Raw genomic sequence first — 112,103 nt, 5'->3', positions numbered from 1 at the left:
GTCGCGCAGCAGATCGCGGTCGTGGTGCAGGAGTCCGATGCCGACACGATGCTGACGGTGCGCGAGATGGTGACCCTGGGCCGGCTGCCGCGCCTGGGCACCTTCCAGCGCACCGGTCCCGCCGACCGGCACGCGGTCGATGCCGCGCTGGCCCGGGTCGGGGCCACCCACCTGGCCGCCCGGGCCTACGCGGAGCTGTCCGGCGGTGAGCGGCAGCGCGTCCTCGTCGCCCGGGCGCTGGCCCAGGAGGCGGACTTCCTGCTCCTCGACGAGCCGACCAACCACCTCGACATCCGCTACCAGCACGAGGTGCTCGGCCTGGTCCGTGACGTCGCGACCAGCGCGGTCGTCGTGCTTCACGACCTCAACCTCGCGGCGCGCTACTGCGACGACCTGGTGCTGCTGGATCGCGGCCGGGTCGCGGCCGCGGGACCGCCGGGCCTCGTCCTCGACCCGGACCTGCTCGAGCGCGTCTACGGCATCGGCGTCACCCGCACCGAGGCGGCGGGTCACCCGCAGCTGCTCTTCCACCCGCTCGCCGCCAACCCCGAGAGGATCTCCGCATGACCACCCGCCCCCAGCCGCAGGACGGCATCAACGCCTACTGGACCGGCCGCGCACCGGAGTACGACGACTACCAGCAGCGCCCCGAGCGGGTCGAGCACGACCGGGCGGCGTGGGCGGAGGTCTTCGGTGCGGTGCTGCCTCCGGCGCCCGCCGCCGTCCTCGACCTCGGCACCGGCAGCGGGTACGTCGCGCTGCTCCTCGCCGGGCTGGGCCACGACGTCACCGCCACCGACCTGTCCGAGGGGATGCTGGCGCGGGCGCGGGCGCACGCCGCCCGGGCCGAGCGCGCCCCCCGGTTCCTGCAGGGCGATGCCGTCGCGCCGGACTTCCCCGACGGGTCGTTCGACGCGATCACGAACCGCTACCTGATGTGGACGCTGCGCGAGCCGGAGCAGGCGCTCGCGAACTGGCGCCGCCTGCTGCGCCCCGGTGGCGTGCTGGCTCTCGTCGACTCGACGTGGTTCCCCACCGGGCTGGACCGCGACACCGCCACGGACTTCGTCGAGCTCTACGACGACGGCGTCCGGGCGCTGCTGCCCCTCGCCGCCACGACGTCGATCGACGCCACCCGCGACGTCGTCGCCGCCGCGGGCTTCGAGGACGTCTCGGTCACCCCGCTGCGGAGCATCCTCGAGCTGGACCGCCGGTTCGGGGTGGCTCCGGACCACGAGGTGCAGCTGCAGTTCCTGATCACCGCGCTCGCTCCTGCGGGCTGACCGGGGGCCGCGGTTGCGGGCATGGGCCTGGCTTCTCGGGCACAGGACGAGCCCGACGCGGTCCCGGTCCGGTACGGCGGCCCTCGACTCGTCTCCCTCGCCGGGGACGGGACTCCACAGGTCGCGGACCTCGCGCTGGTCGAGATGGCGATCGCCCGTCACGAGGGCGTCATGGCGACCCGCAACACCCTGGCCGACGCCCTCGACCTGCGCCACCGCCTCCCGTCGGTGTGGACGGGGGTTCGCGAAGGCCGGTGTGAGGTGTGGGTGGTGCGCCGAGTCGCCCGGATGTCCCGCAGGCTCGACCGCGACCAGGTGAGGATCGTCGACGACGCGGTCGCCGCCGCGCTGGACGAGGCACCGTCACGGATCCTCGCCATCGCCGAGGCCAAGGTCATCGAGGCCGACCCCGCCACTCATGCCGAGCGGATCAAGGCGAACCGGGGCAAGTTGGGCGTCTGGTACTCCCAGCCCCGCCCCGGTGATCAGGTCGAGGACCCCGACAACACCGCTGGTGTCGCGTCGATCTTCGCCCGCGTCGAGCGGCTGGGCCCGCGACTGCTCGACCAGGTCCGGGACCTTCTCGCCCACCACGCCCACGTGAGCATCGCCCCCGTCGTCGATCTCCACACCGGCAGGTCGGTCAACGGCTACGAACACCCCACCGACGTCAAACACCGCACTCAACTCAGGACCGTGGGCGACGTGTTTCCCCACGCCACCGGTCTGTTCGCCAAGCACGGCCGGCCACCCGACCACGACCACACGAGGCCCTACGACACCCACGGGCCACCCGGCCAGACCGGCGACCACAACGACACCCCGTTGACCCGACACCACCACCGAGCCAAGACCCACCTCGAATACCGCGTGCTCGAACACCAAGCCCTCGTCCTCGCCGACGACTTCGCCGCCTGAGCCGGGCTGAGAGGTGCTCAGCCGGGGTCGACGACCTCGAGGGTGCCGTCGTCGCGCTGCCACAGGCTGGCGATGTGCAGTTGCCGGGTCCGGCCGACCTGGTCCCACGCGTGGTAGATCAGCCGCAGTGAACTGTGGTCGATGAACGCCGAGGCGCCACCCGGCCCGAGGCGTCCGGTCGAGCCGGTGGAGAGCAGCGGCTCCCCGCCGTTCTGGCGCACGCACGGGCCCTCCGGGCCGGCGCAGATGGCGTAGCCGGTCGCGTAGTCGGCGCGCTCCCAGGAGTTGCCGGAGTAGAAGAGGTAGGTGACGCCGCGGAACTGCACCATGCTCGGGTTCTCGATGGTGTCGCCCTCCCACGCCCGGTCGAGGGTGAGCAGCTCGCGGGTCCGGGAGCCGTCGGCGAAGCCGGTCCCGTCCGCGTTGAGCCGACGGATGAACAGCCCGGCCGGGCGACGGTTCACGACACCGGAGAACTTCCACAGCAGCCACGGGACCCCCTGCTCGTCGACGAACACGTCGGGGTCGATGACGCCGAGCTGCGCCTCGCCGTAGCAGATCGGCTCGCCCACCGGCCGGAACGGACCGGCGGGCGAGGGCCCACGGGTCAGGCCGATGCAGTTGTGCCGCTGCCCGCCCTGGGTGCCCGCCGGAGCGGCGTACGCCGCCGTCCAGCCGTCGCCGACCTTGTCGACGCCGGGGGCCCACAGGTCGCGCCCGCCGTCGCCGCTGCGCACCCAGCCGGCGGTCTCGATCGGGTCGACCCGCCCGCCTCCGCGGGTGGCCAGCGGGGTCCAGGTGACCAGGTCGCGTGAGGTGAGCGTCGGCAGCCGCAGGTGGGAGGTGTTGGTCGCGTAGGCGTACCAGCGGCCCTGGTGCCGGACGATGTCCGGGTCCGCGAAGACCCCGCGGTACGCCGCCCCCGGCTGCCACCGGGAGCTGCTGCCGGCGATCCGCACCGGCTCCGGCCGGCGCTGGGCGGGCAGCTGCTGGGCGAGCCGCTCGGCGAGCTTCGCGAGGTCCTGCATCTCGCCGGCCAGCACGTCGGCGGGCAGCGTCGTGGGCAGGTCGCTCGGCTCCGGGATCAGCGGCTCCTCGGCGGAGGCGCCGGCGGACGTGCCGGCGGCGTCCGGCGGCGCGGCCGCACCGGAGCCGCAGGCGGCCGCGGCCAGCGCGACGACGACCAGCACGGCCGTGACCGCGACGCTCCTGCTGCGCATCCCGCCTCCTCCCGGGCCGCCACGATAGAGGCCCGCCACGATAGAGGACGGGGGAGCGGCGGTCTCAGGGTCGGCCGAAGCGGATCGTCCGGGTCTGCGGCAGATGGCCGGGCGCGGACACGGTCACCCGCACCGCTACCACCGAGCCACGGAAGGTCTTGCGCACCTTCAGCGCGCGACCGGTGGCGCCGCGCACGACCCGCTTGCCGGCGTACCACTGGTAGTCGACGCGGACGCCGAGCGCGGCGGCGTCCGGGGACAGCGCCGGTCGCGAGACCCGGACCCGCGTCGCCACCTCGGCCTTCCGTCTCGGCGGCTTCCGGGCCGGCCACGCCCGCACGGTGCCGGGCGGCAGCGCGGCGGGTGTCACGGCGTCCGTCGCCGCGGAGCGGGCCGTGCCCGGGCCGGTGAACCACGGATTGCTCGCCCCGGCGTCGGCGGGACGGCTCGCGGTGACCTCGACCGCGAACCGGCGGCCGACGTCGCCCGCCCCGAGCGGGTAGGTGGCCGCGGTCGCGCCCGGGATGGGCGCCCCGTCGCGCAGCCACTGGTAGCCGTAGGAGTACGTCGCCACGGTCGGTCGCCACAGCCCCGGCGAGGCCGTCAGCGCCCGGCCCACTGACGGTGTCCCCGTCACGACCGGCGCGACCGCGCCGAACGGCGTGGTGTTGACGACGACCACCGGTGCCGACTCGACCGGAGCGCCCGTCCAGGCGTGGAAGCCGTCGGGCACCGCGCGCACCGACAGCTCCACCTCCCAGCCGTCGTCGAGACCGTCCAGGACCAGCTCGGGCCCGGTCAGGCCGTCGATCACCACGCCGTTGCGCAACCACTGGAGGACCGTTCCGACCCCGGCGTCGCCCCACACGACGTCGGAGTGTGCGCTCAGGGTCCGGCCCCACTCGGGGGCGCCGGTGATCGTGACGCCGCCGCTGACATGGGTGGTCGCGGTCTTGAGGGTGCGGGTCCCCAGATCGGTGTCGGCGTTGGCCGCCAGCGGGAGCACGGTGAGACCGACCGCCCCGGAGCCGAAGGGCACGCCGCCCGCGCCCGTCGTCGCGCCGGTGAGCCCGGAGTCGGCGAAGGAGAAGACGTAGTCACTGCCGCCCGGCGCGACGAACCGCAGCGCGAGCCGGAGACCGTTGGGCAGCGTCGGGAGGTCGAAGCCGAAGGAGCCGCTGGTGGTCAGCGTCCGGGTGGGGACGCTGTCGAGGCGGTACCAGTCGCCCGGGATGTTCCACGCGCCGTCGCTGGCTCCCCACAGCTCGACCTGGACGCCCGCCACGCTGCGCCCCGGAGCCGCGACCGCCCGACCGCTGTAGTGGTGGGCCGGGAACTCGGTCAGCAGGGGCGTGGTCCCCAGCGCGGTGGCGACGCCGTCGGTGATCGTGACCGTCCCCGCCCCGCTGAGCGTGCCGGCGTTGCACGTGCCGGTGGCGACGCCGGGGGAGGTCCACCACCGGTCCCGGCCGTAGCTGCACGGGTTCATGTCCGACCAGTAGGTGCCGAAGGCGAGGTGGTAGGTGCCCGCGGCCAGCCCGGTGATCTCGAACGTGCCGTCCGGCTGGACCCAGGTCCCGTTCCCCGGTGAGATGCCGGTCGGGGCGGCCGTCGTGGTCGCGAACACCTGCACGGCCCGCACGTCGTACCCGGCGGGCACGGTCACCGCACCGGTGATGGTCCCCGCCACGACCGCCCGGGCCGGGACGGCCATGGGGACGGACAGCGCCGGCACGGCCACGGCGGTCAGCAGCAGGGCAAGCAGGCTCAGCAGTACTCGTCGCACCGGGTCATCGTCGGGCTCCCGGTCGCGCGCCCGCGTCAGGGTGCGACCCTGACATTCTCGCCCTCGGCCCCTGCGCCCCTAGACTCGGCTGCGCCATGAACCAGCCTGTAGCGCGCCCAGCCGAGACCTTCGCCGAGGCCGAGGACGCCCTCCTGTCCCGGTGGCCCGAGACCCGGCTGGAGCCCTCGCTCGATCGGATCCGCGCCTTCGTCGAGCTGCTCGGCGACCCCCAGCGCGCCTACCGCTCGATACACCTCACCGGCACCAACGGCAAGACGTCGACCTCGCGGATGATCGACGCGCTGCTGCGTGGCCTCGACCTGCGCACGGGGCGGTTCACCAGCCCGCACGTCGAGAGGATGAGCGAGCGGATCAGCGTCGACGGGGAGCCGCTGGACGACGAGGCGTTCGTCCGGGCGTTCAACGACGTGGCGCCGTACATGCACCTGGTCGACGCCGCCGAGGCCCACCCGCTGAGCTTCTTCGAGGCCGTGGTCGCGATGGCGTACGCCGCGTTCGCCGACGCCCCGGTCGACGTGGCGGTCGTCGAGGTCGGGATGGGCGGGTCCTGGGACGCCACCAACGTCATCGACGCCGATGTCGCCGTCGTGACCCCGATCGCCGTCGACCACACCCAGTACCTCGGCGGCACCGCCGTCGAGATCGCCCGCGAGAAGGCCGGGATCATCAAGCCCGGCTCGGTCGCCGTGCTCGCCCAGCAGAGCGCCGACGTCGCCACCGTCCTCCTCGAGCGGATCGCCGAGGTCGGCGCCACGGCCGCCCGCGAGGGCCTCGAGTTCGGCGTCGTCGCGCGGGCCCCCGCCGTCGGCGGCCAGGTCGTGACGCTCCAGGGCCTCCGCGGCCGGTACGACGACCTCTTCCTGCCGCTCTACGGCGCCCACCAGGCGCAGAACGCCGCGACCGCCCTCGCCGCCGTCGAGGCGTTCATCGGGGGGGAGGAGCCGCTCGGCGACGACATCGTCCGCGGCGCCTTCGCCGAGATCACCTCACCGGGTCGGCTGGAGGTCGTCCGGCGCAGCCCCACGATCGTGCTCGACGCGGCCCACAACCCGCACGGCGCGGAGGCGACCGCGGCCGCGCTGGAGGACTCCTTCCAGTTCGACCCGCTGATCGGCGTGATCGGCTTGATGGGCGACAAGGACGCCGAGGGCCTGCTCGCCGCCTTCGAACCACTGCTGGCGCACGTCGTGATCACGCAGAACTCCGCCGAGCGCGCGATGCGGGCCGAGCGGCTCGCCGTCGTGGCCCGCGAGGTGTTCGGCGAGGACCGGGTCACGGTGGTGCCCCTGCTCGGCGACGCCATCGACGCCGCGGCCGCGATCGCCGAGGCCGAGGGCAGCGACGCGCTCAGCTCCGGCGCCGTGCTGGTCACGGGCTCGGTCGTCACCGTCGGCGAGGCTCGCACGCTGCTGGGAGGCCGCAAGTGAGCGACGAGTCCCGGAGCCCGGACGCACCGGTCGACCCGGAGCGGGAGAAGTCGCCGCGCCGGGGGATGTGCGCCGCGGTGCTCACCCTCGAGGCGATCGCGGTCGGCCTGTCCACCCCGGTGATGATCGGCATCTCCGACATCCGGCCGGCCGTCGCGCTGCCGCTCGGCCTGGGGCTGGCCGTGCTGTGCGTGCTGGTCGCGGGGATGCTGCGCCGCGAGTCGGCGTACGTCCTCGGCCACGTGCTGCAGGTCGGCGCCGTGGCCCTCGGGTTCCTCGCCCCGCTCATGTTCGTGGTCGGTGGCGTCTTCGCCCTGCTGTGGGGCACCGCCTACGGCCTCGGGCGCAAGATCGAGAACGAGCGGGCGGCCGCCTTCGCCACCTACGACCAGCACCAGGGATCCGAAGGTTCGTGACCGCCTCGGGGCACTGGGTAGAGTGACCGCGTGCCAGTGATCATCGACAAGCTCCTCCGCATCGGAGAGGGCAAGATCCTCCGCCAGCTCGAGGGCATCGCGAAGGCCGTCAACGCCATCGAAGACGACTTCAAGGCGATGTCCGACGACGAGTTGCGGGGCATGACGGACGAGTTCCGCAAGCGCCTCTCGGACGGTGAGGATCTCGACGACCTCATGCCCGAGGCGTTCGCGACGGTCCGGGAGGCCGCGCGCCGGGTGATCGGGCAGCGCCACTTCGACGTCCAGGTCATGGGCGGCGCCGCGCTGCACATGGGCAACATCGCCGAGATGAAGACCGGTGAGGGCAAGACCCTCGTCTCGACGCTGCCGGCGTACCTCAACGCGCTCGAAGGCAAGGGCGTCCACGTCGTCACGGTCAACGACTACCTGGCCAAGTTCCAGTCCGAGATGATGGGCCGGATCCACCACTTCCTGGGCCTCTCGGTCGGCGTCATCCTGCCGAGCATGCGCCCCGACGAGCGGCGCAAGGCCTACGCCTGCGACATCACCTACGGCACCAACAACGAGCTCGGCTTCGACTACCTGCGCGACAACATGGCCTCCTCGCTCGAGGAGTGCGTCCAGCGCAGCCACCACTTCGCCATCGTCGACGAGGTCGACTCGATCCTCATCGACGAGGCACGGACCCCGCTGATCATCAGCGGTCCGACCCAGGACGAGGTCAAGTGGTACGGCGAGTTCGCCAAGATCGCGCAGAAGCTCACCAAGGACGTCGACTACGAGGTCGACGAGAAGAAGCGCACCATCTCCGTCCTCGAGGACGGCATCACCCGGGTCGAGGACCACCTCGGCATCGAGAACCTCTACGAGTCGGCCAACACCCCGCTCATCTCCTTCCTGCACAACTCCATCAAGGCCAAGGAGCTGTTCCGCAACGACAAGGAGTACGTCGTCATGGAGGGCGAGGTGCTCATCGTCGACGAGCACACCGGCCGCATGCTGGCGGGGCGCCGCTACAACGACGGCCTGCACCAGGCCATCGAGGCCAAGGAGGGCGTGAAGGTCCGCGAGGAGTACCAGACCCTCGCCACCGTCACCCTGCAGAACTACTTCCGTCTCTACGAGAAGCTCTCCGGCATGACGGGTACGGCCCTCACCGAGGCCTCCGAGTTCGACAAGATCTACAAGCTCGGCGTGGTCCCGATCCCGACCAACAAGCCGATGCTGCGCAAGGACCAGCCGGACCTCGTCTACCGCACCGAGGAGGCGAAGTACGACGCCGTGGTCGACGACATCGTCGAGCGCCACGAGAAGGGCCAGCCGGTCCTCGTCGGCACCGTGTCGGTCGAGAAGTCCGAGTACCTCCACCAGCACCTCACCAAGCGGGGCGTCGCACACTCGGTCCTCAACGCGAAGGTCCACGCCGAGGAGGCCAAGATCGTCGCGATGGCCGGCCACAAGGGCGCGGTCACCGTCGCGACCAACATGGCCGGTCGTGGCACCGACATCATGCTCGGCGGCTCCGTCGAGTTCCTCGCCGACGCCGAGCTGCGCAAGCAGGGCCTCGAGCCCACGGGGGACACGGCCGACGAGTACGAGGCCGCCTGGCCGGCGATGATCGAGAGGTTCAAGGACGAGGTCGCCAAGGAGCACGACGAGGTCAGGGACCTCGGCGGCCTCTACGTCATCGGCACCGAGCGCCACGAGTCGCGCCGCATCGACAACCAGCTCCGCGGTCGTTCCGGCCGTCAGGGCGACCCCGGCGAGAGCCGCTTCTACCTCTCCCTGCAGGACGAGCTCATGCGGCTCTTCAAGTCCGACTGGGTCGACCGGGTCCTGCTGATGCTCAAGATCCCGGACGACGTCCCGATCGAGAACAAGCGGGTCACCAACGCGATCGCCAACGCCCAGGGCCAGGTCGAGTCGCAGAACTTCGAGTCCCGCAAGAACGTCCTCAAGTACGACGACGTGATGGACCGCCAGCGCAAGGTCATCTACGGCGAGCGCCGCGAGGTCCTCGAGGGAGTCGACCTGGAGGCGCAGGTTCGAGAGTTCATCGACGACGTCGTCACCGGCTTCGTCAACGGCTCGCTCGACGAGTTCGCCGAGCAGTGGGACCTCGACCAGCTCTGGACCGACCTCAAGCAGTTCTGGCCGGTCTCGCTCGCCTGGGAGGACCTGGCCGAGGAGGCCGGCGGCCAGGCGGCCATCGAGAAGGCGGACCTGATCGAGAAGCTCAAGCAGGACGCCCACGCGGCGTACGACCGTCGCGAGGAGGAGGTGGGCGAGGAGGTCGCGCGCGAGCTCGAGCGCCGCGTGCTCCTCTCCGTGCTCGACCGCAAGTGGCGCGAGCACCTCTACGAGATGGACTACCTCCGCGAGGGCATCTACCTGCGGGCGTACTCGCAGCGCGACCCGCTGGTCGAGTACCAGCGCGAGGGCTTCGACATGTTCGCCGCCATGATGGACGGCATCAAGGAGGAGACCGTCGGGTTCCTCTTCAACCTGGAGGTCCAGGTCGAGGACGACGAGGACGACGAGTTCCACTACCACGCCGACGGCACCCGGCACGCCGGTCCGATGCACGAGGGCGCGTTCGCCGAGCCCCCGGTCGGCATCGGGGCCGGTGCGGGCGGTCAGGTCGACCTGGCGTCGATCTCCTCCGAGCTCAAGGCCCCCAAGGTCACCGCCAAGGGCCTCGACGCCCCGAAGCAGCCGCAGAACCTGACCTACTCCGCGCCCGACGAGACCGGGCACGAGGAGGTCCGGGGCAGCGGCACGGCCTCGAACGCCGACGACGAGTTCGGCGACGTCGGTCGCAACGCGCTGTGTCCCTGCGGCTCCGGCAAGAAGTACAAGCGCTGCCACGGTGCCCCCGGTGGGGCCAGCGGCTACACGACCCGCGTCAGCGGCTGACCCGGCGCATCTGAACGTCTGAGAGACATCGACCCGGCGCGTTCGGACGCGCCGGGTCGATGTCGGGTCGGCTAGGAGAAGTCGAGCGCGGTACAGACCCAGCGCTGGTCGCGGCGCTCGAACCGGGCCGCGACGGCGCGGGACCGCTCCCCGTGCCGCACGTGCACCCCGCACTCCACGACGGCGTCGCTGAGGAAGCAGGCGTGCACGCTCTGCACCCGCGGCCGGACGGGCTGCACGCGCGCGAGGCCCGGCTGGTGACCGCCGGCGCGGGCGACGAGGAGGGCGCGACGGTGGAGATCGGCGTACACGTCGCGGGTGGTCCAGCGGACCAGCTGGGAGACGGGCCGGTCGCCGCCGACGATCTCGACGGCCGCCTGGACGAACCGGTGTGTCCACTCCTCGATGGCGTGACGTAGCCGCTGGTCGATGGGCACGACGACCGCGCCGGGCCGCGACGGTGGCCGCCGCGGCGGGCGGCCGGCCGGGCGGGGTGGGGACTGACGGGGGAGGAGGGCGATGGCGAGCGTTCCCTGGGTGGGGCTGACCGGGACGGGCAGCCGGAGGCCGACCAGCTCGTGCGGGACTGCGGGCATGGATCCTCCTGGATGGGCGGGTCAGGCGGGCGGCAGCCGGAGCGACTGTCCGGGCCGGATGAGGTCGTGGTCGGGGCCGATGACGGCGGCATTGAGCGCCCGCACCCGCAGCCAGTACGACGCCACGTCGGTCTGCGACGCGCCAGGGCCGAGTCGGTGGGCGGCGATGGTCCACAGCGAGTCGCCGGGCCGGACCACGACGACCGCCGGACCCGCGGGGCCCGGCCCCGGCCCGGAACCGGCGGATCGTCGTCCGACGGGCCGGTCGGGCAGTGGCAGCCCGTCGAGCATGTCGGCTCCGGGTGCCTCGGGGGCGGCGGGGGCGGCGGGTGGCGCGGGACTGGCGGGCGCCTCGGCCGCAGCGGGGCTGGTGCCGGCCAGGACGGCCACGCCACAGGCGGCGAGGAGCAGGCGGCGCAGTGGACCGACGCCTCGCCGCGGCGGCGTACCGCCGGTGCGCAGCACGCTCCCCACGACGTCGGTCGCGGCGACCCAGAGCGCAGCGCCGGCGACCAGGGCGGCGGCCGAGCAGGCCTGGACGAGCGCGTCGGCGAAGGTGGGGCCCGGGGCGGTGGTCAGCGCCCGGACCGGCGGCAGGGTGAGCGCGCCGAGGCCGGCCAGAGCGGCGGTGGCGGTGAGCCAGAGCAGGGTGGCGCGGACGCGCACCCGGCCGGCAGCGACGAGTTCCATCCCGAGAACCTTTGCGTTTGCTTCCGTTTGATTCAGGATGAATTTGTTCGCGGCCATTGTCAATCATTCGTTTCCGGCCTGTGGATGACGCCGTGCGAGGGTGGGCCCATGGGCTGGGAGGACGAGCTGTTCGCACTCTTCGACGACCTCGAGGGCCGGGCCGGTGCCCTCTTCGCCGCGGAGCGCGACCTCGAGGTGGCCGACCGCAGCCGGGCCGAGTACCAGCAGGTCGGGCTGGCCGGCCGGCTGATGGCGACCGTCGGCGGTGAGGTGACGCTCGGGGTGCTCGGCATCGGCAGCGTGACCGGGACCCTCCAGCGGGTCGCCGACGGGTGGCTCCTGCTCGCGTCCGGCGATCACGACTGGGTGGTCGCCCTCGCGGCGCTCACCACCGTCGAGGGCGCGTCCCCGCGCTCGGTGCCCGCCGTCGCCTGGTCGCCGTTCACCCGCCTCGGCCTGGCCTCCGCACTGCGCCGGATCGCCGAGGCCGGGGAGCCGTGCCTGCTCCACCTGCGCGACGGCGGCCTGCACAACGGCGTCGTGCGGCGGGTGGGCGCCGACTTCTGTGAGCTGGTGGTGGGAGAGGGGCGGCGTACCGTGCTGGTCGCGTTCAGCGCCCTCGCCGCGGCGCGGTCACGCGCCTGATTGCACCCGTCGATTGGGCAGAGACTGCACGCTCCGGGCCGGGAATTGTGCGGTTTGGTCCCAAACCGCACGACCTACTGACGAGTCATTCCGCCCAGGATCACGTCGCATCGAGGTCGTACGGCGGCCGCTCGCCCGGCTCCAGCGGCCGCACCAGCTCCGAGTCGTCCTCGCCGGCGTTGCGGATCGTGTCCTCGAGCCCGTCGAGCTCGGCCATCGCCTCGGCGATGTGCTTGCGGACGATGGCGCGCGGGTCGAGGTCGGTGAGCTCGAGGTCGGCGTACTCCGGCCCCAGCTCCGAGCGGAGCTCGTCTCGCGCGTTGTTCGCGAACGACCGTAGGTCGCGGACCAGCCGGCCGGCCTGGCGGGCCAGGTCGGGCAGCTTGTCGGGGCCGAAGACGAGCACGGCCAGGAAGGCGATGACCGCGAGCTCGCCGAAACCGATACCGAACACCGGCCAGCCCCTTCCTCCGTGCCTCGCGAAAGCGTGCGGGTCAGAACTTACTGGTCGGGGTGAGTCCGAGCTGCATGCCGGCCAGTCCGCGGCCCCGGCCGTCGAGACGGTCCGCGATCGCCTGGAGCGTCATGGCCGCCGGCGCGGTCGGGTCGGCCTCGACGATCGGCTTGCCGACGTCGCCGCCCTCGCGCAGCGCGACGTCGAGCGGGATCCGGCCGAGCACGGGGACGTCGTAGCCGAAGCGCTCGGACAACGTCGCGGCCACCCGGTCGCCGCCCCCGGTGCCGAAGATCTCGAGCTGGTGGTCCTTGCCCTCGGCGGCGCAGTGGGGGCAGGGCAGGTAGCTCATGTTCTCGACGACGCCCACCACGCGCTGGTGCATCATCGAGGCCATCGTGCCGGCCCGCTCGGCGACCTCGGCCGCGGCCTCCTGCGGCGTCGTCACCACGACGACCTCGGCGCCCGGCAGGTGCTGGCCCAGGGAGATGGCCACGTCGCCCGTGCCCGGGGGCAGGTCGAGGAGGAGCACGTCGAGGTCGCCCCAGTAGACGTCCGCGAGCATCTGGACGAGCGCCCGGTCGAGCATCGGTCCGCGCCAGGCGACGACCTGGTCGCGGCGCGGCTTGAGCATGCCGATCGAGATCACCGAGACGCCCGACGGGGTCGGCACGGGCATGATCAGGTCGTCGACCTGGGTCGGCCGCGAGTCCGCGACACCGAGCATCGCGGGGACCGAGTGGCCGTAGATGTCGGCGTCGACGAGGCCGACCTTGCGCCCGGCCTTCGCCAGCGCGAGAGCCAGGTTGACCGTCACCGACGACTTGCCGACGCCGCCCTTGCCCGACGCGATCGCGAACACCTTGGTGAGCGAGCCGGGCTGCGCGAACGGGATCTCCCGCTGCGCCTGGCCGCCCCGCAGGGTCTCGTGCAGGCCCGAGCGCTGCTCGGCGCTCATCACCCCGAGCTGGACCTCGACCCGGGTCACGCCGGGGAGGGCGGCCACGGCGGCCGTCACGTCGCTGGTGATGGTGTCCTTGAGCGGGCACCCCGCCACGGTCAGCAGCGCCCTGACCGTCACCACCGAGCCGCCGTCGCCCGCGGCGATGTCCACACCCTCGACCATGCCGAGCTCGGTGATCGGGCGCTTGATCTCGGGATCGTTGACCTTGCTGAGCGCGGTCATGACCTGCTCGACGGACGGGGACTGCGTCGCACTGCTCACAACGTCTGAGTCTACGGAGCGCCCGGTGCATCCTCGTCGGCGCCGTCCCCGTGAGACGGCGCACGCTCCTCGAGCTCGGACAGCAGGTTGCGCAGCTCCGAGCGCAGGAAGTCGCGGGTGGTGACCTCGCCGACCGCCATCCGCAGCGAGGCGACCTCGCGGGCGAGGAACTCCATGTCGGCGTGCGCCCGGGCGTCGGCCTGACGGTCCTGCTCGGCGATCACCCGGTCGCGGGCCTCCTGACGGTTCTGCGCGAGCAGGATCAGCGGGGCGGCGTACGACGCCTGCAGGCTCAGCATCAGGGTCAGGAAGATGAACGGGTAGTTGTCGAAGCGGAGGTCGTCGGGGACCAGCAGGTTCCAGCCGATCCAGAACAGCACGAACGCCGTCATGTAGATCAGGAACGTCGCGGTGCCCATGAAGCGGGCGAACTGCTCGGCGAACACGCCGAAGGTGTCGGCGTTGTACGACGGACGCCGCACCAGCCGCCGCCGCTCCTCCCGCGGGGCGTCCAGCCGCTCCCGGGTGCGGCGGGTGTCGCTCATGACGCGCCCGTCCCGCGCTCGCGGGCGCGCTCGCGCCAGTTGGCCGGGAGCATGTGGTCGAGCAGGTCGTCGACGGTGACCGCGCCGAGCAGGCGCCGGTCCTCGTCGACGACGGGCGCCGCCACCAGGTTGTACGTCGCGAGGTGGGCCGCGACCTCGTCGATGGCCGCCTCGGGGCGCAACCACTCCATCGAGTCGTCGAGGGCGCCGGCCACGAGCGTCGAGGGCGGCTCGCGGAGCAGCCGCTGGATGTGGGCGACGCCGAGCAGCTTGCCGGTGGGCGTCTCCAGCGGCGGCCGGCAGACGTAGACCAGCGCGGCCAGGGCGGGGGTGAGCTCGGGGTTGCGGACGTGGGCGAGCGCGTCGGCGATGGTCGCGTCCGGGCCGAGGATGACGGGCTCGGGCGTCATCATCGCGCCGGCGGTGTTCTCGACGTAGCTGAGCAGCCGGCGCACGTCCTCGGCCTCGTCGGGCTCCATCAGGTCGAGCAGGATCTCGGCGGTCTCCGGCGGCAGGTCGCGAACGAGGTCGGCCGCGTCGTCGGGCGACATCTCCTCGAGCACGTCGGCCGCCCGCTCGGAGTCGAGGCCCTTGAGGATCTCGACCTGGTCGTCCTCGGGCAGCTCCTCGAGGACGTCGGCGAGCCGCTCGTCGTCGAGGGCCAGCGCGACGGCGGTGCGCCGCTCCGGCGGCAGGTCGTGCAGGATGCTCGCCGCGTCGGCGGGGCGCATCTCGTTGAGGGCGGCGACCAGGTGGGTGGCGCCCTGCCGGTCGTCGCTGCGGGTCAGGCCGACCACGTCGCGCCACTCCACGATGTGGGTCTGCCCGCGCCGGCGGAAGCCCTTGGACGGCTCGCGCACGGCGACCCGGCTCAGCACCCAGTCCCGGGTCCGGGCGGGCTCCATCGCGACGTCGTACACGGTGCCGCCGATGCCGCTGTCGCGGATGGTCACGGTGCGATCGAGCATCTGCCCGATCACGAGCGTCTCGGTGGAGCGCTGCTCGAAGCGGCGCATGTTGAGCAGGCCGGTGGTGTAGACGTGGCCGCTGTCGATATTGGTCACCCGGGTCATGGGGACGAAGATCCGGCGCCGGCCGAACACCTCGGCCACCATCCCGAGCACGCGCGGCTGGGTCCCCTCGGTGCGCATCGTGACGACCAGGTCGCGGACCTTCCCGACCTGGTCGCCCTGGGGGTCGAAGATCGGGAGCCCGACCAGCCTGGCCGCGAACACGCGGGAGGGGGTGGTGCTCACGGGACGCAACGCTACCGGTCGCGGACGGTGCGCAGCGGCTGCCACCCGTGGGCGGGAGCTACTTCATGAACGTGCGCGGGCACGTCGCGCCGGCGCAGTCGCGGCTCTCGAGCCACAGCGTCCGCAGCTCCTTGCGCGCCCCCTTGTAGCGGGGGTCGCGGTACAGGTTGTAGAGCTGGTAGGGATCGTTCTTGGTGTAGTACATCTCCCCGCGGCCCTTGCGCCCGCGGACGTAGGTCCACGGGCCGACGATGACGCCGGTGTAGAGCGGCTCGAGGCCGCCCTTGACCGGCCAGCCCGCGACCGGGACGACTCGCCGGGTGGCGTCGCTGTCGAGCCAGGGCAGCACGTCGACGCCGTCCGCGTCGCGGTCGAGCGTGGCGCCGGCCAGCGCGGCGAAGGTCGGGGCCCAGTCGGCGTTGGTGACCGGCGCCTGGGTGGTGGTGCCGGCGGGCAGGCCCGGGCCGCGGACGTACATGGGGATGCCGATGCTGTCGCGGAAGTACCAGAGCTTGCCGTTGAGGTTGTGCTCGCCGGTCATGAACCCGTTGTCGGAGGTGACCACGACATAGGTGTTGTCGAGCTGTCCGGTCTCCTTCAGCGTGTCGATGGTCCGCGCGATCGCGCGGTCGACGGCCTGGAGCGCCTCGACCCGCTGCTGGCGCTCCTCGCGCAGGCCGGCCCGGCGCTCCTCCGAGCTCTTCTGCCGTGCGGCCCGGATCAGGGCCTTGTCGCTGGGATCCTCCTCGAACATCTCGGGCGTGGTGTCGAGCTCGAGGTCCTCGAAGGTGTTGCGGTCCCGCTTCTCCGGCACCGTCGTCGAGATCCCCTCGGGATCGTCGTCCTCGATCGGGCTGCCGTGGTGGGGTGCGACGTAGTTGACCCAGAGGTACCACGGGTCGTCGCCGTCGGCCTGCTTCTCGATCAGGCTGTTCGACTGGTCGCTGAGCAGGGTCGTCGAGTACTGGTCGTACTCCTTGATCGTGCCGTCCACGAGCAGCTGCGGATGCTCGAAGTCGTAGGTCGCGAAGTCGACGGTCGGGCGCCACACGGTCCAGCCCGGCGGCTCGTGGTCGACCTCGTGACGGGTGTAGCCGTTGAGGTACTTGCCGACCATCATCGTGTCGTAGCCGGCCTTCTGCAGGCTGCCCGGCAGGGTGTCCTCGTCGTCGAACGCCTTGTAGCTGCCGCCCTCGCCGGCGACCGTGACCGTGCCGTGGTTGTGGGCGTACTGGCCGGTGAGCAGGGAGGCGCGGGCCGGGACGCAGATCGGCGTGGGTGCGAGCCCGTTGGCGATCGTCACGCCCTGGTCGGCCACGACCTCCTGCAGGTGGGGCATGAACTGCATGTCCTTGAGTGCCGCGTCGTCCATGGTGATCATCAGCAGGTTCGGCTGCTCGGGCGAGGTCACCGGGGCGGGCGTGGCGTCGGGGCCGAGGACCGTGTCGGCCTTGGTCGGCGCGGCGACCTCCGCCTGCTCGCCCGGGGGCTGGTACTTCACCGCGGGGGGACGCTCGCCGGATCCGTCACCCCCGCCACCTCCGCCGGAGCAGGCGGCGAGCACGCTGGCGCTCAGGACGGCGGCGGTGGCCAGACGGAGGCGGCCGGGGCGACTCACGCGTCGATCTCCTTGCTGACGGGGGTGTCGATCGGAATGTCGAGGGGGGCGTCGGCAGCACAGCGGAAGCCGAGGTTCGAGGCGGAGGAGTCCGGCGGTGCCGCCGAGCGGGCGGCGACCCGGTAGCGGTTGCAGTACGAGTCGTGGCACAGGAACGACCCCCCGCGCATGACGCGGACCGTACCAGAGGCCGGTCCCCTCGGATCGCGCCGTGTGCGGGCGTCGTAGGCCGCCGGATCGAACCAGTCGGAGCACCATTCCCACACGTTGCCGACCATCTGGTGCAGGCCGTAGCCGTTGGGGGAGTACGCCGTGGCGGGGGCTGTCGTCGTCCAGCCGTCGTCGGCGGTGTTGGTGGCGGGGAAGCTGCCCTGGAAGATGTTGCACTGCCAGGTGTCGCCGGCCATCAGGTCGTCGCCCCAGGGATAGCGCCGGCCGACGAGGCCGCCGCGGGCGGCGTACTCCCACTCGGCCTCGGTGGGCAGCCGGCTCCCGGCCCACCGGGCGAAGGCGAGGGCGTCGTCGTAGGAGACGTGGACCACCGGATGCTCGGCCCGGTCGTCGAGGTCGGAGCGGGGGCCCTCGGGGTGCCGCCAGTCGGCGCCACGCACACCGACCCACCACGGCGTCGCGGGGGAGCGGCCGAGGACGTCGGCGACCGCGGCCGCGACGTCCGTGTGGAAGACGGCCGAGTAGCCCTCGGTCTCCGCCGTGGTCCGGTGCCCCGTCGCGTCGACGAAGGCGGCGAACGCCCGGTTGGTCACCGTGGTCGTGCCGAGCCGGAAGGCGGACACCTCGACCTCGTGCACCGGAGCCTCGCCGTCCCCCGCGTAGCCGTCGCCGAAGTGGTCGCCGAGGACGGCGTGCCCGGCCGGGATCGCCGCCATCGCCGTCGGGTCGACGCCGCGCGGTCCCGACGCCGGCGCGCCCCCCGCGGTACCCGCGGCGGCGTCGTCGGCCGCCCCCGCGGAGGAGCCGGGGCCGGCAGGGACGCAACAGGGACGCTGATCGGACATCGCCGACCAGTCTGCCCCAGCATGCGATGCGGCCCGGCGAGGCGGGGTCGTCGTTTACCATTCGGGACGTGGAGGAGCAGGATGAGCAGGAGGAGCGCCCGGGTGGGCGCGCGGGCAGACGACAGGGCCCTGCCGTCTCCTCCCTCGACCTGGTCGTCACGCTCGTGGCCGTGGTGGTCGTCCTGGCCGGTCTCAGCTTCGCGCTGATCTTCCCGCCCGACGCCCCGGAGCCTCCCGTCGCCCACGAGGGGCGGCGGGCTCCGGCAGCCGTGACCCCGCCGCAGGTGGCCGCCGACCCGGTCGTCCCCGAGGGTGGCGAGGTCGTGGTGCCGCCCCTGGCCATGGAGGCCGAGAGGCAGTCCGCCCAGCTCGTGTGCCAGGCGCTGATCGGCACCACGGAGCTCACGGCGCTCGCCTACAACATCAAGTCGGCCCGGGCCGGCAGCCTCGAGCGCCTGCTCGGCGTCATGCAGCGCTCCGGCGCCGAGGTCCTCCTGCTCCAGGAGGTGGACAACCGGCGGCGCAGCACGGGCAGCGTCGACCAGGCCGCCTGGTTCGCCGAGCGCCTCGGCGGGTGGAACTCCGCGTTCGGCCGCAACGTGACCTTCGGCGACGGGCTCTACGGCACCGCGGTCGTCTCGAAGTACCCGATCGTGTCCTCCGTGAACACGCCGCTGCCCAACATCGGTCGTGCCCAACCGCGCGGGCTGCTCCACGTCGTGATCGACATCGAGGGCGTCGAGGTCAGCCTCTACAGCACACACCTCGACAACACGTCGGCCAACATCCGCACCCAGCAGGCCAGCCGGATCTCCAGCATCCTGGCCGCCGACCCGCGCCCCAAGCTCCTCGGCGGCGACATGAACACGTGGCCGGGCTCCGGGCCGGAGCAGATCCTCACCTCACGGCTCAGCGACAGCTTCGTCGACGCCGGCAGCGGCAGCGGGCCGACCCACCCGGCGAGTCGACCGCGCACCCGCATCGACTACCTCCTGTACGGCGGCCCCGACCTGACAGCGACCAGCTCCGCCGTCATGTCCGAGGGCGGCTCCGACCACCTGCCGGTCCGTTCGGTCTTCACGCTCGGCGGGATCAAGACGGAGAAGTGCAGCGGCGAGCCCAAGTCCAAGTCCAAGAAATCCGACAAGGCCGGAGAGCCCGAGGAGCCGGCGCAGGAGGAGAGCGGCACGCCGCAGTGACCCGGTTTTCGCCGCGCGCAGGCGGGTATAGTGCCCGGGTCAAAGGGTCGAGAGCCGCCTGCCCCGCCAGGGAGCGCCCGTTCGGAACCCGGTCAATTCTCGGGTGGAGTGGGTAGGAGTCAGGGACGTGGCGAATGTGTGGGGGACCCGGTCGGCTGCGGGACGGACCCGGGCGGTGGCGGCGATCGCCGCGCTGCTCCTCGCGGTCGGGCTGCTGGTCGCCGGACAGGCCGGGGTGACCCGGGCCGACGCCGCACCGGTCGCCGCAGCACCCGCGACCGCGGAGGCCCCGGCGACGCCGGCGGCGAGGAACAAGCCCAACCCGGGCTTCGTCGTCAAGCCCGGCATCACGTTCAACCACCCCTTCAAGAAGAGCAAGCGGGGCGCGATCCATCGCAAGATCGTCAAGACGCTGAAGAACGTCGAGGAGGGCCAGACCGTCCGCATCATGAGCTGGAACTTCGACTCGCCGTACCTCGCGAGCAAGGTCATCGCGGCTCACAAGCGCGGCGTCTCGGTGCAGGTCATCATGGCGCGGGGCCTGGCCCGCGAGCAGGGGATGCACCGTTCCTACGGTGTCCTGCTCCGCGCGCTGAAGAAGGGCAACGCCGACCGGCCCAAGGAGCTGCGCAGCTGGATCCGCACCTGCTCGGCCACCTGTCGCGGCAAGGGCGGCGCGATGCACAACAAGATGATGCTGGTCAGCAGGTCCGGCGCCACCAACTGGATCGTGATGCAGGGCTCGGGCAACTTCACCGGCGCGGCGGCCGTCCAGCAGTTCAACGACTGGACCACGACCACCGAGAACCAGGCCCTCTACGACGGCTGGATGACGATGTGGAACCAGGCCAAGAAGGACAAGAGCTTCCCCGCCCTGCAGTTCACCGTCCCCAGCACCACCATCCCCGGCGCCAGCATCACGACCATGTTCGCCCCCCACCGCGACCAGGTCGACCCCCCGCTCCGGGTCCTCAACAAGGTGCAGTGCAACGGCGCGACCAACACGGCCAACGGCCGCACCAAGGTCCGGGTCGCCAACGCCGTGTGGGGCGACGAGCGCGGGGCACGGATCGCGCGGAAGGTCCGCGAGCTCCACTTCCAGGGCTGTGACGTCCGCGTGGTGTTCATGATGATGTCCGGCAACATCCGGAGCATCCTCGCGCCGGTCCCGGCGAAGCAGATGGTCTACATCACCGGTGAGACCGCCAACAAGTTCAAGGACCGCTACGTCCACCTCAAGGGTCTCTCCGTGGAGGGCAACCTCGACGGCAACCCCGGTGCGAGCGCGGTGCTCTCCAGCAGCGAGAACTGGACCCAGCTCGGCTGGTTCTCCGACGAGCACGACGTGATCTTCTGGGACGACGCCCCGATGGCCGCGAAGTACGCCGACTGGGTGGACATGATCTACAACACCGCGCCGCGCACGCTGGCCAACTACGTCAACTCGGCCGACCCCGACCCGGTGGTCCGGGTCAAGCCGGGCACCGAGTACCTCAGCCCGGAGGACTACCCCTTCCACGAACTCGAGGCCGAGCTCTCCTGATGGCGCTCTCCTGATGGCGCAACGGGTGGTGCTGCACGTCGGCACCATGAAGTCGGGGACCAGCTTCCTGCAGAACGTGCTCGGCGAGAACAAGGCACTGCTGGCCGAGCGGGGCGTGCTCTTCCCCGGCCGTCGGTGGCGCCGGCAGGTGCGGGCGGTCAAGGAGCTGATCGCTCACGGCGGTCCCGGTCAGCCGCCGATGCCGGCGGACGGCCCGTGGCAGCAGCTGGTCGACGAGATCCGGGCCTGGCCGGGCACGGCCGTGGTGTCCATGGAGTACCTCGCCCCCCGCGACGAGGGCCAGATCCAGCGGATCCGCAAGGCCTTCCCGCAGAGCCGGGTCGAGGCGGTGGTCACCTGCCGCGACCTCGGTCGCAACGTCCCCGCGATGTGGCTGGAGTCGGTGCAGAACGGCGGTACCACGGCGTGGCCCGACTTCGTGGCCGCTCTCGGTGACCGCAAGGACGAGAGCGCGGTGGCGAGCCGGTTCTGGCGTCACCAGGACGTTCCGACGATCGCCGCCCGCTGGGCGAAGGGCCTCCAGCGGGGAGCGGTGAGCCTGGTCACGGTGCCGCCTCCGGGAGCCCCGGACGACCTGCTGTGGCGCCGGTTCGCCGAGGTGCTGGGCATCAGCGCGGAGGGCACCCGGCTCGACGTCCGCAGCAACCCGAGCATCGACCTGCCGAGCGCGCTGCTGCTGCTCGAGCTGAACCGGCACCTCCGCCCGGACGGCCGCGGCGAGCTGCCGCCGTTCTACGACCGACAGGTCAAGCACCAGCTGGCCAAGCGGGGACTGTCACTGCGTGCCGGCGGCGGCCAGCGGCTGGGGTACGACGACCCGTGGGCCCGCGCCCAGGGCGAGGAGCAGGTCACCCGCCTCCGCAAGGGCAGGCACCGCGTCGTCGGCGACCTCGACGAGCTCCGTCCACGCCCGGTGCCGGGCCTCCAGCCCGCCGACCTGCCCACCGAGGACGTGCTCGCGGCCGCGATCGACGCCCTGGGCATCGCCCTGGACCGGTGGGCGCGGGTCCGGGCCGGGCAGGACGAGGGGGACCAGGAATGAAGTGGCGGGGACGCCGCGAGACCGGGACCGAGCCCGGACCGGCCGGCACCACCCGGTCGTCGGGGGACGGACTGCCCCGGGTCGCGGCCATCACGATGAGCCGCGACAGTGGCCCGGTGCTGCGGCACTGGGTCGAGCACTACCAGCGTCAGCTGGGTGCCGAGGACGTCTTCGTCATCGACGACCACAGCGTCGACGGCTCGACCGAGGAACTGCCCTGCACGGTGCTGCGCCTGCCCTACCTCGACAAGTACTCCTTCGAGCCGTCCCGGATGGGCATCCTCAGCGGCCTGGCGAAGTCCCTCCTCTTCGCCTACGACGCCGTCCTGCTCGCCGACGCCGACGAGTTCGTCGTCGCCGACCCGGCGCAGCACGCCTCCCTGCGACACTTCGCCGCCGCTCGCGCGGGCACGGATGTCGCCGGGGTCCTCGGCTACAACGTCATCCACCGGGTCGGTGCCGAGCCGGCCCTCGACTTCGACGCGCCGTCGCTGCTGCGGCAGCGGGAGTTCGCCCGGTTCACACCTCTCATGTGCAAGCCGGCCCTCAAGTGGGTCGACGCCGACTGGGCGCACGCCTCGCACGGCATCCGGCACCCGTTCGCGCCGGACCCCGAGCTGTTCATGTTCCACCTCAAGTTCGCCGACCTCGGCCAGCTCGAGCTGCTCGCCGAGCACCGTCACCGGGCGGCGGTCGTCGAGGGCCGGGCGGTGAAGTCCAGCTGGAGCCGGCCGACCGACGAGATCGTCGAGGCGCTGCGGACCGCCGCGGCGCACGTCGAGCAGGCCGAGGCGCAGGGTGAGCTGGGCCGGTTCCGGCCCGGCCCGAAGAAGATCGCGTCGATCGTGGAGAACGAGGGCGACCTGTGGCGTGCGACGGGCGCCGGCCAGCACCTCGCGCTCGTCCGGCCGCCCTATGTCCGGATCCCCGACGAGCTCCGCGACCTGTTCTGACAGGCTGGCCTCCATGAGCAACGAGCCGGTCCTGGCGGTCACGACCGCCGACGAGGAGGGCCTCCTCCTCTCAGGGGTCCTCGAGGACCGTGCGCTCGACGTCCTCTTCGACGACCGGCGGATCTGGTCCTTCTGGTCCCTGCGCGACACCGATGAGGCCGCCCCCGACCGTCCCGGCGAGCGCCGGATCGCGTGGCCCGAGCGGATGCTCCGCTTCCTCGACGGCCCCACCCGGCTCGCTGTCCGCGATCACGTCGCGGGCACCGTCCTGCACGACGAGCAGACGTCCTTCGGCGCCGGTGAGGAGCGGATCGCGTTCGTCAACAAGCAGGGCCTGCCGATCGCGCTCGACAAGTCCGGTCGCTTCCACCCGGAGTTCTCGGTCCGCAGCGGCGACCAGCTCGAGCCGCTGCTCGAGGCGATGCACCTGGTGATCTCCGTCCTCGAGGACGAGGGGATCGCCGCGTTCCCGGCGTACGGCACCCTGCTGGGCGCGGTCCGGGAGCAGGACTTCCTCGGCCACGACTCCGACGCCGACCTCGGCTACGTCTCCCGGCACGCGTCGCCGGTCGACGTGGTGCGCGAGTCGTTCCGGCTGCAGCGGGCGCTGGCCGCGCGGGGGATGGCGACCTTCCGCTACAGCGGTGGCGCGTTCCGGATCGACGTGGAGGAGAGCGACGGCTCGGTGCGCGGGCTGGACCTCTTCGGCGGCTTCTTCGCCGGCGACGGGAGGCTCTACCTGATGGGCGAGGTGGGGGTGGACTTCCGCGAGGAGTGGATCAACCCGATGTCCACGGTCACGTTGGCGGGTCACGAGTTCCCGGCGCCCGCCGAGCCGGAACGGCTCCTCGAGGCGATGTACGGCCCGCACTGGCGGGTGCCGGACCCGGCCTTCAAGTTCGAGACCTCGGCCGCGACCAAGGCCCGGCTCGACAACTGGTTCCGCGGCCTCTCGCCGTACCGCCGCGACTGGCAGACGAACCGGGACCACCGCAAGGGCCCGGTGGACGCACCCGCATCCGATCTCGCCCGTCAGGTCGCGGCGTCGGCCGCGCCGGGCACGCACGTCCTCGACGTCGGCGCCGGGCGGGGGAGCGACGCGCTGCACCTCGCTCGGGCGGGCTTCCGCACGACGGCCTACGACTACGTGCCGCAGACCCTGCGCAAGGCCGAGCGGCGGGCCGGCCGTGAGGGTGCACCCCTCGACGTACGGACGATCAGCCTCACCCAGCTCCGTTCGGTCCTCGCCGAGGGCGCCCGGGTCGCGCGCCAGGAGGGGCCCCGCGCCGTGCTGGCGCGCCACGTGCTCGACGCGACGACCGAGCGCGGTCGCGAGGGCGTGCTGCGGTTCGCTGCGATGGCGCTGCGCGGCGGGGGCCGGCTGCACGCCGAGTTCGCGACGGGCGAGGGGGAGACCGACGAGGGTTTGTATCCTGTTCCACTCGACGGGGTCCTCGCGTCGATCGGGCGGTTCGGCGGATCGGTCGTGTCGGCCGATGTCGAGCCCGGCGCCGACGGCCGAGCCGGCCGGGCCGTCGTGATCGCCCAGTGGTGAGTCCGGTGAGTGCAGTGGTGAAGGATGAGATGACACAGAATCGCTGGAACCTGTTCGCGACCGTGCGTGCGCAGCGGCTGCGGATCGAGGCTCTCGAGGCCGAGGTGGTCGAGCTGCAGCGGCACTACGTGCGGGTCGCGGAGCTGGTCGACGTCGTCCAGGAGCTGCTGCTCCCCGTCGCCCAGCGCGACGAGGCCCGGATCGCCGAGGCGATCGAGGCGTTCGACAAGAGTCTGTAGGGAACCGGTCGTGGCCCGTCGCGTCTTCGTCCACATCGGCCTGCCCAAGACGGCCACCACCTATCTGCAGACCATCGTCTGGTCCTCCCGGGACCGGCTGCGGGAGGACGGGGTGCTGTTGCCCGGGCTGGGCCGCTTCGACCACCTGTGGAGCAGCCGGATCGTGCGCGACGACCCGCGGCTGCCCCAGGCGTCCGAGGAGCACCGCACGGCGTGGGAGCGGCTGCGGGCCGAGATCGCGGCGTACGACGGCGACGCGCTGGTCACCCACGAGTTCTTCGCCGCGGCGAGTGCCGAGCAGGCCAGCCGGATGGCCGATCAGCTCGCCCCCGCCGAGGTGCATGTCGTGATCACCGCCCGCGACCTGCTGGGGCTGTTCACGGCCAGCTGGCAGGAGAGCCTGAAGAACCGCGGCACGGTGCCGATGGGCGACTACTCCCGCGAGGTCTCCGAGGACCCCCGCGACGTGTGGAACTGGCGCACCCTCGACCTGCACCTGGTCCTCCGGCGCTGGTCGGAGGCTGTCGCGCACGAGCGGATCCACGTGCTCCCGCTCGACACGTCCGCCCCGCGCGACGAGATCTGGCAGCGGTTCGCCGGGCTGCTCGGTCTGCGTGCGGACGCCTACGACCTGAGTCGCTCCTTCCCCAACGAGTCGATGGGCGTCGTCGAGGCCGAGGTGCTGCGCCGGGTCAACGAGCATCTGGTCGCGCGCAAGGCGCTGGGACCGGCCCGCGATCGCGGCATGTTCATCCGCACCTTCCTCGCCGACGAGCGGCTGGTGCCGCGCCAGGGCGAGAAGTTCTGGCCGCAGCCGGATCGGGTCGCCGAGTGCCGGGCGCGCAACGAGGCCGCCCTCGACTACCTGCGCACCCATCCGGTCGACGTGGTGGGCGACCTCACCCGGCTCGAGATCCCGGCGGACCTGCCGCCCCGTCGTACGCCGGACTCGGTGACGGAGGCCGAGGTGTCCGCGGTCGCCACCGACCTCGTCGCGACCCTGCTCGCCGACGTCCGCGACCTCCGGGTCGAGCGGGCCGTTCCTCCCGAGACGGGCCGGCGCGGCCTGCGGGGCGTTCTGCGTCGCCGCTGACCTGTGTCGGTGTCGGTGCCCGCGTCATCCAGGCTCAGGAGGCGGGCCGCGACGAGAGATCGTGGATGACACGCTCCCGCACGGCGGCATAGGCCGACTTGTTCTGCGACCCGACGGCGCCCGCGTAGTGCACGGCGGCGTACTTCGTCAGCAGCAGTGAACGGCGCTCGATCCACCGGTCGGTGAGCGGCCCCGGCTTCAGCTCACGCAGGTAGTGGGCGCCGATCATCCCGGGCCAGGAGACGACGCGCCGGTCCGAACGCCGGGGGTCGGTGCGCATCGCCCGGCTGTTCTGCAGGTCCCGCGCGCCGTCGATCAGGGTGATCCGCGCCGGGTCGTAGCGCTCGACCTCTCGTCGTTCGACCATGGACTTGACCTGGACGCCCCGGATCGAGCCCCGCTCGGTGTCGATGACGAGGAAGTCGGCGTTGGCGGAACCGGCCCACCGCTCGAACTGGGGCGGGCCGGGCAGGACGATCAGTCGCCGGTTGCGTCGGGTCAGGTCGAGCAGGGCGATGTAGGCGTCGATCTCGGTGAGCGCGCCGGTGTGCATGGCTCGGCCGATCCGGGCCTCGTCGCCGAAGAACAGGTCGTCCTCGATGAGCAGGTTGCGATACTCCGCGAACGTCAGGACCTCCCGGGCCAGGTGGAAGCAGGTCGACTCCACGATCTCGCGCCCGGCCAGGCCCGGGATGCCGCACAGGAACGAGGCCCAGAACGTCCCGGCGTGGGCGTTGAGCCGGTGGAAGCTCAGCTCGCTGCTCAGGAGGGCGAGATCGTCGAGGAACTCGGTGATCCCGGCGGCATCCGACTCCTCGAGGCTGTCCGCCCGGGAGTCGACCCATCGTTCGACGAAGCCGCTGACGCCCCCGAAGCCGGCGTTGGCCCAGGCGGTGTAGGTGAGGCTGAAGGCCCTGATCTGCTCCAGCGGCGGTGCCTGTCCCAGTGCGAGGGCGTCGTGGAGGATCTCGCCCCACTGGACCGCGAGACGGCGGACGTCGACGAGCCTGGCCTCCAGCTCGGTGGGGTAGCTCGGGTAGCGGCCCGGCTCCCGGCGGTAGGGCGCGACGAACTCGTCGAACTCCATGGCTCACCCCCCCGTCGGACCAATGCGCGTCATCATGCCCCGTTACCCAGCATGCTATAGAAGGCCATACCTGTCTGGTGTTCGCGAAAAGGCCTTGTCGTGACGATGTCGTGGTGCCGTGGGACGACGAGGTGGCCCGCCTGCTCGGCGGGCGGGTGCGCCAGCTTCGCGAGCGGCGGGCGATGTCCCAGGAGGCGCTGGCCTGCCGCGCCGGCTGTTCCAAGAACCACGTGCAGGTGATCGAGGCCGCGGGACGGGCCGATCTGGGCCGGCCGATCAATCTGCGGTTGAGCACGCTGTTCGGCCTCGCCGACGCCTTGGGCGTCGAGCCGTGGGACCTGGTCAGGGAGCCGGCTGCCGGCGCCTGATCCGCAGTTCGCGGATCCGGGGTGATCTCCCCGGAATAATGACAATGGTGTCATTCGGCGAATTACATGATTGTAGTTATTCGCGCTGTATGGACATGGTGAAGTTGTTACTGGTGTGATTCCTGAGGCAATTGTTCGCTCGGTGCATTCGGCACCGTTTTCCGGGAGGTCCCATGCGCACCCAGAGCTCGCTTCGACGGCCCCGATGGTCCCGTGGTCTACCGGCGACGGTCGCGGCGCTCGCGGTCCTGGCGACCCTCCTGGTCCTCGCGACCACCACCACTGGCGGCGGGCGGGGCGAGCTCGAGAACGCCGCGGCCGCCACCGACCCCGGCAGCACGAGCGGCATCCGCATGGTGCAGGCCAACATCAAGTCCGGCATGTCGGGCTCGAACACCGCCTCCGACCTCGGGCAGGTCTTCGCCCAGCTGCCGGACTTCATCACCTACAACGAGGTCTCCAGCCGTCCCGACGCCATGCTGGCGCCTCCGGGCTATGCCATCCAGCGCACCCCGGGCACCTACACGGGAGCGACGGCGGTGGTCTGGGACACCACCCGCTGGACCAAGATCGCCTCCGGCACCTACAACATCTCCGAGGTGTGGGGGAAGTCCAAGAAGCAGAAGGTGCACTGGGGCGTGCGGTACGCCAACTGGGTCACCGTGCGCAACGCCGAGGGCAAGACGGTCTCCGTCGTCGCGGTGCACTTCGCGCCGGCGACGAAGTACACGATGGGCCTGACGGTGCCGTCGTACCAGCGGATGGCCGCCCTCGCCCAGACCCTGTCGGCACACGGCCCGGTGCTCATGGGCGGTGACGTCAACGTCAACTTCCGCACGGCGGCCTACCCGCGCAACGAGATCGCCGCGCTGGGCCTGGTCAACGTCTTCGACCTGTTCGGCGTCGCCCCGGCCACGCACGACAGTGGCGCGGTCATCGACCACGCCTACCTCTACCAGGGCGACCCGCTGCTCCCGGTGACCAACCTGACCACCGTGGGGCTCCACTCCGACCACCACCTGGTCGTCGTCGACCTCGGCAACGTCGGTCAGCGTGCCGGTGCCTTCGCACCCGGCTGGATGTCCAACAAGGACGACGCCAAGACCACCTGGCGCCTGGCCCGCAGCGCCATCGACCAGGCTCCGCCGGGATCGGCCCTCCACCTGGCGAGCAAGAAGCTCGCGGGCAAGGGCATCTACAAGGCGATCGTGAACGCCCGCGCCCGCGGCGTCGAGGTGCAGATCATCACGGGGCACCGCAAGGCCACCTCGCTCGACACCAAGCTCGCGAAGCTGCTCGGCACGAAGAAGAAGCACAAGTCCTGGGCCAAGCGGAAGTCGAACTGGGGCAAGACCGGCCTGCCGCGGGCGCTCGTGCTCGCCAGCACGTCCGGGGGCACTCGCGCCGTCCGGATCGACTTCAACCGGTCGTGGGTCCCCAAGGACCAGAAGCGCTCCGGCTCGGTCGCCCAGATCCGCTCGGACCAGTTCGGCTACGACGAGATGTTCGTCCGCTTCTTCGCGGCGGTGGGACGCTCCATCTGAACGCCGTCCGAAGGCTCGATGACATGACTCTTGTCACTGACCTCGGGCACTGTTCGGGGGGCGCCGGCGGGTCGGTTCGCGGGTACAGTGCTCCGGCACGACCAGTGCTGTGCCGTTGCTGAAGGGGAAGAGCTGATGACCCGGCTTTGTCAGACCGAAGGCCTCTCCGAGGACCAGTCCGAGATCCTGAAGGCCGTGCGGGTCTTCGTGGACGAGCAGATCATCCCGGTGGCCCAGGAGCTCGAGCACTCCGACACCTACCCGCAGGAGATCATCGACGGGCTCAAGGAGCTGGGCGTCTTCGGCCTCACCATCCCCGAGGAGTTCGGCGGCCTGGGCGAGTCCCTGCTGACCTACGCCCTGGTGGTCGAGGAGATCGCGCGCGGCTGGATGAGCGTCTCCGGTGTCATCAACACCCACTTCATCGTGGCCTACCTGCTGATGCAGCACGGCACCGAGGAGCAGAAGCAGAAGTACCTGCCGCGGATGGCGACGGGCGAGGTCCGCGGCGCGTTCTCGATGTCCGAGCCCGGCCTGGGCTCCGACGTCTCCGCGGTCTCCACCAAGGCGACCAAGCAGGACGACGGCAGCTACTCGATCACCGGGCAGAAGATGTGGCTGACCAACGGCGCCACGTCGACGCTCGTCGCGCTGCTCGTCAAGACCGACGAGGGCGCCGAGAGCGTCTACAAGAACATGACCACCTTCCTCGTCGAGAAGGAGCCCGGCTTCGGCGAGACCGCCCAGGGCGTCACCGTGCCCGGCAAGATCGACAAGATGGGCTACAAGGGCGTCGAGACGACCGAGCTCATCCTCGAGGGCCACCGGATCGCCGCGGACCAGATCCTCGGCGGCGAGCCGGGCAAGGGCTTCTTCCAGATGATGGACGGCGTCGAGGTCGGCCGCGTCAACGTCGCCGCGCGCGCGTGCGGCCTGGCCTGGCGGGGCTTCGAGCTCGGCGTGGCCTACGCCCAGCAGCGCAAGACCTTCGGCAAGATCATCGCCGAGCACCAGGCCGTGCTCTTCCGGATCGCGGAGATGGCGACCAAGGTCGAGGTCGCGCACAACATGATGGTGCGCGCCGCCCGCCTCAAGGACACCGGCCAGCGGATGGACGTCGAGGCCGGCATGGCCAAGATGGTCGCCTCCGAGTACGCCAACGAGGTCGTGGAGGACTCCTTCCGGATCCACGGGGGCTACGGCTACTCGAAGGAGTACGAGATCGAGCGGCTGATGCGCGAGGTCAAGTTCATGCTCATCGGTGAGGGCACCTCGGACATCCAGAAGATGATCATCGGCCGGTCGCTCCTCAAGGAGTACAAGCTCAAGTGACCAGCGGCGCGCCCTCGGGGAACACACAGGGCTCGAAGACGTGGTCGGGCAACTTCTTCGAGGACTTCCAGCTCGGCCAGGTGATCCGCCACGCCACGCCGCGCACCGTGACCGAGGGCGACCGCGCCGTCTACGGCTCGCTGTACCCGACCCGGTTCGCGGTGCCGTCGTCGGCGGCCTTCGCCGCGTCGGTCGGCCTCGCGGCGCCGGACGGAACGGGGCACCCGGTCGAGGAGCTGATCGCGTTCCACATCGCCTTCGGCAAGACGGTGCCGGACGTCTCGCTGAACGCCGTGGCCAATCTCGGCTATGCCGAGTGCCGCTTCCACCGTCCGGTGGTGCCCGGCGACACGCTCAGCACCACCTCCGAGGTGATCGGGCTCAAGCAGAACTCCAACGGCAGGAGCGGCGTGGTCTACGTCCGCTCGACCGCCACCAACCAGCGCGGCGAGATCGCTCTGGACTGGGCGCGCTGGGTGATGGTGCACAAGCGCGATCCCGAGGCGCCGGCCCCGGATGCGGTCGTGCCCGAGCTCGCCCCCGCGGTCGCCGCGACCGACCTGATCGTGCCCGCCGGCCTCGACTTCTCGTCGTACGACGCGGAGGCGGCCGGCGAGCCGCATCGCTTCGACGACTACGTCGTGGGGGAGCGGATCGACCACGTCGACGGCGTCACGCTGACCGAGTCCGAGCACCAGCAGGCGACCCGGCTGTGGCAGAACACCGCGAAGGTGCACTTCAACGTCGAGGCCCGCCCCGACGGCAACCGCCTGGTCTACGGCGGTCACGTGATCTCGATGGCCCGGGCGCTGTCGTTCAACGGGCTGGCCAACGCCCAGCTGATCGCCGCGATCAACGCGGGCGCGCACACCGCCCCGGCCTTCGCGGGCGACACGATCTACGCGTGGTCCGAGGTCCTGGACAAGGCCGAGGTCCCGGGTGACCGCAACATCGGGGTGCTCCGGCTCCGGCTGGTCGCGACCAAGGGCCGCGACCCCTCGATGACCCTGCGCGGCGAGGACGGCAAGTACGGCCCCGGCGTGCTGCTCGACCTCGACTACTGGGCGTTCGTCCCGCGCTGAGCGGCGCTCACCCGGCGGGGACGACCTCCACGGCCTTGATCGTGTAGGTCACCTCGTCGTCGACGGCCTGGGCGATCCGGTCGAGCATGACCGAGCCGGGATGGTCCTGGCCGTCGGGCCACTCCACCCTGGCCTTGGCGACCTGCGGGTCGTTGGCCATGGCGATGATCTCGTCGATGGTGAGCCGGGCGAACTCCGGGGCCGGGCGACCGGCGGTCGGGCCGTCGAGGGACGTCGCGTCGGTGACCTCGCCGTCGCGGACGACGACCTCGACCGTCCCCACCTGGGGGCAGTAGCAGAGCACCTCGAGCTGGTAGCTGTAGTCCTGGGGCGCATAGGCCGGGTACGCCCCCGTGCCGGTCGGGTCGGGTGAGCCGGTCGTCGCGGTGCTGGTCTCGCCCGCGCTCGGGCTCGCCGACGCCGTCGTCCGGTCCGCCGCGCGGTCGGACTCCTTGCTGCATGCGGACGCCGTCAGCAGCAGGGGGACGGTCAGTGCGGCGAGGGTGGCGCGGGTGGCTGTCGGACGCATGGTGCTCATGATGCCTGGGACGTCCGGCGGTGCCCAACGGTTCCCCTCACACCCCCACACCAGCAGACTGGAACACGTTTCATTCTGGGCGTGACCTGGGTCACGTGCGCCTCGTTGGTCGGACAGCGGTCCGACTCAAGATGAGGTGAGTGATCAGTGGTGACGAGCACACGCTTGCGCAGGACGACCGGGGTCGTCCTGGTCCTGCTGGCGCTCACGGCCTGTGGTTCCCAGCTCGACCCGGCGACCGTCGCGAAGGCGAGCGGCCAGGACGGTACGACGGGGACCAGCTCCGGCACGACGGGCGACACCGGGCTCCCGGCCGGTGAGGTGCCGGCCGCCGGCGACGTACCGGCCGGGGGAGAGGCGCCTGCCGCCGGTCCCGCGGGTGACCCGGGTGCGCCGGCTGCCGGAGGCACGGGCGGTGCCGGCGCGGCTGCCGACGGCGGGAAGGCCAAGGGCAAGGGCTCGCCGACCGGCGGTGCCAAGGCCGCCTCCTGCGAGGGCTTCAAGAACCAGACCGGCATCACCGACAGCACGATCTCCCTGGCCAACGTCTCGGACATCTCCGGGCCGGTGCCCGGCATCTTCGAGTCGGCGCAGCAGGCGACCCGCGCCTACGTGGAGTACTTCAACTCCCAGAACACGATCTGCGGCCGCAAGCTCGCGCTGACGAACCTCGACAGCCGGGCCGACGCCGGTGCCGACCAGCAGGCCTACATCAAGGCCTGCAGCGACGCCTTCGCCGCCGTCGGATCGATGTCCGCCTTCGACTCGGGCGGCGCCGCCACCGCCGACTCGTGCGGGCTTCCCGACATCCGCTCGACGATCGTCAACCCGGAGCGCCAGTCCTGCAAGTCGTGCTTCGGCGCCTACTCGATCCGCACCAACCTGATCTCCGACGCGGCGTCGAAGTGGTTCGCGCAGAAGTTCCCCGACGCCGTGAAGAACGCAGCGGTGCTCTACATCAACGCCGGCGCCGCCCCGGTCAACGCCAAGAGCATGGCGGCCGGCTTCGAGAAGGGCGCCGGCTGGAAGGTCAACTACCTCCAGGGCATCGACGTGGCCGAGTTCAACTTCGCGCCGTACGTCCAGCAGATGAAGGACAAGGGCATCCGCGCGGTCACCTACCAGGGGCCGTACCAGAACTCGGTGAAGCTGCAGCAGGCCATGGCCCAGCAGGGCTTCAAGCCCGACTTCTACCTGCAGGACCCGACGATCTACGACCGGCGCTACATCCAGCAGGCGGGCTCGGCGGCCGAGGGCGTGTACATCTACTCGGCCAACGACCTGTTCGAGAACACCAACAACGCCGAGGTGCAGCTCTACCTGTCCTGGCTGCAGCAGGTGAAGCCGGGGGCGATCCCCAACTACTACGGTCTCTACGCGTGGTCCGCGGCCCGGCTGTTCGTGGAGAAGGCGATCTCGCTCGGCGGCAAGCTGACCCGGGAGTCCCTGGTGGGCGCGCTGCGGGCGACGAGCGCGTGGACCGGCAATGGCGCGCACACGGCGATGAACCTCTCGGCGGCCACCACGCCGCCGTGCCTGAAGGTCGTGCAGTACACCGGCGGCAAGTGGCAGCAGGTCTCGCCGGGCGACTACATGTGCGGCACCGTCGTCGACTCCGGCATCGGGGGCTGACGGTCGGTGTCCTCCCTCTTCGCCTTCACCCTGCTGGGCCTGTTCACCGGCGCGGCGTACGCGATCATGGCCAGCGGCCTGGTGCTGACCTACACGACCACCCGGGTGTTCAACATCGCGCACGGCGCGTTCGGCATGTTCCTGTCCTTCGTGTTCTGGGACTTCACCCAGCGCCAGGGCGTGCCGACCGTGCTCTCGCTGATCCTGGTCCTCGGCGTCGTGGCACCGGCGATCGGCTGGTTCGTCCAGCGCTTCGTGACGCGCGGCCTCGGCGAGGGGCCGGTGTCGGTGGCGCTCGTGGTCACCGTCGGCCTGCTGGTGGGCCTGATCGGACTGGCCCAGCAGATCTGGCCGCCGGAGCCGCGGGTGCTGCTGCCCTTCTGGTCGGACACCGGCTGGCGGATCGGCGACACCTACGTCACGGCCCACCAGCTGGTCACGCTGCTCTGCGCGATCGCGGTCGCCTTCGGCCTCTACCTCCTGCTCAGCCGCACCCGGATCGGCACGGCGATGCGCGCCTCGGTCGACAACCCCGAGCTGCTCAAGCTCTTCGGCGGCAAGCCGGACCGGGTCGCGGCGCTGTCGTGGGCGATCGGCATGTCGCTCGCCGCACTCGGCGGCATCCTGCTGACGCCGGTGGTCCAGCTCGACTACTACGCGCTCACGCTGCTGGTCATCAACGCCTACGCCGCCGCCATGCTCGGCCGGCTCAAGAGCCTCCCGATGACCTTCGCCGGAGCGATGACGCTGGGCATCCTCGAGTCGTGGGCGGTCGGCTACCTCCCCACCGACGGCTTCCTCGCGTCCTTGCGCCCGGTGATCCCCGCTCTCTTCCTGTTCGCGATCGTGGTGCTGATGCCCCAGGCCCAGCTCCGGATCGGCCAGGTCAAGGGCATCGTCACCGCGCCGGTCCCGTCGCTGCGGATGTCGATCGGCTCCGGCTCGGGGCTCCTGCTGGTCGCGCTGCTGCTCGTCAACCTCGTCGCGCCCAACCAGGTGGTGCTCATCGGCGTCGCGGCGACGTACGCGATGGTGATGCTGTCGCTGGTCCTGCTGACCGGGTACGGCGGGCACGTCTCGCTCGCCCAGTTCACCTTCGCGGGCGTCGGCGCGCTCGCCTACGCCAAGCTCGACGAGCCGAACCTCTTCGGGCTGCTCGTGTCGGCGCTGATAGCGGCCGCGGTCGGCGCGCTCGTCGCGCTGCCGGTGCTGCGGCTGACCGGTCTCTACCTGGCACTGTCCACGATGGCGTTCGCCGTCCTCATGGACAAGGTCGTCTTCAACGCCGACTTCGCGTTCAAGTTCAACGGCACCCTGGCCGCGGAGCGGCTCTCGATCCTCGGGCTGCGGATCGGGTCGGACACCTCCTACGTCTGGTTCATGGTGCTGGCCTTCGTGCTGCTCTCACTGGGCCTGCTGGTGCTGCGCCGCGGCGCGCTGGGCCGGCTGCTCATCGCGATGCGCGACAGCCCGTCGGCCTGCGGCACGCTCGGGCTGGACATGCGCTGGTTCCGGGTCGGGCTGTTCGCGCTGTCGGCGGGCATCGCCGGCCTGGCGGGCGGGCTGTTCGCCGGCCTGCGCGGCACGGTCGGCGCCGCGGACTTCCTCTACTTCCAGTCGCTGCTCGTGCTGCTGCTGGCCGTCGTCTTCGGCGCCACCTCGGTGACCGGCGCGCTGCTCGGCGGCGTCGCGCTGATGCTGCTGCCCGAGTTCCAGGCGGCCTCGCCGGGCATGGCCGGCCTGCTGTTCGCCGTGATCGGCTTCGGCGCGGTGCTGCTCGGCCGCGACCCCAACGGCATCGCCAACCACCTGTTCCGGGTGGGGCGCTGGCTGCGCGCGCGGGTCGCACCGGGGCTGGAGGGGCGGTTGCAGGGACTGCTGCCGCGCGGGGGGACCGCCGACGGCGCGGACGGCGCGGTCGACGTACCGCTGGTGGACGTGCCGCTGGCGGACGTGTCGGGTGGCCCTGACGGAGGCGCCGCCGGCACCAGGGTGATCGAGAAGGTGGTCTGACGTGGCGCTGCTCGAGGTCGACGACATCGTGGTCCGGTTCGGTGGCGTGACCGCCGTCAACCGGGCGACGTTCACCGCGGACCGTGGCGTGATCACCGGTCTGATCGGTCCCAACGGCGCCGGCAAGACGACCTGCTTCAACGTGATCACCGGCCTGCAGCGACCCACGAAGGGCCGGGTCCGCTACCGCGACCGCGACGTGACCGGCTGGCCCGTCCATCGGCGCGCCCGGCACGGCGTGGGCCGCACCTTCCAGCGGCTCGAGGCCTTCGGCTCGCTGTCGGTGCGCGACAACGTCCGGGTCGCCCACGAGATCCACGGGGGGCCGCTCACCTGGCTGGGTGGGTCGCTCATTGGCCGGCGGGGCACCGGTCGAGGTGGCGGCGTCGACCTGCTGCTCGACCGGGTCGGGATCGCGGAGTACGCCGACGAGCGGGCCGACTCGATCCCGACCGGCACCGCGCGGCTGCTCGAGCTGGCCCGGTGCCTGGCCGGCGACCCGCAGCTGCTGCTCCTCGACGAGCCGTCCTCGGGCCTCGACGAGACCGAGACCGACGCCTTCGGGAGGCTGCTCGTCGACCTCGCCGCCGAGGGCTGCTCGATCCTCATGGTCGAGCACGACATGGACCTGGTGATGAGCGTGTGCCACGACATCCACGTGCTCGACTTCGGCGAGATCATCGCCTCGGGCGCGCCGGCCGACATCCGCACCGACCCGAACGTCCAGCGTGCCTACCTCGGCTACGCCGAGACCGATGGCGACACCGGGGTGCTGGAGCCGGTGGCGCAGGAGGTGCTGTCATGAGCGTCCCGATCCTCGACGTCATCGACCTGCATGCCGCCTACGGGCGGATCGAGGTGCTGCGCGGGGTCGACCTGTCCGTCCCGCGCGGAGCGGTGATGGCCCTGCTCGGCCCCAACGGTGCCGGCAAGTCGACCCTGGTGAAGGTGGTCAGCGGCCAGAAGGAGGCCACCTCGGGGGACATCCACCTGGCCGGCGTGCACGTCCAGGCAGCTCGCTCGGACGATCTCGCCAGGGTCGGTCTGTGCACGATCCCCGAGGGCCGCTCGGTGTTCCCGAACCTCACCGTCGAGGAGAACCTGGTCCTCATGTCGTACGCCGGCGTGCCGGCCGGCGCGATCCTCGACACCGCCTATGCCTACTTCCCGCGCCTGCACGAGCGCCGGCACCAGCTGGCCGGCACCATGTCGGGCGGCGAGCAGCAGATGCTCGCCATGTCGCGGGCGCTGGCCTCCGACCCGGCGCTGCTCCTGCTCGACGAGCTGTCGATGGGCCTGGCGCCGCTGATCGTCGACGAGCTCTACGAGACCGTCGCCCGGATCGCCGAGTCCGGCGTCTCCATCCTCTGCATCGAACAGTTCGCCCGCACCGCGCTGCGGGTCGCCGACTACGCCGCCGTGATGAGCGGCGGTCGCATCGTCGCCACCGGCGAGCCCGGCGAGATCCTCGACACCATGGCCGACGTCATCCTGGGAGGGGCGGCATGAGACAACCCACGAAGCTCTTCGTCACCGGGGGCATGATCGGCTCGCTCGCCCTGCTGGCGGCCGGTCCCGCGGCGATGCCGGCGGGGGCCGACGACGGCGCCGCCGCGGCGTACGGCGGCTACACCGCACAGGCCTGGTCGGCCCCGATCCGGGTCGAGGTCTTCGAGCCGAGCCTGCCGATCCCCGTCGACGCCGGCATCGCCCAGCTGGAGTTCGACATGGGCTACAGCAAGGTCAAGGCCGACTCCGGCGAGTCGCGGGGGAGGGCGAGCCTGTTCTGGCCGGGCGACCCGGTGGGCGAGGGCCTGAAGACCTTCGCCGAGCAGCTCGGGATGCCGTCGAACCCGCTCACCGACGGCGGCTACCCGGTGCAGGTCAACTCGCAGTACCCCGGCGACACGCCGACCCAGAAGGACGAGTCGATCCCCGGCGCGATCATGACGACGACCTCGGGCGACAGGACCGCGTCCGCCGAGACCGGGTTCTCGCCCGACGGCGCCGTGCTCGGACCCGAGGGCGCCACCGCGGACCCGGGGACCAAGAGCGGCCTGCTGGACCTGCTCAACGGCGTCACCGGACTGCTCACCGATGGTCTGGGCGGGGGTCTGGGCGGCGGCCCGGCCGGCGGGCAGTCCCGGGCGGCCGCGCCCGGCCTGCCGCCCCAGCTGGCCGCGCTCATCGACATCGACGGCTACGTGTCGACCAGCCGGATGGACGCCACCCAGGGCAAGGTCGTCGGCGTCTCCCGGGCGACGCTCGGCGAGATCCGGCTCCTCGGCGGACTGATCACCCTCGGCGGCGTCGAGGCCGTCGCGAAGTCGACCTCCGACGGCGCCACCGGTACGGCGACCGGGTCGGCCACGTGGGGCCGGCTCGCGATCGCCGGGCAGGAGTTCGGCATCGGTCCGGACGGTGCGATCACGATGGGCAAGACCGTGCCGATCCCCGGCCTCGACAAGCTGCCGCTCGACGCGCTCAAGGCGCTCGGCGTCACCATCGAGGTGCCCCAGCAGGTCCGCACCGTCGAGGGCGATGCCGGCACCAGCGTCTCGGAGGGCCTGCGGATCACCATCGACACCCAGCTCCTCGCTCCGCTGCTCAAGACGCTGCCCACCAACCTCCTCGCGGAGCTGATCCCGGCCCAGGCCGGTCCGCTGAAGGGCATCGTGTCCGGACTGTCCAACCTCGCGCCGAAGGTCGTCGTCACGCTCGGCATCGCCGAGGCGGAGGTGGACACGGTGCCGCCGATCGAGATCCTCGCCCCGCCGCCCGCGGCGGAGGCCGCGCCGCCGGCAGCCGCCCCCGAGGCGGCGCCCGCACCCGAGGCAGGCGGGGTCGGCGTACCGTCGGCCGTCGTGCCGGTGCCGGCACCGGTCGGGGCGATCCCGCCGGCGGGTGCTGGGTCGGCCGGCGACCTGGCGGGCGCCGCACCGGCCAGCGCCGGACTGCCCGAGCTGTTCTCCATCCCCGGCATGCTCCTCGTCGCGGCCTTCGCCGTCGCGGCGGTCGCCGGATCCTGGTTCCGCCGGCTCGGGGCCGCGGCCCTCGGCATCGGCTCCTCCTGCCCCCACGGCCTCGACAGCGGCCTTCCCGACCTCCGAAAGGCCTGAGCCATGACCACAGCCGCCACCCCGTCCGGCAGTCGCGCCGGCCGTCTGCAGGGCCTGCCACGAGCGGGGGAGCCCGTCGGCCGCTCCGGCATCGCGCCGCTCAAGGACAACCACTACGCCCTGCTCCAGGTCGTGCTCTTCTGGGCGGGCGCGATCATGCTGCCGCTCGGGATCGTGGTGATCATCCTGGGCTGGTACGGCGCCGCCAACACGCCGTACCAGTGGGACCAGATGTCCTACGTCGTCTCCGGCGGCATGCTCGGCCTCGGCCTGACCTTCGTCGGCGGCTTCCTCTACTTCGGGGCCTGGCTGGCACGGATCGCGGCCGACGGCCGGGAGTCGTCGAAGCGGCTCGCCGACACGCTGCTGGTGCTCGCCGAGGTCACGGCGACGACCGCGCGCACCGACGAGCATGGCCTCGACGTGGGTGCGATCCCCGTCGTCGCGGGCGGCGGCACCACCATGCACCGGCGCGACTGCGCGCTGATCGCGCATCGCGACGACCTCGCCCCGGTGGGCGAGGACAACGCGCACCTGGCTGCGTGCCGGGTGTGCCGGCCGACCGCTCGGCGCTGACCGCGATTGGTTCCGCCGACCCGGCTCAGATGAAGCCCGAGATGACGCCGACCCGGCGCAGATTGAACTTCAATCTGCGCCGGGTCGGCGTCAATTCCGATGAAGACTGCGCCGGGTCGGCGTCACCTCGGATCCGCCGCGCGCGGCGAACCAGCGGGCCAGGGGGAGCAGGCTGAGGACCAGGACCATCGGCACGACGAAGCCGAACCGCAGCTCGTCCTGCCCGACGACACCGGTCAGCACCGCGCCGAGCAGGCCACCGACGTAGTTGAACTGGTTGAACCGGGCGATCACCGCGTCCACCCGCTCGACCGAGCCGCCGGCGATCCGCGCCGCCGCCGAGAAGCTCAGCGGTGCCACGACGGAGATGCCGGCGCCGGTCACCGTGAAGCCGAGGACGGCGACCGGCCACGTCGGCGCGGCCGTCACCACCACCAGACCGGCGCAGGCGACCACCGCGCCGACGCGCAGGACCGGCGTGACGCCGTACCGCTCGACGAGGGAGTCGCCGGCCAGGCGCACCACCAGGCTCGCCATCAGGTACGGCAGGGTCGCCAGCGCGACCCAACGGGAGGGCGCGTCGACGACGTCGTCGAGGTAGACGGCGCCCCAGGTCTGCGCGGCGGTGTCGACCATGTAGAACACGACCATGCCCAGGCCGACCATGAGGATCGGCCGCCACGGGATCGCCGGACCGGTGGTCACGCCGGTGCCACCCGGCGCCTCCGTGCCCTCGTCGCGGGGCAGGAACGCCACCCCGGCGGCGAGCAGTGGGACCACGGCGATCACGGCGGTCCATGCGAGGTCGACGTCCGCGGTCGCGAGCGTGACGGCGGCGCCGAGCAGGCCGCCGAAGGTCCAGGCGCCGTGGAAGCTCGGGAGGATGGTGCGGCCGTAGCGCCGCTCCAGGGCGACCGCCTGCATGTTGGTGGTCGCGTCGACCATGCCCAGGCCCACGCCGTACACGCCGACGCCGAGGAGGTACGCCGCCCACACGGGCGATGCGAGCATCAGCGCGGCACCGCCCGCGACCAGCACCAGGCCGGCCCGCAGCACCCGGGCGCTCGCCGTCCGGGCGGCGAGCCGCTCCGCGAGCACCGATCCGCCCCCCGCGAGCAGCACGATCGCCAGCAGGACCCCCGAGATCGCCAGCTCCGACAGGTCCCAGCGGTCCTTGAGGTCGGGCAGACGGGTGGTGAGCCCGATGAAGACGAAGCCCTGGGTGGCGAAGCCGAGCGCGACGGCCAGCCGGTAGCGGGCCAGCGTGCCGGTCGGGAGGTCGGTCGAGGGCATGCCGGGATCCTGCCACCGTCGGGGCCGCCGCGCGCCCGACTGGCAGGATGTCCGCATGGCCGATTCCGCGTTCCTGGCCCGCCACGGCGCGACGGAGTGGAGCGTGTCCGGGCGGCACACCTCCCGCACGGACCTGCCCCTGCTCCCCGAGGGCGAGGAGGTCGCGCGCGGGCTGGCCGCCCGGCTCGCGGGTGTCGCCTTCGCCGAGGTCCTGACCAGCCCGCTGCGGCGCGCCCGGCGCACCGCCGAGCTCGCGGGCTTCCCCGACGCGGAGGTCTGCGACGACCTCCGTGAGTGGGGCTACGGCGACTACGAGGGCCGCACCACGGCCGAGATCCGCGAGCAGGTGCCCGGCTGGACCGTCTGGACCCACCCGTCCCCCAACGGGGAGTCCGCGGCCGCCGTCGCGGCCCGCTGCGACCGGGTTGTCGCCCGGATCCGGGCCGCCGCAGGGCCGGTCCTGGTCGTCGCCCACGGCCATGTGCTGCGTGCGCTGGCCGCCCGGTGGCTCGGCCTGCCCGTCGCCGACGGACGCCTGTTCCGGCTCGACACGGCCACGCTCTCCGAGCTCGGTCACGAGCGGGAGACACCGGTGCTGCTGCGCTGGAACAGCTGAGCCCACGCCGACCTGCCCGTCATGCTTGACGAACCGGCCGCGGCGCAGCACGGTGTCGGACATGCCGACCGATGAGCCCGCGCCGCCCCACGGCGGCCGTGACGGGGTGCGCGTGGAGTGCCCGCGCTGTCCCGCGCCGGTGGCCGAGGTGGGCGACGGTCGGTGGTCGTGCCCGGACCACGGGATCGTCGTACCGCTCTGGCGGCCGGTCATGTCGTCGTACGACGAGTTCGCCTCCCACCTGCGCCGCGTGGGACCGCTCTTCCCGACCTTGCTGCCCTGGCCGCTCGGGCCCGGATGGACGGTCAGCGACTTCGCGGCCGTGGTCACCCCCGGCGACACCGCGCACGCCACGATGGCCTGCGTCTCCGGGACCAGCCAGCTCGACGGGCCGGTGGACGTGATGGTGATCAGCGAGGAGCCCGGCACGGGCTTCGGGGCCCGCGTCGCCGGCCTCTGCGCGCCTGAGGACCCCGAGCGCCTCGACCCGGGGCACGAGGTCGGCGACGGCCCGCCCCCGGTCCGGGTGCGGGTCGACAAGTACCCCGTCGGCCTGTGGCCGGTCTCGGTGAGTGCCGTGCCGGGGGAGTGGGACCGCTCCGTGCTCGCCGGGGAGGCCGGTGGCCGGTGGCTGTGGCTGATCCTGCGTCCCGCCTCGGCGGTGCTGCTGCTGCGCGACGACTGGATCCTCCGCGACATCTCCACCACCGGACCCCAGCTCGTCGCCCTGCCCTTCGGCGGGCCCGCACCCTCCTGGTGAGGGTGGTGCACGCACCACCCCAGGTCGGGTCGGTGCGCTACTGACCTCACGGCCCCGCCCGGCGAGGCTGGAGGCATGCCAGCCAAGGAAGCCACCGCCCGCGAGTCGTTCCCCGCATCGCGCCGCTTCACCGCGGTGCGGCGCCGGCCGTTCACCGCCCTCGGACTGCTCCTCATCGTCGTGGTCGGGCTCGGCACCGGCGCCCTCACCGGCGACATACTCGGCCACGCCTGGGCGCGGGACCTCGCCTACGGACCGAGCGCGCTCGAGGGCGGCCGCTGGTGGTCCGTGCTCACCGGGCCGCTGCTGGCCATCGCGCCCTGGTGCTACCTGCCCGTGCTGCTGAGCTTCGGGGTCGCGGTCGGCTACGCCGAGCCCCGGCTCGGCACGCTACGGACCGCGTTGCTGTGGCTGGGCACCCAGGTCGGCAGCGTGCTGGTCGCCAGCGCGCTGATCCTGGCCGTCGGCCCGGAGTCCCTCCGTCAGGCCCTGGACGTGGGGCCCTCGGGAGGGGCGCTGGCCGTCGGAGCGGCGATGACCGCCTTCCTCGGCACCGCGATGCGCCGGGTCGCCCGGGGCGCGCTGGTCGGCTACGCGGTCGTCGCGCTCCTCGCCGTCGGTCACCTCGCGGACGTCGTCCACCTGGTCGCGGTCGCCGGCGGCCTGCTGATCGGATCGGCGATCGGCCCCCGGCGCAGCCCCGTCGTCAACCGGGACCGGGCCGTCGGTCACCTGCAACGCGAGGGCGGCGGCTCGATCTCGTGGATGACCACGTGGCCGGGCGTGCGCTACTTCTACGACCCGCGGGGCGAGGGGTACATCGCCTACCGTCGCCACCTCGGCATCGCCCTCGCCCTCGGCGACCCGATCGGCACGGCCGGCTGGCGGGACCGCGCACCGGCCACGTTCGCCGCCTTCTGCGCCGACGAGCACCTCATCCCCAGTCACTTCGCGGTCAGCGGGCGGGTCGCGCGAGCCATCGGCGGGCGCAGCCTGCAGATCGGTGAGGACACCCTGCTCGACCTCCCCGGGCTGGAGTTCCGCGGGAAGAGGTGGCAGGACGTCCGTACGGCGCGCAACCGCGCTGCCCGCGACGGCATCCGCTTCGAGCTCGTCGTACTGGCCGACGCCGACCCGCGGGTCGTCGCCCAGGTCCGGGCGATCAGCGAGGGCTGGCTGCGGCGTCAGCGGACCCCCGAGCTCGGCTTCACGCTCGGCGGGGTCGACCACGCGATGGACCCGCGGGTGCGGGTCGCGCTGGCCCTCGACGCCGACGACCGGGTGCACGGGTTCCTCTCGTGGCTGCCCGTCCACGGGGGAGGCGGCCGTGTCGACGGGTGGACCCTGGACCTGATGCGCCGGCCCGACGACGGCTTCCGGCCGGTGATCGAGTTCCTGATCGCCGAGTCGTGCCTGGCCTTCCGGGAGGAGGGCGCCCGGGTCGTGTCGCTGTCGGCGGCGCCGCTGGCGCGCAGCGCGGGCGAGCCGGACGGCTGGCTGCAGCGGGGCCTCGAGCGTTCGGCCCGGGTGCTCGAGCCGCTGTACGGGTTCGCCTCCCTCCACGCGTTCAAGGCGAAGTTCTCGCCCCGCTGCGAGCCGCTGCACCTGACCTACCGCTCGTTCGCCGACCTGCCCCGGATCGGCGCCGCCGTCCTGGTGGCCTACCTCGTCACCCCCGCGACGCGGGATGTCGGAACGCACCTCACCCGCCCGGCCCGGCCCGCACCGCCCGCCGGGGTCACCGTCCCGGACCGGACGACCGAGCAGGTGAAGGTCGCCGCCTGACGTCCTGGACCGCGCGCGGGCACTAGCCTCGTACGGTGACGATCGACCTCCATACGCACTCCAGCGTCAGCGACGGCACCGCGTCGCCCGCCGATCTGGTGCGGGCCGCGGCCGTGGCCGGGCTGGACGTCGTCGCCCTCACCGACCACGACACCACCGCGGGCTGGGGGGAGGCGGCCGCCGCCGCCGAGGAGGCCGGCATCGGCCTCGTCCGAGGGATCGAGATCAGCACCCGCTACCGCGACGCGGGTGTGCACCTGCTGGCCTACCTCCCCGACCCCGACGACCCGTCACTGCGGGCCGAGCTCGACCGGATCGTCGTGGGCCGGGAGGACCGCGTGCCGGGGATGCTCGCCCGGCTGCGGGAGCTCGGCATCCCGGTGACGGAGGAGGCGCTGGCCGAGGTCAGCCCCGACAACCGGGTCACCGGACGGCCGCACGTCGCGGACCTGCTGGTGCGACTCGGCGCGGTGCGGGACCGCGACGAGGCGTTCGCCCGGTACCTGTACGACGGCGGCCCGGCCTTCGTCGACCGGTACGCCGCCGACCTGGTCACCATGCTCGGCCTGGTCACCGGAGCCGGCGGCGTCGCCGTGGTCGCCCACCCGTGGGGTCGGGGCTCCGCGGCGGTCCTCGACGAGGCGGCGTTCGCCGACCTGGCCGGTGCCGGGCTCAGCGGCATCGAGGTCGACCACCTCGACCACGACCGGATGGCCCGGTCCGGGCTGCGGGGGATCGCCGCCCGGCTCGGTCTGGTGGTCACCGGCGCCAGCGACCACCATGGCACCGGCAAGACCGGGCACGACCTCGGCAGCGAGACGACCGCACCGGGCCAGCTGGACCGGATCCTCGAGCGGGCCGCCGCCCTCGGCTCCCCGACGGGCCTGGTCGGACGGGAACGCCGATGATCGAGTACGTCCTGCTCGTGGAGGTCTTCGTCACCCTCTTCGTCATCATGGACCCGGTCGGCACGGTGCCGATCTTCCTGTCGCTCACCGCGGGTCGCAGTCCGGCCACGGCCCGCCGCGCCGCCTGGCAGGCCGTGGCGGTGTCCTTCCTGGTGATCACGCTGTTCGCGTTCTTCGGCCAGCAGATCCTCAACTACCTGCACATCTCCCTGCCCGCCCTCCAATGCGCCGGCGGCCTGCTGCTGCTCCTCGTCGCGCTCGAGCTGCTGACCGGCAAGGAGGAGGCGATGACAGCATCGACCGATGCCAACATCGCGCTGGTCCCGCTCGGCACGCCGCTCCTCGCCGGCCCCGGCGCCATCGTCGCCACCATGCTCTTCGTGCAGGACATCGACACCTGGGGCGACGGCATCGCGGTCGCTCTCGGCGTCATCGGTGTCCACCTCGCCCTGTGGGCCGCGATGCGCTACTCGCTGCCCATCCTCCGCCTGATCCGTGAGGGCGGTGTCCTGCTCGTCACCCGGATCGCCGGCCTCCTGCTCTCCGCCATCGCCGTCCAGCTCGTCGCCGACGCCGTCCGCGCCTTCATCGCCGGCGAAGGCTGAACTGCTGGCCCTGTTGAAGTGTTGAGTCGTCGCATCTGACCCGTTGAGTCGTCAGATCTGACTCCATGAGTCGTCACTTCTGACCTGCTCGGTTGCCGAGTTCTGCATCGGAGTCGAACTCGACCGGTCAGATGCGACGACTCGACCGGTCAGATGCGACGACTCAACGTCACTTGCGGCCGAGGGACTGGAGTCGCTGCAGGGCCGAGCGGGGGACCAGGCGGCTGGCGGTGACGATGGTCTTGTAGCGCTTCGAGGGGATCGACATCGCGCGACCGCGGTCGAAGTCGGCGAGGGCGTCGCGGACCAGCCGCTCGGGTTCGAGCCAGAGCAGCCGGGGGGCGGAGGAGTCGCGGTCGATGCCGAGGCGCTGGTGGAACTCCGTCTTCACGAAGCCGGGGCACAGCGCCATCACCGTGACGCCCTGCCCGGCGTACTCCTGGTGCGCCCAGGCGCTGAACGAGTTCACCCACGCCTTCGCCGCGCTGTAGGTGCCGCGGGGGAGGAAGGCCGCGACGCTCGACACGTTGATCACGCCGCCGTGCCGGCGCTCGACCATGCCGCCGAGGGCCGCGTGGGTGAGCCGCAGCACCGCGCGGACCAGCACGTCCTGCTGGGCCTGCTCGACGTCGACCGGGTTGTCGAGGAAGCGTCGCCTGAGGCCGAACCCGGCGTTGTTGACCAGCAGGTCGACGGGCGCGGCGCGGTCCGCCAGCCGGGTCTCGACCCGCGCCAGGGCGTCGGGCGCGGTCAGGTCGGCGGGGAGCACCTCCACCGCGACGCCGTACGACGAGCCGAGCTCCTCGGCGACGGCCGCGAGCCGGGCCTCGTCGCGGGCCACGAGGACCAGGTCGTGGCCGCGGGCGGCGAGCTGGCGGGCGAACTCCAGGCCGATGCCGGCGGTCGCGCCGGTGACGAGGGCGGTGGGCATGTCGCAAGAGTAGGAGTCCGGCGGCCCGGTGCGGGGACGCGCCGCAGGGCATCCGGCATGATGGTGGTGATGAACAGCGTGCCGGCTCCCCCCACGATCCTCGCTGTCGCCAACCAGAAGGGTGGCGTCGCGAAGACCACCAGCGTCGCCTCGATCGGCGCGGCCCTCGCGGAGCGGGACCAGTCGGTGCTCCTGGTCGACCTCGACCCGCAGTCCTGCCTGACCTTCTCGCTGGGGATCGACCCCGAGGACCTGGAGCTGTCCATCCACCACGTGCTGACCAAGGGTACGGCCGTCGGCGAGGTGATCATCGAGACCGACGACGGCGTCGACCTGCTGCCGGCGACGATCGAGCTGGCCCGCGCGGAGGCGGACCTGCTGACCCGCACCGGCCGCGAGCACGTCCTGCGCGCCGTGATGGACGACCTCCGGGAGAGTGGCCGGAGCTACGACTGGGTCCTGCTCGACTGCCCGCCCTCGCTCGGCGTGCTCACCGTCGCGGCGCTCACGGCGGCCGAGGGCGTGCTCATCCCGCTCCAGTGCGAGACGCTGTCGCACCGTGGCGTCGGACAGCTCCTCGACACCGTCCACGACGTACGCCGCTTCACCAACCGCGACCTGGCCGTGTGGGGTGTCCTCCCGACGCTCTACGACGGCCGGACCACCCACGCGCGGACCGTCCTGGAGACGATCTCGCAGACCTACGACCTCGAGGTCGTCGAGCCGCCGATCCCCAAGACCATCAAGTTCGCCGAGGCGCCGGCCGCGGGACGCTCGATCCTCGCGACCAGTCGCACGAGCAAGGGCGCCCAGGCCTATCGCGAGGTCGCCTCCGCACTCCTCGTCCGCGCGGGGCGCTGAGGCGCCGTGGCGAAGCACGCAGTACGCCGGGGGAGCGGCCGGCACCGCGCCCGGACCCGCCCGCGGTACGGCCGGATCGGCGCGGTCGCCGCGGCGGTGACGGTGACAGCGGTGGCCGTCGCCGGTGGGTTCGGACTACTGCCGACGAGCGGCGGGCCCGCCGCGGCCGGCTCGTCGGGCGCCGGCTCGTCGAGTGCCGGCTCGTCGGGTGCCGGCTCGTCCGCGACCGGCTCGCCGGCTGCCGACCGGCCGGCCGGCGAGGACACCCCGGATCCGGAGAAGGCCCTCGCGCTCGACGGTCCCGTCAACGGCGAGCTCGCCGACGCCGGCACCCCGATCGCGGCGGAGTCCGGTTCGACCGAGCTGCCGGCGGCGTCCGGCACCGGCCGCCGGGTGGTGTTCAGCGAGGAGCGGCAGCGGGTCTGGCTGGTCGACGGAGCGGGCTCGGTCGAGCGGACCTACCTCGTCTCGGGCAGTGTCTACGACAATCTCGAGCCCGGCACCTATGCCGTCTACTCCCGCAGCCGCAACGCGATCGGCATCGACGACTCCGGCACGATGGAGTACTTCGTCCGGTTCACCCAGGGCACGCAGGGGGCCGCGATCGGGTTCCACACGATCCCGGTCGACGAGGGCGAGCCGGTGCAGACGATCGCCCAGCTCGGCACCCCGCTCTCGCACGGCTGCATCCGCCAGGCACGACCCAACGCGATCGCGATGTGGGAGTTCGCGCCCATCGGCACCAAGGTCGTCGTCACCGTCTGAGCCACGCTGAGCCCACCAGCCCCAGGCGCCTCGGCAGCCCCAGGTCGGGCCGGGCACGATTTGCCCTGTCCGGGGGGCGTCTGTCTAGGGTGCCCGGATGCTCGCCCACCTCGGAAAGCACCTCGCCACGACCGTCGCCACGCTGACGGTCCTGACCCTCGCCGTGACCTTCGCGCCCGCGCAGTCCGTCGCGGCGCCCTCGAACCCGGAGCCGGTGACGGTCCCGGACCCGGCCACCTCCCAGAAGGGTGGCGGCTTCGAGATCCGGGCGATGTCCTTCAACATCCTCACCGCCTCGATGGCACCCGGCGGCGCGACCCGGGCGCACCGGGCGGCCACCGAGGTGCAGAGCAACAAGCGCACCGTCGTGGCCTTCCAGGAGGTGCACCAGTCGCAGCTGAAGGTGCTGCAGAACCGCCTGCCGCGGTTCAAGTTCTACCCGCGCCGCACCCTCGACAACTTCAGCGGCGCGATCCAGATCGCCTGGCACACCGGCGAGTACGACGCCCTCGAGAAGGGCGAGATCTACCGGCCGTCCATGGGCAAGATGCGGGCGATCCCGTGGGTCAAGCTCAAGCACCGCACGACCAAGCGCGTCGTCTACGTCGTGGCGATCCACAACGCCCCCGGTGGCCTCGAGGCCGAGCGGGACATCTCGACCGTGCGCGAGATCAAGCTCATCAAGCGACTCGGCGCCAAGGGCAAGCCGGTGCTGGTCATGGGTGACATGAACGAGCGCGTCGAGTTCTGCCAGCGGGTGGCCAAGGCCACCGACCTGGTCTCGCTCGGTGGCACCAAGCGCAACCCCTGTCCGGTGCCGCCCAAGGCCGGGCCCGACTGGATGCTCGCGACCTGGACCGGCACGAAGTTCAGCGACTACCGCAAGGTCTACAACGGCATCAGCGACCACCCGATGCTGGTCGGCAACGTCTGGGTGGAGCCGCTGCCGCCCAAGGTCTGAGTACCAGCGAACGCGAACGGAGCCCGGGCACAGCCCGGGCTCCGTTCGCGTTCCGTCAGGTCCTGATCAGTCGTCAGGCCGACGGGGTCGACGCGGAGTCGGCGGCCGGCGCGGACCCGCCGCCACTGCCGCGGCGACGGCGGCGCCGGTTGCGGTTGCCGCCCTCGGAACCCTCGGCGGCGGTGGTGGTGGCGCCGGTCTGCTCCGCGGCGCCACCCTCGACGGGCTGGCCGCTCCGGGTCCGGGTCCGGGTCCGGGTCCGGGTGCGCTCAGCGGAGCGGCGCTCGCCGGAGCGGCCGCCCCGCTCACCCGACCGCTCGCCGCGGTCGCCCCGGTCGCCGCGGTCGCCCCGGTCGGCCTTGGGTGCCGGCGGGGCCGGCGGAACGATCCGGCCCTTGGTGCCGGGTGCGATGCCCTGGTCGTGGAAGAGGTGCTCGGAGGTGGAGTAGGTCTCGATCGGCTCGTCGAAGGGCAGGTCGAGGGCCTTGTTGATCATCTTCCAGCGGTGCACGTCGGTGGCGTCGACCAGCGTGATCGCGATGCCCGACGCGCCGGCGCGGCCGGTGCGGCCGATCCGGTGGACATAGGTCTTGTCGTCCTCGGGGCAGGTGTAGTTGACGACGTGGCTGACGCCGGAGACGTCGATGCCGCGCGCAGCGACGTCGGTCGCGACGAGGACCTTGATCTTGTCCTCGCGGAACCTGGTCAGCGCCTTCTCCCGCGCCACCTGGGCCATGTCGCCGTGCAGCGGGCTGGCCTTGAAGCCGCGCTCGACGAGGTCGTCGGCCACCCGCTGCGCCTGGCGCTTGGTGCGGGTGAAGACGATCATCTTGTCGGCGTCCTCGGCCTGCAGGAGGCGGCCGATGATCTCCGGCTTGTCGAGGTCGTGGGCGAGGTAGATGAACTGAGCGGTGGCCGGCACCGTCGCGTTCTCGTACGACGACTCGGCGCGGATGTTCATCGGGTGCCGCATGTGAATGCGGGCCAGCGAGACGATCGCGGCGGGCATGGTCGCCGAGAACAGCATGGTCTGCCGGGTCTCGGGAGTCATCCGGAGCAGCTTCTCCACGTCGGGGAGGAAGCCCAGGTCGAGCATCTCGTCGGCCTCGTCGAGCACGAGCGCGTGCACGTGGGACAGGTCGAGGACCCGGCGGTTGGCCAGGTCGATGAGGCGACCGGGGGTGCCGATGACGATGTCGACGCCGGTCTCGAGGGCCTCGATCTGGGACTCGTAGCCGACGCCGCCGTAGATCGTGAGGACGCGCAGGCCGCGGTCACGGCTGGCGATCTCGAGGTCGCTGGACACCTGGAGGGCGAGCTCGCGGGTCGGCGCGACGATCAGCGCCTGCGGCTTGCCCTGCGGGATCTCCGCGTAGTCGGGGTCGCTCGGCGCGACACTGCGCTGGATCACCGGGATGCCGAAGGCGAGGGTCTTGCCGGTGCCGGTGCGGGCCTGGCCGATCAGGTCGGTGCCCATGAGCGCGACGGAGAGGGTCATCTCCTGGATGGCGAACGGGTGGGTGATCCCGGCGCGGTCGAGCGCGTCGCAGATCAGCGGCATGACACCGAGGTCGCGGAAGGTCGGGCCCTCCGCGGCGTCGGTGACAGGGGTGGACGCAGCGGTGGTGTCGTTGGAAGTCAGTGTTCTGTTCGCTTTCGGTGAGTGTCGTCAGCCGGTCGGCAGGCGCCAGATCAATGCGGCTGTTCACACTCAGCCGCGCACATACGTGGGCGGGTGCCCGGGCGGGCCGTCGCGGTCCCGGGAGGGTGCGGACAGGCTCTCGCCGTTATCGAGTCTACAAGCCGGCGGCGAGACGAGGGCCATCGGCGGCGGTTCGCTGCCCGAAGTCGTGGCGGAGGCGCGCTCGACCGAACCCGACTTGTACGCTCGGCGCATGGCTGAATCCGCCGACGCGAGCGTCCCGACCGCCGACGCCGACCCGGCCTACCGAGAGGCCGTGATCGACCTGCTGGCGGCGATCGCCTACGGCGAGATCTCCGCGTTCGAGCGGCTCGCGGAGGACGCCAAGCTGGCGCCGACCCTGGCCGACAAGGTCGACCTGGCGACGATGGCGAGCGGCGAGCTGACCAAGGTGCACGCCCTCCACGACCGGATCCGTGCCTTCGGCGCCGACCCGTTCGCGGCGATGCTCCCGTTCCGCGCGCCGCTCGACGAGTTCCACCGGCACACGGCGCCGGCGGACTGGTACGAGGGCCTGGTCAAGGCGTACGTCGGGGACGGGCTCGCCAACGACTTCTACCGTGAGATCGCGGCCTATCTCGACCCCGAGACCCGTGACCTCGTCGTCTCCTCGATGGAGGAGGGCAGTCACGCGACCTTCGTCGTCGACCGGGTCCGGGCCGCCATCGCCGAGGACGCCCGCCTCGGCGGCCGGCTCGCGCTGTGGGGCCGCCGGCTGATGGGAGAGGCGCTGACCCAGGCCCAGCGGGTCGCCGCCGACCGCGACGCACTCACCGCCCTCCTCGCCGGTGGCGTGGACCGGCCCGGTCTCGACCTGGCCGCGATGGGCCGGATGTTCACCCGGCTCACCGAGCGCCACCTGGCGCGGATGGCGGAGCTGGGCCTCGAGGCGTGAGCCACGCCCGGTGGGTGCTGCCCGGTCCGAGGCCGTCCTCGGTCTAGGCTGACCGCGACGAGCCCGTCCCCGACTCCAGGAGCAGTACACGTGGCAGCGATCGAAGCCGTCGGAGCACGCGAGATCCTCGACTCCCGCGGCAACCCCACCGTCGAGGTCGAGGTCCTGCTCGATGACGGGTCCTTCGCCCGCGCGGCGGTGCCCAGCGGTGCCTCGACCGGCGCCTTCGAGGCGGTCGAGCTGCGCGACGGTGGCGACCGGTACGCCGGCAAAGGGGTCCGCAAGGCCGTCGACGCCGTGATCCAGACGCTCGGCCCGGCCGTCGAGGGCCTCGACGCCGCCGACCAGCGGCTGATCGACCAGACCCTGCTCGAGGTCGACGGCACGCCCAACAAGGCCCAGGTGGGCGCGAACGCGATCCTCGGCGTCTCGCTCGCCGTCGCCCGCGCCGCGGCCGACTCGGCGGACCTCCCGCTCTACCGCTACGTCGGTGGCCCCAACGCCCACCTGCTGCCGGTCCCGATGATGAACATCCTCAACGGCGGTGCCCACGCGGACACCAACGTCGACATCCAGGAGTTCATGATCGCGCCGATCGGCGCGCCGACCTTCCGCGAGGCGCTGCGCGTCGGCGCGGAGGTCTACCAGGCGCTCAAGTCGGTGCTCAAGGACAAGGGCCTGGCCACCGGCGTCGGCGACGAGGGCGGCTTCGCGCCGGACCTCCCGTCCAACCGGGCCGCGCTCGACCTCATCGCCGAGGCCGTCGCCAAGGCCGGCTACGAGCTCGGCAAGGACGTCGCGCTCGCGCTGGACGTCGCGGCCTCGGAGTTCTTCGCCGCGTCGGACTCGGGGGCGGGCGCCTACACCTTCGAGGGCGAGCAGAAGACGGCGGAGCAGATGACCGCCTACTACGCCGACCTCGTCGCGTCGTACCCGATCGTCAGCATCGAGGATCCGCTCGACGAGGACGACTGGGACGGCTGGAAGGCCATCACCGACCAGCTCGGCACTAAGACCCAGCTGGTCGGCGACGACCTCTTCGTCACCAATGTCGAGCGGCTGCAGCGCGGCATCACCGGTGGTCAGGCCAACGCGATGCTGGTCAAGGTCAACCAGATCGGCTCGCTCACCGAGACCCTCGACGCCGTCGAGCTGGCCCACCGCAACGGCTTCCGCAACATGATGAGCCACCGTTCGGGCGAGACCGAGGACACCACGATCGCCGACCTCGCGGTCGCGACCAACTGCGGCCAGATCAAGACCGGCGCCCCGGCCCGGTCCGAGCGGGTCGCGAAGTACAACCAGCTCCTCCGCATCGAGGACGAGCTGGGCGACGCCGCCCGCTACGCCGGCGCGGCCGCCTTCCCCCGCTACCAGGGCTGACCACTTCCACCAGGAGCCGCCATGGCTGTGACACCGGGCGACCGTCGTACGTCGCGCAAGCCCGGCCGTCCCGCGCAGGGACGGTCCGGGCCGCGCTACGCCGAGCGCCTCAAGGCCGAGCGGAAGAAGGCCGCCCGCGAGCGTGAGGCGGCGCTGGCCCGCGCCCGCACGGAGCACCAGCAGAAGGCCCGGCTGACCAGCCGCGCCGCGGTCCTGGTGCTCGTCCTCGCGGTGCTCGCGGTCTCCTACGCGTCCTCGCTGCGGGCGTACCTGCAACAGCGCGGCAGCATCGAGGCCCTGCAGGCACAGATCGCCGAGCGCGAGGCGAAGATCGACGACCTCAAGGACGAGAAGCGGCGCTGGGAGGACCCGGCGTACGTCGCGCAGCAGGCCCGTGCCCGGTTCGGGTACGTCGCCCGGGGCGAGACGCCGTTCGTCGTGGTCGACGAGAACGGCGAGCCCCTCGACACCGCCGCCGAGCTCGGCGACCCGGCCCAGGTGGCCGACCCGGACCAGCGGACCTGGTACGAGGACGCGTGGGACTCGATGAAGATCGCGGGCAACCCGCCGACGAAGGTGCGTGCCCCCAAGAACGAGATCCAGGCGCCTCAGGAGGACCTGTCCGAGTGACCGACGCCATGACCAGCAGTGACGAGGCGGTCATCGCGGCCCAGCTCGGCCGGCCGCCGCGCGGGGTGCACGCGATCGGGCACCGCTGCCCGTGCGGCAACCCGGACGTGGTCGCCACCCAGCCGCGGCTGCCCAACGGGACGCCGTTCCCGACGACCTACTACCTCACCTGCCCGCGGGTGAGCTCCCGGATCGGGACGCTCGAGGCGTCGGGTCTGATGAAGCAGATGCAGGAGCGGCTCGGCTCCGACCCCGAGCTCGCCGCGGCGTACCGGGCGGCGCACGAGGCGTACCTCGCCGACCGCGCTGCCGTCGGTGCCGCCGGTGGCTTCGAGGTCCCCGAGATCGAGGGCATCTCCGCCGGCGGAATGCCCGACCGGGTGAAGTGCCTGCACGTGCTGGCCGGCCACGCGCTGGCCGCCGGGCCGGGGGTCAACCCGCTCGGCGACGAGGTGCTGGAGATCCTCGGCGACTGGTGGGCCAAGGGGCCCTGCGTGACGCCGGCGGATCCCGCCGGTGAGTGACCCGGTCGCCGCGGTCGACTGCGGCACCAACACGATCAAGCTCCTCGTGGGCGATCCCGCCCGCGAGCCCGACGGCGTGCGCCGGGAGAGCCGGATGATCCGGCTCGGCCAGGGTGTCGATGCCACCGGACGGCTGGCGCCGCAGGCGCTGGAGCGCGCTTGGGCGGCGCTCGACGAGTACGCCGCCCTCATCCGCGCGGCCGGCGTCGGCCCGGAGCGGATCCGGTTCTGCGCGACGTCGGCGACCAGGGACGCCTCGAACGCGGCGGAGTTCGCCGCCGGCGTACGCGCCCGCCTGGGCACCGACCCCGAGGTGCTGTCCGGTGAGGAGGAGGCGCGGCTGGCCTTCGACGGCGCGATCCGGGGTCTCGCCGCGGCCGCGGTCGAGGTGCGCGGCCCCGCGCTCGTCGTCGACATCGGCGGCGGCTCGACCGAGCTCATCCTTGGCGACCCGGAGACCGGTCCGAGCGTGGCGCACTCGATGGACATCGGCTCGGTGCGGCTCCACGAGCGCCACGTGCGACACGACCCGCTCACGCGCGAGGAGATCGCCGCGGTGGTCGCCGACGTCGACGCCGCGCTCGACGGGTGTCCGGTCGACCCCGCCGCCGCCCGCTCCGTCCTCGCCGTCGCCGGCACCAACACGACGATCGCCGCCGGCACCCTCGGCCTCGCCGCCTACGACCGCGCCCTGATCCACGGCCGGGAGCTGGCGGTGGCGGACGTGCAGGCACAGGTCCAGCGCCTGCTCGCAATGAGCGTCGCCGAGCGCCGCGGCCTCGGCTGGATGCATCCCGGGCGCGCCGACGTCATCGACGCGGGCGCGCTCATCGTCTCCCGGGTGCTGGACCGGCTCTCGGTCGCCTCGATCACCGTCGCCGAGACCGACATCCTCGACGGGATCGCCTGGTCGCTGGTGCGCTGAACGGGGGTACGGCCACGCCGTCAGGCCACCTCGTGCTCGCGCATTCTCATATCCGGTGTCGGTCCGCGGAGGTTTCCGGAAGATTTTACTTTCGCCGGTTCGAGGGTACGACGGGTGCCGTTCGTGGTGGCGACGGCCGTTCGGCGGGGCGCCCGGTGCCGGGCGTGGGAAGGGCCGCGGCGGCGCCTGACGGACCGCCTCCGAGGCATGGCCGACCGTCGCCCCACCTGGTCCGGAGAACCCGTCGTCCCCCGGAAGATCACCCGCCGCGGGGGGCGTCGCCGAGACGGTTTGCCAGCGAAGGCGATCAGGGTTCGCCTAGCATGCATCCTCGTGAGTCAAGTCGACGCGCGATGGGCGCAGCTGCTGAGGACGGTCGACCCGGTCGTCCTCGGCTCGCGGGTGCGCTCGGCGCGGGTGGCCCAGGGGCTCAACCAGGCGGACCTCGCCGGCGATGACTATTCCGTCGGCTATGTCTCGCGCATCGAGTCGGGAGGCCGGCGGCCGACCGTCGCGGCGATCACCGTGATCAGCGAGCGCCTCGGGATGTCGGTGGGCGAGCTCGTGGCGGGCGCCTCCGAGCAGGAGATCGACGAGATCCGCCTCGGGTTCAGCTACGCCGAGCTCGCGCTGGAGAACGGTGAGGCGGTCGACGCCGAGCACCAGGCCCGGCAGACGCTCGCGCGCGCCGAGGGAGCGTCGATCCCCGACCTCACGACCCGGGGACGGTTCGTCGTCGCCCGGGCGTTGGAGGCGATGGGTCAGCTGGACGAGGCGATCCTCGAGCTGGAGTCGCTGTTCGCGGACGTCGACGGCCTGGCGGCCGTGCGCTGCGGCATCGCGTTGAGCCGGTGCTATCGCGAGGCGGGCGACCTCCATCTCGCCGTCGAGGTCGGCGACCGGATCGGCCCCGTCATCGCGGACGGCGGCCTGGAGCGCAGCGACGAGGCGGTGCAGCTGGCGATGACCGTCGCGCTCGCCTACATCGAGCGCGGCGACCTCCATCGGGCGACCCGGATCTGCACGGAGGCCATCGCGCTCGCGGAGGAGGTCGCGTCGCCGACGGCACGCAGCGCCGCCTACTGGAACGCGAGCATCGTCTACTCCGAGCGTGGCGAGACGCAGGCCGCGCTGGCCCTGGCGACCCGTGCTCTCGGCCTGCTCGGCGAGGGACAGGACACGCGCAACCTCGCTCGGCTGCGTCTCGAGCTCGGCCGGCTCCAGCTCGCACTCGATCCGCCGGACGCCCCTCGTGCGCTCGTGCAGCTGGAGCGCGCCAACGAGGAGCTGCGCGGCACCAGCGCATCGCGCGCCGAGATCGCGCAGGCGCAGGTGGTGCTGGCGCACGCGCTGATCGTGGACGGTCGCCCCGAGCAGGCGCTCGACGTCGTCGTGGCGGCGCGCGAGGCGAACCCCGACCAGGCCTCCCTCGGCGCGGCCGAGGCGGCGATCGCGCACGGGGACGCACTCGCGGAGCTCGGCCGCACCGGCGAGGCGCTCGAGGTCGGCCGCGAGGCGGCCGCCCTCCTCTCCGCCCTGACGAGGACCGACCGATGGGTCGCCCAGGCCTGGTGCGAGCTGGCGGAGCTGTTCGATCTCCTGGGTGCCGGCGCCGAGGCCCACGCCGCCTTCAAGGCGGCGGCGAGCGCCAGCGGCCTCCGGCTGCGCGGCGGCGACCGCCGCGCGAGCCGGATCCGCCAGGACGCCTCCTAGCAGCAGCCGGACGGCCGATCGGCCATCACGACCGACGCACCCTGGGACGGGGTGCCGAGGGAGACCGCCAGCGTGGCGGCGAGGGCGGCGGCGGTGGCGGCGAGGATCTTGCGAGTCTTCATCGGGGTTCTCCTTCGGGGGGGAGTGCGGCGGGCGGGACGCCCGATCGCGGATTTGCCATCGAGATTGTCATATCTTGGTCAACTCGGGAATCCCGGGAGGCGATCCCGTGCTAGGTTCCTGTCCCAGACGCCGGCACGAGGAGAGCCGCGGCTTCGGGTGCCGCGATCGTGGCGACGCACTCGGCTCGGGCGGGAGCTCCAGGTGTCGCCGGGGGGTCTCGGGGCCCTCGGCGGCCGGAGCGGCGGCGCGAGGGACGACGAGGCGCGGAGACGGTCACACAGCACTGGTGCATCGCGAGTGCCGGTCTGATCCGGCGGGGTGTGGAGAGCCGGACCGAGGGTTGTCGGCGCCGCGATCTGCCGCTTATGGTCGAAACGACCCGAGGGCCAGCGCCGGCCGGGTCCAACCGACAGCTCTCTCGGGCGGATCGCAGCAGTACCTGGCGTGGGCTCTCCCATCTCCGGAACGCATGTGGGTGCGTTCCATGACTTCTCTTGGGGACCCGAAAAATGACGTCATTGAGCGAGCCCCAGGCTCGCGTCACCGAGCTCCGGCCCACCGGCCGGGCCGGTAACCCGCCCCCTCGCCACAGCGAGGTGGTCACCGACTCCGACCTGCTGCGCCGATGCCGGCGCCGCGACGGGGAGGCCTGGAACCAGCTGGTCGGCCGCTACGAGCGGCTCGTCTACACCGTGGCGTTGCGCAACGGCCTCGGCGCCGAGGACGCGGCCGACGTCACCCAGGCGACGTTCGTGGCCCTGGTCGATGCCCTCGACCGGCTCCGCGACGACGAGAAGATCGCGTCGTGGCTGATGACCGTCGCCCGTCGCCAGGCCTGGCGCGCCCGCAACCTGAGCCGGCGCACCACCACGCTCGAGGCGGCACCGGAGGGCGCGACCGACCCGTTCGCCGACTGGGCGGCGACCACGACCCTCCACGAGGCTCTCGCCACCCTCGGCGGGACCTGCCGCGAGCTCCTGATCGCTCTCTACTTCGAGCCGGACGCCCCGAGCTATGCCGAGATCGCGCAACGCTTCGGCCGGTCCATCGGAGGCATCGGGCCCCTGCGCGGCCGGTGTCTCGACAAGCTCCGCGCGATCATGGGGGAGGAGGCATGATGACCGTCCGGCCGACCTTCACCGAGCTGCTCGACTGGATCGAGGGCCGTCTCCCCGACGAGGCCGCCGAGGCGGTCGCGTCGTACGTCGCGTCCGGTGACCCGGCGACGGCGGCCAGCGTCGCGTGGATCCGCGCCTTCCTCGAGGACGCCGGCTCGATGCCGCTGAGCCAGCCGCCGCCGGAGCTCAGCGCCCGGCTGCGCGACGTCTTCGACCAGCTGCACCATCCCATGCGGGGCGACGGCTGGTCCGACGCATGGCTGCTGCGGGACGCGCGCACCGGCTTGGCCGCAGGCGTGCGCTCGGCCGAGGACGGTGGCGTGCACCTGGCCTTCGACAGCGAGCTCGGCCGGTTCGTCCTGGACGCCACCGTGGCGGGCGTCGGCGAGGTCGACGTCCAGGGCCTGGTCATGCTCGCGCCCGGATCCCGTGGCGTGGACCTCGCGTTCCTCGCCCACGGTGACCTCCGGCGAGCGGCCAGGACGACCGCCGACGGCAGGTTCGATGCCCGCGGGGTGCCGGTGGACGTGGACGAGCTGTGGCTCACGTCGGGGCCGACCCGGGTGCGCGCGACCCTCGACCTCCGTCGCTGAGCGCGCGGACATGAGCATCGCGAAACACGCCGCGGCCGGTGCCACGGCGGAGATCGACGAGCTGATCAGGGAGGCGGAGAGCTGGCTGAACCGGGACGCCGAGCGGTGTCGCGCGCTGATCGAGTGCGCCGAGGCCGGACTGAACGGGCAGCGCGACGCCGGCCGGTTGGCGTGGATCAACATGGTCCGTGGCGACCTCGCGGTCGCCGACGGGGAGCTCGGGGCCGCGGCCTCCGCCTATCGCAACGCGCGGCGCAACTGGCTCGCCGCAGACCGGTCCGTCGAGGCGGTGCGGGCCGCCGTCGGCGTGACGCAGGTGCAGCTGCTCGTGGGCGAGTTCGAGGCGGCCGAGGCCGGCCTGAAGCGGCTGCAGGCCGAGCTGGGCCGGGTGCCCCACGAGGACGCCGGGGTCGCGCGCCTCGGCGCGCTGGTCCAGCGCCAGCTCGCCGACGCCCGTGCCGGCCGGGGCCAGGTCTCGGCCGCACTGCGGCAGTACGACGCGGCCGAGAACCTCTTCGGGGCGCTGGGCGACTCCGACAGCATCGCCCAGGTGCAGCTCAGCCGAGGCCGGGCGGCACTGGACGCGGGACTCATGCACAACGCGCTGCTGGAGCTGAACCGGGCCCGGGTGTCCTACCAGGCCTCCGGCCAGGGCCCCCGCGCCGCGGCCGCGGCGGCGCTCGTCGCCGAGGCGTTCTCCGCGACGGGACAGGTCGCGCGCGCCCTCGACGTGCTGGACTGCCTGGCTCCCGAGCTCCCCGGCACGCGGTGGCACGTGGCGCTCCACGCCCTCGTCCGCTCGGACGCGTTGCTGCGCTCCGGGTTCGCCGCGGAGGCGCACGCGGAGGCCTGCGCCGCCGAGGAGGTGTTCATGGAGATCGGCGCGGTGGAGTGCTCCGCGCGCGCAGCCCTCGCCTGTGCCCGGGCGTCCCTCGCCTGGGGCCGGCGACGGGCGGCGGCCTCGGAGCTCGAGGTGGCGGAGCGACTCTTCGGTGACTGCGGCAGCCGGCTGATGCGGATGCACACCTGGCTGCTCCAGGCCGAGGTCGCCTGGGCACTCGGGGAGCCGGAGACCTGCCGCGCGATCTGCGACCGGGTCGTCGCCGCGGAGGTCGACGACACGCCGGCGTTCGTCACCGTGCGGGCCCGCGTGCTGGCGGCCCGCGTCGCGGAGCCGGACGCCGCGGCCGCCCTGCTGGACGCCGCCGCCGCGCGCGCCGCGGGCGTCGGGACTCCCGAGCTGCGGGCCGACGTACTCCTCGCCCGGGCGCGTCATGAGCGCCGCACCGGGCAGGTCGCGCAGGCGGTCGCGTCGCTGCACCGCGTGCTGAGTGTGGGCAGGGGATGGGCGCAGCGGCTCGGCCATCGCGGGAGCGTCGTGTGCCCGTCCCTCACGGAGGCGACCGAGGAGCTGATCCTGCTGCTGCTCGAGCGCGGCGACCACGCCGGCCGGGTCGAGGCGCTGCGTCGCGCGCGTGCGGCGAAGGCGGTCATGGTCGATCCGCAGCGCGCCGCGGGGGCCGTCGGAGCGCGGAGCGACGGCGCTCGGGGCGACGGTGGCCGTCGTCTGGAGCGTCTGCTGTCGGACGCCGTCGCGCCGATCACGGTCGTGGCCGACGACGTCGACGAGGCGCTGCCGGCCGTCCCCGACGGCTCGCTCATCGAGTACTACGTCGCCGGGGACGACATCGTGGTGTTCGTCGTCCGCGACGGCCACGTCGATGCGCGGGTGCTGTCGCGGACGGGCGAGAGCACCCGACGCCTCGTCAACGCCTGGCAGCAGGAGTGCACCTTGATGGCCCCGGGCGGCCGCGATCACCCCGGGTTCACCTCCTCGGCGGCGCTGGACGGACTCTTCGACCTCCTGCTCGCGCCCGTCGTGGAGCTGCTGGCCGACCTCGACGACGAGCTCCACGTGGTGGGGCACCGTCATCTGCACGCGGTGCCGTTCGACGCGCTGCTCGACGAGGTCGGGCCGTGGTACGCGAGTCTCGCCCGGCCGCTGCTCCCGCCCGAGCGGGTGCCCTCGGAGGCTCCCGAGCTGACGGCCCTCGTGCTCGCCGTACCGGACGACAATGCTCCCTCCATCACGAGGGAGGCCGAGATGATCCTCCGGTTCCTCCCCACGGCGCAGGTGCTCGTCGCGGGCGAGGCCACGAGGGGCGCACTCGTGCGTCGTTCGGCGGGAGCCGACGTGGTGCACCTCGCCTGTCACGGGGTCTTCCACCAGGACGATCCGCTGTCGTCGGGTCTCCGGCTCGCCGACGGCTGGCTCCGGGCCCGGGACATCGCGACCGGGACGCCCGCCCTCGACGGCGCGGTCGTGGTGTTGAGCGCCTGCAGCTCGGGGCGCTCCTCCGACCACACCAGCGAGCCCGTCGGGCTGGTGTCGGCGTGCCTCGCCGCCGGTGCCCGCGGCGTGGTGGCGGCGTTGTGGGTCGTGGACGACGAGGTGACGCTCGAGCTGATGACCCACTTCTACCGAGCCCTCGCGGCCGGCGCGGCACCGTCCACGGCCCTCCGCCAGGCCCGGCGACAGGTGGCCCGGCGCTACCCGCATCCCTACTACTGGGGGGCGTTCCGCTTCGTGGGCCGGACCGACGCGCCTCGGTGACGACGGATCAATCCCGGTCCCCACAGCACCAGTCATCCGGGCGCCGCGACGGCGCCGAGTGCCGGTGGTCGAGGGTCGTGCGCAGCACGAGAGGGAGTGGTTCGGACGTGGTTCAACCGATGGACGGGCGATCGGCCTCGGAGGGGGCGGAGGACGGGGACCAGGGAGGAGCCGTCTGGCCGCCGACCTTCCCCCACCTGGAGATCGACGCCTTGATCGACCGGCTCGCGAGCGGTGGCTCGGCGGACCATGCCGACGCCCACCACCTGCTCGGTCTCGTGGCCGGCGAGGCACAACGGCTGCGGACCACGGTGGTGCGGCTCGTGACCGCCAAGCTGTCCGAGGCCGACCGGGAGGCGCAGCGGATCGTCGTCGAGGCGATCGACGAGGGAGAGCGGCTGGTGGCGGCCGCGCGCGAGTCGATCCGGGTGCAGGAGCGTGCCGCGGGGTCGGCCCGTCGAGAACGGATTCGCGTCGTGCCGGATCAATCGCCCGACGTGGAGCACTAGTGGGACATGTTCAGTCGATCCCGGTCCGCAGCAGAGGGTGAGCCGCAGGCGGACGCACCCCCCGAGTCCACCGGCGACGAGGCCGCCCGTGCCTTCGACCAGGTGCTGTCCGCCCTGCAGCCGCCCGGCTCGCCCGCGGCGGAGCCGGACGTGGCGACGGTGGCCGCCGACGCGGAGGAGCACGCCGCGACCCTGCGAGCCACCCGCGGCGCCCACCGCGAGGCCCAGGCCATGCTCACCTTGGCCAGCCAGGCCCGTGAGGAGGCGAGCGAGGAGGCCGAGCGCATCGTCCTCGAGGCGCGCGACGCCGCCGAGCGCACGCGGCAGGAGGTCGCCGGCTGGGCCGCCGCACAGCGAGCCAAGGTCGACGCCCTCGCGGCCGACCTGGCCGCGTCCGCGCGCCGCGACGCCGACACCATCCGGGCCGAGGCACTGCGGACCTCGATGGCCGAGGCGGAGGAGACCGCCCGGCGCTACGTCGCCGAGGCGGCCGAGGGAGCGCAGCGCGACGCCGAGGCGATCAGGACCGAGGCGCGCCTGGTCCTCGAGCGCGCGAGCGAGCTCGGCGAGGAGGTGGGGGAGGCGATCACGGACCTGACCGCGGCTGCGTCGGCCGTCCGGTCCCGGCTCCAGGACGCAGGTACGGCGATGGAGCGGCTGCTCGCCGAGAACCCCGCCCCGGAGCCGGAGCCCGGGGACCTGGTCGCCGAGGACCCGGACGAGGCCCCGGAGCAGGGGCCGGTCGCCGAGGACCTCGGCGACCAGGACCTTGGTGCCGAGGACCTCGGTGCCGGGGACCTGGACGACGAGGCGTCGGACGCCGTCGAGCTCGACGCCGAGGACCCGTTCCCGTCGGAGGACGTCGTGAGCGCGTCCGACGAGCTCACCGAGCCGGACCGACAGCTCGGCTCCATGTTCCGGCGCCAGGGGCACCATGGTCGCGCCAGCGGTCATTGAGACCCGGCCCGCGCCGGTCGCGACCGAGCGCCTCCTGGCCGCCGCGACGGCACTGCAGCGAACGCTGGCCGAGGCTCGGCTGCCACTGAACCTCCCCGGGGTCGAGGACGTGCGCGTCGAGCGCACGCGCACGATCGAGCAGTTCGCCGACCACGTGCTGCCGCGGCTGGCGGAGCGGACGGCGCCCGTGCTGGTCGTCGTCGGCGGCCCCACGGGCGCCGGCAAGTCGACGCTCGTCAACAGCCTGGCCGGGCGCGTGGTGACGACGCCGGGCCTGCTGCGCCCGACCACCCGCTCCCCGGTACTGGTCCACCACCCCGGCGACCGGTCGTGGTTCCGGGACGACCGGATCCTCCCGGGACTGCGTCGCGTCACCCGGGCGGCCGGCGACCGGGGGTGTGTCCAGCTGGTCGCCTCGCCCACGGTGCCCCGTGGGATCGCGATCCTGGACGCCCCCGACTTCGACTCGGTCGACGACGACAACCGGGCGCTGGCGGCGAAGCTCATCGCCGCAGCGGACCTCCTGCTGTTCGTGACCTCGGCGGCGCGCTACTCCGACCGGCTGTCCTGGCAGCACCTCGACCTCGCGGTGGAGCGCGGCACCTCGGTCGCCATCGTGCTGAACCGGATCCCGGCCGCCGACCACGCCACCGTCGTCCCCGACCTCCGCCGGATGGCCGGGGCCAGGGACGTGACCGGCGAGCGTGTCTTCCTCGTCGAGCAGGCAGAGCTCGACGACCCCGCCCTGCTGCCCCGGGCGCTGGTGCGCCCGATGCGCACCTGGCTGGACGCGCTCGCCGCCGACAGCGCGGCGCGGACGGCGGAGGCCGAGCAGACGGTCACCGGGGCCGTTCGACGCGCGGTCACCGTCGCCGCCGCGGTCGCGGAGGCGGCGGCACGGCAGGTGGACGCGATCGGCGAGCTCCTGACCGTCGCCGACCGGGTCTACGCCGCAGAGCTGGACGCCCTGGCGAGCGCCCTGCCCGAGCTCCTCGCCGGCCTCGACACCCGCACCCCGGTCCGGAGTCCTGGTCCGGACGACGGCATGGACCGGACCGACCTCGCCGTCGACCTCGCCCTGGAGGGCCTGCTCCTCGACCACGCCTGGCGGGCGGCCGAGCGGGCCAGCGCCGAGCTGCGTGCCACGGCGCACGGCAGCGCCCTGCTCGACTGGAGCACCGAGGACCTCAGCCGCCCCGGGAAGGGCCTGGGCCACCGCGCCCGTACGGCGATCCGCGGCGCTCGCCGGCGGACCGACTCCCCGGAGGCGGATGCCGTCGGCACCTCGACCCTCCTCGGCGACGCGCTCGCGGCGCTGCTCACCGCGGACCGGGACCGCTACCTCCGTCCCGTCCTGGACCGGACCCTCGCACCGGACGCGTCGGACCAGCTGCGTGTCGCCGCCGACCATGCTGCCCGGGCGCTGGCCCGGCACGAGACGAGAGGCCCGATCGGATGAATCTCCAGGCACGGATCGAGGGCCTCCGCACGGCCGCGGACGCCGCCGAAGGCCGCCTCGACCAGGCGCTCCTCGACGACATCCGGGCCGGTGCCGACCGGTCGAGCGGCCGGTTGCGGCTCTCGGAGCGGCACACGGTCGTGGCGATCGCCGGAGCGACCGGCTCCGGCAAGTCGACGCTCTTCAACGCCCTCGCCGGCGCCGAGATCTCGACCTCCGGTGCCCGGCGCCCGACGACCGCGACCGCCCAGGCGCTGGTCCGGGGCGACGACGATCCGGACGAGATGCTCACCTGGCTCGGCATCCGGGCCGCCGACCGTCACCGGCACGGGTCGCCGGCGTCACCCGCACGGCTCCCCGAGGGCCTGGTCCTCCTCGACCTGCCCGACCACGACTCGATCGAGGCCGCCCACCACGAGGAGGCACGGCGGGTGGTGGAGCTCGCGGACGTCCTGGTCTGGGTCGTCGACCCGCAGAAGTACGCCGACGCCGCGATCCACCGCGAGTTCCTCCAGCCGCTGGCCGGTCACCGGGCGGTGACGATGGTGGTCCTCAACCACATCGACACGGTCCCCGAGGACCGTCGGCGGAGCATGCTCGCCGATCTCCGGAAGCTCCTCGTCGCCGACGGGATCCGCGACCCGCGGATCCTGGCGACCAGCGCCCGGCACGGTACGGGGATCGACGACCTGCGCCGGGCGATCACCCGGCGCGTCCAGGAGAAGCAGAACACCGTCCTGCGCATCGACGCGGACATCCGCTCGGCCGTGGCCCGGCTCGAGGAGGCGGCCGGCCGCGCGCCGTACCCGGTGCCCGACGTGTGGGTCGCCGACCTCGAGCGCCGGGTGGCCGACGCCGCCGGGCGTCCACCGGCCCGCCGTGGACCGGTCGACCGGCCCACCGTCGACAACGCCGTCCGCGGTCTCGTCGACCGCCTGTGCCGTGACCTGGCCCCCGGCTGGGGGCGCGCGGTCCGGACGGCCGTCACCCAGCGGCTCGGCGACACCGACGACCGGCTCGACGCCGAGCTCGCCGCACTCCCCGCCCCGGCTGCGCGGCCGATGCGGATCGGAGCGCGTGGGGTCGTGGCACTCGCCGCCGTCCTCATGGCGGTCGCGGTCGCGGCGTCCTGGGCGACCGGCGTCCTCCCGCCGACGGTCGCGCTCGTCGCCGGTGGCCTCCTCGTGGCTGCCGTCACGGGGGCAGGTGTGCTGACCCGGCGTGCCGCCCCGCGCGGTGCCGCGCGTGCCGACCAGGTCGACGACGGCTGCCGCGAGGTGGTCACCCGGGTCGTGCGCGAGCACGTGCTCGCTCCGGCGCGGCGCGAGCTGGCGTCGTACGCGCGCTTCGAGCGCGGCCTGCGCACCGCTCGGGGCTGAGGCTGCCTGAATCCGTGCCGACTTCTCGGCAGGGGGTGGATCAAACCGCCCGCTCCCCGCACCAGTGAGGTGTGAAGACCACCAGTGACGGACGGAGCGAGCGATGAGCGTCGCGCGCGTCCCGCTCGACCTGCCGACGGCGCCGGTCCAGGCCCTCGTCGAGGCGCCGGCCGACGCGCCCGTCGTCGAGGCGGTCGCGCACGGCCGGGTCCGACGACTCATCGAGCTGACCGTCGCGACCGGCCTCCTCGTGGCGCTCCTGCCGGTGCTGGTCGTCGTGGCGCTCCTGGTGGCGGGCACCAGCCGCGGGCCGGTGCTCTACCGGCAGCGTCGCGTGGGTGTCGGCGGCCGGCCGTTCGAGATCGTCAAGTTCCGCACGATGCGTCGCGACGCGGAGGTCCAGGCCGCTGCGCTCTTCGCGCAGCGCAACGACGGGTCCGGCCCGCTCACCAAGATCCACGCCGACCCGCGCGTCACGCGGGTGGGGCGGGTACTGCGCCGCTTCTCGCTCGACGAGCTGCCGCAGCTGTGGAACGTGCTCAACGGCACCATGGCCCTGGTCGGGCCCCGGCCGACGACTCCCGCGGAGGTGGCGCGGTTCGCGGACCGCGACCACCACCGCCACGCGGTCCGCCCCGGCATCACGGGCATCAGCCAGGTGAGCGGCCGCAGCGACCTCGCCTGGGAGGACGCGGTCGCGATGGACCTGCACTACGTCGCGTCCCGCTCGCTGCGCCTCGATCTCGAGATCCTCCTCCGCACCCTGCCGGCGGTCGTCCGCGGCCGCGGCGCCTACTGAGGATCGGAGCCTGACGATGCGTGTCCTCCACCTGATCGAGTCCCTCGGGGGCGGGGTGCTGAGCTCGGTGCTCGCCATGGTCGACGCGACGCCCGCGGTCGAGCACCACGTCGCGGTCTGGCCGCGACGGTCCCATGCGGACACCGGTGACCGGTTGGACGCGTTCAGCGGCGTCCACGAGCTGCGCCGTCCGCTGCCCCAGGCGCTCCGGGCCGCGGACGACCTGGTCCACGGCCTCGGCCCCGACCAGGTGCACGCGCACTCGTCGTACGCCGGCCTGCTGGCCCGGATCCTCAACCCCGCGGTGGACGTCGCCTACAGCCCCCACTGCTTCGCGTTCGAGCGGCAGGACCTCGGTGCGGCGACCCGCGCCGGCGTGCGCCGGATCGAGCGATCGCTGGCCGGACGCACGGCGGTGCTGGTCGCCTGCTCACCCCGCGAGGCGGCCCTCGCCCGTGCCCTGGGGCACCGGCGGGTCGTGACCGTCCCCAACCGGGCGCTCGACGTACCGGACCTGCGCGCCCGGTTCTCCCCGGACCTGCGGGTGGTCACCGTCGGGCGGATCGGACCGCAGAAGGACTGGCCGTACCTCCTGCGGGCCAAGGGCTATCTCGAGGACGTGCTCGGCTGCCACGTCGAGTGGGAATGGCTGGGCGGAGGCGACCGAGACGCCGAGCGGACGCTGCGTGCCCACGGCGTCTCGGTCGCGGGCTGGCTCCCGCGGACCCAGGTCCTGGAGCGCCTGAGCCGGGCCCACGTCTATGTGCACACCGCCGCGTGGGAAGGCGCGCCGATCAGCATCCTCGAGGCCGCCGCCCTCGGCCTGCCCCTCGTCGTCCGCGGCATCCCCGGGCTTCTCAGCCTCGACGTGCCCGGTGCGACGCGGACGGCGGCCGACCTCGCGGACCGGATCGGCCGGCTCCGCGACCCCGACCTGTGGTCGGCGGAGCAGCAGCGCTCGCTGCACTTCGCCGCCGGCCACACGCTTCGCCGCCAGCGCGATCGCCTGACCGCCGCCTACGGGCTCGCCACCCCGGATCTCGTCCAAAGCTCCAGGCTCAGATAGGAACCAGATGTCCACCACCCACGCTGTCCCCGCGGAGTACGTCGACCGCCCGGAGCCGTCCGCGGTCCGGGGGAGTGCCCGCGCCCTCGGTGCCCTGCTGTGGCGCCGCCGCTGGATCGTCGCGCTCGTCGTGGTCCTGGTGGCGAACGGCGTCGCCGCCGGACTGGTCCTCACCGACCGCGAGTACACCGCGTCGGCGCGGATCGCCGTGACCCCCCGCCCGGACCTGCCGCCGTCCACGGTCGACTACACCGATCTGCTCGGCACGATCGCCGACATCGGGAGGTCCTGGCCGCTCCTCGAGGAGGTCGCGGACCAGGTGCCGGGCAGGTCCGCCGACCAGTTGCGTGACGACGTCGAGGGCGCGGTGGTCGACGGCACCGTGATCGTCCAGGTCTCGGTGACCGACACCGACGCCGAGCGGGCGGCCCGGACGGCGAACCTGATCGTCGAGCTGCTGCCCTCCGACGATCCCGCCGGCGGTGCCTTCAACTACCACGTCACCGAGGAGGCGGTGGTCCCGGACGAGCCGAGCTCGCCGAACGTCCCGGTGGCGGCCCTGGCCGGTCTGGTGCTGGCGTTCCTCCTCGCGATCGTGGCCGCCGTCGTCGTCGACCGGCTGTTCCGCACGGTGAGCGACGCCGAGGAGATGGGCGAGCTCGCCGACACCCCGGTGCTGGGCGTGATCCCGAGGCCCGCCGATCCCCGGCAGTCGGGGGCCATCGACTACTGGGCGCCGGAGTTCCAGTCGATCCGCGCCCTGCGCATCGCGGTGGAGTTCGCGAGCGCCGAGGACCCGAGCCGGCTCCTCGTCGTGACCTCGGCCGGCACCTCGGACCCGTGGGCCGGCTGGATCGAGGTCAACCTCGCCGTCGCCCTCGCCGAGGTCGGCCACCGGGTCCTCGTGGTGGACACGAGCGGCGACCCCGAGATCCACCCGGCGCTGCAGGCGCCGGGTGGGGAGCCGGGGCTGTACGACGTGCTCGCCGGCGAGCTCGACCTGGTGGACGCGGTCCGGGAGGGGCCGACGGAGAACGTCGACCTCCTCTCCGTCGGACAGGCGCACCTGGCGCCGCCCAGCCTGCTGGAGATGAGGTTCGACGGACTCCTGGAGAGCACCGAGGGCGCCTACGACGTCGTCCTCGTCCACGCCGCTCCCGTCGCGTCGTCCGAGGACGCGCGGATCATGGCGATCCACGGTGCGCTCCTGCTGACCGTGCCGTCCGGATCCGTCCACCCGCGCACGGTGCAGCGGGCGGCCGAGCACCTGCGGGACATCCAGCTGCGGATCCTCGGCAGCATCCTGGTCGGCGTCCGCGCGCCGCGCCGGCGCCGGGTCAGCGAGGTCTGATGCGTCCGGGTCTGCGGGTGGCCGTCGTCCAGCAGGGCGGCGTGCTCGGTGGCGCCGAGCGCTGGCAGCTGCATCTCGCGGACGCCACGGACCGGCTCAGCGTCACGGCCGTCGGCCTCGGGGCGGGTGCGACGACCGCGGCCTGGGCCGGACGCGGCTGGCCGGTCGCTACGGTGCCGGCAGGGAGGTCCGTCACCCGGCTCGCGAGGGCCGCCTGGCGGCTGCGCCGGGTGCTGGCACGCACCCGGCCCGACGTCGTGCTGGCCCACGGGGTCAAGGCCGGTCTGGTCGCGACCGTCGCGGCGCGTCCCGGAGGGATCCCCGTCGTCTGGGTCCGCCACGACGCGTCGTACGGCGGTGCGCTCGTCGGGCTGCTCGACCGGCTGACCCAGGGGCAGGTCGCCACCAGCTCGTGGCTGCTCGAGGGGAGGACCCCCCGCGCCGGCACGGTGGTCAACCCGCCCCGGATGCCCGAGCCGATGCCGGCCGCGGAGGCCCGGGCCGTCCTCGGCATCGATCCCGCTCCGGGCGAGCTGGTGCTCGGCATGGCGGCCCGGATCGTCCGTCACAAGGGCATCGAGGACGCCGTGCGGGCGTTGGCGCTGCCCGGCGCCGCCGCGTGGGAGCTCGTCGTCGCCGGCGTCACCGACCCGGCGGAGCCGGACGAGCAGGACCGGTTGGTCAAGATCGCGGCCGAGCTCGGCGTGGCCGAACGGGTCCGGTTCCTCGGCGAGGTGCCCGACGTCGCCCGGGTCGTGTCCGCGTTCGACGCCCTCGCGGTGCTCACCAAGCCCACGGCGGCCGAGCCCTGGCTGCGGGAGGCCTTCGGGATGTCCGCGCTGGAGGCGCTGACCGGCGGGGTGCCGGTCGTGGCCGTGCCGCCGGTCGACGACATCGCCGCGGCAGGCGGCCTCCCCGTGCGGGTCGAGCGGCCCGCCGACGTCGCCGCCGCCCTCGCGACCCTGGCCGACGCCGAGGTGCGCCGCCGCACCGGCCGTGCCGCCCGCCGGCGGGCCCAGGACTTCCCCACCGCCGACGTGGCCGGCGAGCGGCTGGCCGACTTCCTGGCGCTGCTCGTGCACCGCCCGGGTGCCGGCCACCGCGCCGCGGCTCCGATGAGCGTGGTGACCACGGTGCTCGACGACGAGCAGGGACTCACCGAGCTGCTGACCGCCCTCGTGCCCCAGCTGGCGCAGGACGACGAGCTGGTCGTCGTCGACGGTGGCTCGACCGACGGCACGGCCGAGGTGGCGCGGCGCGCCGCGGAGGCGGACTCCCGGATCCGGCTGGTCGTCCGGCCCGGCGCCGGCATCTCCCGTGGCCGCAACGTCGGCATCGGCCTTGCCCGCCACGACACCATCGCCTGCACCGACGCCGGCTGCGTGCCCACGCCCGGCTGGCTGGCCGCGCTGCGCGCCGCCTCCGACCGGCACCCGGACGTGGGCCTGTGGACCGGCACCTACCGCGTGGTCGCCGACAAGCCCTGGGAGCTCGCCCTGGCCGCCGTCGGCTACCCGTCGATCGACGAGCTCGCCCGGCCCGGCCCGGGCGTCCGCGCCTACGGCCGCCTCTTCGGCCGCAGCTTCGACCCGTCGATGCCGACGGGCCGCTCGGTCGCCTTCACTCGTCGGGCCTGGGCGGACGCGGGCGGCTTCCCCGAGCACCTCGCCACCGGCGAGGACGTCCTCTTCGGGCGGAGCATCGTCGCGGCCGGCCACCGGGCGCGGATGGTCCGCGACGCCGAGGTCGCCTGGGCCCAGCGGCCGACGCTGCTGGCGAACCTGCGCATGTTCCGCCGCTACGGCGAGGGCAGCGGTCACTCGCTCGATCGACGGCTCCTCGGCCGGGACCTGGCCCGCGCGGCGTCGTACGGCGTGGGCGCGGTGCTCCTCGCCCGCGGCGGCCGGACCTCGCGGGCGGTGGTGGCGGCCGGTGCGGCCGCCTACCTGTCGCTGCCCGCGGTCCGTGCTGCCCGCGGCCCGCGCCCCCTCGCCGCGACCGTGCTCGTGCCGCCCGTCGCGGCCGCCCGGGACCTGGCGAAGGCGTGGGGCGCCCTGTCCGCCGTCGCCGCGGGCGCGCGAGGGCGGCGATGACCGCGTCGCGTCCCTGGGCGCTCCGGGCGGGCGTGGTGGCCGTGGTCGTGCTGCTGCCGTTCGGGGACACGTCAGTCCCCGTGCTGGGGATGCGGCTGGTCCACGTCGCGATGCTGGTGCCGGCGGCGCTGGCCCTCCATCAGGTGGTCGTGCGCGGAGCACGGATCCCGGGCTCGGTCGTCCTGATCGGGTGCGGCCTCGGCCTGGTCTCCGGCGTCGTGTCGGGAGCCGACGGCGTCGACCCGTCCCGATCGGTCCCGCTCGTCGTCGGCTCGGCGATCACGACGTGCTACGCGCTGGCCGTGGCACTCGCCCACCGGCCCGGCGAGGATCTCGCCGGCCTGGAGCTGCTGGTGATCGTGGGCGGGGTGACCGCGGCGTCGGCCCTCGTGTCGGTCGGCCGCCTCCAGGCGGCGGAGGCCGGCAATGTCGTCAACGGGCGTCTGACCGGGCCGTTCTCCCAGCCCAACGAGCTGGGGATCTTCTGCGCGGCGCTGCTCCCGGTGGCGCTCGCCTGTGTCGTGACGAGCTCGTCGTGGCGTCGCGCCGCGCTCCTCTCCGCGGCCACGGCCAGCCTCGCCGTGGCCTGCGTCCTGAGCATGTCCCGGGGGGCCTGGATCGGCGCGCTGGCGTCGTTCGTGTGCCTGGCGGCCTGTGAGCCGGCCCTGCGCCGGGCGCTGCTGGCGATCGGGCTGGCCGCCGCCGCGATCTGTGGTGCCGCACTCGTCGCGCCCGTCGGCGTACCGGTCCTGGGGGTGGTCGGCGCCCGGATCCGCACCCTCGGCGACCCCACCCAGAACCAGTACGACGACCGCCCGCTGGTGTGGGCGGAGGCGTGGCGCCAGGCCGCCGATCATCCCTGGCTGGGGGTCGGTCCCGGCGGCTTCCGCTCGGCGGCCACCGACTCGGTGAGCGCCGTGGCCGCGCAGCCCCCGGAGCACCCGCACAACCTGCTGCTCACGGTCCTGGCCGACCGCGGTGTCGTCGGTGCCGCTCTCGGGATCGTGGTCGTGGCGGGCTGCGTCCTCGCGGTCCGTCGCCACGTCCTGTCGCCGCAGCAGGCGGATCCTGCCGTCCGGGTGCTGCGGATCCGCAGCATCGCGGTCATCGCCGGCCTCGCCGCGGTGGCGGTCCACGGCGGCTTCGACATGCCCCTGCGCAACCCGATCGTGTCCGGCCTGGTCTGGACGCTCCTCGGCCTGGCCGTCGTGGCGGAGACCGTCCCGCTCACGCGCTACGCCGCCGGCCACGACACAACGACGAACCGGAGGAAGTGGGTCCCCGTGACATGTTGACCACCACACATGAGGTGCAGCGACTCGGCGACCGGTGGCGGACCATCGGCCTGCTCGTCGGAGGGCTGGCCCTGCTGGTCACCCTCGGCGCGCAGCTGATCCTGCTGGTGCCGACGACCTACACAGCCACCAGCGCGGTGGCCCTCCGGCCGCTGACCGCCGAGCAGTCCGCCGACAGCATCGAGATGCAGGCGCACGAGTTCAGCGTGACCCTCGGCGCGAAGGAGTCCGCGGCCGCCGTTCTCGCGTCGGTCGCGCCCGACCGGCCCCCGCGGGTCGAGGCCACCGCCACCCGGGACCCGGGCACCGCGACGATCAGGATCGCGGTGTCCTCCACGAACCGGGACATCGCGGTCGAGGTCGCCAACGGCCTTGCCGAGCGGGCCGAGGAGCTCGGTGGGGTCGACCAGATGGCCCAGGTGGTCGTGGCCGTCCGTGCCGGCACGGCGGGGGTCACGTCCGGCCCGCCGCGCCACCTCTACTTCGCCGCGCTCGTGGCTGTCGCGGCGCTGCTGCTGGCCGGTGGCCTGTACCGGATCCGGGAGCGGACGCCATGAGCCGCCGTGCGCCCCTGGTCCTGATGTACCACGGGGTCGACCGGGTGCCCGAGGATCGCGATCCGTACGCCATGTTCGTGACGCCGGATGCCTTCCGGGCCCAGATCGAGCACCTCCTCGAGGAGGGCTTCGTCCCGTTGTCGGAGCAGGCGTTCGTCGAGGGGCGACGATCCGGCACGCTGCCGTCGCGGTCGGTGCTGATCACCTTCGACGACGGCTACGTCGGCGTCGGCGAGCACGCCGCGCCGGTCCTGGAGTCGTTCGGCGTGCCGAGCGTCCTCTACGTGCCCGCCGCTCTGGTGGGCGGCTGCTCGGACTGGCTGGAGCCGCGCCACCGGCACCCGCTGATGAGCGGCGAGGAGCTGCGGGCCGTCGACCGTCGAGGCATGGCCGTCGGAGCCCACGGGACCGACCACCGGGACCTCACCCGGGTGTCCGGCGACGAGCTGCGGCGCCAGACCGCCGGCGCCCGTCGGGCGCTGGGCGAGCTGCTCGGCCGACCCGTGACCTCCTTCGCCTTCCCGTTCGGCAGCCACGACGCGCGGGTGCGTGCGGCGGTGCGGGCCGCGGGCTATGAGACGGCCTTCGCCGTGCACGAGGCCGACGGCGGATTCGCCGTCGGCCGCGTCGACGTCAACGCCGTCGACACGATGCGCACCTTCCGGCTCAAGCTCCATCCGCTGTATCCCCGCGCGCGGCGCGTGTCCGGCCGCGTGCCCGCAGTACGCCGTGTCGTCCACGACCTCCTCGGCCGCGCCCCGCGTGAGCGGACAGTCGACCTCCCCGACCCGGCGGGTGCGCGATGACCGGCCTGGTGCGCCGCTCGACGGCCGCGATCGCGATCCTGGCGGTGGCCGGGGTCGTCGGCGTGCTGCTCGTCGGCTCCACGGCACCCTCGCCGCTCGGCGCCCAACCGGATCCCGGGCGCCAGGGCGTGGGGACGACGGCGGAGGTGACGCCCACGCCGGAGCCGGCCACGTCCCGGGCTCCGGGCGGAGACGTCGACCTCGGCTTCCAGCTCTCCGCCCACCACAGCGACCGGGCCGACCGCGCGATCGCCGTCATGGACCGCCTGCAGCGCGCGGGAGCGCGGTGGGTCCGCGTCGACGTCGGCTGGCAGACCCTCCAGCCGGAGGGGCCGGGTCCCTTCGAGCGGTGGTACGTCGACCTGCTCGACGACGTCCTCACCGGCGCCCGCGAGCGAGGCCTGCAGGTCATCGTCTCGCTCTGGCTGTCCCCGGCCTGGGCGAGCGACGGCGGCAGTCCCTACGCACCGCCGGACGACGTCGAGGACTACGCCGACGCGATCGCGACCGCGGCCCGCCGCTGGGGCGCCGACGTGGCCGCGTGGGAGATCTGGAACGAGCCGAACTTCCCCGTGTTCTTCGAAGGCGCCGATCCGGCCACCTACACCCGCCTGCTGTGCGCGGCCTACCCCGCGGTCAAGCGGTACGACGACTCGCCCGTCGTCTTCGGCGGCCTCATGTACAACGACGACGGCTGGCTCCGGCAGGCCTACGAGGCCGGCGCGAAGGACTGCTTCGACGTCCTGGCGACCCATCCCTACGTCGGCCCGAGCGACGCGCCGCCGGACACGCCGGCGGTCGGCGCCGTCTGGCGACTCACCCACACCCCGGCGGTGCGGGCGGTGATGGAGGAGTGGGCCGACGGCGACAAGCAGATCTGGATCACCGAGCTCGGCTGGTCCTCGGGACCGGACAGCGACGGCAACCCGTGGGACCGGTCGGTCACCCCGCGCCAGCAGGCGGCGTACCTCGGCGACGCGGTGCGGCTGGTCCGCTCCAGGTACCCCTATGTCGGACCGATCATCTGGTACCGCGACGTCGACGGCCCGACGGACACCTACCAGGACGGCTTCGGCCTGCTGCACCCCGGCCTCCGCCCGAAGCCGGCTCTGCGCGCGCTGCGGGACGCGGCCCGCGGCCGATGACCGCGGTGATGGATCAACCCCCGACCCGACCGGCACTGGAGTGACATGACGGTGATCGTCTCCCGCGCGGCCCCCGAGGTGGGGCCGTCGCCGGCGCGCCCCCGCGCCACGGGGCGATCGGTGCGGGCTCTGCTGCCGAACCTGCTGCCGAGCCTGCCGGCGGGCGCGGGATGGCTGGCGCTCGGCGCCGTCGCGTCCAAGGCGTCGCAGACCCTGGTGCTGCTGCTCGTCGCGGCGGTGCTCGATCCTGCTGCCCTGGGCGTCGTGGCACTCGGCGCGGCGCTGCTCAACGTGACGACGGTGCTGGCGGATCTGGGCACCGCCACCGCCCTCGTCCACTTCCGGGGCGATGCCGAGCGGGCGGCCCGGTCCGCGGTCACGCTCGCGCTGGTCACCTCGCTCGGCCTGGTGACTGTCGTCTGGGTCGCCGCGCCGTGGCTCGCCGGCCTGCTCCGGGTCGGCGCGCCCGGCGCCGAGGTGTTCCGCGGCGTCGTGCTGTGCGTGCCGTTGGCCGCGGTGGGCGGGATCAGCGCCGAGCTGCTGCGCCGGCGCCTCGACTTCCGCCGGCGGATCCTGCCCGATGTCGTGGGCAGCGCGGTCGGCGCGGCCGTCACCGGCGTCGCGCTGGCGGCCGGTGCCGGTGCGTTCGCCCTGGTCCCGGGCCAGCTCGCCCAGGCCGTGGTCGCGCTCGCCCTGCTGTGGACCCTGCGCCCGCCGGTGCGACCGGGCTGGTCCGCCCGCGACGCCGCGACGCTGCTGTCGTACGGCAGCGGTCTCGCCGGTGGCGCCCTGCTGTCCCTCGTCATGCTCAACGTCGACTACGCCCTCGTCGCGCACCGGCTCGGCGCCGACGACCTGGGCGCCTACTCGATGGCGTTCCGGATCGCGTTCATGCCCTACCTGCTCGTCGCCGTCGTGATCGGCGGCGCGGTCTTCCCGCAGCTGTGCCGGCTGCGGGGCGCAGCGGTCGGCGAGTCCGCCGTCGCGGCGACGGTCGTGGTCCAGCGCCTGCTCGTGCCGGTCTATACGGCGATGGTGGTGCTTGCCCCCCTCCTGCGGCTGCTGGGCGACGAATGGGCGGTCGCCGTGCCGGCACTGCGCTGGCTCGCGGCCTACGGCCTGGTGCTGAGCGTGCTGGAGCCCCTGCTCGTCGCGCTCCGCGCGGTGGGCCGCACCGCCGACACCCTCGGCCTCGCCGCACTGCACGTCGTCCTGCTGGTCCTGCTCCTCGGCCGCTACGTCGAGCGCGGGATCACCGCGGTCGCCGTCACCCAGCTGGCTGCCGCCCTCGTCACCCTGGCCGCGGCCGCGGTCCTGGTCACCGTCCGGGTGCCGGGGTTCCGGTGGTCGGACCTCGCCCGGCGGACGGTGCCGCTGATGCCGGCGCGGGCCGTCGCCGACGCGCTGTCCCGCTCGCCCGGCCGGCCACGCCGCCTCGTGGCGACCGTGCTCGCGCCGGCCGTGCTGGTCGTGCTGGCGGTGGGTGCCGGGCTCGTGGCGGCGCGCGCGCCGTACGTCGCGCTCGCGGTGGTCGCCGGCCTGGCCGCGCTCGCCGCCGCCGTCCTGCGCGTCGAGTGGGCGGCGATCGCGCTCGTCGTCGCCGCGCCCTTCGCCCACCTGCTCCAGGAGGAGATCCACCCGGCGGCCTTCAAGGCGGCGGGAGCGGTCCTGTTCGTGTCCTGGTCGGTGCGGGTGCTGCATGATCCGCGCCCGCGGGGGCTGCGGCGCCCCGGACTGGTCGCGCTCGGGGCGCTGGTCGTGGTCCTGGTCGCGTCCTTCGTTGCCAACGGCGCCGACGTGGTCGCCGGTGGCGACCACGTCGTGAGCTATGCCGCCCATGCTCTGGTCGTGGTGGTCCTGGTCGACCTCCTGCGCCGCAGCCGTCCCGGTCCCACGGCGTTCGCACGCCGGCTCGCGACCGCCTACGTCCTGTCCTGCACCGCCGCGGGGGCGGTCGGCCTGGTCTCGTTCCTGGTCCACGGCGGCCGCGCGGCCGGACCGCTGGCGGACCCGAACGACCTGGCCTTCTTCCTGATCACGGCGCTGCCCTTCGCCGTGCTCCATGACCGCCGCTCCACAGCCGCTACCTGGGGGAACGGCTGTGGAGCGGTGCTCCTCGTCGCCACACTCGCCACCTTCTCCCGCGGTGCGCTGGTCGGCCTCCTGGCGATGGTCGTGGTCGCCCTGCTGCTCCGCGCCGTCCGGCCGGTGACGCTCCTCGGCGTCGGAGCGCTGGCGGCCGTCTGCGCGATCGTGGTCGGCGTGACCCACGGGGACGTGGTCGCCCGCGGCCTGGCCGAGAAGGAGCACGTTGCGGCCGGCAACGTCGCCCAACGCCTGACGGCCGCGACGGTCGCCGTCGACATGACCGCCGCCAACCCGGTCCTCGGACAGGGACCTGGCGGGTTCGCGGCGGAGCGGACGCGCTTCCTCCCGGCCGGCGGGACCGGGGTCCGCGAGACCGTCGCCCACCAGATGTACCTCGACGTCAGTGCCGAGCTCGGCCTGGCCGGTCTGGCCGCCTTCCTCGCCGTCCTGGTGCTCGCCGCCCGGGGGGCGCTGCGGGCCCGCCGGACGGGCCAGGGCCGCCGGACGGGGGAGGACCGCCGGACAGGCCAGGACCGCTCGCTGGCCGACGCCGTCCTGGTGGCGCTGGCCGGCGCCGCCACCGCCGCCTGCTTCCTCAGCGAGCAGTACTTCCTGCCGATCTGGCTGCTCGCCGCCCTCGGCCTGGGCATCGAACCGCTGCGCACCCGTCTCTCGGCCCCCTGGGGAGAGCGGCGATGACCCGGCGCGTGCTCCAGGTGCTGACCCAGGCCCACGGCGGTCCGGTCGATCACGCGGTCGACGTCGCCATCGAGCTCGCCGCGCTCGGCCACGACAGCCGACTGGCCGGCCCCGCGGGACCCCACCTGGTCCGAGCGGCGGCAGGAGGAGTGCGCACGCACCTCCTCAGCATCCACAGCGGCTCCGACCTCCGCGGCCTGCGGGCGGCGGCCACACTGCTCGCCGGCGTGCGGCCCGACCTCGTCCACCTGCAGGACCGCCGTGCCGGCCTCGTCGGCCGGATCCTCGCCCGACGGCACGGCATCCCCGCGGTCTACACGCTGCACGGCGTGCCGGACCAGCTCGCCGGCCTGGTGCCGGGCAACCTCTCGACGGGGCCGGCACGTCGCCGGGACCGGGTCGCCTACCTGACCGGGGAGCGGCTGCTGGCAGCCACCCGGCGCACCGTCGTCGTCACGCCGTGCGAGGCGCTGACGACGTACGCGCGCGACCACGTCGGAGTCCCCGCGGCCCGGGTCCGCACCGTTCCCAACGGCGTCGGCCGGACCTGGCTGGACCTACCGGGACCGGACCGGCGACCGGTCGGCCGCGTCACCGCCGCCTGGCTCGGTGTGATGCAGCCGGTCAAGCGGGTGCCCGACCTGGTCCGGGCCGTCGCCCGGGTGCCGGACCTCACCCTCGACCTGATCGGGGACGGCCCGCAGCGCGCGCGGGTCGAGGCGGCCGTGGCCCGCACCGGTTGCGCCGATCGGGTGCGGTTCCTCGGGTTCCTTCCCGACCCGGCACCGCAGCTGCGCGCCGCCGACCTGCTCGTCCTGCCGTCGGCCGCCGAGGCGTGCCCGATGGCGGTCCTCCAGGCGATGGCGTCCGGCCTTCCCGTCGTCGCCACCCGGGTCGGCGGCATCCCCGAGATCGTCCGCGACGGCGTCGACGGGCTGCTCGTCGACGCCGGTGCCGAGGACCAGCTCGTCGCCGCGCTGCGGGCACTGGCCGCCGACGCGCCGCTGCGCACCCGGATGGGCGCGGCGGCACGCCGGCGGGTGGCCGAGCGGTTCACCGCCGAGCGCTGCGCGCGCGAGCTGCTCGCTGTCTATGAGGAGATCGGATGAGGATCCTGACCGTCATCGCCGAGCTCGGCGTCGGAGGCGCCGAGACGATCGCGGTGGCCCTGGCGAGTGCTGCCGCCGCCGACGGCCACGAGGTCTGGGTGGCGAGCGGGCCCGGCCACCGGATCCCCGCGCTGGAGGCCGCCGGCGTGCGCCACGTACCGGTGCCGCTCGTCGGTCGCGGTCCGGCCGGCCTGGCCCGTTCGCTCCGTCGGCTGCGCTCGCTGCCGCCGCCCGATCTCGTCCACGCCCACAACCCCAAGGCCTCGCTCGTGGCAGGCCTGGCGCTCGGCGGACGGGCGCCCGTGCTCACCACCCTGCACGGGGTGGCGGGCCACGACAGCCGCCGCGCCGCGCGCATCCTGCGCCGGGTGAGCGATCGTGTCGTGGTCGTCTCGCCCCACCTCGGTGAGGCCCTGGCGGGGGAGGGCTACCCGGGCTCCCGGATCGACGTCGTGCCGACCGCGCTCGAGCCGCTGCCGGCGTACCCGCGCGGACGGGCGCGCGCCGAGCTCGGCCTGCCACCCGACGTGCCCGTCGGGCTGTGCCTGGCCCGGATGGTGCCGCAGAAGCGCCACGACCTGCTGGTCGAGGCGTGGCCCGTCGTCGCGGACCGTGCCCTCCTGCTCCTCGCCGGTGACGGTCCGCGACGGGGACGGGTGCTGGCCGACATCGACCGCCACGGGGTCGGTGCGAGCGTCCACCCGCTCGGGGAGCGCGCCGACGTCCCGCGACTGCTGGCGGCCAGCGACTTCCTGGTGCTGCCGACCGACTGGGAGGGGCTGCCGGTCGCGGTGCTCGAGGCGCTCGCCGCCGGTCTTCCTGTGCTCGCCTCCGGCGTGAGCGGGCTGGTCGAGCACTTCGGCGGTGCGGTCCGGTTCGTGGCGCCCGGGTCGGTCGCGGCCCTCGCCGCGGGCCTGGTCGACCTGGTGGACCAGGAGGGCCTCCGGGCGGAGCTGGCGCGACGGGGACGGGCACGGGTGACGAGCCGCTTCTCGGTGGCCCGCATGGTCGCGCACTACGACGACATCTACCTGCGTCTCGCCGGTCGCCCCGGCGACCGGCGGATGGGGACAGGAGTGACCCGATGAATCACCACCCGAGCCGCAGCCGCCGACGACACAGCTGGTCGCTCCGCGCCGGCGTGCTGCTGGTGCTCGCCGGCCTGGTCGCCGGCGGCCTGCTGCTGACCGGCGTGATCGGCGGACCTGACGAGCGTCGCGATCGGACCCGGCTCCAGGTCGGCCTGATCATGCCGCAGCCGCCCGGCCCGGCGGCGGATCCGGCGGTTGATCCGGCGGCCGGTCCGGCCGCGGACGGCGACGTGCTGGCGGTGCGCTCGTGGGGCCGGGAGGCCGGTCAGCTGGCGGTGCTGGTGGGCAACGAGTCGACGGAGCCGATCGCGAGCGCGCGGGTCCGGGTGATCGCCCGCGACGCGGCGGGCGCCGTGGTCCTGTCGACGAGCGGCACCGACGCCGATGTGTGCTGCTCGGTCGTCGGGCTGCCGGCCGGCGCGGAGTTCGGCCTGTTCGTCCCGCTCGCTGCGGACGTGCCCGAGATCGCCACCGTGGCCGTCGAGACGCTGAGCGCCGAGACGGGTTCCCCCGCGGACGCGACGGTGCGCGTGGGCGCCGCCGACCTCCGCCGGTACGACGACGACACGGTCGTCGCCGTCCGGTTGAAGGCGCGCGGCCGGCTCTCCGGCTTCGTCGCCGTCCAGGCGCTGCTCGTCGACGGGGAGGGCGAGGTGGCCCAGGTGATCTCGGGCCGCTTCTACTGCTTCCGTCCCGGTGCCGCCCGCACGGTCCGCCTGCATCTGTTCCACGCCGTGCCGCCCGGCCTCCGCCTCGATCGCGTGCTGGCCTACCCGATCCCGGACGGGGTGCGTCCGCACGTGCCGGGGCGGTGCCGATGAGCCATCCCGTGACGACGGGCGCGGACGTCCTGGTCACCGGTGGAGCCGGCTACATCGGCAGCACCGTGGTCTCGGCGCTCTCGGACGCCGGTCACCGGCCGGTCGTGCTCGACGACCTCTCGGCCGGACGGCGCGCGTTCCTGCGTGGTCGCGCGGCATACGTCGGCGACATCGCCGACCGTGCCCTTCTCCGGCGGGTGCTCCGGGAGAATCCCGGCGTGCGGACCGTCGTGCACTGCGCCGCCCGGGTGGTGGTCCCGGAGTCCGTGCGCGAGCCGGCGGCGTACTACCGCACGAACGTCGCGGGCACCTTCGAGCTCGCGGAGACGCTGCTGGCCTGCGGCGTCACCCGACTCGTGTTCAGCGGCTCGGCGGCGATCTATGCGCCGGGCCCGGACCTGGGTGTCGACGAGTCGTCGCCGTGGGACCCGCGGAGCCCCTACGCGCGGACCAAGGCGGTCGCCGAGACGTTGCTGGCCGACCTCGCCGCGGCGACGTCGCTCCGCGTCCTCTCGCTGCGCTACTTCAACCCCGTGGGCGCGGACCCATGGCTGCGGACGGGTCCCTACCAGCCGGATCCGAGCCATGTGCTCGGCCGGCTCCTGACGGCACATCGGACCGGGCGGCCCTTCCCCCTCACCGGGGTCGACTACCCGACGGTCGACGGCACGGGCGTGCGCGACTACGTCCACGTCTGGGACCTGGCCCGGGCCCATGTCGCCGCCCTCCGGCACTTCGACCGCGCTCTCGGGGACGCACGTCATGCCGCCGTCGACCTCGGCACGGGCAGCGGTACGACGGTGCGCCAGCTGATCACGACGTTCGAGCAGGTGACCGGGCGGCAGCTGCCGGTGGTCGAGGCACCTCGCCGTGCGGGCGACACGGTCGGCGCGTTCACCCGCAGCACCCGCGCGCGACGCCTGCTCGGCTGGCGGCCCGAGCGGACCCTCGCGGACGGCATCGAGGACGCCCGGGCCTGGTCCCGTGGCCGGCACCCGGATCGGGAGGCATCATGACGACGTTCACGACGCAGGTGGAGGTCGGCGGGGCGGCCACGGCCCGGCTGGGCCGGCTGTCCGGCTGGATCGACGAGCGCAGCGCGGAGTTCTGCACCACCGCCGACTGGCTCCGGGCCGCGGCCCGGCACCTGCCCGGGACTCCGGTCGTGATCACCGTCGGGCCTGCCGACGCGCCGGCGGCGCTGGCCGCCCTGTCGCTGGGCTCGCGCCGCGGCATCCGCCGGATCGAGCTCCTGGGCGGTGACCTCAACGACTACGGACGGCTCTTCCACGAGGACGACGTGGCCGCGGCGGCCCTCGCCGACGCTCTGGTCCGGTGGCTGGCGTCGCACCGGTCGTGGTCGCTCGACCTCGACCAGCTGGACCCCGACGACGCGGCCGTGCGGGTGCTCACGGAGCGGCTGCCGGGCTGCCGGGTCGAGACCGGCCCGCCGATGCCGCGGATCGAGGGCGTCGGCGGCACCTTCCGGATCAGCCGCAACCGGCGGCGCAGCGTCCGCCGGGCCACGGGCCGGCTCGACGCGGACGGCCGGGCCTGGCGGACGGTCGTGGCCACGGACCTCGACGACGTCGAGCGCTGGCTGCCCGTCCTGGTCGAGGTACGGCGGCGACGCGACCATGCCGCGGGGCGCCGCAGTCACCTCGACGACCCCCGGATGAGGTCGTTCCACGAGGCGGTGCTCCTCGACGCGGCCGCCCGCGGTCGGCTGGTGGTCGACGTGCTGGTCGTCGACGACGACGTCGCCGGCTACGCCGTGACGATGGTCGACGGCGAGACCTACCGCCTGTTCGACGGCCGGGTCGCGGAGGAATGGCAGCGCTACCAGGGCGGCATCGTCTGCGACATGCTCGCCGTGGTCCGGGCCGCGGAGGCGCCCGGCGTCACCACCTTCGACTGGCTGCGGGGACGGACCGAGGCCAAGTTCGGCGACCACGAGACCCGGAGGGTGGCCGTGCGCGCCGCCTCCGGGGCCGTGGTCGTGGCCGTCGATGCGTGGGCGGACGGACTGCGCCGCAGGGCGCGCGCCGCCGTGCCCGCGTCCCTCGTGCGCAGCCTCGTCGCGCGATGACGCAGGTCGCGGAGCAGACCGAGACCCTGCGGCGTACCGGCGCGACCGTGCTCGCCCTCGGCGCCTCGGAGCTCCTGGGCAAGGTGGCCACCTTCCTCACGGTGCTCGTGATGGCACGGCTGCTCGGGGTGGCCGACTTCGGTCTGCTCTCCTTCGGTCTCAGCCTCGGCCTGCTGCTGTCCGTGCTCTCGGGGCTGGGCCTGGACGCGCGGCTGATCCAGCTCGGCAGCGCGCGGCCCGAGCTCCTGGACCGGTGCTACGGCGGGCTGGTCGGGATCCGGCTCGTGCTCGCGAGCGCCGTGCTCGCGGCGACCGCGGCCGTCCTGTTCGCCACGATGGCGCCGCACGAGGCCGAGATCGTCGCGCTGCTGGTCGCGAGCTGCCTGCTCGACACGGTCACCGACGCGTCCCGGGCGGCCTGCGCCGCCCGCCAGCGTCAGCAGCTCTCGGCCCTGGTGCTCGTGCTCCAGCGGTTCTCGGTGCTGGTGCTGTGCGGGGGGATGCTGCTGGCCACGCGGAGCGCCGTCGACGGTGCCGTCGGCTACCTGCTCGGCACGGCGGTCGGCGTCCTCGGCATGCAGGCGGCCGCGCGCCGGGCCGGGGCCCGGATGCGGGTCCGGGGGAGCAGGGCCGAGGTCCGCCTGGTGCTGCGGGCCGCGCCTGTCACCGGGCTCGGAGACATCGCGGCGATGGGCGTCTTCCGCATCGACGCGGCCCTGATCGGCGTCATGCTCGGCACCACCGCCGTCGGCATCTACGGCGCGGGCTACCGGGTCTTCGAGTCGATCCTCTTCGTGAGCTGGACCCTCTCGCGTGCGTACGTCCCGGTCATCGCCAGCCGTCCCGACGACCGCCGGCACATCCGGACGTGGGCCGAGCGGGGACTGGTCGTGGCGTGCGCGGTCTACCTGCCGTACGGCGTGGTGATCGCGCTGCGGGGCGACGACCTGGTGGCCCTCCTCTTCGGTGACCAGTACGTCCACCCCGGCGTGCTGCTCGGCCTCGCCGCCGCCCCGCTGCTGTTCGGCGTCACCCACGTGTGCGCCTCCGTGCTCCTCGCGCTGCGGCCCGACCCCGTCGTCCTGGTCGCGAGCGTGCTCGCGCTGGCGGTGAACATCGGCATGAACGTCCTCCTCGTCCCGCGGTGGGGCATCACGGCTGCCGCGGTGGCCACCACGACCGCGTTCCTGGTGGAGTCCGTCGTCCTCGGGGTGGCGCTCACCCGGGTCGCCGGCCGGTTCTGCCGGCTCCGGCCGCTCCTGGCCCTCGTCCCCGGAACGGTCGTCGCCGGTGTCGTGGTCGAGCTGGTCGCCGACGTCGCGCTCGCCCTGCCCGCCGGCGCGGGGGCGTTCCTGCTGGTCTGGGCCGCCGCGAGCCGGGTGCTCGACCCCGTCCTGTTCGGGAACGTTGTCGCATTGCTGCGCAACCGACCCCGCGGGGCTGGGATGATGGGGGCGTGAGCACCGACCTGTACGCCGTCACCGTCCTCGGCCACGACCGTCCCGGCATCATCGCCGCCACCACGGCCGGCCTCGCGGAGCTCGGGCTCAACATCGAGGACTCCACCATGACCCTGCTGCGCGGGCACTTCGCCATGATGCTGCTGTGCCGCGGCGGCTCCGACGTCGCCGCCATCGAGCGGGCCCTCGCCCCACTCGCCGCCGGCGGGGACCTCGATGTCGCCGTCCGGCCGGTCGCCGCCGGTCCCACGCCCGCCGCCGGAGGCAGTGCCTGGGTGCTGACCGTCCACGGCGGGGACCGCTCCGGCATCGTCTCCGCGGTCGTCACCGAGGTCGCCGCCGCCGGGGGGAACATCACGGACCTGACCACCCGTCTCGCGGGCGACCTCTACCTGCTCGTCGCCGAGCTCGACCTGCCGGTGGACGCCGACGTCGCCGCGGTCGAGAGGGCCATCCGGACCGCGGCCGAGCGGGTCGGCGTCACCGCGACCCTGCGCCTCGCCGAGGCCGACGAGCTGTGAACAGCGAGCGGGTGGCGGCCTGGACCGAGGCCGAGCTCGGTGTCGAGGGCCGCGTGCTCGACGTCGTCCGGGCGCCCGACGGCGTGCTCTCCGCGCGCGGTGCCGACGTCGACCCGACGTCCGCCGACATCGTGCAGCTCGCCGCCGACCTGGTCGCGACGATGCGGGTCAGCCCCGGCTGCGTCGGCCTCGCCGCCAACCAGGTCGGCGTCGGCGTCCGGATGTTCTGCGTCGACGTCGTCGAGCACCCCAAGACCCGCACCCAGCACGGCACCTTCGTCCTCTGCAACGCCGAGGTCGTCGAGTCCAGCCGCAACGAGAGGGCCCGCGAGGGCTGCATGAGCGTCCCGGACCTCACCGGCGACGTGAAGCGGGCCGCGCGGCTCACCGTCCGCGGCGAGCTGCCCGGTACGGGCGAGAAGGTCGAGTTCAGCACCGACGCCTTCGAGGCACGCGCCCTGCAGCACGAGATCGACCACACCGACGGGCTGCTCTTCCTCGACCGGGTCGCCGGGGCGCACGCGATCTACCCGCGCCAGACCTACTTATAGGGATCAGCCGGCAGCTACCGGTTCCGCCCCCGTATCCCAACTGGCAGAGGAAGCCGCCTTAAAAGCGGTTCAAGTGTGGGTTCGACTCCCACCGGGGGCACCCGTCCAGCGGTCGAGAAGCAGCACGACGACCGCCGCGCCGGCGAGGATGGCGACCACCGCGCAGGCACCGAGGGCCCGGGCCGCCGACGCGGCGTCGGGGCGCGCGGTGAGGCTGCTGCAGACGGCGACACCGACCGCGAGGCCGAGCTGCCGGACCGCGTTCACCGCGCTCGTGGCGGCCGCCTCGGAGCCCTGCGGTGCCGCCTCGAGCGTGAGAATCGGCAACGCGGGCGAGACCACCCCCGCCGCGAGCCCGGACACGACGAGGAACGGGAGCAGCCCGGCCCAGCCGAGGTCGAGCGCGACGCAGGTCCCGCTGGCGGCGGCGACGCCGATCGCCAGGGTCGTCGCGCCGAGCGTCCATGACGCCCGCGTGCGGCGAAGCCGGGGACTGAGCAGACCCGATGCCGCGATGAACGCGCCGAGCTGGACCACCAGCAGGAGCGAGACGGGGAACGCGGCGATGCCGACGGACACCTGCAGCCAGGTGGCGATGCCGGGAAGGGCACCGAACGTCGCGAAGTAGTAGGCGAACGACGTGACGAGCACGGCGACGAAGCGTCGCGACCGCAGGATCCCGGGTGGCAGCACCGGATGCGCCGCAGCGCGCTCGACGGCCACGAGACCGGCGAGCGCGAGCGCGGCGACCGCGACGGACCCGAGCACCTGGGCGTCGCGCGCGGTGGTGCTGCCGAGGCGGGCGACGGCGTAGGCGAGGCCGGTGACCGCGGTCGTCGCCAGCGCCGTGCCGGCCCAGTCGACCTTCACGGGCGAGGCCGGCGCGTGCCCGCGGTCGGAGGGGGACAGCCGGAGACCACTGATCAGCAGCAGCGACAGGGCGCAGAAGGGGAGGGCGGCGAGGAAGAGCCAGCGCCAGCCGAGGAGCCCGGTGAGCAGCCCGCCGGCGACCGTACCGACGGCCGACGACGCCCCGGCCACGGCGCCCCAGATCGCGAAGGCGAGCGCTCGGCGGCGCGCCTCGGTGTAGACCGTGCCGATGAGTGCGGGGATGCAGCCGAACATGAGCGCGCCCGCGACGCCCTGCGCGGTGCGGCCGGCGATCAGCCAGGCGACGTCGGGTGCGAGCCCGGCGACGAGCGTCGCGCCGGTGAAGCCGGCGACACCGATGACGTAGACCCGCTGGGTCCCGAACGCGTCTCCGATCGACCCCGCGCCGAGCAGGAGGCCGGCCAGCGCCACCGGGTAGCTGTTCACGACCCACTGCAGGGCGCCGACGCCGGCCCGGAGGTCGGCGCCGATGGCCGGGAGGGCCACGGTCAGGACGGCGGTGTAGGCCATCAGCAGGAAGGTGCCGAGGCAGCAGGCGACGAGTGGCCGCCAGCCGGTCGTCTCCGAGATCTCGGACGCGTCGGATGTCTCGGGCGTCGTGGACGGCACGGGCATACGCCTACGGTGATGTAATGCTCTTGTGCGGGTAAACCCTTACGTGCCGGAGCTCCTGGGCGTCGTCGCCTCGCTCGTCAACGAGCGTCCCGCGGACCTCGGTGAGCTGGAGGAGCGGTGGCGCTCGTTCGGCATGCCGGTCGACAACCCCGCCGGGCCTCGCGACACCGGCGCGGTGCGCCGCTTCCTCGACGCCTGGGAGGCGCTGGCCGACGAAGCCGACGAGGGTGCCCGCGTGGTGCTGCTCAACGGGCTGCTCCGTCGCTTCGCCAGCGCCCCGCTCGTCACCGACCACGACGGCAGCGGTTGGCACCTGCACTACCGCGCGGCCGACGCGAGCCTCGGCGAGACCCTCGCGGCGTCGGTCAGCGTCGCGACCGCCGAGCACCTCACCCGCAACGGGATGCACCGGATCGGGCGGTGCGCCCGGGCGAACTGTCGTCGGGTATTCGTCGATCTCAGTCGCCCCGGCCGCCAGCGCTACTGCTCGCACCCGTGTGCGAACCGCGACGCGGTACGGCGCCACCGCCGGTCCAGGGCGACGTCCAGGGCGACGTCCAGCGCGACGTCCGGGGCTGACGTCCGGGACTGACGCCCGCTGTCTTCTGCTCAGAGCAGAACTCCTCGCGCAGGCCCCGGTCGGGCCCGGTCGCCCACCTACGATGAGGCATGGCCGAGGAGCAGAGGGCGGCGGAGCCGCTGTGGCGGGACCTGGTGGGACGACGGCTGCGCGACCTGCGCCGGGGGCGCGGCGAGACGCTGACCGAGACGGCGGGGCGGGCCGGCATCTCGCCGCAGTACCTCTCCGAGATCGAGCGGGGCGTCAAGGAGCCGAGCAGCGAGATGATCGCGGCCGTCCTCGGTGCCCTCGGCACGACGCTCCTCGACCTCACGACCTCGGTCGCCGGCGACCTGCGGCCCGTGACGGTGCCCCTGGCCGTCCCGGTGGCCGTCTCGGGCTCGGTCTACGCCCTCGCGGCCTGAGCGATCGAGGCCGGCGCCCGGTTCTCGATCACGTGGTCGATCAGCCCGTACTCCCGGGCGGCGGCCGCCGTGAACACCCGGTCGTGGTCGGTGTCGGCCCGCAGGGTCGCGGTGTCCTGGCCCGTGTGCCGGGACAGGATCTGCTCGATGTCGGCGCGCACCCGCACCACCTCGTCGGCCTGCAGGATCAGGTCGGGGATCGGGCCCCGGCCCTGGACGGCCGGCTGGTGCAGCACCACCCGGGCGTGCGGAAGCGCCGCCCGCTTGCCCGCCGCCCCGGCGGCCAGCAGCACGGCTCCGACCGCGATCGCCTGGCCCACGCAGGTCGTCGCGACGTGGGGGCGGATGAACTGCATCGTGTCGTGCACCGCCAGCATCGCGCTCGGGTCGCCGCCCTCGCAGTTGATGTAGAGGTGGATGTCGCGGTCCGGGTTGTCGGCCTCGAGGTGCAGGAGCTGCGCGACCAGTGAGTTCGCGACGCCCGCGTCGATCGCGGTGCCGAGGTAGACCACGCGCTCGGTCAGCAGGTGGGAGTAGACGTCCATGATCCGCTCGCCCCGGGGGTGCTGGGCGATCACGTTGGGGACCAGGTAGCTGCTCATCGGGCCGCTCCCGTCCCGGTCGCCGCGAAGCCGCCGAGCCCGAGCGGGCCGCGTCGCGGCGGCACCAGCACGTCGTACGACGACACGATCTCGTCGACGAAGCCGTACTCCAGCGCCTGCTGGGCGGAGTACCACCGGTCGTGCAGCGAGTCCTCGAACACCCGCTCCAGCGGCTGCCCCGTGTCCTCGGCGATGAGCGCGAGCACGGTGTCGCGGGTGTGTCGCAGGTCCTGCGCCTGCAGCTCGATGTCGACCGCGGTGCCGGCGATCCCGGCGGACCCCTGGTGCATGAGGACCCGGGCATGGGGGAGCGCCCGCCGCTTGCCCCGCGTGCCCGAGGACAGCAGGAACTGTCCGGCGCTGCAGGCGATGCCGAGCGCGAGGGTCGCGACGTCGCACGGCACCAGCCGCATCACGTCGCGGATCGCGAGCATCGCCGGCACCGAGCCGCCGGGGGAGTGGATCCACAGCACGATGTCGGCGTTCGGGTCGTCGGCGGCGAGGGCCACCAGCTGGGTCGTCAGCAGCACGCCGTTGTCGTCGTCCAGGGCTCCGTCCAGGACCAGCACGCGCTGCTGGAGCAGCTCGCGTCGTACCCGGTCGTCGAACATGCGGGGTCGGTTTTCGTCGCTCATGTCCCCACTGTCGGCGGCACGCGTGGCCCGGACCAGGCGGTTCCGCCCACGGCAGCGGGCCGCTGCCGACAGCAGCGCTTGACTTCATGTCCACCTGAAGCGGGAGAGTGGTGGCATGCACCGACACGACCATGATCACGACTCAACGCTCGAGACGCTGCGCGACGCCCTGACGGCCGGCTTCTGGGACGAGCGGTACGGCGGCAGCGACCGGGTCTGGAGCGGGAGGCCCAACCAGCGACTGGTCGAGCAGACCGCGGACCTGCGGCCCGGGACCGCGCTCGACGTGGCGTGCGGCGAGGGTGGCGACGCGATCTGGCTGGCCAAGCAGGGCTGGCAGGTGACCGCCGTCGACGTGTCCCAGGTGGCGCTGGCCAAGGTCGCCGCGCACGCCGGGGACGAGGGGATCGGCGAGCGGATCCGGATCGGCTTCTACGACGCCCTCGCCGACCCGCGCCCGGCCGGCCGGCACACCTTCGACCTGGTGACGGTCAGCTTCCTCCACGTCCCGGAGCCCGACTTCGCCGCGGTCTACCGCGGCGTCGCGGACGCCGTCGCCCCCGGTGGCCGCCTCCTCGTCACCGCCCACCACCCCGACGACGTCACCACCGGAGCCCGCCACGACCACGGTCCGGGGCTGATGTTCGAGCCGGACCGCGTCCTCGAGACGCTCGGTGCCGGGCCCGACGGCGACTGGGACGTCGAGGTCGCCGACACCCCCGTGCGCGAGCAGGCCACGCCCGACGGGCCGCTGCTCGTGCGGGACACCGTGGTGCGGCTGCGCCGACGCTGATCGGGCCGCCGCCGGCACGCCGAAGTCCGCTTTCGGGAACCTTTGGCAACGACCGAGCGTTGCACCAGCATCGAGACACCTAGACTGTAGGTGGAAGGGCGTCCACCGTGGCCGCCCAGCAGACTCGCAAGCCTGCGGAGGAGACCATGCAGAGCAACAACCCGGTGTTCCGGCGCTCCGAGGAGTTCAACCGGTCCGGAGCCGCTGCCTACCAGGGCTTCGGTGAGCCGCAGTACGGCGGCTACCAGCAGCCCGGCTACCCCGCCCCGGAGGCGCCGACCGGCGCTCGCCCGGGCCGGATGACCATCGACTCGGTCGTCCAGTCGACCGCGATCACCCTGGCCGTCGTCTTCGTGACGGCGGGTGCCACCTGGTTCCTCACCCCGGCCATCGAGGGTGCGGACGTCGCCCAGGACCTGGCGCCGCTCTACGCCGCGTCGGCGATCGGCGGCATCCTCGCGTTCGTGCTGTCGCTGGTGAACTCGTTCAAGCGGGAGATCAGCCCGGCGCTCGTGCTCGCCTTCGCGGCCGCCGAGGGCGTCGCGCTCGGCGCGATCAGCAAGACGTTCGACGCCTTCATCGGCGACACGATCGTCCTGCAGGCCGTCCTGGGCACCATGGCCGCGTTCGCCGGCACGCTGGCGGCGTACAAGTTCTTCGACATCAAGGTCGGCAACAAGTTCCGCACCATGGTGACGGCCGCGATGTTCGGCATGGTCGGCCTCGGCCTCATGGAGATCGTCCTCAGCATGTTCAGCGCCGACCTCGGCCTGTTCGGCTTCGGCCCGATGGGCCTGCTGTTCGCGGTCGCCGGCCTCGTGCTCGGTGTGTTCATGCTGGTCATGGACTTCGACTTCGTCGAGCAGGGTGTCCGCAACGGCATCCCGGAGCGCGAGTCGTGGCGGGCGTCGTTCGCGATGACCGTCAGCCTGGTCTGGATCTACACCAACCTGCTGCGCATCCTCGCGATCCTCCAGCAGGACTGACCTCCGCGTCGTACGACGGCCCCGGCCCCACCTCGGTGGGGTCGGGGCCGTCGTGTCTTGTTCGGTAGTTGAACCGAGAACCCAGACCAGCCTCAGGCGGGATCCGGGGCCGTCTCGTGCTGCTCGGGAGCCTCGCCGGGGACGTGCTTGCGTCCGCGGCGGTGCCGCAGCTCCACCCACAGGCCGCGGACACCGGCCCGGCGACCGCCGACCTCGGTGCCGCCCAGCTCGGTGCCGGGCTCGTTGACGGCCTGGACGGCCGCGCGGGTCACGGGCAGCACGCCCTCGCCGCGGTAGGCCTCGAGGCCCGCCTCGTCGGGAGCGTGCTCGAGCGCGGCGAGGACCGACGGGACGAGGACCCCGGCCAGTGCCTGGTAGCCCTCGGCGGAGGGGTGGAACTGGTCGGGACCGAAGAGCAGCGCGGGTGCCGCCGCGAACTCCGGCCCGAGGATGTCGCCGAGCGACACGGTCCGGCCGCCCTCCTCGACCACCGCGATGGTCTGCGCCGCGGCCAGCCGCCGCGACCAGGCCCGCGCGACCTGGCGCAGCGGGGGAGCGATCGGCTGGACGGTGCCCAGGTCCGGGCAGGTGCCCACGACCACGGTCGCCCCCGCCCCGATCAGTCGTCGTACGCCGTCCGACAGCGAGCGCACCGAGTGGGAGGGCCGCACCGTGTGGGTGACGTCGTTGCCACCGATCAGGATGACGGCGGCGTCGGGCTCGATCGGCAGCGCCCGGTCGACCTGGGCCGCGAGGTCGGACGACTTCGCCCCGACGACGCAGTACTCGCGCAGGTAGACCCGCCGGTCGGCGTGCTCGGCGACGGCGGAGGCGATCAGTGCGCCAGGTGTCTCCTCGACCCGCTCCACGCCGTAGCCGGCGGCGCTGGAGTCGCCGAGCAGGGCGATCCGGATGGCGGGGCCGGGTCGGCCGCGGCCGTACCAGCCGGTCGCGTCCGGCGGCGGCTCGTCGCGGGCGGGGCCGATCGTCTTGCGGGCGATCCTCGCCTCCGCGGAGAGGATGCCGTAGAGGCCCGCGCCGAGCGCGGAGAGCCCGCCCCCGCCGTACAGTGCGGCGGCGGCGAGCTTGCGGGCTGCGGACGCCTTGCTCACGGCCGCAACTCTACGGAGGCACCGATACGGTGGGGGCATGGAGTACGTCGAGTCCCTGCTGGAGCTGATCGGCAACACCCCGCTGGTCCGGCTCAACCGTTCCCTCGACCTGCCGGACGGCGGTACCGGCGGACCGCTGGTGCTGGCCAAGGTGGAGTACCTCAACCCGGGTGGTTCCGTGAAGGACCGGATCGCCACCCGGATGATCGAGGCCGCCGAGGAGTCCGGCGCCCTCGAGCCCGGCGGCACGATCGTCGAGCCGACGTCCGGCAACACCGGCGTCGGGCTGGCGATGGTGGCCCAGCAGAAGGGCTACAAGTGCGTCTTCGTGTGCCCCGACAAGGTGAGTGAGGACAAGCGCAACGTCCTCAAGGCGTACGGCGCCGAGGTGGTCGTCTGCCCGACGGCCGTCGCGCCCGAGCACCCCGACTCCTACTACAACGTGTCCGACCGGCTGGCGAGCCAGCCCGGTGCATGGAAGCCCGACCAGTACTCCAACCCGCACAACCCGCGCTCCCACTACGAGGAGACCGGCCCCGAGCTGTGGCGCCAGACGGAGGGGCGGATCACCCACTTCGTCGCGGGCATCGGCACCGGCGGCACCATCTCCGGCATCGGCCGGTACCTCAAGGAGCGCGCTGCTGAAAGGGGAGGGGCCGGGGTCCAGGTCGTCGGCGCCGACCCGGCCGGCTCGGTCTACTCCGGCGGCACCGGCCGCCCCTATCTCGTCGAGGGCGTGGGTGAGGACTTCTGGCCGGAGACCTACGACCGCACGGTCGCCGACCGGATCATCGAGGTCTCCGACGCCGACTCGTTCGCCTTCACCCGCCGTCTCGCCCGCGAGGAGGCGATGCTGGTCGGCGGCTCCTCGGGCATGGCCGCGTACGCCGCGCGCCAGCTCGCCCAGGAGCTCGCCGCCGAGGGCCGCGACGACGCCGTCATCGTCGTGCTGCTGCCCGACTCGGGCCGCGGCTACCTCAGCAAGGTCTTCAACGACGACTGGCTCGCGCAGTACGGCTTCAGCACCGGCCAGCCGCGGCCCGCGCAGACCATCGGCGAGGTGCTGCGCGGCAAGTCCCGTGGCCTGCCGGCGCTCGTGCACACGCACCCCAACGAGACCATCGCCGAGGCGGTCCAGATCCTCCAGGAGTACGGCGTCTCGCAGATGCCCGTCGTGCGCGCGGAGCCGCCGATCGTGGCGGCCGAGGTCGCGGGCTCGGTCTCGGAGCGGGCCCTGCTCGACGCGCTGTTCACCGGCAAGGCCACGCTGACCGAGTCGGTCGAGCAGCACATGTCCGCGGCCCTGCCGACCATCGGCTCGACCGAGGACGCGACGGCCGCCGTGCCGCTGCTCGAGTCGGCCGACGCGGTGCTGGTCCACGAGGACGGCAAGCCGGTCGGCGTGCTGACCCGGCACGACCTGCTCAACTTCCTCGCCCGTGGCTGACGGCGGACCCGACCTCCCGGCCGGTGTCCGCCAGGCGACACCGGAGGACGTCCCCGACGTCCTCCGGCTGATCCGGGCGCTCGCGGACTACGAGCGCGAGCCCGACGCCGTCGAGACGACCGAGGACGACCTGCGCCGCTGGGTGTTCGGCGACGACCCGGTCGCCAGCGTCCTGGTCGCGGAGTCCGGTGACGGGGCGGTGGTCGGGATGGCGCTGTGGTTCCGCACGTACTCGACGTGGACCGGTGTGCCGGGCATCTACCTCGAGGACCTGTACGTCGACCCGGCGTCGCGTGGCAGCGGCCTGGGCAAGGCGCTGCTGACGGCGCTCGCGCGGATCGCCATGGACCGCGGGTACCGCCGCGTCGAGTGGGCGGTGCTCGACTGGAACACGCCGTCGATCGAGTTCTACGAGGCGCTGGGCGCCCGCCCGATGGAGGAGTGGACGACCTACCGGCTGTCCGGCCACGCGCTCGCGGAGCTCGGGGCGTAGTAGCGGCAGGTGTGGTGGGCCACGAAGCCCAGCGCCTCCCAGAACGCCCGCCCGTCGGCGTTGTCGGTCTCGACGTGCAGCCACGCGGTCAGCGCGCCCTGCTCGGCCGCCCAGCCCAGCAGCCGCGCGACGACGGCGGCGCCCAGCCCGCGCCGACGGTGGGCCGGGTCGACGCTCAGGCCGTGCAGGCCCACCCAGTCGCCGTCGACCGCGGCCCGTCCCTCGGCGATCGGGTCGCACCCGGTGCCGGCCCCGGCCAGCGCGTGCACGCCGGTGACGCTCAGCTCGACCGGCGTCGCCGGCCGGGTCGCGGCCGGGGGGAGGTCGCGGCGCACCCGGGACACCGACGCCAGGCGGAGCTCGGAGTCGCCCGTCGGCAGCGGCCGCCAGCCCGCGGCGGCCACGGCCGCCTCGACGTCCGAGCCGGTCTCGACCTGGACGAGCGGGTCGCGCCCGCGCGCGGCGTAGTACGTCGCGATCTCGGCGAGCGCCGCGGCGACGGGCCGGTCCGGCTCGCCCATCGCCAGGCAGGAGTTCGCGCGCTTGAGGAGCCGGCCGGACGGCCGGGTCTCGCAGCGCAGCACCCAGGCGCCCAGCGGCGCCGTCTCGACGCTCGGCCAGAGCGCCGCGGTGTGCGCCTCGGCGTCGCGGGCGCTCACCCGCATCCGGGCGGGCGGGCGCGGCGGGACCGGCTTGCCGGAGACGACGTCGGCCAGCGCGATCCGGACCTTCTCGCCGTCGGCCCGCTCGACCAGGCAGGTGTCGGCGTCCCACGCCAGGCAGGTGCCGAGGACGTCGGTGAAGGCGGGGCCGCCGCTCGGCCCGGTCTGCCCGCGCAGGACACGGCGCACGACGATCCGCTGGCCCACGACATGCGGTCCGAGGAGATGGCGTCCAGAATCCGGGGGTCTGCGCGCGTCGGCCACGCCGGGGATACTAGGCTGACCCCGATACGAAAGACATTCGTGTCTGACTCTGCCGCTAGTCCTGGTCCAGGAGGAACAGATGACCTACATCATCTCGCAGCCGTGCGTCGATGTTAAGGACCGTGCGTGCGTCGATGAGTGTCCGGTCGACTGCATCTACGAGGGCAAGCGGATGCTCTACATCCACCCCGACGAGTGCGTCGACTGCGGTGCCTGCGAGCCGGTCTGCCCGGTGGAGGCCATCTTCTACGAGGACGACGTCCCGGAGGAGTGGAAGGACTACTACGACGCCAACGTGAAGTTCTTCGACGACCTCGGCTCGCCCGGCGGTGCCGCCAAGATGGGTGAGATCGACAAGGACGCCGAGTTCATCGCTGCGCTCGACCCGCAGAACGCGGATCATTGAGCCACGAGGGCCGACTGAGCACCCCGGTCTCCCAGCGGCTCCCGGACTTCCCCTGGGACAAGCTGGCCCAGTACGCCGAGCGGGCGCGCGCACACCCCGAGGGGATCGTCGACCTGTCGATCGGCACGCCGGTCGACCCGACCCCCGAGGTCGCCCGCGCCGCGCTCACCCGGGCCGCTGACGCGCCCGGGTACCCCGTGACCGTCGGCACCACCGAGGTCCGGCAGGCCGTCGTCGACTGGCTGGCCGGCACCCACGGTGTGACCGGTCTCGGCCTCGACCAGGTGCTGCCGCTGATCGGGTCCAAGGAGTTCATCGCCTCGCTGCCGACGTACCTCGGCCTCGGCGCCGGCGACCTGATCGGCTACCCGGCGCTCGCCTACCCGACCTACGAGGTCGGGGCCGCGCTGGTGGGCGCGCGGGCCGTCCCCACCGACGCGCTGACCACCTTCGGCCCCGAGACGCCGAGGCTGCTGTGGGTCAACTCGCCGTCGAACCCGTCGGGCCGGGTGCTCCCCAAGGAGCACCTCAAGAAGGTCGTCGACTGGTGCCGGGAGCGGGGCGTGCTGCTCGTCTCCGACGAGTGCTACCTCGACTGCGTCTGGGAGGGTGAGGCGCTCTCCGTCCTGCATCCCGACATCTCCGGTGGCTCGGCCGAGGGCATCCTCGTCGTCCACTCGCTCTCCAAGCGCTCCAACCTCGCCGGCTACCGCTGCGCGTTCGTCGCCGGTGACCGGAAGGTCATCGCCGAGCTGCTGGCGGTCCGCAAGAACCTCGGCCTGATGATGCCCGCGCCGCAGCAGCACGCCATGGCCGCCGTCCTCGGCGACGAGGCACACGTCAAGGAGCAGCACGAGCGCTACCGCGCCCGGCGTACGACGCTGCGGGCGGCACTGGAGTCGGCCGGCTACACGATCGAGCACTCCGAGGCCTCGCTCTACCTGTGGACCACCCGCGGCCCCGACGGCCCGGACTGCTGGGAGCTGGTCGCCGACCTCGCCGACCGAGGCATCCTCGTCGCCCCGGGCGCGTTCTACGGCGCCGCCGGCTCCCACCACGTCCGGATCGCGCTCACCGCGACCGACGAGCGGATCGACGCGGCGGTGGAGCGGCTCACACGCGGCTGATCGTCGCGCTCCGACCGAGCACGCGGAGCAGGTGGTCGAGGTCGCCCGGGTCCGACGTCAGCAGGTGGGAGTCGTCGTCGCAGAGCACGGCCACGTGCGCGTCGACGACGTCGCTCGTGCCGGTGTCGGCCAGGACGCGGCCGATCCGTCGTGACGACGCGGCGTCGATCGGCCGCTCCTCGATGCCGCGCAGGGTGGTGGCCAGGAGCGCCTGCCGGGCTCCGTTGCGCCAGACCTGAGACACCGCGCCGCTGCTGGTCCGCACCGGAACGCCCTCCATCTGCGCGGTGCGGATCTTGGCGAGCACCGCCCGGTGGCGCCACTCGACGGCGAGCAGCGCCCCCGTGTCCAGGACCAGGCTCATGTCGAGGGCTCCTCGGTCCAGCGGGCGGGCTTCTGGCGGAAGAATGCTCGGGCCTCGGCCAGCTCCTCCTCGGTGAACGCGCCGTACTCGGCCTCGTACTCGTCGAGGGCCTTGCCCAGCAGCTGATTGCGCAGCTTCATCTCGGCGGCGCGCGACATCCAGGCGCTCACGGACTCGCCGGAGCTCGCGGCCGCCTCGCGGATGGCGCTGCCGGTGTCGTCGTCGACGTTGATGGTGATCCGGGCCATGCCACCCAGACTAGGCGCATACAATCGTATGCGCAACGCAGATCCCGGGGCCTGTGGACAACCTGCGCCGACCGGTCAGCGGAACACGTCGACGTGCACGTGGTCGCGGTGCTCGAGGATCTTGATGTCGCCCACGCGGTCGGGCGGGTCGTAGTCACGCCAGCCCTCGCGTCCCGCGGTCCAGATCCGGTCGTCGAAGATCACGGTGCGGATGCCGAGGCGCGCGGCGTTGGCGACCGCCCAGTGCGCCATCGCCCAGCCCTTCGCGGTGTTCTTCTTGTTGATCGGGCGCACGAACACGTCGATGGCACGCCCGTCGTAGTGGGCCGAGCCCTCCATGTGGCCGGTGGAGACGCCGTCCGGCTCGAAGCCCCCGAGCTGCAGGCGACCGAAGCGGTCGAGCAGCTCGGTGCGGACCGTGTCGGCGCGCGGCGTGAGGCCGCTGGCCACCAGCTCGACATCGGCCGCCGGGGCGCCGCCGTCGAGGTCGCAGCTGAAGGTCGCGGGGGAGTAGCCGGTCAGCGCGGAGGCGAGGGCCCGCCCGTCGGCCTCGTGGTCGGCGTACGCCTCCGGGAAGGCCGAGCGCTGCACGGCCTGCGCGGCGACGGTGATCTCCATGCTCTCGTAGCCGTCGACCTCCACGAGCGCGTCGTAGAACGCGTTGGTCGAATAGACGGGGTCGAGGACCTGGTCGGGCGTGCCCCAGCCCTGCGACGGCCGCTGCTGGAACAGGCCCAGGGAGTCCCGGTCGCCGTAGTCGATGTTGAGCAGCTTCGACTCCTGGTACGCCGTGGCGAGCGCGATCGAGGTCGCCCGGGCCGGCAGCCCGCGTCGTACGGCGATCGCGGCGATCAGCGCCGCGTTCTCGGCCTGCTCGCCGCTGACCTCGACGGTGTGGTCGGCGACGGTGACGGTGCAGTCGCCGTCGGGTCCGCCGACCAGCCGGTCCGTCGCCTTGAGGGCGCCGATGGCGACGGCCGCGACGGTCGCCAGGACCGCGAGGCCGATGACGACCGCCCAGGCACGGTTCTTCACGGACCCAGTGTGCGTGGGGGTTGGTGACCCGCGGCTCAGTTGGCGTGCAGCGCGGCGTTGAGGGCGATGCCCTCGCCCTGCCACGGCACGGCCTCGATCGCGCCCGACACCGAGTTGCGGCGGAACAGCACGTTGCTGGCGCCGGACAGCTCGGACGCCTTCACGACGTGGGCGTCCTTGCCGGGCTCGAGGACGGTCACCTTGGTGCCCGCGGTGACGTAGCAGCCGGCCTCGACGACACAGTCGTCGCCGAGCGAGATGCCGATGCCGGCGTTGGCGCCGAGCAGACAGCGCCGGCCGACCGAGATGACCTGCTTGCCGCCGCCGGACAGGGTGCCCATGATCGAGGCGCCGCCACCGATGTCGGAGCCGTCGCCCACGACGACGCCGGCCGAGATCCGGCCCTCGACCATGGAGGTGCCGAGGGTGCCGGCGTTGAAGTTCACGAAGCCCTCGTGCATGACCGTGGTGCCCGCGGCGAGGTGCGCGCCGAGGCGGACCCGGTCGGCGTCGGCGATCCGGACGCCGGCGGGGATGACGTAGTCGACCAGGCGGGGGAACTTGTCGACGCCGTAGACGGTGACGTGCTGGCCCGTGGCCTGCAGGCGCGCGCGGGTGAGCTCGAAGCCCTCGACCGCGCAGGGACCGGCGGAGGTCCACACCACGTTGGCGAGCAGGCCGAAGACGCCGTCCAGGCTCTGGCCGTGCGGGGCGACGAGACGATGGGAGAGCAGGTGGAGCCGCAGCCACACGTCAGCGGTGTCGGCCGGTGCCGTGGTCAGGTCGGCGATCTCCACCAGGTTGACCTTGCGGACGACGCCGCGGGCCTCGTCGGTGCCCTCCAGCGCCACCAGCTCGGCCGGAGCCTGCGCGTCGGCGGGCCGCTCGCCCAGCGCGGGCGCGGGGAACCAGGTGTCGAGGATGGTCTGGTCGGCGGCGTAGGTCGTCAGGCCGAAGCCCCAGGCGGCAGTCACGTGAGGAGATCCTATCCCTCGGCGAGGATCGCCAGCTGCCGGCTCTGCGCGATCAGCCGGCCGTGCTCGTCCCAGAGCTCGACGTCCTCGTCGTGGTAGCCCGCGATGACGTGCCGGGCCGTGACGTGACCGAGCGCCCACGCGGTCCCGGTGGGGCGCCGCCGGTAGTGCACGGTGAGCTGGATCGTGGCCGAGGCGAGGAGCCCGATCTCGGCGGTGGCGGGCGGGAAGGCGTCGACCATGGCACCGGCGAGCAGGGCGTCGACCGGGCGCTCGTCGGCGGTCCGGATCCAGCAGACCGCCTCGCTGACGCCCGACGGCTCGCCGCGGAACCAGCCGGGCACCACGGGCGCGCGGTAGCGGTACCGATCGAGGATCGCCATCATCCCCTTCGGGATCAGCGCGCTCACGTCGGCGCAGTCCTCGGGCCGGGGGACGTCCGGCGCGGCGTGCGGGACGTGCTCGGCCGAGCCGGTCGCGTCCCAGTCGTGGGTGCTGACGACGGCGTGCGCGATCTCCTTGCCGTCCTGCACCAGCACGGCGTCGTACGTCGACACGCGGCGGCCCTTGCGGACCTCGCGCACCGCGATGTCCGCCGGGCCGGGCAGACCGGGCCGGAAGTAGGTGATCGAGATGCTCAGCGCGTCCGGGTGGACCGACTCGAGGAGCACCGCGTGCTGGAGCAGGGCGAGGACGTAGCCGCCGTTGGGCGTCTGGTTCGCGGTGTTCCAGTCGGCGGTCACCCGGACCCGGTAGCGGCCGTCACCGAGGGGCTCCGCGGTGACCGCGTCGTCGAGGAGGTAGCTCACCCCTCCATCGTGCCGGAGCCCGTGGACACCGGCGACGTGGCGCTGGTCACGAGGACTACTCGCCGGTGACGCCGTCGATGCACTCCCGCAGCAGGTCGGCGTGCCCGCAGTGCCGGGCGTACTCCTCGATCATGTGCACGAGGATGTCGCGCACGCTGGCCGTCTCGGTGCCCTTGCGGAAGGTCACCACGCGGCCGAGGCCGTCGTCGGTGAGCCGGTCGAGCCAGGCGTCGGCGAGCGCGACCTGCTCGCGCCAGGCCGCCCAGGCCTCGGCGACCGCGTCCTCGGTCGGCTCCACGACGGCGAACCCGGCGTCCCCGTCGTCGTACAGGCGCTCGCCGTCGACCTCCACCAGCGCGCGCTGGAACCAGAAGTGCTCGACCCGCGCCAGGTGCCGCACCATGCCCAGCAGGCTCAGCGTGCTCGGCGGCACCGAGCGGGTGGCCAGCTGCTCCGGGGTCAGGCCGGCGCACTTTCGCTCGAGGGTCGCGCGGTACTGCGTGAGGTAGTCGCGGTAGTTCGCCAGCTCGCCGGTCATGGGCCCACCGTAGGGCCGAGTGCAATCCGGTTTCCCGTACGACGCCCGGCCGCCGTACCCTGGGGGCACAGCGTTCGAGCCGTCATCAGCGGCGAGCTCCGGGAAGAAGGCCGCCAGCAGCCAGCGGGGGCGAGTAGAACCCGGCGGGCAGGCCCGTCACAGCCGTGAACGAAGTGGTCCCCTGAGGGGGGCAAGCAGGGTGGTACCGCGGTCCTCGAGGATCGTCCCTGGGTTTCGACAAGCTCAACCAACGAAATCCGAGACGCAGGAGACCACGACCCGATGACCTATCCGAAGGTCACCACCGACCCGACCGCCGGCCCCGCCGCAGAGCACCGAGCCGTCCCGAGCTCGCCGCGCTTCCCCCGCATCGAGGAGGGGGTCCTCGCCTACTGGGCCGAGGACGACACCTTCCGTGCCTCGGTCGCGCAGCGCGACCCCGGCGCCAACGGCGAGAACGAGTTCGTCTTCTACGACGGCCCGCCGTTCGCCAACGGCCTGCCGCACTACGGCCACCTGCTGACCGGGTACGTCAAGGACATCGTGCCGCGCTACCAGACGATGCGCGGCAAGCGCGTCGAGCGGCGCTTCGGCTGGGACACGCACGGCCTGCCCGCCGAGCTGGAGGCGATGCGCCTCAACGGCATCAAGACCACCGACGAGATCGTCGAGATGGGCATCGACAAGTTCAACGACGCCTGCCGCGCGTCGGTGCTCAAGTACACCGGCGAGTGGCGTGACTACGTCACCCGCCAGGCGCGCTGGGTCGACTTCGACAACGACTACCGGACCATGAACCCCGAGTTCATGGAGTCGGTGCTGTGGGCGTTCAAGGGCCTGTTCGACAAGGGCCTGGTCTACGAGGGCTTCCGCGTGCTGCCCTACTGCTGGAACGACGAGACCCCCCTGTCCAACCACGAGCTGCGGATGGACGACGACGTCTACCAGATGCGGCAGGACCCCGCCGTCACCGTCGGCTACGAGGTCTCGACGCCCGGCGCGTTCCAGGGCGCCAAGCTGCTGATCTGGACCACCACGCCGTGGACGCTGCCCAGCAACCTCGCGGTGATGGTCGGCTCCGACATCGACTACGTGATGGTCGAGCACGAGGGCGACCGGCTGGTGCTGGCGCAGGCCCGCGTGGCGGCGTACGCGCGCGAGCTGGGCGACGAGCCGACGATCGTGTGGCAGGGCAAGGGCACCGACCTGCTCGGGCTGACCTACGTGCCGCCGTTCCGCTACTACGAGGGCCACGCGAACGCCTTCCGCGTGGTCGCCGCCGACGACGCCGTCACCACGACCGACGGCTCCGGGCTGGTGCACACCGCCGGCGCCTTCGGTGAGGTCGACAAGGAGGTGACCGACCGCGAGGACATCGAGGCGGTCATGCCGGTCGGCAAGGACGGTCGGTTCACCGCGCCCGTCACCGAGTACGCCGGGATGCTGGTCTTCGACGCCAACCCGCACATCATCGACGACCTCAAGAACCGCACGGGTGCGGTCACGCCCGGCACGGTGCTGCTGCGCCGCGAGACCTACGACCACTCCTACCCGCACTGCTGGCGCTGCCGCGAGCCCCTGATCTACAAGGGCGTGAGCAGCTGGTTCGTCGAGGTGACGGCGATCAAGCAGCGGATGGCCGAGCTCAACCAGGACATCCGCTGGGTCCCCGAGCACATCAAGGACGGCCAGTTCGGCAAGTGGGTCGACAACGCCCGCGACTGGTCGATCACCCGCAACCGCTTCTGGGGCAGCCCCGTCCCGGTGTGGAAGTCCGACGACCCGGCGTACCCCCGCATCGACGTCTACGGCTCCTTCGAGGAGATCGAGCGCGACTTCGGACGGCTGCCGCTCAACGCGCAGGGCCAGCCCGACCTGCACCGGCCGTGGATCGACGACCTGACCCGGCCCAACCCCGACGACCCGACGGGCCGGTCGACGATGCGCCGCGTCTCCGACGTGCTCGACGTGTGGTTCGACTCCGGCTCGATGTCGTTCGGGCAGGTGCACTACCCGTTCGAGAACAAGCAGTGGTTCGAGGAGCACTTCCCGGCCGACTTCATCGTCGAGTACATCGGCCAGACCCGCGGCTGGTTCTACACGCTGCACATCCTGGCCACCGCGCTCTTCGACAAGCCGGCGTTCTCGTCGTGCATCAGCCACGGCATCGTGCTCGGCTCCGACGGCAACAAGATGTCGAAGTCGCTGCGCAACTACCCCGACGTCTCCGAGGTCTTCGACCGCGACGGCGCCGACGCGATGCGCTGGTTCCTGATGGCCTCGCCGATCCTGCGTGGCGGCAACCTGGTCGTCACCGAGCAGGGCATCCGCGACTCCGTGCGCCAGGTGATGATCCCGTTGTGGAACACGTGGTACTTCTTCGCGCTCTACGCCAACGCCGAGCAGTACGACGCCACTGGCCGCACCGACTCGACCGACCCGCTCGACCGGTACCTGCTCGCCAAGACCCGGCAGTTCGTCGAGAAGCTCACGGCCGAGATGGACGCCTACGCCATCGCCGACGCCTGCGAGACGACGCGGTCCTTCCTCGACGTGCTGACCAACTGGTACGTCCGCCGCTCCCGCGAGCGCTTCTGGGAGGGGAAGCCGGAGGCGTTCGAGACCCTGGCCGCCGTCCTCGACGTGGTCTGCCGGGTGGTGGCGCCGCTGCTGCCGCTGACCACCGAGGAGATCTGGCGGGGCCTCACGGGCGGCCGCTCGGTGCACCTGGCCGACTGGCCCGACGTCTCGGGCCTGCCGGCCGATGCCTCGCTGGTGGACGCGATGGACGAGGTGCGTGAGGTCTGCTCGACCACGTCCGCGCTGCGCAAGGCCGCCAAGCTCCGCAACCGGCTGCCGCTGGCACAGCTCACGGTGGTCGTGTCCGACCCCGCGGCACTCGAGCCGTTCGCCGTGATCGTCGCCGACGAGCTCAACCTGAAGTCGGTGCGCCTGGTGGCCGCCGGCTCCGACGAGGCCGCCGGCTACGGCGTCGAGCAGAAGCTCACGGTCAACGCCCGTGCCGCCGGCCCGCGCCTGGGCAAGGACGTCCAGCTCGCGATCAAGGGCTCGAAGTCGGGCGACTGGTCGGTGGCCGCCGACGGCACCGTCACCGCCGGCGGGCTGACGCTCGTCGAGGGCGAGTACGCCCTCGAGACGGCCGTCGGCGCCGCCGCCGACGGGATCGCGACCGGCATGCTCCCGGGTGGAGGCTTCGTCGTGCTCGACACCGTCGTCACCCCCGAGCTCGCCGAGGAGGGCGTGGCCCGCGACCTGGTCCGCGCCGTCCAGCAGGCACGCCGCGACGCCGACTTCCAGGTCACCGACCGGATCGAGCTCACGATCGCCGGCTCGGCACCGGTGCTGGCCGCGGCCCGCACCCACGAGGCGCTGATCGCGGGCGAGACCCTCGCGACGTCGTACACCGTGGCGGAGGAGACGCCGGCCGGCGCCACCGAGGTCGTCGTGGGCGAGGGCGAGAAGGCGGCGATCGCCGTCCAGCTGGCCTGACCCGGCGCGGCGCCTGCCGGTCATGACCTCGCGGGTCATGGCCGGCAGGCGCGCCGCTGCAGAGGATGGGCACATGCACACGCTCGCCCGCAGCTGGATCGACGACGTCCTCGCGGCCTCCCCGGTCGCCCGTGCCCTCGGGATCGAGGTGGTCTCCGCCCGGCCGGAGGAGGCCGTGCTCGCGCTCGCGTTCCGCGACGACCTGACGACCGTGCCGGGCGTCCTCCACGGCGGCGTCGTGGCGACGCTCGTCGACATCGCCGGCGCTGCCGCCTCGGCCTCGGGCCTCACGCCGGAGGACGCCGCCACGGGTGGCGCGACGACGCAGCTCGACGTCTCGTACGCCGACGCGGCGACCACCGACCTGCGGGCGACCGCGACGGTCCTGCGTCGTACCCGCTTCGCGACCCACAGCCAGGTCGTCGTCCGCGACACCGGCGATCGGGTCGTCGCGCTGGCCCAGGTGACCAGCCGCATCTTCCACTGACGGGCGGGCGCCTCCCGTCGCCGCGCGCGACCGTCGGGCTGGTTGACTGTCACCCGTGCCCGCTCCGCAGCTCGACCTCGCCGCCGACGTCGTGACCCTGACCCGCCAGCTGGTCGACATCGAGTCGGTCAGCCGTGACGAGCAGGCCATCGCGGACGCCGTCGAGGCCGCCCTCCAGGCCCTGCCGCACCTCACCGTGACCCGGCGGGGGCACACGGTCGTCGCCCGCACCGACCTCGGCCGGCCGAGCCGGGTGGTGATCGCCGGTCACCTCGACACGGTGCCGGTCAACGACAACCTCCCGAGCCGGTACGACGAGGCGGCGGGGATCCTGCACGGCCTCGGCACCTGCGACATGAAGGGCGGCGACGCCGTCATCCTCAAGCTCGCGGCGAGCCTGTCCGAGCCGGTCCACGACGTCACCTACGTGCTCTACGAGGCCGAGGAGATCGAGTCCGCCTACAACGGGCTGCGGCTGCTGGGGGAGTCCGATCCCGACCTGCTCGTCGCCGACTTCGCGATCCTGATGGAGCCGTCCAACGCGGGTGTCGAGGCGGGCTGCCAGGGCACGCTGCGCGTCGACGTCCGCACGACGGGGGAGCGGGCCCACTCCGCGCGCAGCTGGCGCGGGGTCAACGCGATCCACGGCGCCGCCGAGATCCTCACCCGCCTCAACGCCTACGAGGCCCGCAAGCCGGTCATCGACGGGCTGGAGTACCACGAGGGGCTCAACGCGGTCGGGATCCGCGGTGGCGTCGCCGGCAACGTGATCCCCGACGAGTGCGTCGTGACCGTCAACCACCGCTTCGCGCCGGACCGCTCGGAGGCGGAGGCGCTGGCCTTCGTCCGGGAGTTCTTCGACGGCTTCGAGATCGTCCTGACCGACACCGCCCCCGGCGCGCTGCCCGGGCTGGATCGACCTGCCGCGAAGGCCTTCATCGAGGCCGTGGGTGGCCAGGTCGCCCCGAAGTTCGGCTGGACCGATGTCGCCCGGTTCACCGCCCTCGGCGTGCCTGCGGTCAACTACGGCCCCGGCGACCCGATGCTGGCCCACAAGCAGGACGAGCACGTCGAGGTCGCCCAGGTCGAGACGTGCGAGCGGCAGCTCCGGGCGTGGCTGCTGGACGGCATCCGAGCGAAAACGGAGGATCAGCAATGACCAGGCGCAACGGACCCGGTCCGCGACCGAGCAAGGGACGTCCCGAGGGATCCACCACCGACCAGCGGCTCCTCGACAGCCGCGGCGACGGCGGCTGGGTCCACACCGACACCTGGCGCGTGCTGAAGATCCAGGCCGAGTTCGTCGAGGGCTTCAACGACCTCGCCGAGCTGGGTCCGGCGATCTCCGTGTTCGGGTCGGCCCGGATCCCGGAGACGCACCCGGCCTACGACATCGGCCTCCGGGTGGGCGCCGCGCTCGCGAAGGCGGGATTCGCGGTCATCACGGGCGGCGGTCCCGGCGCCATGGAGGCGGCCAACCGGGGTGCGACGGAGGCCGGTGGCGAGAGCGTCGGCCTCGGCATCGAGCTGCCGTGGGAGGCCAAGCTCAACGACTACGTCGGCTTCGGGCTCAACTTCCGCTACTTCTTCGTCCGCAAGATGATGTTCGTCAAGTACAGCCAGGGCTACGTCGTGCTGCCCGGTGGCCTCGGCACGCTCGACGAGCTGTTCGAGGCGATGACGCTCGCCCAGACCCTCAAGATCACGCAGTTCCCGATCGTGCTGATGGGCGTCGAGCACTGGCAGGGCCTGATCGACTGGATGCAGGGCTCGATGCTGGAGGACGCCCGGATCAAGCAGTCCGACGTCGACATGCTGACCCTGACCGACGACGTCGACGAGGCCGTGGCGCTGATGGTCGCGGCCCGCGAGCGGCACGGCTGAGACCGCTGCCGATGTCCCACCCGATGATGTGGGTGTTCGCCGTCCTCATCGTGCTCGCGATGGGCGGCGTCGCCCTGCTGGCCGCCGGTCGCGGGGAGCCGATGGCGCCGGCGTACGACGACCGGCCGGACGCTCTCGTCCCCGCGAGCCGTCCGGTCGCACCCGACGACCTGCGGCGGGTGCGCTTCTCGCTCGCGCTCCGCGGCTACCGGATGGGCGAGGTCGACGAGCTGCTCAGCCGGCTCGCCCGCGAGCTGGAGGATGACCGGCCCACCGACGTACCCCAGGCGCGGGCGGCGCCGGCGCCGGCCGCCCTGGTGCGGGTGCTGGCCGAGACCTGGGCCGCCAAGCATCCGGCGGGCAGCGACATCCTCGACTTCACCACCGAGAGCGTCGACCAGGTGGAGTCCTCCCTCGACCAGTGGTCCCGACGATCCGAGCGCGGTCCGGCGCAGGGCGTCGCCGACGTGTGGGCGGCCGGCAGCTACCTCGGCGAGGTGCTGGTCCGCGCGGTCCCCGGCGCGCGCTGGTCGCAGCACCCGGCCTTCGACGGGATGCCGGTCGTCGAGATGCCCTCGGGTCGTTTCGAGAACCCCATCGGCAAGGCGATGGAGCGCTACGACGGCAACGAGAGCGACAGCGTCATCTTCTTCGTCGAGGCCGCGCTGACGGCCGAGGAAGCGACCCGCTGAGAGTCCGGCTGCATCTGCTGTGCGGCATGAGGGATAATGATCTGGCGCACAGTCGGATGCACAGGGCGTCCGGCGGATCGCAGAGGTAGTGGAAGAGGGGTGCCGCATGGCGGCGATGAAGCCTCGGACCGGCGACGGTCCGCTCGAGGTCACCAAAGAGGGTCGCGGCATCGTGATGCGCGTTCCGCTCGAAGGTGGTGGCCGACTCGTGGTCGAGCTCAATGCCGAGGAGGCTGCCGCGCTCGGCGACGCGCTCAAGAACGTCGTCGGGTGACCTCTCCGGCGACCCGCTCCTCCGGCCCGGTCCTCCCGGGTCAGGTCTCACCCCCTGAGTTCGCGGCCAGCGAGCTGCCACCCGGCGCCATCAAGGGTGTCGATGTCGTCGCGCTCCCGGTCCTGCCGGGCGACGACGGCGGTGTGCTGCTCGGACCCGGCGCCGCCGAGCTGGCCGACGAGCTCGGCCTCGATCTCGTCGGCATCGCCGAGGTCCACGGCCTGACCGGAGCGAGCGCCGAGGTCGCGGTCGTCCCCGTGCCCGACGGCGCCCCGGCCAATCCCGCCCTGCGCGTCGTCCTGCTCGTCGGCGTCGGTGCCGCGCGGCCGATCGACCTGCGCCGGGCCGGCGCCGCGCTCGCGAAGGCGGCGCGTGACCGGGCCGCGGTCGCCACCTCGATCCCAGCCGTCGCGGAGGACGCCTCGCCCGACGACCCGGTCGCGCTCGAGGCCTTCGTCGCCGGCACCATGCTCGGCTCGTTCGTCTTCCACTGGCGCTCGACCGGCCCCGAGCACCAGCCCGTCCGACGCGTGGTGCTCGCCGGCGCGACGACGGACCGGGCAGCGCTGGAGCGCGCGGTGGCGCTCGGCGGGGCCGGCTGGCGCTCCCGCCTGCTGGCCACCGTCCCCTCCAACCTGAAGAACCCCGCCTGGCTGGCGACGCAGGCAGAGGAGATCGCGGCCACGAGCGGGCTCGGCGTACGGGTCTGGGACGAGGGCGACCTCGACCGCGACGGCTTCGGCGGCATCCTCGCCGTGGGTGCCGCCTCCGCGACCCCGCCCCGCCTGATCCGCCTCGACTACACCCCGGGCGGCGTGTCCGCCCGCGCCGCGAAGAAGCTGCCCGTCGTCGTGCTCGTCGGCAAGGGCATCACCTTCGACTCCGGCGGCCTGTCCATCAAGCCGGCCGCCTCGATGGGCTCGATGAAGCGCGACATGACCGGCGGCGCCGTGGTCCTCGCGACCATGGCCGCGCTGGCCGACGTCGACTGCCCGGTCCGCGTGGTCGGTCTCGTCGCCGCCGCGGAGAACGCCATCTCGGGCAGTGCGCTGCGCCCCGGCGACGTGATCCGCCACCACGGCGGACGCACCACCGAGGTCGGCAACACCGACGCCGAGGGCCGCCTGGTCCTCGCCGACGCCCTGGCGTACGCCGCCACCGAGCTCGATCCCGTGGTCGTGGTCGACATCGCCACCCTCACCGGCGCCGTCAAGGTCGCCCTCGGCCAGCAGGTCGGCGGGCTGTTCGCCAACGACGACGCCCTGGCCGCCGCGCTCGACACGGCGGGCGAGCGGGCGGGGGAGCCGCTGTGGCGCTTCCCGCTCTACCGCGGCTACGAGGACAAGCTCGCGTCGAAGGTCGCCGACGCGGCCAACGACCCCGGCGGTGCCGGGGCCATCACGGCCGCGCTCTTCCTCCAGCCGTTCGTGGGCGACGTCCCGTGGGCGCACCTCGACATCGCCTCCGTGGGCGACGTCGAGAAGGAGTGGCACGAGTGGACCGTCGGTCCCTCCGGCTTCGGCTCCCGGCTGCTGCTGTCGTGGCTGGGCTCGGCCGACCCGCTGGCCGGGATCGGCGCCTGAGGCGTCAGTCCGCCTCCGGCACCCACTCCTTCTTCGCGACCAGCAGCCCGTCGCCCACCGGCAGCAGGGCCGGCACGAGGCCGTCGGTCGCCGCGACCTGCTGCACGAGGTCGCGGATCGCGACCGTCTCGTCGTCGCGCTGGGCCGGGTCGGCGACCCGGTCGTGCCATAGGGCGTTGTCGAACGCGACCACGCCGCCGGGGCGGAGCAGGCGCAGCGCCTCGGCGAGATAGGCGGCGTACTCCCGCTTGTCGCCATCGGCGAAGACGATGTCGTAGTGGCCGTCGGTCAGCCGGGGGAGCACGTCGAGCGCCGAGCCGGCGATCGTCCGCACACGCTGCGGGGGGACGCCGGCCTCCTTGAACGACTCCTTGGCCAGGCGCTGGTGCTCGGCCTCCACGTCGACCGTCGTCAGCACGCCGTCGGGGCGCATCCCGCGCAGCAGCCATACGCCGGAGACGCCGGTGCCGGTGCCGATCTCGACGACCGCGCGCGCCTCGAGCGCGGCGGCGATGAAGCGCAGCGTGGCGCCTGTCCCGGCACCGATCGGAACGACGCCGACCTCCTCGGCACGCGTGCGTGCGGCCACGAGGACCTCGTCCTCGGTGACGTAGGTGTCGGCGAAGGTCCAGCTGGTCGCGTTGATCGGTGTCGGAGCCACAGGCTCACCTTATTGCGTCCGGCGCCCGGGACCGTGGACCGTCGCCGGGAACACCCGATGGTCGCCGATCGTTGTGGCCAATGATTGGGCAGTTCACAGGGAACGCTCAGTTCCCACCCCTACGGTGAGAGGAGCCAGGAGACCTTGGCGCTGATCCAGCGGAAGAAGGCCACGATGAAGGAGCCCGTCGATCCTCACCTCCCGCTCGCCGGGCAGGGGCAGTCCGACCTGGACTGGGGACGCATCGTCGAGGAGCACTCCGACCGTGTCTACCGGCTGGCCCTGCGGCTGACCGGCAACCGCCACGACGCCGAGGACCTCACCCAGGAGGTCTTCGTCCGGGTCTTCCGCTCGCTGCACACCTACACGCCCGGCACCTTCGAGGGCTGGCTGCACCGGATCACCACCAACCTCTTCCTCGACCAGGCCCGCCGCAAGCAGCGGATCCGGTTCGACGCCCTCTCCGACGAGCGTGCCGCCCGGCTGGCGAGCGCCTCCCCGGCGCCTGACCTGGCGTTCGCCGACCAGACCTTCGACGACGACGTCTCCGCGGCCCTGGCTGCCCTCCCGCCGGACTTCCGCGCGGCCGTCGTGCTCTGCGACATCGAGGGTCTGAGCTACGAGGAGATCGCCGAGATCCTCGGCGCCAAGCTCGGCACGGTCCGCTCCCGGATCCACCGCGGACGCGCGCTGCTGCGCACCGCACTGGCCCACCGCGCCCCGGCCGCCGGACGGACGCGGTACGCCGGTCCCGCGCCGTTGGCCGTCAGCGGGGGAGCGACGTGAACCACCCCACTCGATTCTTCACCTCCCCCGCTTCGCTCCTCCGGCGAACAATCGATCGGGGACCCCGGTGATCGGTCACCTCGGCAACCGGGTCAGCGCGCTGCTCGACGGTCAGCTCTCCACGCGGGAGACCGAGGAGGCGTGGTCGCACGTCTACACCTGCCACGCGTGCCGCGACCTCGTCGAGCGGGAGGGCTGGGTCAAGACCCGGCTGGCCGGCCTGCACGAGGGTGAGCGCGGCGTGCCCTCCGGTCTCAAGGGATCCCTGCTCAGCATGCCTCCCGGCGAGGCACTGCTGGCCGTCCATGAGCCCCATGTCGCGCATCGCCGCACGACCGGTGCCGTGATGCTCGGCGGCGGCGCGATCGGTGCCGCGATGCTCGGCGTCCTCGCCCTCGGCTTCGCCCCGGGCTCCGGGCCGCCGGCGGACCGCCGTCCACCCGCCTCCCAGATCAACACGACGGTCCCGACGCCGTCCGGCTCCCCGAGCCCGGGCTCCACCGGCGCCGGCTCCGTGGGGCTGTCCGGCATGTCCGGCATGCCCGGCATCGCGCCTGTGCGTCGGATGCTGCCCTGACCCGCTCCCTACGGGCCCATCGGACATGATGGACCCGTGAACGACGTGCCCGACTCCGACCGCGAGCCCACCGAGCCGCTCCAGCCGCGTGAGCAGCTCGAACCGGAGCCCGCCGAGCCGGTCGAGCCGGAGCCCGTCGAGCCGGAGCCCGTCGAGCCGGTCGAGCCGGAGCCCGTCGAGCCGGAGCCCGTCGAGCCGGTCGAGCCGGAGCCCGTCGAGCCGGAGCCCGTCGAGCCGGTCGAGCTCGTCCGACCCCAGTGGGCACCGCCCGCGCCCGGATCCGCGCCCGAGCCGACGACCCCGTTGCCGGGGCTCGCGCCCTCGCTGCTGCCGCCCCCGCCTGTGCCGCCCGTGCCGCCCGTCCTGGCCCCGGCGGGGGCGCCGGCCGATCTCACGGTCCGGATGCCCGCCGCGCACGCCGACCGCAGTGCTCCCCGGTCCCCGGCCTGGCTGATCCCCGTGGTCGCCGCGGTCGCCCTGGTCGTCGGTCTCGGCGGCGGCCTGCTCGGCGCACTCGCCTACGACCGGATCTCCGACGACTCGCCGGCCGGCGCCGGCTACTCCGATGACGGCCTCGCGGGCGTCGACCTCAAGGACTCGCCGCCGCTGGCCGCGCCCGGCTCGGTCGCGGCGGTCGCCCAGGCCGTGTTGCCGAGCACCGTCCAGATCATCGCCGAGTACGGCGGCGAGGCGACCGGCGCGAGCGGGTCCGGCTGGGTGATGGACGGCAACGGCCACATCGTCACCAACAACCACGTGGTCGCCGACGCGGCCAAGAACAACGGCCCGATCGTCGTGGTCGACCACGATCGCAACCGGTACGACGCCGAGGTGGTCGGTCGCAGCCCCATCTACGACCTGGCCGTCCTCTACGTCAAGGAGAGCGACAAGCTGAAGCCCGCCGCGATGGGCGCCTCCACGAAGCTCCAGGTCGGCGAGCCGGTCGTGGCCATCGGCTCGCCGCTGAGCCTGCCCGACACGGTGACCTCGGGCATCGTCAGCTATCTGCACCGCCCGGTCACCACCGGCGCCGTCGACTCCCAGTCCTGGATCGACGCGATCCAGACGGACGCGGCCATCAACCCCGGCAACTCGGGCGGGCCGCTGGTCAACCAGAAGGGCGAGGTGATCGGCGTCAACTCTGCGATCGCCACTGCCGGGGGCGGCTCGATCGACTCCGAGGCCGGCAACATCGGCGTCGGCTTCGCGATCCCCGTCGAGCAGGTCCGGGTCACCGTCGACCAGATCCTGAAGACCGGCAAGGCGCAGTACCCGCTCATCGGCGCCACGGTGAAGACCGGCGGCGTCCCCACCGGCACGGGCGCCGAGATCAACGAGATCAACTCCGGCAGCCCGGCCGAGAAGGCCGGACTGCGCAAGGGCGACGTGATCACCCACGTCAACGGCAGCCGGGTGAGCGACGGCAACGCCCTCATCGTCGCGATCCGGACCCACCAGCCCGGCGAGACCGTCGAGTTCACCATCACCCGCGGCTCGAAGGAGCAGAAGGTCGAGGTCACCCTCGACGGCAAGGAGGGGTAGGGCGCGCCTCCCGCCCGGGCTGGATCGGATCCGGCCCGGGCCTACGCGGCGCGTGGTCGGGCGGGTGCGTAGGTCGCTTTTCCTCGGAGACCGTTGAGGGTGGCTCTGGGCGGTGGGGTCCAGACGGGTTGTCCGGTGTCGTGGTCGATGTGGACGATCCAGGGCGTGTGGTGGATGAGGACGTGGTGGTGGCGGCACAGCATGACCAGGTTGTCGAGGCTCGTGGTGCCGCCGTCGGCCCAGTGGGTGATGTGGTGGGCGTCGCAGGCCAGCGGCATGCGGGTGCAGCCGGGGAACGAGCAGTGCCGGTCCCGGATGACCAGCGCGATCCAGATCGCGGCGGTGACGAGCCGTTGGGCGCGTCCGACGTCCAGCACCTGGCCGTGTGCGCCGAGGACACCGGGGATGATCTCGGCATCACACGCCATCCGCCGCACGGCGGTGGCGGAGAGGCGGGCTCCGGTGGGGGTCTGCCCGCCGCGGGCGTAGCCGGCGTCGATGACCTGCTGCTTCAACGAGTCCTGGTCGATGAGCACGATCACGCGGGGCTTCGAGCCGTGGTCGCGGGGCAGGTCGTCGGTGGCGGCGAGCCGGTCGCAGG

General features: G+C 73.1%; 109 protein-coding genes and 1 tRNA gene (1 of these 110 running past the window's edge). 81 read left to right on the top strand and 29 right to left on the bottom strand.

The window, feature by feature from the left end:
• The 3 genes in view from KVF89_RS05985 to KVF89_RS05975 are tightly spaced (at most 21 nt apart) and all read left to right on the top strand, a layout consistent with a single transcriptional unit that may run on beyond the window.
• Positions 1 to 567, top strand: the 3' portion of a protein-coding gene (locus KVF89_RS05985) for an ABC transporter ATP-binding protein (protein WP_257424247.1). Its footprint begins 216 nt before the window's first position; only the last 567 of its 783 coding nucleotides appear in the window; its start codon lies beyond the left edge, outside the window; it ends in the stop codon at positions 565 to 567.
• Positions 564 to 1,283: a class I SAM-dependent methyltransferase gene (locus tag KVF89_RS05980; protein WP_257424246.1), complete on the top strand. Its 720-nt coding sequence runs from the start codon at positions 564 to 566 to the stop codon at positions 1,281 to 1,283. The genes KVF89_RS05985 and KVF89_RS05980 overlap by 4 nt, the downstream gene beginning before the upstream one ends.
• A 21-nt stretch (positions 1,284 to 1,304) precedes the next feature.
• Entirely contained in the window at positions 1,305 to 2,201 is an 897-nt protein-coding gene (locus KVF89_RS05975) for a hypothetical protein (protein WP_257424245.1), read from the top strand.
• A gap of 17 nt (positions 2,202 to 2,218) precedes the next feature.
• Here the strand turns inward: KVF89_RS05975 and KVF89_RS05970 are convergent, their stop codons facing one another.
• Positions 2,219 to 3,421, bottom strand: a complete 1,203-nt coding sequence (locus KVF89_RS05970) for a glycoside hydrolase family 43 protein (RefSeq protein ID WP_257424244.1) — start codon at positions 3,419 to 3,421, stop codon at positions 2,219 to 2,221.
• Positions 3,422 to 3,485: 64 nt separating this feature from the next.
• Positions 3,486 to 5,207: a hypothetical protein gene (locus tag KVF89_RS05965; protein WP_257424242.1), complete on the bottom strand. Its 1,722-nt coding sequence runs from the start codon at positions 5,205 to 5,207 to the stop codon at positions 3,486 to 3,488.
• Between the two features lie 95 nt (positions 5,208 to 5,302).
• Here KVF89_RS05965 and folC point away from each other — a divergent pair, with 95 nt between their 5' ends.
• Genes folC through secA form a run of 3 tightly spaced genes read left to right on the top strand, consistent with a single transcriptional unit; the run spans position 5,303 to position 9,990 of the window.
• On the top strand, positions 5,303 to 6,655 hold the full coding sequence (folC, locus tag KVF89_RS05960) for a bifunctional tetrahydrofolate synthase/dihydrofolate synthase (protein WP_257424240.1): 1,353 nt from the start codon (positions 5,303 to 5,305) through the stop codon (positions 6,653 to 6,655).
• Positions 6,652 to 7,071: a DUF4233 domain-containing protein gene (locus KVF89_RS05955; protein WP_257424238.1), complete on the top strand. Its 420-nt coding sequence runs from the start codon at positions 6,652 to 6,654 to the stop codon at positions 7,069 to 7,071. The genes folC and KVF89_RS05955 overlap by 4 nt, the downstream gene beginning before the upstream one ends.
• 30 nt (positions 7,072 to 7,101) lie before the next feature.
• A complete protein-coding gene (secA, locus tag KVF89_RS05950; RefSeq protein ID WP_257424236.1) occupies positions 7,102 to 9,990 on the top strand; it encodes a preprotein translocase subunit SecA in 2,889 nt (962 codons plus the stop codon).
• A gap of 71 nt (positions 9,991 to 10,061) precedes the next feature.
• Here the strand turns inward: secA and KVF89_RS05945 are convergent, their stop codons facing one another.
• Together KVF89_RS05945 and KVF89_RS05940 are read right to left on the bottom strand one after the other, a co-directional pair.
• Positions 10,062 to 10,586 carry an Rv3235 family protein gene (locus KVF89_RS05945; RefSeq protein WP_257424234.1) on the bottom strand — a complete coding sequence of 175 codons (525 nt, stop codon included), beginning with the start codon at positions 10,584 to 10,586 and terminating at the stop codon, positions 10,062 to 10,064.
• Between the two features lie 21 nt (positions 10,587 to 10,607).
• A complete protein-coding gene (locus KVF89_RS05940; protein WP_257424233.1) occupies positions 10,608 to 11,276 on the bottom strand; it encodes a LysM peptidoglycan-binding domain-containing protein in 669 nt (222 codons plus the stop codon).
• Between the two features lie 108 nt (positions 11,277 to 11,384).
• Between KVF89_RS05940 and KVF89_RS05935 the strand changes: the two genes are divergently transcribed.
• Positions 11,385 to 11,921: a hypothetical protein gene (locus KVF89_RS05935; RefSeq protein ID WP_257424231.1), complete on the top strand. Its 537-nt coding sequence runs from the start codon at positions 11,385 to 11,387 to the stop codon at positions 11,919 to 11,921.
• Positions 11,922 to 12,021: 100 nt separating this feature from the next.
• Here the strand turns inward: KVF89_RS05935 and KVF89_RS05930 are convergent, their stop codons facing one another.
• Genes KVF89_RS05930 through KVF89_RS05905 form a run of 6 tightly spaced genes read right to left on the bottom strand, consistent with a single transcriptional unit; the run spans position 12,022 to position 18,035 of the window.
• Entirely contained in the window at positions 12,022 to 12,375 is a 354-nt protein-coding gene (locus KVF89_RS05930) for a sec-independent translocase (RefSeq protein ID WP_257424229.1), read from the bottom strand.
• A 40-nt stretch (positions 12,376 to 12,415) separates the two neighbouring features.
• Positions 12,416 to 13,561 (bottom strand): Mrp/NBP35 family ATP-binding protein, encoded by a 1,146-nt coding sequence (locus KVF89_RS05925; protein ID WP_257424487.1) that lies wholly within the window; start codon positions 13,559 to 13,561, stop codon positions 12,416 to 12,418.
• A gap of 50 nt (positions 13,562 to 13,611) precedes the next feature.
• Positions 13,612 to 14,145, bottom strand: coding sequence for a DUF1003 domain-containing protein (locus KVF89_RS05920; protein ID WP_257424227.1), 534 nt, complete (start codon positions 14,143 to 14,145; stop codon positions 13,612 to 13,614).
• Positions 14,142 to 15,401: a magnesium transporter MgtE N-terminal domain-containing protein gene (locus KVF89_RS05915; protein WP_257424226.1), complete on the bottom strand. Its 1,260-nt coding sequence runs from the start codon at positions 15,399 to 15,401 to the stop codon at positions 14,142 to 14,144. Before KVF89_RS05915 ends, KVF89_RS05920 begins: the two co-directional genes overlap by 4 nt.
• Before the next feature lie 58 nt (positions 15,402 to 15,459).
• Entirely contained in the window at positions 15,460 to 17,019 is a 1,560-nt protein-coding gene (locus KVF89_RS05910; RefSeq protein WP_257424224.1) for a sulfatase family protein, read from the bottom strand.
• Positions 17,016 to 18,035, bottom strand: a complete 1,020-nt coding sequence (locus KVF89_RS05905) for a formylglycine-generating enzyme family protein (protein WP_257424222.1) — start codon at positions 18,033 to 18,035, stop codon at positions 17,016 to 17,018. Before KVF89_RS05905 ends, KVF89_RS05910 begins: the two co-directional genes overlap by 4 nt.
• 68 nt (positions 18,036 to 18,103) lie before the next feature.
• Here KVF89_RS05905 and KVF89_RS05900 point away from each other — a divergent pair, with 68 nt between their 5' ends.
• The 7 genes from KVF89_RS05900 to KVF89_RS05870 all read left to right on the top strand — a co-directional run bounded on the left by KVF89_RS05900 (position 18,104) and on the right by KVF89_RS05870 (position 25,680).
• Positions 18,104 to 19,234, top strand: coding sequence for an endonuclease/exonuclease/phosphatase family protein (locus KVF89_RS05900; RefSeq protein ID WP_257424221.1), 1,131 nt, complete (start codon positions 18,104 to 18,106; stop codon positions 19,232 to 19,234).
• Between the two features lie 127 nt (positions 19,235 to 19,361).
• Positions 19,362 to 20,777 carry a phospholipase D-like domain-containing protein gene (locus KVF89_RS05895; protein WP_257424211.1) on the top strand — a complete coding sequence of 472 codons (1,416 nt, stop codon included), beginning with the start codon at positions 19,362 to 19,364 and terminating at the stop codon, positions 20,775 to 20,777.
• Positions 20,778 to 20,790: 13 nt separating this feature from the next.
• A complete protein-coding gene (locus tag KVF89_RS05890; protein WP_257424209.1) occupies positions 20,791 to 21,840 on the top strand; it encodes a hypothetical protein in 1,050 nt (349 codons plus the stop codon).
• Positions 21,837 to 22,793 carry a glycosyltransferase family 2 protein gene (locus tag KVF89_RS05885; protein ID WP_257424207.1) on the top strand — a complete coding sequence of 319 codons (957 nt, stop codon included), beginning with the start codon at positions 21,837 to 21,839 and terminating at the stop codon, positions 22,791 to 22,793. The genes KVF89_RS05890 and KVF89_RS05885 overlap by 4 nt, the downstream gene beginning before the upstream one ends.
• Before the next feature lie 13 nt (positions 22,794 to 22,806).
• A complete protein-coding gene (locus KVF89_RS05880; protein ID WP_257424205.1) occupies positions 22,807 to 24,348 on the top strand; it encodes a class I SAM-dependent methyltransferase in 1,542 nt (513 codons plus the stop codon).
• Positions 24,349 to 24,377: 29 nt separating this feature from the next.
• Positions 24,378 to 24,587, top strand: coding sequence for a DUF6752 domain-containing protein (locus tag KVF89_RS05875; protein ID WP_257424203.1), 210 nt, complete (start codon positions 24,378 to 24,380; stop codon positions 24,585 to 24,587).
• Positions 24,588 to 24,597: 10 nt separating this feature from the next.
• Positions 24,598 to 25,680 carry a hypothetical protein gene (locus tag KVF89_RS05870; protein WP_257424201.1) on the top strand — a complete coding sequence of 361 codons (1,083 nt, stop codon included), beginning with the start codon at positions 24,598 to 24,600 and terminating at the stop codon, positions 25,678 to 25,680.
• A gap of 34 nt (positions 25,681 to 25,714) precedes the next feature.
• Here KVF89_RS05870 and KVF89_RS05865 read toward each other — a convergent pair whose 3' ends face one another.
• The gene (locus tag KVF89_RS05865) at positions 25,715 to 26,767 is read right to left on the bottom strand and encodes a hypothetical protein (RefSeq protein WP_257424200.1); all 1,053 of its coding nucleotides are present in this window, start codon (positions 26,765 to 26,767) and stop codon (positions 25,715 to 25,717) included.
• 113 nt (positions 26,768 to 26,880) lie between these two features.
• On the opposite strand from KVF89_RS05865, the gene KVF89_RS05860 reads away from it, so the two are divergent.
• The 4 genes from KVF89_RS05860 to KVF89_RS05845 all read left to right on the top strand — a co-directional run bounded on the left by KVF89_RS05860 (position 26,881) and on the right by KVF89_RS05845 (position 31,093).
• Complete coding sequence (locus KVF89_RS05860; RefSeq protein ID WP_257424198.1) at positions 26,881 to 27,135, top strand: helix-turn-helix domain-containing protein; 255 nt, start codon at positions 26,881 to 26,883, stop codon at positions 27,133 to 27,135.
• Positions 27,136 to 27,308: 173 nt separating this feature from the next.
• The gene (locus KVF89_RS05855; RefSeq protein WP_257424196.1) at positions 27,309 to 28,679 is read left to right on the top strand and encodes a hypothetical protein; all 1,371 of its coding nucleotides are present in this window, start codon (positions 27,309 to 27,311) and stop codon (positions 28,677 to 28,679) included.
• 135 nt (positions 28,680 to 28,814) lie between these two features.
• Positions 28,815 to 30,011, top strand: coding sequence for an acyl-CoA dehydrogenase family protein (locus tag KVF89_RS05850; RefSeq protein ID WP_257424194.1), 1,197 nt, complete (start codon positions 28,815 to 28,817; stop codon positions 30,009 to 30,011).
• Positions 30,008 to 31,093, top strand: coding sequence for a MaoC family dehydratase (locus tag KVF89_RS05845; RefSeq protein ID WP_257424193.1), 1,086 nt, complete (start codon positions 30,008 to 30,010; stop codon positions 31,091 to 31,093). Before KVF89_RS05850 ends, KVF89_RS05845 begins: the two co-directional genes overlap by 4 nt.
• A gap of 7 nt (positions 31,094 to 31,100) precedes the next feature.
• Here KVF89_RS05845 and KVF89_RS05840 read toward each other — a convergent pair whose 3' ends face one another.
• A complete protein-coding gene (locus KVF89_RS05840) occupies positions 31,101 to 31,622 on the bottom strand; it encodes a DUF6174 domain-containing protein (protein ID WP_257424191.1) in 522 nt (173 codons plus the stop codon).
• Positions 31,623 to 31,781: 159 nt separating this feature from the next.
• Here KVF89_RS05840 and KVF89_RS05835 point away from each other — a divergent pair, with 159 nt between their 5' ends.
• The 6 genes from KVF89_RS05835 to KVF89_RS05810 are packed head-to-tail and all read left to right on the top strand — an operon-like array spanning position 31,782 to position 38,971.
• Complete coding sequence (locus KVF89_RS05835) at positions 31,782 to 33,263, top strand: ABC transporter substrate-binding protein (RefSeq protein WP_257424189.1); 1,482 nt, start codon at positions 31,782 to 31,784, stop codon at positions 33,261 to 33,263.
• Positions 33,264 to 33,269: 6 nt separating this feature from the next.
• Entirely contained in the window at positions 33,270 to 35,276 is a 2,007-nt protein-coding gene (locus KVF89_RS05830) for an ABC transporter permease (RefSeq protein WP_257424188.1), read from the top strand.
• Between the two features lies 1 nt (position 35,277).
• Positions 35,278 to 36,081 carry an ABC transporter ATP-binding protein gene (locus KVF89_RS05825; RefSeq protein ID WP_257424186.1) on the top strand — a complete coding sequence of 268 codons (804 nt, stop codon included), beginning with the start codon at positions 35,278 to 35,280 and terminating at the stop codon, positions 36,079 to 36,081.
• Entirely contained in the window at positions 36,078 to 36,785 is a 708-nt protein-coding gene (locus KVF89_RS05820; RefSeq protein WP_257424184.1) for an ABC transporter ATP-binding protein, read from the top strand. The genes KVF89_RS05825 and KVF89_RS05820 overlap by 4 nt, the downstream gene beginning before the upstream one ends.
• Positions 36,782 to 38,395, top strand: a complete 1,614-nt coding sequence (locus KVF89_RS05815) for a choice-of-anchor P family protein (protein ID WP_257424182.1) — start codon at positions 36,782 to 36,784, stop codon at positions 38,393 to 38,395. Before KVF89_RS05820 ends, KVF89_RS05815 begins: the two co-directional genes overlap by 4 nt.
• Positions 38,396 to 38,398: 3 nt before the next feature.
• A complete protein-coding gene (locus tag KVF89_RS05810; RefSeq protein WP_257424180.1) occupies positions 38,399 to 38,971 on the top strand; it encodes a hypothetical protein in 573 nt (190 codons plus the stop codon).
• Between the two features lie 90 nt (positions 38,972 to 39,061).
• Here KVF89_RS05810 and KVF89_RS05805 read toward each other — a convergent pair whose 3' ends face one another.
• Positions 39,062 to 40,264, bottom strand: coding sequence for an MFS transporter (locus tag KVF89_RS05805; RefSeq protein ID WP_257424178.1), 1,203 nt, complete (start codon positions 40,262 to 40,264; stop codon positions 39,062 to 39,064).
• A gap of 55 nt (positions 40,265 to 40,319) precedes the next feature.
• On the opposite strand from KVF89_RS05805, the gene KVF89_RS05800 reads away from it, so the two are divergent.
• The 5 genes from KVF89_RS05800 to KVF89_RS05780 all read left to right on the top strand — a co-directional run bounded on the left by KVF89_RS05800 (position 40,320) and on the right by KVF89_RS05780 (position 44,938).
• Positions 40,320 to 40,880: a histidine phosphatase family protein gene (locus KVF89_RS05800; RefSeq protein WP_257424177.1), complete on the top strand. Its 561-nt coding sequence runs from the start codon at positions 40,320 to 40,322 to the stop codon at positions 40,878 to 40,880.
• Between the two features lie 61 nt (positions 40,881 to 40,941).
• A complete protein-coding gene (locus tag KVF89_RS05795) occupies positions 40,942 to 41,640 on the top strand; it encodes a DUF6758 family protein (RefSeq protein ID WP_257424174.1) in 699 nt (232 codons plus the stop codon).
• Positions 41,641 to 41,715: 75 nt separating this feature from the next.
• Positions 41,716 to 43,425: a bifunctional lysylphosphatidylglycerol flippase/synthetase MprF gene (locus KVF89_RS05790; RefSeq protein ID WP_257424172.1), complete on the top strand. Its 1,710-nt coding sequence runs from the start codon at positions 41,716 to 41,718 to the stop codon at positions 43,423 to 43,425.
• A 35-nt stretch (positions 43,426 to 43,460) separates the two neighbouring features.
• The gene (locus KVF89_RS05785; protein ID WP_257424170.1) at positions 43,461 to 44,333 is read left to right on the top strand and encodes a PHP domain-containing protein; all 873 of its coding nucleotides are present in this window, start codon (positions 43,461 to 43,463) and stop codon (positions 44,331 to 44,333) included.
• Positions 44,330 to 44,938: a MarC family protein gene (locus KVF89_RS05780; RefSeq protein WP_257424169.1), complete on the top strand. Its 609-nt coding sequence runs from the start codon at positions 44,330 to 44,332 to the stop codon at positions 44,936 to 44,938. The genes KVF89_RS05785 and KVF89_RS05780 overlap by 4 nt, the downstream gene beginning before the upstream one ends.
• A 169-nt stretch (positions 44,939 to 45,107) precedes the next feature.
• Here the strand turns inward: KVF89_RS05780 and KVF89_RS05775 are convergent, their stop codons facing one another.
• A complete protein-coding gene (locus tag KVF89_RS05775; protein WP_257424167.1) occupies positions 45,108 to 45,869 on the bottom strand; it encodes an SDR family NAD(P)-dependent oxidoreductase in 762 nt (253 codons plus the stop codon).
• A 69-nt stretch (positions 45,870 to 45,938) separates the two neighbouring features.
• On the opposite strand from KVF89_RS05775, the gene KVF89_RS05770 reads away from it, so the two are divergent.
• The 3 genes from KVF89_RS05770 (at position 45,939) to KVF89_RS05760 (ending at position 48,456) form a co-directional block, all read left to right on the top strand.
• A complete protein-coding gene (locus tag KVF89_RS05770) occupies positions 45,939 to 46,730 on the top strand; it encodes a ParA family protein (protein WP_257424166.1) in 792 nt (263 codons plus the stop codon).
• 6 nt (positions 46,731 to 46,736) lie between these two features.
• Positions 46,737 to 47,495 (top strand): L,D-transpeptidase, encoded by a 759-nt coding sequence (locus tag KVF89_RS05765; RefSeq protein WP_257424164.1) that lies wholly within the window; start codon positions 46,737 to 46,739, stop codon positions 47,493 to 47,495.
• Positions 47,496 to 47,592: 97 nt separating this feature from the next.
• Positions 47,593 to 48,456, top strand: coding sequence for an exonuclease/endonuclease/phosphatase family protein (locus tag KVF89_RS05760; RefSeq protein WP_257424162.1), 864 nt, complete (start codon positions 47,593 to 47,595; stop codon positions 48,454 to 48,456).
• A 73-nt stretch (positions 48,457 to 48,529) separates the two neighbouring features.
• Here the strand turns inward: KVF89_RS05760 and KVF89_RS05755 are convergent, their stop codons facing one another.
• On the bottom strand, positions 48,530 to 50,017 hold the full coding sequence (locus tag KVF89_RS05755) for a DEAD/DEAH box helicase (protein ID WP_257424160.1): 1,488 nt from the start codon (positions 50,015 to 50,017) through the stop codon (positions 48,530 to 48,532).
• Positions 50,018 to 50,351: 334 nt separating this feature from the next.
• Here KVF89_RS05755 and KVF89_RS05750 point away from each other — a divergent pair, with 334 nt between their 5' ends.
• The 6 genes from KVF89_RS05750 (at position 50,352) to KVF89_RS05725 (ending at position 56,228) form a co-directional block, all read left to right on the top strand.
• Positions 50,352 to 51,053 carry a ferritin-like fold-containing protein gene (locus tag KVF89_RS05750; RefSeq protein ID WP_257424158.1) on the top strand — a complete coding sequence of 234 codons (702 nt, stop codon included), beginning with the start codon at positions 50,352 to 50,354 and terminating at the stop codon, positions 51,051 to 51,053.
• A gap of 90 nt (positions 51,054 to 51,143) precedes the next feature.
• Entirely contained in the window at positions 51,144 to 52,436 is a 1,293-nt protein-coding gene (gene eno, locus KVF89_RS05745; protein ID WP_257424157.1) for a phosphopyruvate hydratase, read from the top strand.
• 21 nt (positions 52,437 to 52,457) lie between these two features.
• A complete protein-coding gene (locus KVF89_RS05740) occupies positions 52,458 to 53,066 on the top strand; it encodes an FtsB family cell division protein (protein ID WP_257424156.1) in 609 nt (202 codons plus the stop codon).
• Complete coding sequence (locus KVF89_RS05735; protein ID WP_372497862.1) at positions 53,063 to 53,590, top strand: DUF501 domain-containing protein; 528 nt, start codon at positions 53,063 to 53,065, stop codon at positions 53,588 to 53,590. The genes KVF89_RS05740 and KVF89_RS05735 overlap by 4 nt, the downstream gene beginning before the upstream one ends.
• Positions 53,583 to 54,515 carry a Ppx/GppA phosphatase family protein gene (locus KVF89_RS05730; protein ID WP_257424152.1) on the top strand — a complete coding sequence of 311 codons (933 nt, stop codon included), beginning with the start codon at positions 53,583 to 53,585 and terminating at the stop codon, positions 54,513 to 54,515. The genes KVF89_RS05735 and KVF89_RS05730 overlap by 8 nt, the downstream gene beginning before the upstream one ends.
• Before the next feature lie 333 nt (positions 54,516 to 54,848).
• Positions 54,849 to 56,228 carry a helix-turn-helix domain-containing protein gene (locus KVF89_RS05725; protein ID WP_257424150.1) on the top strand — a complete coding sequence of 460 codons (1,380 nt, stop codon included), beginning with the start codon at positions 54,849 to 54,851 and terminating at the stop codon, positions 56,226 to 56,228.
• Here KVF89_RS05725 and KVF89_RS05720 read toward each other — a convergent pair.
• The gene (locus KVF89_RS05720) at positions 56,225 to 56,350 is read right to left on the bottom strand and encodes a hypothetical protein (protein WP_257424148.1); all 126 of its coding nucleotides are present in this window, start codon (positions 56,348 to 56,350) and stop codon (positions 56,225 to 56,227) included. The two genes, KVF89_RS05725 and KVF89_RS05720, sit on opposite strands and share 4 nt — an antisense overlap.
• A 519-nt stretch (positions 56,351 to 56,869) precedes the next feature.
• Here KVF89_RS05720 and KVF89_RS05715 point away from each other — a divergent pair.
• From KVF89_RS05715 to KVF89_RS05585, 25 genes are all read left to right on the top strand, one after another.
• Positions 56,870 to 57,469 (top strand): RNA polymerase sigma factor, encoded by a 600-nt coding sequence (locus tag KVF89_RS05715; RefSeq protein ID WP_257424146.1) that lies wholly within the window; start codon positions 56,870 to 56,872, stop codon positions 57,467 to 57,469.
• On the top strand, positions 57,469 to 58,062 hold the full coding sequence (locus tag KVF89_RS05710) for a hypothetical protein (RefSeq protein ID WP_257424144.1): 594 nt from the start codon (positions 57,469 to 57,471) through the stop codon (positions 58,060 to 58,062). The genes KVF89_RS05715 and KVF89_RS05710 overlap by 1 nt, the downstream gene beginning before the upstream one ends.
• A gap of 10 nt (positions 58,063 to 58,072) precedes the next feature.
• The gene (locus KVF89_RS05705) at positions 58,073 to 60,676 is read left to right on the top strand and encodes a CHAT domain-containing protein (protein WP_257424142.1); all 2,604 of its coding nucleotides are present in this window, start codon (positions 58,073 to 58,075) and stop codon (positions 60,674 to 60,676) included.
• Positions 60,677 to 60,795: 119 nt separating this feature from the next.
• Complete coding sequence (locus KVF89_RS05700) at positions 60,796 to 61,185, top strand: ATP synthase subunit B family protein (RefSeq protein WP_257424139.1); 390 nt, start codon at positions 60,796 to 60,798, stop codon at positions 61,183 to 61,185.
• A gap of 6 nt (positions 61,186 to 61,191) precedes the next feature.
• Positions 61,192 to 62,142 (top strand): coiled-coil domain-containing protein, encoded by a 951-nt coding sequence (locus KVF89_RS05695; RefSeq protein WP_257424137.1) that lies wholly within the window; start codon positions 61,192 to 61,194, stop codon positions 62,140 to 62,142.
• Complete coding sequence (locus tag KVF89_RS05690) at positions 62,120 to 63,601, top strand: GTPase (protein ID WP_257424132.1); 1,482 nt, start codon at positions 62,120 to 62,122, stop codon at positions 63,599 to 63,601. The genes KVF89_RS05695 and KVF89_RS05690 overlap by 23 nt, the downstream gene beginning before the upstream one ends.
• The gene (locus tag KVF89_RS05685; protein WP_257424129.1) at positions 63,598 to 64,980 is read left to right on the top strand and encodes a GTPase; all 1,383 of its coding nucleotides are present in this window, start codon (positions 63,598 to 63,600) and stop codon (positions 64,978 to 64,980) included. Before KVF89_RS05690 ends, KVF89_RS05685 begins: the two co-directional genes overlap by 4 nt.
• Positions 64,981 to 65,083: 103 nt before the next feature.
• The gene (locus tag KVF89_RS05680; RefSeq protein WP_257424127.1) at positions 65,084 to 65,779 is read left to right on the top strand and encodes a sugar transferase; all 696 of its coding nucleotides are present in this window, start codon (positions 65,084 to 65,086) and stop codon (positions 65,777 to 65,779) included.
• 16 nt (positions 65,780 to 65,795) lie between these two features.
• A complete protein-coding gene (locus KVF89_RS05675; protein ID WP_257424125.1) occupies positions 65,796 to 66,845 on the top strand; it encodes a glycosyltransferase family 4 protein in 1,050 nt (349 codons plus the stop codon).
• Between the two features lie 7 nt (positions 66,846 to 66,852).
• On the top strand, positions 66,853 to 68,196 hold the full coding sequence (locus KVF89_RS05670; protein ID WP_257424123.1) for a tyrosine-protein kinase domain-containing protein: 1,344 nt from the start codon (positions 66,853 to 66,855) through the stop codon (positions 68,194 to 68,196).
• Positions 68,196 to 70,289 (top strand): glycosyltransferase, encoded by a 2,094-nt coding sequence (locus KVF89_RS29960; protein ID WP_273475550.1) that lies wholly within the window; start codon positions 68,196 to 68,198, stop codon positions 70,287 to 70,289. The genes KVF89_RS05670 and KVF89_RS29960 overlap by 1 nt, the downstream gene beginning before the upstream one ends.
• Entirely contained in the window at positions 70,286 to 71,584 is a 1,299-nt protein-coding gene (locus KVF89_RS05650) for an O-antigen ligase family protein (RefSeq protein ID WP_257424485.1), read from the top strand. The genes KVF89_RS29960 and KVF89_RS05650 overlap by 4 nt, the downstream gene beginning before the upstream one ends.
• Positions 71,578 to 72,141: a hypothetical protein gene (locus KVF89_RS05645; RefSeq protein ID WP_257424122.1), complete on the top strand. Its 564-nt coding sequence runs from the start codon at positions 71,578 to 71,580 to the stop codon at positions 72,139 to 72,141. The genes KVF89_RS05650 and KVF89_RS05645 overlap by 7 nt, the downstream gene beginning before the upstream one ends.
• Positions 72,138 to 72,947 carry a polysaccharide deacetylase family protein gene (locus KVF89_RS05640; protein ID WP_257424121.1) on the top strand — a complete coding sequence of 270 codons (810 nt, stop codon included), beginning with the start codon at positions 72,138 to 72,140 and terminating at the stop codon, positions 72,945 to 72,947. Before KVF89_RS05645 ends, KVF89_RS05640 begins: the two co-directional genes overlap by 4 nt.
• Positions 72,944 to 74,092: a cellulase family glycosylhydrolase gene (locus tag KVF89_RS05635; RefSeq protein ID WP_257424119.1), complete on the top strand. Its 1,149-nt coding sequence runs from the start codon at positions 72,944 to 72,946 to the stop codon at positions 74,090 to 74,092. The genes KVF89_RS05640 and KVF89_RS05635 overlap by 4 nt, the downstream gene beginning before the upstream one ends.
• 45 nt (positions 74,093 to 74,137) lie before the next feature.
• Entirely contained in the window at positions 74,138 to 76,879 is a 2,742-nt protein-coding gene (locus KVF89_RS05630) for an oligosaccharide flippase family protein (protein WP_257424118.1), read from the top strand.
• Entirely contained in the window at positions 76,876 to 77,988 is a 1,113-nt protein-coding gene (locus KVF89_RS05625; RefSeq protein ID WP_257424116.1) for a glycosyltransferase family 4 protein, read from the top strand. Before KVF89_RS05630 ends, KVF89_RS05625 begins: the two co-directional genes overlap by 4 nt.
• Positions 77,985 to 79,076, top strand: coding sequence for a glycosyltransferase (locus tag KVF89_RS05620; protein ID WP_257424114.1), 1,092 nt, complete (start codon positions 77,985 to 77,987; stop codon positions 79,074 to 79,076). Before KVF89_RS05625 ends, KVF89_RS05620 begins: the two co-directional genes overlap by 4 nt.
• Positions 79,073 to 79,900: a hypothetical protein gene (locus tag KVF89_RS05615; protein ID WP_257424112.1), complete on the top strand. Its 828-nt coding sequence runs from the start codon at positions 79,073 to 79,075 to the stop codon at positions 79,898 to 79,900. The genes KVF89_RS05620 and KVF89_RS05615 overlap by 4 nt, the downstream gene beginning before the upstream one ends.
• Positions 79,897 to 80,916 (top strand): UDP-glucose 4-epimerase GalE, encoded by a 1,020-nt coding sequence (gene galE, locus KVF89_RS05610; protein WP_257424111.1) that lies wholly within the window; start codon positions 79,897 to 79,899, stop codon positions 80,914 to 80,916. Before KVF89_RS05615 ends, galE begins: the two co-directional genes overlap by 4 nt.
• Entirely contained in the window at positions 80,913 to 81,989 is a 1,077-nt protein-coding gene (locus KVF89_RS05605) for a GNAT family N-acetyltransferase (RefSeq protein ID WP_257424110.1), read from the top strand. The genes galE and KVF89_RS05605 overlap by 4 nt, the downstream gene beginning before the upstream one ends.
• Complete coding sequence (locus KVF89_RS05600; RefSeq protein ID WP_257424108.1) at positions 81,986 to 83,449, top strand: oligosaccharide flippase family protein; 1,464 nt, start codon at positions 81,986 to 81,988, stop codon at positions 83,447 to 83,449. Before KVF89_RS05605 ends, KVF89_RS05600 begins: the two co-directional genes overlap by 4 nt.
• Complete coding sequence (locus KVF89_RS05595) at positions 83,446 to 83,970, top strand: glycine cleavage system transcriptional repressor (RefSeq protein ID WP_257424106.1); 525 nt, start codon at positions 83,446 to 83,448, stop codon at positions 83,968 to 83,970. Before KVF89_RS05600 ends, KVF89_RS05595 begins: the two co-directional genes overlap by 4 nt.
• Positions 83,967 to 84,521, top strand: a complete 555-nt coding sequence (gene def, locus KVF89_RS05590; protein WP_257424104.1) for a peptide deformylase — start codon at positions 83,967 to 83,969, stop codon at positions 84,519 to 84,521. The genes KVF89_RS05595 and def overlap by 4 nt, the downstream gene beginning before the upstream one ends.
• 25 nt (positions 84,522 to 84,546) lie before the next feature.
• Positions 84,547 to 84,621 (top strand) — tRNA-Leu (locus KVF89_RS05585).
• Here KVF89_RS05585 and KVF89_RS05580 read toward each other — a convergent pair.
• Positions 84,591 to 86,027 carry an MFS transporter gene (locus KVF89_RS05580; RefSeq protein WP_257424103.1) on the bottom strand — a complete coding sequence of 479 codons (1,437 nt, stop codon included), beginning with the start codon at positions 86,025 to 86,027 and terminating at the stop codon, positions 84,591 to 84,593. The genes KVF89_RS05585 and KVF89_RS05580 overlap by 31 nt on opposite strands.
• Before the next feature lie 25 nt (positions 86,028 to 86,052).
• Between KVF89_RS05580 and KVF89_RS05575 the strand changes: the two genes are divergently transcribed.
• Together KVF89_RS05575 and KVF89_RS05570 are read left to right on the top strand one after the other, a co-directional pair.
• On the top strand, positions 86,053 to 86,619 hold the full coding sequence (locus KVF89_RS05575; RefSeq protein WP_257424101.1) for a CGNR zinc finger domain-containing protein: 567 nt from the start codon (positions 86,053 to 86,055) through the stop codon (positions 86,617 to 86,619).
• A 77-nt stretch (positions 86,620 to 86,696) separates the two neighbouring features.
• Positions 86,697 to 87,011: a helix-turn-helix domain-containing protein gene (locus tag KVF89_RS05570; RefSeq protein ID WP_257424100.1), complete on the top strand. Its 315-nt coding sequence runs from the start codon at positions 86,697 to 86,699 to the stop codon at positions 87,009 to 87,011.
• Here KVF89_RS05570 and KVF89_RS05565 read toward each other — a convergent pair.
• A complete protein-coding gene (locus tag KVF89_RS05565) occupies positions 86,993 to 87,613 on the bottom strand; it encodes a ClpP family protease (protein WP_257424098.1) in 621 nt (206 codons plus the stop codon). The two genes, KVF89_RS05570 and KVF89_RS05565, sit on opposite strands and share 19 nt — an antisense overlap.
• Complete coding sequence (locus KVF89_RS05560) at positions 87,610 to 88,248, bottom strand: ClpP family protease (RefSeq protein WP_257424097.1); 639 nt, start codon at positions 88,246 to 88,248, stop codon at positions 87,610 to 87,612. Before KVF89_RS05560 ends, KVF89_RS05565 begins: the two co-directional genes overlap by 4 nt.
• A gap of 115 nt (positions 88,249 to 88,363) precedes the next feature.
• Here KVF89_RS05560 and KVF89_RS05555 point away from each other — a divergent pair, with 115 nt between their 5' ends.
• Together KVF89_RS05555 and KVF89_RS05550 are read left to right on the top strand one after the other, a co-directional pair.
• Positions 88,364 to 89,041, top strand: coding sequence for a class I SAM-dependent methyltransferase (locus tag KVF89_RS05555; RefSeq protein ID WP_257424095.1), 678 nt, complete (start codon positions 88,364 to 88,366; stop codon positions 89,039 to 89,041).
• Positions 89,042 to 89,187: 146 nt separating this feature from the next.
• Positions 89,188 to 90,027, top strand: coding sequence for a Bax inhibitor-1/YccA family protein (locus KVF89_RS05550; protein WP_257424094.1), 840 nt, complete (start codon positions 89,188 to 89,190; stop codon positions 90,025 to 90,027).
• 92 nt (positions 90,028 to 90,119) lie between these two features.
• On the opposite strand, the gene KVF89_RS05545 is transcribed toward KVF89_RS05550, so the two are convergent.
• Positions 90,120 to 91,139, bottom strand: a complete 1,020-nt coding sequence (locus KVF89_RS05545) for an SGNH/GDSL hydrolase family protein (RefSeq protein ID WP_257424093.1) — start codon at positions 91,137 to 91,139, stop codon at positions 90,120 to 90,122.
• A gap of 37 nt (positions 91,140 to 91,176) precedes the next feature.
• On the opposite strand from KVF89_RS05545, the gene KVF89_RS05540 reads away from it, so the two are divergent.
• Both KVF89_RS05540 and KVF89_RS05535 read left to right on the top strand, forming a co-directional pair.
• Positions 91,177 to 92,586, top strand: a complete 1,410-nt coding sequence (locus KVF89_RS05540) for a cystathionine beta-synthase (protein WP_257424091.1) — start codon at positions 91,177 to 91,179, stop codon at positions 92,584 to 92,586.
• Positions 92,579 to 93,079, top strand: a complete 501-nt coding sequence (locus KVF89_RS05535) for a GNAT family N-acetyltransferase (protein ID WP_257424089.1) — start codon at positions 92,579 to 92,581, stop codon at positions 93,077 to 93,079. Before KVF89_RS05540 ends, KVF89_RS05535 begins: the two co-directional genes overlap by 8 nt.
• On the opposite strand, the gene KVF89_RS30365 is transcribed toward KVF89_RS05535, so the two are convergent.
• The gene (locus tag KVF89_RS30365; RefSeq protein ID WP_257424087.1) at positions 93,037 to 93,948 is read right to left on the bottom strand and encodes a GNAT family N-acetyltransferase; all 912 of its coding nucleotides are present in this window, start codon (positions 93,946 to 93,948) and stop codon (positions 93,037 to 93,039) included. The genes KVF89_RS05535 and KVF89_RS30365 overlap by 43 nt on opposite strands.
• A 136-nt stretch (positions 93,949 to 94,084) precedes the next feature.
• Between KVF89_RS30365 and fdxA the strand changes: the two genes are divergently transcribed.
• Together fdxA and dapC are read left to right on the top strand one after the other, a co-directional pair.
• Positions 94,085 to 94,411, top strand: coding sequence for a ferredoxin (gene fdxA, locus KVF89_RS05525; protein ID WP_257424085.1), 327 nt, complete (start codon positions 94,085 to 94,087; stop codon positions 94,409 to 94,411).
• The gene (dapC, locus tag KVF89_RS05520) at positions 94,408 to 95,538 is read left to right on the top strand and encodes a succinyldiaminopimelate transaminase (protein WP_273475548.1); all 1,131 of its coding nucleotides are present in this window, start codon (positions 94,408 to 94,410) and stop codon (positions 95,536 to 95,538) included. The genes fdxA and dapC overlap by 4 nt, the downstream gene beginning before the upstream one ends.
• Here the strand turns inward: dapC and KVF89_RS05515 are convergent.
• The 6 genes from KVF89_RS05515 to KVF89_RS05490 all read right to left on the bottom strand — a co-directional run bounded on the left by KVF89_RS05515 (position 95,525) and on the right by KVF89_RS05490 (position 99,506).
• Complete coding sequence (locus KVF89_RS05515) at positions 95,525 to 95,902, bottom strand: hypothetical protein (RefSeq protein ID WP_257424083.1); 378 nt, start codon at positions 95,900 to 95,902, stop codon at positions 95,525 to 95,527. The genes dapC and KVF89_RS05515 overlap by 14 nt on opposite strands.
• On the bottom strand, positions 95,899 to 96,150 hold the full coding sequence (locus KVF89_RS05510; RefSeq protein WP_257424082.1) for a YlcI/YnfO family protein: 252 nt from the start codon (positions 96,148 to 96,150) through the stop codon (positions 95,899 to 95,901). Before KVF89_RS05510 ends, KVF89_RS05515 begins: the two co-directional genes overlap by 4 nt.
• 75 nt (positions 96,151 to 96,225) lie before the next feature.
• Positions 96,226 to 97,185 (bottom strand): VldE C-terminal domain-containing protein, encoded by a 960-nt coding sequence (locus KVF89_RS05505; protein WP_257424080.1) that lies wholly within the window; start codon positions 97,183 to 97,185, stop codon positions 96,226 to 96,228.
• A 35-nt stretch (positions 97,186 to 97,220) separates the two neighbouring features.
• A complete protein-coding gene (gene dapD, locus KVF89_RS05500; RefSeq protein WP_257424078.1) occupies positions 97,221 to 98,159 on the bottom strand; it encodes a 2,3,4,5-tetrahydropyridine-2,6-dicarboxylate N-succinyltransferase in 939 nt (312 codons plus the stop codon).
• A gap of 11 nt (positions 98,160 to 98,170) precedes the next feature.
• Entirely contained in the window at positions 98,171 to 98,968 is a 798-nt protein-coding gene (locus tag KVF89_RS05495; RefSeq protein ID WP_257424076.1) for an acyl-CoA thioesterase, read from the bottom strand.
• Positions 98,969 to 99,023: 55 nt separating this feature from the next.
• Positions 99,024 to 99,506 carry a DinB family protein gene (locus tag KVF89_RS05490; protein ID WP_257424075.1) on the bottom strand — a complete coding sequence of 161 codons (483 nt, stop codon included), beginning with the start codon at positions 99,504 to 99,506 and terminating at the stop codon, positions 99,024 to 99,026.
• Between the two features lie 282 nt (positions 99,507 to 99,788).
• Between KVF89_RS05490 and ileS the strand changes: the two genes are divergently transcribed.
• The 7 genes from ileS (at position 99,789) to KVF89_RS05455 (ending at position 107,936) form a co-directional block, all read left to right on the top strand.
• Positions 99,789 to 103,016 (top strand): isoleucine--tRNA ligase, encoded by a 3,228-nt coding sequence (ileS, locus tag KVF89_RS05485; protein ID WP_257424074.1) that lies wholly within the window; start codon positions 99,789 to 99,791, stop codon positions 103,014 to 103,016.
• Positions 103,017 to 103,089: 73 nt separating this feature from the next.
• Positions 103,090 to 103,503, top strand: coding sequence for a PaaI family thioesterase (locus KVF89_RS05480; RefSeq protein ID WP_257424072.1), 414 nt, complete (start codon positions 103,090 to 103,092; stop codon positions 103,501 to 103,503).
• A 55-nt stretch (positions 103,504 to 103,558) separates the two neighbouring features.
• The gene (gene dapE / locus KVF89_RS05475; RefSeq protein WP_257424070.1) at positions 103,559 to 104,662 is read left to right on the top strand and encodes a succinyl-diaminopimelate desuccinylase; all 1,104 of its coding nucleotides are present in this window, start codon (positions 103,559 to 103,561) and stop codon (positions 104,660 to 104,662) included.
• Positions 104,659 to 105,387 carry an LOG family protein gene (locus KVF89_RS05470; protein WP_257424069.1) on the top strand — a complete coding sequence of 243 codons (729 nt, stop codon included), beginning with the start codon at positions 104,659 to 104,661 and terminating at the stop codon, positions 105,385 to 105,387. Before dapE ends, KVF89_RS05470 begins: the two co-directional genes overlap by 4 nt.
• An 11-nt stretch (positions 105,388 to 105,398) precedes the next feature.
• Positions 105,399 to 106,079, top strand: a complete 681-nt coding sequence (locus KVF89_RS05465; RefSeq protein ID WP_257424067.1) for a DUF6278 family protein — start codon at positions 105,399 to 105,401, stop codon at positions 106,077 to 106,079.
• Between the two features lie 106 nt (positions 106,080 to 106,185).
• A complete protein-coding gene (locus tag KVF89_RS05460) occupies positions 106,186 to 106,353 on the top strand; it encodes a DUF3117 domain-containing protein (protein ID WP_139624137.1) in 168 nt (55 codons plus the stop codon).
• Positions 106,350 to 107,936, top strand: coding sequence for a leucyl aminopeptidase family protein (locus KVF89_RS05455; RefSeq protein ID WP_257424065.1), 1,587 nt, complete (start codon positions 106,350 to 106,352; stop codon positions 107,934 to 107,936). The genes KVF89_RS05460 and KVF89_RS05455 overlap by 4 nt, the downstream gene beginning before the upstream one ends.
• Positions 107,937 to 107,940: 4 nt before the next feature.
• On the opposite strand, the gene KVF89_RS05450 is transcribed toward KVF89_RS05455, so the two are convergent.
• Positions 107,941 to 108,597, bottom strand: coding sequence for an O-methyltransferase (locus KVF89_RS05450; protein ID WP_257424063.1), 657 nt, complete (start codon positions 108,595 to 108,597; stop codon positions 107,941 to 107,943).
• 174 nt (positions 108,598 to 108,771) lie between these two features.
• Here KVF89_RS05450 and sigE point away from each other — a divergent pair, with 174 nt between their 5' ends.
• The 3 genes from sigE (at position 108,772) to KVF89_RS05435 (ending at position 111,502) form a co-directional block, all read left to right on the top strand.
• Complete coding sequence (sigE, locus tag KVF89_RS05445) at positions 108,772 to 109,383, top strand: RNA polymerase sigma factor SigE (RefSeq protein ID WP_257424061.1); 612 nt, start codon at positions 108,772 to 108,774, stop codon at positions 109,381 to 109,383.
• Positions 109,384 to 109,450: 67 nt separating this feature from the next.
• Positions 109,451 to 109,960, top strand: coding sequence for an anti-sigma factor family protein (locus KVF89_RS05440; protein WP_257424059.1), 510 nt, complete (start codon positions 109,451 to 109,453; stop codon positions 109,958 to 109,960).
• 36 nt (positions 109,961 to 109,996) lie between these two features.
• Entirely contained in the window at positions 109,997 to 111,502 is a 1,506-nt protein-coding gene (locus tag KVF89_RS05435; protein WP_257424057.1) for a S1C family serine protease, read from the top strand.
• Positions 111,503 to 111,543: 41 nt separating this feature from the next.
• On the opposite strand, the gene KVF89_RS05430 is transcribed toward KVF89_RS05435, so the two are convergent.
• The coding region (locus KVF89_RS05430) for an HNH endonuclease signature motif containing protein (RefSeq protein ID WP_257424055.1) at positions 111,544 to 112,103 on the bottom strand (560 nt) is incomplete at its 5' end.

The sequence above is a fragment of the Nocardioides carbamazepini genome, assembly GCF_024614185.1.
In the GTDB taxonomy this organism is placed as follows: Bacteria; Actinomycetota; Actinomycetes; order Propionibacteriales; family Nocardioidaceae; genus Nocardioides; species Nocardioides carbamazepini.
This window is presented reverse-complemented; position numbering and strand designations above follow the sequence as displayed.

Coding starts and splice junctions, on each gene's coding strand:
- KVF89_RS05875 (WP_257424203.1), top strand. CDS start 24,378: ATGACACAGAATCGCTGGAACCTGTTCGCGACCGTGCGTGCGCAGCGG.
- KVF89_RS05635 (WP_257424119.1), top strand. CDS start 72,944: ATGACCGGCCTGGTGCGCCGCTCGACGGCCGCGATCGCGATCCTGGCG.
- KVF89_RS05740 (WP_257424156.1), top strand. CDS start 52,458: ATGGCTGTGACACCGGGCGACCGTCGTACGTCGCGCAAGCCCGGCCGT.
- KVF89_RS05460 (WP_139624137.1), top strand. CDS start 106,186: ATGGCGGCGATGAAGCCTCGGACCGGCGACGGTCCGCTCGAGGTCACC.
- KVF89_RS05750 (WP_257424158.1), top strand. CDS start 50,352: ATGGCTGAATCCGCCGACGCGAGCGTCCCGACCGCCGACGCCGACCCG.
- KVF89_RS05600 (WP_257424108.1), top strand. CDS start 81,986: ATGACGCAGGTCGCGGAGCAGACCGAGACCCTGCGGCGTACCGGCGCG.
- KVF89_RS05480 (WP_257424072.1), top strand. CDS start 103,090: ATGCACACGCTCGCCCGCAGCTGGATCGACGACGTCCTCGCGGCCTCC.
- KVF89_RS05570 (WP_257424100.1), top strand. CDS start 86,697: ATGGCCGAGGAGCAGAGGGCGGCGGAGCCGCTGTGGCGGGACCTGGTG.
- KVF89_RS05770 (WP_257424166.1), top strand. CDS start 45,939: ATGAACAGCGTGCCGGCTCCCCCCACGATCCTCGCTGTCGCCAACCAG.
- KVF89_RS05670 (WP_257424123.1), top strand. CDS start 66,853: ATGTCCACCACCCACGCTGTCCCCGCGGAGTACGTCGACCGCCCGGAG.
- KVF89_RS05925 (WP_257424487.1), bottom strand. CDS start 13,561: ATGACCGCGCTCAGCAAGGTCAACGATCCCGAGATCAAGCGCCCGATC.
- KVF89_RS29960 (WP_273475550.1), top strand. CDS start 68,196: ATGCGTCCGGGTCTGCGGGTGGCCGTCGTCCAGCAGGGCGGCGTGCTC.
- KVF89_RS05465 (WP_257424067.1), top strand. CDS start 105,399: ATGTCCCACCCGATGATGTGGGTGTTCGCCGTCCTCATCGTGCTCGCG.
- KVF89_RS05685 (WP_257424129.1), top strand. CDS start 63,598: ATGAATCTCCAGGCACGGATCGAGGGCCTCCGCACGGCCGCGGACGCC.
- KVF89_RS05470 (WP_257424069.1), top strand. CDS start 104,659: ATGACCAGGCGCAACGGACCCGGTCCGCGACCGAGCAAGGGACGTCCC.
- KVF89_RS05540 (WP_257424091.1), top strand. CDS start 91,177: ATGGAGTACGTCGAGTCCCTGCTGGAGCTGATCGGCAACACCCCGCTG.
- KVF89_RS05605 (WP_257424110.1), top strand. CDS start 80,913: ATGACGACGTTCACGACGCAGGTGGAGGTCGGCGGGGCGGCCACGGCC.
- galE (WP_257424111.1), top strand. CDS start 79,897: ATGAGCCATCCCGTGACGACGGGCGCGGACGTCCTGGTCACCGGTGGA.
- fdxA (WP_257424085.1), top strand. CDS start 94,085: ATGACCTACATCATCTCGCAGCCGTGCGTCGATGTTAAGGACCGTGCG.
- KVF89_RS05850 (WP_257424194.1), top strand. CDS start 28,815: ATGACCCGGCTTTGTCAGACCGAAGGCCTCTCCGAGGACCAGTCCGAG.
- KVF89_RS05490 (WP_257424075.1), bottom strand. CDS start 99,506: ATGACCGGCGAGCTGGCGAACTACCGCGACTACCTCACGCAGTACCGC.
- KVF89_RS05640 (WP_257424121.1), top strand. CDS start 72,138: ATGAGCCGCCGTGCGCCCCTGGTCCTGATGTACCACGGGGTCGACCGG.
- KVF89_RS05940 (WP_257424233.1), bottom strand. CDS start 11,276: ATGGAACTCGTCGCTGCCGGCCGGGTGCGCGTCCGCGCCACCCTGCTC.
- KVF89_RS05615 (WP_257424112.1), top strand. CDS start 79,073: ATGAATCACCACCCGAGCCGCAGCCGCCGACGACACAGCTGGTCGCTC.
- KVF89_RS05560 (WP_257424097.1), bottom strand. CDS start 88,248: ATGAGCGACGAAAACCGACCCCGCATGTTCGACGACCGGGTACGACGC.
- KVF89_RS05790 (WP_257424172.1), top strand. CDS start 41,716: ATGCCAGCCAAGGAAGCCACCGCCCGCGAGTCGTTCCCCGCATCGCGC.
- KVF89_RS05920 (WP_257424227.1), bottom strand. CDS start 14,145: ATGAGCGACACCCGCCGCACCCGGGAGCGGCTGGACGCCCCGCGGGAG.
- KVF89_RS05890 (WP_257424209.1), top strand. CDS start 20,791: ATGGCGCAACGGGTGGTGCTGCACGTCGGCACCATGAAGTCGGGGACC.
- KVF89_RS05630 (WP_257424118.1), top strand. CDS start 74,138: ATGACGGTGATCGTCTCCCGCGCGGCCCCCGAGGTGGGGCCGTCGCCG.
- KVF89_RS05645 (WP_257424122.1), top strand. CDS start 71,578: ATGTTGACCACCACACATGAGGTGCAGCGACTCGGCGACCGGTGGCGG.
- KVF89_RS05855 (WP_257424196.1), top strand. CDS start 27,309: ATGCGCACCCAGAGCTCGCTTCGACGGCCCCGATGGTCCCGTGGTCTA.
- KVF89_RS05710 (WP_257424144.1), top strand. CDS start 57,469: ATGACCGTCCGGCCGACCTTCACCGAGCTGCTCGACTGGATCGAGGGC.
- KVF89_RS05800 (WP_257424177.1), top strand. CDS start 40,320: ATGGCCGATTCCGCGTTCCTGGCCCGCCACGGCGCGACGGAGTGGAGC.
- ileS (WP_257424074.1), top strand. CDS start 99,789: ATGACCTATCCGAAGGTCACCACCGACCCGACCGCCGGCCCCGCCGCA.
- KVF89_RS05705 (WP_257424142.1), top strand. CDS start 58,073: ATGAGCATCGCGAAACACGCCGCGGCCGGTGCCACGGCGGAGATCGAC.
- KVF89_RS05840 (WP_257424191.1), bottom strand. CDS start 31,622: ATGCGTCCGACAGCCACCCGCGCCACCCTCGCCGCACTGACCGTCCCC.
- KVF89_RS05755 (WP_257424160.1), bottom strand. CDS start 50,017: ATGCCGCTGATCTGCGACGCGCTCGACCGCGCCGGGATCACCCACCCG.
- KVF89_RS05975 (WP_257424245.1), top strand. CDS start 1,305: ATGGGCCTGGCTTCTCGGGCACAGGACGAGCCCGACGCGGTCCCGGTC.
- KVF89_RS05625 (WP_257424116.1), top strand. CDS start 76,876: ATGACCCGGCGCGTGCTCCAGGTGCTGACCCAGGCCCACGGCGGTCCG.
- KVF89_RS05690 (WP_257424132.1), top strand. CDS start 62,120: ATGGTCGCGCCAGCGGTCATTGAGACCCGGCCCGCGCCGGTCGCGACC.
- KVF89_RS05700 (WP_257424139.1), top strand. CDS start 60,796: ATGGACGGGCGATCGGCCTCGGAGGGGGCGGAGGACGGGGACCAGGGA.
- KVF89_RS05515 (WP_257424083.1), bottom strand. CDS start 95,902: ATGAGCCTGGTCCTGGACACGGGGGCGCTGCTCGCCGTCGAGTGGCGC.
- KVF89_RS05885 (WP_257424207.1), top strand. CDS start 21,837: ATGAAGTGGCGGGGACGCCGCGAGACCGGGACCGAGCCCGGACCGGCC.
- KVF89_RS05810 (WP_257424180.1), top strand. CDS start 38,399: ATGACCACAGCCGCCACCCCGTCCGGCAGTCGCGCCGGCCGTCTGCAG.
- KVF89_RS05650 (WP_257424485.1), top strand. CDS start 70,286: ATGACCGCGTCGCGTCCCTGGGCGCTCCGGGCGGGCGTGGTGGCCGTG.
- KVF89_RS05695 (WP_257424137.1), top strand. CDS start 61,192: ATGTTCAGTCGATCCCGGTCCGCAGCAGAGGGTGAGCCGCAGGCGGAC.
- KVF89_RS05550 (WP_257424094.1), top strand. CDS start 89,188: ATGCAGAGCAACAACCCGGTGTTCCGGCGCTCCGAGGAGTTCAACCGG.
- KVF89_RS05805 (WP_257424178.1), bottom strand. CDS start 40,264: ATGCCCTCGACCGACCTCCCGACCGGCACGCTGGCCCGCTACCGGCTG.
- KVF89_RS05720 (WP_257424148.1), bottom strand. CDS start 56,350: ATGAAGACTCGCAAGATCCTCGCCGCCACCGCCGCCGCCCTCGCCGCC.
- KVF89_RS05795 (WP_257424174.1), top strand. CDS start 40,942: ATGCCGACCGATGAGCCCGCGCCGCCCCACGGCGGCCGTGACGGGGTG.
- KVF89_RS05820 (WP_257424184.1), top strand. CDS start 36,078: ATGAGCGTCCCGATCCTCGACGTCATCGACCTGCATGCCGCCTACGGG.
- KVF89_RS05945 (WP_257424234.1), bottom strand. CDS start 10,586: ATGCCCGCAGTCCCGCACGAGCTGGTCGGCCTCCGGCTGCCCGTCCCG.
- KVF89_RS05780 (WP_257424169.1), top strand. CDS start 44,330: ATGATCGAGTACGTCCTGCTCGTGGAGGTCTTCGTCACCCTCTTCGTC.
- KVF89_RS05865 (WP_257424200.1), bottom strand. CDS start 26,767: ATGGAGTTCGACGAGTTCGTCGCGCCCTACCGCCGGGAGCCGGGCCGC.
- folC (WP_257424240.1), top strand. CDS start 5,303: ATGAACCAGCCTGTAGCGCGCCCAGCCGAGACCTTCGCCGAGGCCGAG.
- KVF89_RS05760 (WP_257424162.1), top strand. CDS start 47,593: ATGCTCGCCCACCTCGGAAAGCACCTCGCCACGACCGTCGCCACGCTG.
- KVF89_RS05675 (WP_257424125.1), top strand. CDS start 65,796: ATGCGTGTCCTCCACCTGATCGAGTCCCTCGGGGGCGGGGTGCTGAGC.
- KVF89_RS05680 (WP_257424127.1), top strand. CDS start 65,084: ATGAGCGTCGCGCGCGTCCCGCTCGACCTGCCGACGGCGCCGGTCCAG.
- KVF89_RS05555 (WP_257424095.1), top strand. CDS start 88,364: ATGCACCGACACGACCATGATCACGACTCAACGCTCGAGACGCTGCGC.
- KVF89_RS05815 (WP_257424182.1), top strand. CDS start 36,782: ATGAGACAACCCACGAAGCTCTTCGTCACCGGGGGCATGATCGGCTCG.
- KVF89_RS05775 (WP_257424167.1), bottom strand. CDS start 45,869: ATGCCCACCGCCCTCGTCACCGGCGCGACCGCCGGCATCGGCCTGGAG.
- KVF89_RS05970 (WP_257424244.1), bottom strand. CDS start 3,421: ATGCGCAGCAGGAGCGTCGCGGTCACGGCCGTGCTGGTCGTCGTCGCG.
- KVF89_RS05980 (WP_257424246.1), top strand. CDS start 564: ATGACCACCCGCCCCCAGCCGCAGGACGGCATCAACGCCTACTGGACC.
- sigE (WP_257424061.1), top strand. CDS start 108,772: ATGAAGGAGCCCGTCGATCCTCACCTCCCGCTCGCCGGGCAGGGGCAG.
- KVF89_RS05565 (WP_257424098.1), bottom strand. CDS start 87,613: ATGAGCAGCTACCTGGTCCCCAACGTGATCGCCCAGCACCCCCGGGGC.
- KVF89_RS05905 (WP_257424222.1), bottom strand. CDS start 18,035: ATGTCCGATCAGCGTCCCTGTTGCGTCCCTGCCGGCCCCGGCTCCTCC.
- KVF89_RS05620 (WP_257424114.1), top strand. CDS start 77,985: ATGAGGATCCTGACCGTCATCGCCGAGCTCGGCGTCGGAGGCGCCGAG.
- KVF89_RS05935 (WP_257424231.1), top strand. CDS start 11,385: ATGGGCTGGGAGGACGAGCTGTTCGCACTCTTCGACGACCTCGAGGGC.
- KVF89_RS05510 (WP_257424082.1), bottom strand. CDS start 96,150: ATGGCCCGGATCACCATCAACGTCGACGACGACACCGGCAGCGCCATC.
- KVF89_RS05880 (WP_257424205.1), top strand. CDS start 22,807: ATGAGCAACGAGCCGGTCCTGGCGGTCACGACCGCCGACGAGGAGGGC.
- KVF89_RS05580 (WP_257424103.1), bottom strand. CDS start 86,027: ATGCCCGTGCCGTCCACGACGCCCGAGACATCCGACGCGTCCGAGATC.